Genomic DNA, 115,343 nt, shown 5'->3' on the forward strand with positions numbered 1-115,343 from the left:
CAATGGGCTAAAGCCGTGATTAGGGTTGAGTCAAAAGGTAGTTGATCGTTTTTGCGATGCCAGCAACATCTTGGTGACCTGCAGTGAGTACTTGGTATTTACCGTTGATGATAAATGTTGGTACTGAGTTGATTTGACCTTTTACTGAGATCTCTTCTGCTTTCTTAACGTAGTCAAATAGAGCAACTTGCTGTTCTTTATTCAGTTGGTATGGGCTAACCAAACCACGAGAAGTGAACGCTGTCTCTAGTGCTTGTTGACGCTGTTCTGGCGTTGCATCTGCACCCATTTGAACGGCACCAAATAGGTCGTCCATGAACGCGTGGTCAGGTGTCGCGTCAAGTTGCATCACTGCTGTGTAGTAGATCATTGCGCTGATTTGAGCACTTTCATTGAACGTTACGTGCATCTTGCCAATAGTTTGGTCTGTTAGCGACTCAATCTCTGGAATTGCACTTTCCATTTGACGACAGTGACCACAGTTTAAAGAGAAGATTTCAGTGATCGGAGACAGGTTAAATTCAGTTAGAGCAGTAGGAAGTGCTTCGTATTGAACGCCTTTCTGTGGCTCGTCTGTTTCACTACAACCCGCAATAATAAGTACGGCAGCGAGTGCTGTGATGAATTTAGTAAATGGTTTAAACATAATGTTTGCTCTAGCGTTGAGAAGTCGTGAGATTCTAACTATTTAGTACGAATTGGAAAACAATTATAAGGTAAATAAATGCAAACAGTTGGAACTAGCGGGTGATGACAGGCTAGTTGACGGTTAACTGTGATCAAAAGCACTTTTTTGGGATGTGCTTTCTTTTCGTATAAAGTTTTTGTCTAAAGTTTTTCCCTCGGTGCCGATATAGACATTAGTGAATGGTTTATCTGCATGAGTGGTTGGTGAAGTAATGAGATATTTAGCGATAATGTTAAGCATAGCTTTGGCAGGGTGTGAAACGACGTTACCAACGGGTATGTTAGGTGACGATCTGCTAGAAACTGCTCCGCAAACCGATTACGACCTTATGCATCCTGAATGGGGTGTGGTTCAAACGACATCTGTAGCGAGCAATCGCAGTTACTCAGTCCAGAACAGCACTCATCAACAAAAAACCATCACAACCAACTATGGACGTGGTGTCTCGACTAATGACCCACTGGAAGTTTTTTTAAGACAAAACCGTATCGACTTTGAAGTACTGCCGGGCAACCATGTGATGGTAAAGCTGGAACAGCACGTGAACTTTAAAACGGGTTCGGCATTCCCTGAGCCAGCCTACAATCAATGGCTGGATACTTTAGGCAGTTACCTTTCTCAACGCCGAGACATTGATGTGGTGATTGAGGGCCATACTGATAACACGGGCAGTGATCGTGTTAATGATCCGCTTTCTGAGCTACGTGCAAAAGAAGTGAAAGCGCGCTTGGAAAGTAACTATGTTTCGAGTCGTGCTATTTACACTCGCGGCTTTGGCGAATACGTACCTGCTTGTACTAACGCTTCTCCGCAAGGCAAGGCGTGTAATCGCCGTGTAGAATTGATGCTGATTGTGTCGAAGTAGTCATTTGAGCTTTCTTCCTTAAATTGAAAGCGACGAGTTCCAAATAATAGACATAAAAAATCCCTCATATTTGAGGGATTTTTTGTATCTGACTTTCGTTACGCAGGTTAGCTTATGCGAACTGCTTTTCTAAGTAAGTAACGATATCCGAAGATTCATACATCCACTCAGTTTTGCCGTCTTTTTCGATACGTAGGCAAGGCACTTTAACGCGACCGCCACCAGCTTCAAGCTCTGCACGGTGTTGATCGTTGTTCTTTGCATCACGAAGTTCAAATTGAACCGATTGACGTTTCATCGCGCGGCGCACTTTTACACAAAATGGGCACGCTTCGAATTGGTATAACGTGTGCGTCTTTGCTTGCTCATTCACTTTGCTTTGCTCTTCTTGAGAGCGCTTCACACCACGTGGGCTGAATACAAAATTCAATAACAAGATGACACGACCTAAGAACCAACGGATAAACTTCATAACTCTCTCTACATATTTAAAATTAGCGTTACAATTTGCAGCATTATATACACAAGTTTTGCTAGATGCTCGCAACAAACCGCTAATATCTATTTTGTCCGTTCGATCGTGTGAGACTTAGCCACATTTAGTCCTAAACGCTTAGACAGTCGAGTCAGATTTGCTCGGTCTGTTTTCAGAACTCGTCCTGCTTGCGCCCAGTTAAAGTTGGCATCTTCCAACACTTCAGTAATGATGCTGCGTTGAAAATCGTCCGTCGCGCCACGTAAACCAGCGGATAGGTCGATCGTTGGTGTCGATAATGGTGTGTTTTTTACCTGTGTCGTCGCAATCGGTTGATCTTGGTCGAGTGGACCACAATCTTCTTTAGTGATTGTCACGAGGTTTTTGTTAGTGCTGCGAGCCAATGCTTTCAGTGCTGAACGGCTGATAACGTGTTCAAGCTCACGAACGTTACCTGGCCAACCGTAACGGTTTAGGAATACCAGAACATCAGAACGGAACTTAACTTGGTTGATGCCAAGCTTACGGCGCGCTTGTTCTAGGAAGAAGCCAGCTAATAAGCTGATGTCGTCACCACGCTCTTTCAATGCAGGTACCGCGATAGGGTATACACTAAGTCGGTGATACAAGTCGGCTCTGAATCGACCGTCTTCAACTTCTTGCTTTAAGTCTCGGTTGGTTGCAGCCAGAACACGAACATCAATGGTTTGGATGTTGTCTTGGCCTACCGGTTGGATTTCGTTGTTTTGCAGCGCACGCAGTAACTTACTTTGTGCTGCCAAAGGCAATTCACCAATTTCATCTAAGAACAGCGTGCCGCCATCGGCTAGAGCAAACTTACCTAAGCGGTTTTTGTCTGCGCCAGTAAATGCGCCACGAACGTGACCAAATAGTTCACTCTCTACCAAGTTCTCAGGAATAGCAGCACAGTTCACGTAGACCAGCGGATTACGCTTACGTTGCGATTGGTGGTGCAGGGTACGAGCAACGAGCTCTTTACCAACACCAGTATCACCATGAATCAGAATATTAAACTCAGACGGTGCTACAACCGCGATGTCGTTCTTAAGCGCGACCATGGTGTCACTGTTACCAATCAACTCGCCGCCGTCACGTTCCCACGCTTCTACGTTCAACTCTTCCAGTAATTGCTTTGACTGTTTTGCTTGATGCTCAAGTTGCGAGAAAGTCATCGCCATCTGCATGGTTGAAGCCGCAATAGCAGCGAGAACTTCTAGGTTACGAGCAGGAATATTCGCAAAGACATCAGGTTTTAGGCTGTCTAGGGTTAGCACTCCTAACAATTTGTCACCAAACAGCAGAGGTAAACCCATGCAGGCATGCATTGGTAAATCGCCGTCGTGGTCGATTAGTAAGCCGTCGAAAGGATCAGGCAATGAGCTATCAGCATCAAAACGAACAGGAGAACGTGATGCGCAAATCTCATCAAAGCGTGGGTGTTCCGAAATGATAAAGCGGCGACCGAATGTATCTCGACTGAGCCCTTGCATTGCGATGGGTACTAGCGTGTCGCCTTGAAGGCTTAAAAGCGCGACGCAATCACACGTTATGGTTTTACGAATGGCATCGATTAGGCGATTAAAACGGTCTTGATCATTCACACCGCTGGCTAAACCAATGGTCATTTCCATAAGAGTGGATGCTGAGATGTCTTGCATAAAGGGCTCATACTGTTTGTATTTTTATACATGGTAGAGTCTTTATGACACAAAAAAAAGGTCTTTTTGACTAAAGTTTGAAGTGAATTTTTGAAAGGATGCCAGACACAGCAAGCTTTCGCATGTTGGCACCGTTTGTGCAATGTGTCCATTACGTGTTGTCTATATGACTGAATAACTGACCTATAGTTGATTTGAATCAATTAATGCCCATTTATCAGTCCACGTGATTCTCATAAAAAATGCAGCCAGAGAGCTCATTGAGAATGAATTGGTATAAAGTCATCTTTAAATAAAACTAGTCAATTTGACTCAAGTGGTCAAAAGACTAAGTGTTCGGAGTAAATCAATGCTAAACAATCTACATATCAACATCATCAAATCGACGATTCCTCTTTTAGAAAGCGCAGGCCCTGCTTTAACTCAACACTTCTATCAACGTATGTTCACGCATAACCCTGAATTGAAAGATATCTTCAATATGACTCACCAAAGAACAGGTCGCCAAGGTGTGGCACTGTTTGAAGCTATCGCGGCTTATGCTAAAAATATTGAAAACCTAGCGGCGCTAACCACCGCGGTTGAACGTATTGCACAGAAACACACAAGCTTTAACATTCAACCAGAGCACTACCAAATTGTTGGTTTGCACCTGATTGAAACATTGCGTGAATTAGCTACTGAGGCATTTACTCCAGAAGTAGAAGAAGCATGGACTGCCGCTTACCTATTCTTAGCGCAAGTATTCATCGACCGTGAAGCTGAACTTTATCTACAGCGCAAGCAGGCTGTTGGCGGTTGGGAAGCAGCACGTGCGTTTGTAATCGCAGACAAGATCGAAGAGTCAGCACTCGTAACAAGCTTCATCTTACAGCCAAAAGACGGTGGCGAAGTTCTTGATTACACACCAGGACAATACATCGGTATTGAAGTGAAACCTGAAGGCGCACAATACAGCGAAATTCGTCAGTATTCACTGTCAGACAAGCCGAACGGAAAATACTACCGTATCTCAGTGAAGCGTGAAGGCCAAGGTCAAGAAACGCAAGGTGTTGTTTCTAACCACATGCACGATACCGTTGCTATCGGCGATGAAGTTAGCCTATACGCACCAGCAGGTGACTTTATGTATCAAGAGCGCAGCAAGCCAGTAACGCTCATCTCTGCAGGTGTTGGTGTAACGCCAATGCAGTCTATGCTTGAGTTCCTAAACACGGAAGATAAAAACGAGCCAGTACTTTACCTTCACGCTTGTGAGAACGTAGGCCAACACTCTTTCACGACTCGTGTTAAAGATATTGTTGCTGACAAAGGTTGGGAAGCGAAAACGTGGTACATGAACAAAGACGAGTCTGCTTGTGAGAACACACATCAAGGTCAAATGGATCTAGCGTCTATCTCTGATACTCAAGGCTTTGAAGAGAGTGATTTCTATATCTGTGGCCCTGTTGGTTTCATGAAGAACATCGTAGAGCAGTTAGACGCACTTAAAGTAGATCGCTCACGCGTACACTACGAAGTATTTGGCCCTCACGCTAACTTCTAATAGCTCTCGCCAGTTCTATTAACACTCGCCTGAACTATTAACACCTTGCCTATTCAAAGGTCTCACATTGTGAGGCCTTTTTTTGTTTGGTTCTCGTGTCTGACATATCGAATATTGGAGAATTCGGTCGAGCAAACTAAGCTCTTCTAGCTTCGGTTTAAGAACGTTTGACCTTTTTAGACATGTAGTCAGTATCAAAAAACTCAGGCCAGTACATCTTCACGTAACCACCTGCAACCCAAATCACTAGGATAGTCGCGATGGTTAGCTCGAAGAAACCAAACTTGTGCAGCCAATACCATTGTGGGTATTCCTCGCCGAAAAACGTAGTTAGACGATGCATGGCAATAGCGCTGATCACGGAAGGGAAAGTGACGGCAGCAATCGAAGGTTGGAATTTCAGACGCATCAATCGTATGTAACACAAGTAGATCAGTAGCGTCATGGTGATAGCAATGCCAGCCAACGCACCTGTTAGAATCGGGTCTGGGTTGTCGAAGTTAACCAAGTAAGCCGCTAAAGACAGGTTCACAGGTGCTGCCATGATGGCTAAGGTTGGTCTTGCTCGGCGTGGCAGGTTTCCTTCGAATACCAAGCGGTACAACACCACTGGCAGCATTAGGAAATAGATACCGATACAAGTGGCCGCAAGTGTTTCTGAAAAAACGGTGTGCCCAAATTGTGAACCTGCTAAGGAACTGCTGATTAACCCCACCGGATACAGAAACCAACTCGGTACAATGTTCGACATTTTGAAGTTGATGATCTGGAAACTAAAGAACAACACCATCATGGTAAAATGCAATAACAACGCGCAGAACCAGACTGGGTAAGCAATGACTGGAGAGATTTCGGCTAAATAGTCGCATAGAATCAATAACGCCATGCTCATTGGTGCCATCAAGCTTCCACTAAGCGGATGACGAATGTCATTGATGAAAGTATTAAAGCTGGTGAGATAACGAAGTAAAACGGGTAGCAATAACAGTGCGCCAAATGCAGCAAGGTAAGGGCGAATGATCTCACCAACCCCAGGCAGATATAATGCCCAAGCTTGTCCTAGTCCAATAACGCCAAGTGCCAAAGACGCCTGAGATGGCGGCACATTTTTTACTTGGGTTAACCTTCTCCAGTTCAACGCCTTTCTCCAACTAGTTATTTATAGAATATGAGTTATATAGAATGTGAGCTGTTTATATAATATGAGTCAATTCTAGAACTTTTGCTCTAGAGTGAGCGCTCAGCTGTGTCCTCAATAGATGTTAAGGACACTCAAATAATTTTGAGTGGATGATAGCAAGTTTAACGTTTGCTTTTTTGATTTTGATACGAAATCGGGACATTAAGCACGAGGAAAGTGTGCTTTATTTTTTTGAGTGATTTATAAATACCGAGCTTGGTTTGCTCATGTATCAGTGGAACTTGACTGTATTAGTGGGACTTAACGAGTTACGTTTAAGTCCCACATTTGAACTACCGTTCTCAATGTCGTTAACGTACTTCCTCTTGCTGAGGGAGGTCTTGCTGTCTTAGTTTCTCGTTTTTGAGCGTACGGTTGAGTAATTGGCTATAAATTGGCTGACCTCCTAACATCTGAGCAATGATTACTGCGCCCAAGCAGGTGATGATCAACGGTAGGATGAGATAGTAGTTATTGGTCATCTCAATAACCAACAGTATGCCAGTGATAGGCGCTCGCACGGTGGCGGCAAATAAGGCGCCCATGCCGGCAATCGCAAACATACCCGGCTCTATATTCAGTTCAGGAAAGAATGCCGCCGCGATAAGCCCAAACGCGTAACCAAAGAGCGTTCCTAGAGCAAGCATTGGTGCAAAGATACCACCCGGTGCACCAGAGCCGAAACAAAGTAGCGTGGTGAGCACGCGCCCTAAGAAGATTAACAGCAGCACGTTTGCGCTGTAGTTGCCATTAGTGATGTTCGGGATGATACCAATACCACCGCCAGTCAACTCAGGTATATAGAGCAGCAATAAGCCAAAGCAACCGCCCAGCAGGGAACCTGTCATTAAGTAGCGTTTACGGTCATTCTTGTGTATTGCCACAAACAGGTCTTGCGAGAGTGTAATCAGCTTATTGAAAATCACACCAAACAGGCCGAACAACACGCCTAACAACAAGAATAACCACAGAGCATCCAGTTCAGGCGGTTGGTATTGAGGCATTGTGATGACGGCAGACTGTCCGTTGATTGATCGAAAAACGATGTTGGCTGAAACCGCGGAGATGATGACGGCTTTAATTGATATGAGTGAGTAGCGAAACTGTGGTCTCATCTCCTCGACCACAAACATGATCCCAGCCAGAGGTGCGTTGAATGCGGCGGCTAAACCACCTGCGGCACCCGAAGCCAACAGTGAGTGGCGAGTGTCGTCATCTTTGACCCGAAAGATATCGGTGACCATGCGACCAATACTGCCGCCCATTTGAACGGTTGGTCCTTCTCGACCTAAAACCATACCAGAACCTAATGCGCCCATACCGCCAAAGAATTTTACTGGCAATACTCTCCACCATCGAACTGGGCGCATACCGTCCATCGCCCCTTCAATTTCAGGGATGCCTGAGCCTGCAGCCTCTGGAGCAAAGCGATGAACGAGGAAGTAACCAATAAAGGCAAATGCAGCACTAATAAGGAAAGCGGCAAGCCAAAGGGGTAAATAGCTACCGATTTCATCTTTAAGCCAGTCGGTACGAGTTTCTGTGATGAAATGAACCGCGACTTCGAAATAGGTACCAACAACACCAGCAAGTACACCTACAATACAAGAAAGAAAGAGAACGGAAGCGGGTGTCTTATCTCTTGAGAGAAATTGATTAATAGCATCCCTTGGCATTTTGGCTAATAAGGATTGCTTAATTTTCTCTCTTCTGGTCATTGAGATAAGGCTCCTGAATGGGTTAAGGCGGGTTTGTCGTAAATTATACGCGTCCTCTGCATATCCTATAGCAGCAAAGATGAAAAGTTGAATTTCATTTATGGAATGTGCGTGTTATATAAATGGAATCTATGGGAAATTGTGGAATCGCCGTCACAATTTTGATCGATTCTCTGGTGGTGGCTTGAATATCCCCAAAAATGAACCATAGTTAAATCGTAAAGCAACATAACGAACCGCAAGGAGAAGTGAGGTTTTACACACAATTTGGATGGATTCAGAAACAAAGTTTTAGTTCCTCGTTAATTGTTCAGGTCGATATTTAAGGCTTCCTGATTCGCGAACTCACGATTGAGTAACGAGGGTGAGGCGTACTGATAAAGTACGCCTTTAGTTCGTTTGGAGCATCCAACTTTCGCATCTACTTATCTATTTATTTCTACTCTTATCTATTCTGATTATATTTTCGCCATATCTCTATTAATGAATCTCAGTATAAACAATCGATTGGGGTCAACTTTTCGGTGATTGAGTATATACTCCTTGAAAAAGGAGAACTGATATGACCAAAAAAGTTCCTACAAACATAATTACGGGTTTTCTGGGTGTCGGTAAGACGACCGCTATTTTGAACCTACTAAAAAACAAACCTGAGAATGAAAACTGGGCTGTTCTGGTTAATGAATTCGGGGAAATCGGCATTGATGGCGCATTGATGACAGATCAAGGCGCTTTGATTAAAGAAGTGCCGGGTGGTTGCATGTGTTGTACTGCAGGCGTTCCAATGTCGGTGGGCATCAATGCTTTGCTGCGCCAAAAGCCAGATCGTTTATTGATTGAGCCGACAGGACTTGGCCACCCTAAACAGGTTATTGCTACGCTGACTTCAGAACAGTACACACCGTATGTTGATTTAAAAGCGACGCTAGGCTTGGTTGACCCAAGAAACCTATCTAACGAAAAGTACATGTCTAATCAGAACTTTAATGATCAGCTAGGCAGTGCCGATGTGATTTTAGGAACCAAGGTCGATTTAGTGCATTCTGAAGATATCGATGTATTCAATGACTGGGTAACTAACCAATCACCATCAAAGGTATTTCATAAGTTAATCCATGACGGTGAAGTACCCTTAGAAGTCTTAGATATTGAAAGGGTACATGGCAGTGCTTCATCTCACATTGAGTCGCACCATCATGATCACGCTGAGCAAGAGCCTCAATTCCAACTTCCTCCCGGTGAAGCTTTCATCCGAAAAGAGAACAAAGGACAAGGCTACTTTAGTTGTGGTTGGCTATTTGGCGCAGAGCATAAATTTGATTTTGATGAGCTATTCTCTATGTTGTCGGATCTAACGGCTGAGCGTGTAAAAGCGGTGGTGAATACTGACCAAGGTTGTTACGCGTTTAACGTGGCGAATCAAGTCGTATCAGTGAATGAAATAACACTTGATGGCTTCGAATCTCGACTTGAAGTGATTGACTCACAACAGATGCCTTGGGCTGAGCTCGAACAGATTTTGCTCAAGCTGTGTGGTATCAAATAGCCCAATTATCCTGTTTGAAACGATGATTCTGGTGTTTGCTTCGCGGATGGTGAAGTAAACACCAGATTAAATGAGAAAGTTTGCGTTATATCACGATAAATGTGAGATAAATCACTCTAATTACTTTATAGTGCTCGGCTGAAATAAGAATGTAGGCTGTCTGCTTAAGGAACCCGTAACAATGTCATTTTCTTCTCAAGGTTTTGCTCCTGAATTAGTCAAAGCGTTGACTGAGTGTGGTTATGAAAAACTCACTCCAATTCAACAAAAAGCGATTCCAATGGCTCGTAAAGGCCATGATATTTTTGCTACTGCTCAAACCGGTACGGGTAAAACAGCGGCATTCTCATTGCCTGTTATTCAGAGTCTTTTGAATAGCGGTAAAAAAGCATCTCGTGGTACGGCTCGTGGCCTAATTCTTGCGCCAACTCGTGAGCTAGCTGCGCAGATCGCTCAAAACATTAAAGACTACGTTAAATACACTGAACTAAGCGTTTCTGCGGTTTACGGTGGTAACAAGATGTCTTCACAAGTTCGTCAATTAGAACTGGGTGTTGATATTTTGGTTGCAACACCAGGCCGTTTAGAAGAGCACTTAGAAGCGGGTAATGTGTCTATTGCTAACCTAGAATTCCTAGTATTCGATGAAGCTGACCGTATCCTTGATATGGGCTTCATCAATGCCGTTCGTAAGATCATGCTAGATGTAGAAACATCGCCGCAAATCATGATGTTCTCTGCAACGACTTCTACTCAGTTAAACCAATTGTCTGTTGATATTTTACGTAAACCAAAACGTATTAGTGTTGAGCGTGAAAACTCAACGGCTGCTACTGTCGGTCACGTGGTTTACCCAGTAGATCAAGAGCGTAAAACAGAACTGCTTTCTGAACTTATTGGCCGTAAAAACTGGCGCCAAGTTCTTGTATTCGTGAACTACAAAGAAACAGCGAATGATGTGGTAAAAGAGCTTAAGCTAGACGGCATCAAAGCAGTACTTTGTCACGGTGATAAAGCGCAAAGTGCTCGTCGTCGTGCTCTGGATGACTTTAAAGAAGGCAGAGCGCGCGTAATGGTAGCAACTGACGTTGCGGCTCGTGGTCTTGATATCGAAGACTTACCACACGTAATTAACTACGATATGCCTTTCCTAGCGGAAGATTACGTTCACCGTATTGGCCGTACAGGTCGTGCTGGTAAACAAGGTCACGCGATTTCTTTCGTTAACCGCGAAGAAGAGCTGACTGTTGTTCAAGTTGAAACACTGATTCAACAACGTATTCGCCGTGTCGAACAACCAGGTTATGAACCGAAGAAACGTGATGCTTACATTGAGAAGTTGAATACAAAATCGGCTTACAAAAACCGTCAGGGTCGCAAGAACAACGCGAGCGAAGAGCCTCAAGATCAAGCAAGCGCTGAACGTCGTTTGACTATGATGAAGCGAATTAAAAACCGTCGTAAGTAAAATTACGGTTGGTAATGAAAAAGAGCCACTGTATTGTGGCTCTTTTTCGTTGTGTCGCTAAATACAAGGTCACTCCTTACAAAGACAGCTCAACGAGCTAAACACTCAAATAAAAATAAGTCGATAAGGTAATAATATGGACAGCGCGCTACTTTGGGCTTTTATTCCCACTTTTTTCTTTGTGTCAATCACGCCCGGCATGTGTATGACTTTGGCGTTGACGCTAGGAATGAGTGTTGGATACAAGCGTACATTATGGATGATGATCGGTGAATTGGCCGGTGTCGCTGTAGTTTCTATTGCCGCGGTATTAGGTATTGCTTCTATTATGCTTAACTACCCGTGGCTATTTACGGTCTTTAAGTTTGTGGGTGCAAGCTACTTGTTCTATTTGGGTGTTCAGATGTGGCGTTCAAGAGGCAAGTTGGCGATCAGTACTGATAATCAAACAACCAAAGTCAGTAATGATTGGGATTTGGTGGTTCAAGGCTTCGTGACAGCGATTGCGAACCCGAAAGGTTGGGCGTTCATGATTTCATTACTGCCTCCTTTCATTAATAGCAATGTCGATTTAGCGCCTCAGTTGTTCATTCTAGTGTCTATTATTCTGGTTTCTGAATTTGTCTGCATGACCTTGTACGCGACAGGTGGTAAGAGCCTAAAACATATGCTGGGTAAAGCCGACAACGTCAAGTTGATGAACCGTATCGCAGGTACATTGATGATGGGTGTTGGTGTGTGGTTGTTCGTGAGTTAATTCTGGTTAGCCGACAACGAGCAAAGATCCCCGACTCAGTCGTTCCTCCTTCTAGAGGATGACGGTGAGTGCTTTGGGGTGAAGAGCCGTTTACGAAGCCGCAGGTTCTTTGTTGAATCAAAGAACGGATAGAATATAAAAAGAGCGATAGGGCATTTAGCCTTATCGCTCTTTTTGATTTTACTTAGCTAGATTAGCTTATTAAACCGCGATTTCACCGCCGTCTTCACGACGAATCACAACCGTAGATGCTCTTGGGCGAACTGAAATTCCTGACGGAGTCTCTTCCGCTGCGTCTGCGCTGTATGGCCAGTTACCTGGGTGCTGAATGTTTACAAACAATGACTTGTAGTCTGGGCTGATGGTAAAGCCTGTTACTTCACAACCGTTAGGACCAACAAAGAAGCGCTTGAGTTGTGCTTGGTTCTCGGCACTAATGACTTCTTGAGTGCCATTTTCATCCGTTAGCTTTGATGGGACTACTGCTAGCATTTGATCATTGGTGTAGCCGGTCACTTCATCTGCACCGTTATCGGTTTGAATCCACAAGATGCCACGAGCATCAAACGCCAAACCGTCTGGGCTCGCGAATTGGTTCATGTCTGTTAGGCCTGAGCGGTTAATAGACTTGTCTTCCACTGCTGGAGAGCCAAATACGAAGATATCCCAATCGAACTCGCCTGCTGTTTTGCCTTCATCCCAACGAATAACATGACCGAACTTGTTGTCTACGCGAGGGTTCGCAGAGTTCGCTTCTTTACGCTTGTTGTTATTAGTTAGCGTTAGGTAAGCCGTACCTGTCATCGGGTCAACAGAGCACCATTCAGGGCGATCCATTGGCGTTGCGCCTACAAGGTCGGCTGCGCCTGCGGTATTAATGATAAGTGCTGCTTGAGAATCAAATGAATCACCTAACTTACCGCCGTTTGTGGTCTTACTGCTCAGAGTCAGTGGTAGCCAAGTGCCTGAACCATCATCGTTGAACTTAGCCACATACAGTGTGCCTTTGTCCATGTACTTGTCACCCGCACTTAGGCGATTGCTCGGCTCTGCATCACGCGGGTCCCATTTCTCTTCAGAAACGAATTTGTACAGGTATTCAAAGCGCGAATCGTGACCAGAGTAGAATACGATCGGCTCGCCTTCAGTCAACTTACCAAACGTACAGCCTTCGTGACGGAAACAACCCAGTGCAGAACGTTTCTTAGCGCGAGAGTTTGCTGTGTATGGGTCGATTTCAACAATGTAGCCGTGACCGTGTGCTTCGTTACGGTAATCGTCCATTGCTGACTCACCTGTTGGTGTTACGTCAAAGCGTGCAAATTCGTCTAAGCGTTCTTGTTTGTTACCTGAAAGCGTATCCCAACCGTAACGTGTTTTGTCGGTTGCGATACCAATACGTTCTTGCGCTGGCGTTGTCTCGCCTTTGTTAACGAAATAACCCGGCCAGTTTTCTTCACACGTTAGGTAAGTGCCCCATGGCGTGTAGCCATTACCACAGTTGTTCAGCGTGCCGCGAGCCTGGCTGCCGTCTTGTGAGAACTTGGTTTTGGTAAATTCACTGTGAGCAACAGGACCAGACAGATCCATTACTGTTGCGCCTGTGTAGCGGCGGTTCAGTGGATCGTTATCGACCATCACCCATTGGTTGCCTTCCAGTTTCACTCGAACAACACTCACGCCGTGCGCGTTGATCTCTTTACGTACTTCATCAAGGCTAGGGCGAGCGCCTTCGTTGTATGTTGGGCCGTTGGCGTGCAGCGCTTTTTGGTCGATGTATTCGTGGTTGATCACCAATAAGCCATCATTGCTGTTGCCATTAAGCGGGAAGAAGTGCATGCCATCGTGATGCATGCCTAATGCGTTGGCTTGATCTTGTGCGTTGTTGGTGCCGTCTTTTAACCAAGCCTTGCCTTGCTTGTTAAGTGGAGTACCCCAAGGAACTAATACCTGTGCTGTATAGCCTTTTGGTACAACGACACTGTCTGTCAATGATCCTTTAACCGATTCGAATGCAAGTGTTGCAGTGCTTTTTTGGGCGCCCGTTGCTTGCATTGTCGTAGCGTTAGCCGTGCTGTGGCCTGCTAAACCAAACGCGCCAAAGGCGGTCATTGCACTGATGCCTAAACCGCCTTTCAGAACGTTTCTTCTTGAAAGGTTCGCATCTAGAACTTCTTCGAAAGGCTTGTTGTTACTCTTGTTAAAACGAGTGCTATCAAATGTTTCCTTGCTCATCGGGACTGCTTCCTGTTGGCTGACTTTATTATTCGTTATTTATGACTTACCCACTTACTAATGAATTGGTTAATAACTTGGGCTGATGTGTGAGCAATCGTGAAGCAGTTAAGTGACAGATTTTTATAGTTTTGATTAAGGTTTTGTTTCTGTAGCACGATTTTTGCTGCTAACCCTCTCGTGCAATACAAAACTCTTGGGAATTAACGGAGAACTGTGTATAAATGCTTTATCAAACGAAAAGAGAGACAGTTATGAAATTAGATAAAATCGAAAACAAAAATCGCCGCCTACGCAAGAAGTTATACCTAGGTGAATTCGCTATTCTAGGTTTTGAGGTAAGCTGCACGACTTCGATTGCTGATTTTGACCAATACGATGTGTTCATCGATGAATTTATCGATTTTATAGACAGCATCGGCCTGTGCTTTGGTGGCGGTGGTTTAGAGCTCTTCGAAGGTTTCTTATGTTCTATTGAGCGCTACCGTTCAGTGACAGAAGCTGAGCAACTGCAAGTTGCACAATGGCTTGAAGCTCGCGCAGAAGTAAGCAAAGTTGAAGTAAGCGAACTTGTTGACGCAAACTACGCATTCTAAATAGGTGGTGCTAGCTCAGTTGAAGGCGAATAGAGCTTTCCTGAGATAACTTTGCCCATCAGATGAAAGGCCCAGTCGATATATCGATTGGGCCTTTTTACGTTTGGTTAGCGCTGTTATTCATCCATGTATTCTTCTATATATCTCTCTTCTAGAACGAGAGTTCTATTTAAATATCAGCTTCTTATGCCTAATTCTCTGGATAATAATAAATTTGTGAGACTTTTATGATAATTCAAGGAAGTTGCTGATAGATTTGATCGCCATTCTTAGAGTCAACAACACCACAGTTCGTTCTGGCAAATGTAACGGTATATTGCTGTTATTAGTTTTGTTGGCAACGATAGGACTCGATAAAGGATGGAATCAAAATGAACAAACGTACTCAAATCAGCTTAGTGATTAGCTCGGCTATGTTGGCCTTCGGAGCGGCTCAGGTTCAGGCTGCAGAGCTTGAGGTGACCGTTACCAACGCAACGAAAGGGATCTACTTTACGCCTATCTTGGCAGCCGCTCATGACTCCAGCTTGTTCATGTTTAGAACGGGTGAGAGTGCTTCTGCGGAATTAGAATCGATGGCCGAAGGTGGTGATATTTCAGGTCTATCGAGTTTGATTGCTAACGCGGGTGGTGTGGTGGTAGAAAACCCAGCTAGCGGAATTCTTAACCCGGGCGTCGCAACTACGTTTGATATCGACACTGGTGATTTAGCTTACTTGTCATTGGGTGCAATGTTGCTGCCAACCAACGATGGTTTTGTTGGCTTAGACAGTTGGAAAATCCCAACTCAAGCGGGCACCTACAAAGCGACCCTCAATGGCTATGACGCAGGCACAGAAGCCAATGATGAGCTAGCGGGCAGCATGCCAAACCCGCCATTTATTACCTTTGGCGCTGGTGGTACCGGAGTTGAAACTGCAGTGTCAAACGCTAAGGTTCATATTCATCCGGGTAACATTGGTGATAGTGATGCGGCGGGCGGCATCAGTGACCTCGATAGCAGCAGCCATCGTTGGTTAAACCCTGTTGCAACTATCACCATTGTTGTGAAGTAAGGGGGATGTATGAAAGCTAGAATTCTATTTATTGCTGCATCAGTAGCTGTGTTAGCAGGTTGTCCGGACGATGACGACGATTACTATCGCTATGATGTGAGTGTGACTAACCTCACTCCAAACCAGCCGATGTCGCCACTCGCGGTATTGACTCACAATAATAGCTTCAATCTGTTTGAAATCGGGCAAAGTGCCTCGGTCGATCTTGAATACTTAGCGGAAGGTGGCAGCAATGCTCAATTGCTGGCACTAAGCGACAGTGATGCCAATGTTTATCAAGGCATCTCTGGCAATGGTTTGATTCTTTCAGGTGAAAGGGACACTGTTTCAATCCGTGTCGATCCTAACCAAGAAGGCTACCTCTCCGTCGCTTCAATGCTGGTAAACACTAATGATGCGTTTGTTGGTGAATCCGGTTTGTCGCTCAAGTCATTAGCCGTGGGTGATACCTTCGTCATGAACATGAATGTTTGGGATTCGGGGACTGAGCTGAATGACGAGCTTGCTGCGACTATTCCGGGGCCTGCCGGCGGTGGTGAAGGCTTTAACACGACAAGAAATGACACGGATGTAGTGAGCTTCCATGCAGGTGTAATAAGCCAAGATGATGGCCTGACGACGTCGGCATTAAGTGGCAACCATCGCTTCCTTAACCCAGGCGCAAGAATCACTATTACTCGAACTGAGTAGCCGATTAACTGAGTTAAAGGTGTAATGAAAGAATTCCTGCTCTGTTCCGGTCAATCTTAGGTGGGCAGACTCCGAATAGAGCAGGGATCATGAATAGTGCTGCGGTAAATTTGATGGCAAACATATTGTTGGTCGAAGACGATGATGACTTGGCAGAACTGGTGCAAATGCATCTCAAGTTCCAAGGTCATGACGTAACAAGAACCAACTCAATTGTTAAAGCTAACGCGTTATACAATAATGATCAGTTTGATTTGGTTGTACTTGACCGAGGCTTGCCTGATGGAGATGGGCTCGATTTTTGTCGAATGTTACGTCAGCAAGAGGACTGGACACCTGTATTAATGCTAACGGCAAGAGATGCGGAGCTAGACAAGGTGTCGGGTTTAGAAGCTGGCGTCGATGATTACATCACTAAACCATTTAGCGTGCTGGAGTTTCAAGCTCGCGTGAGGAACGTACTACGTCGTCTAAACCATGTTGAATCAACCGGCCAGTCTACCTCAACAATAGAATCGATTATGAGTTTTGGTGGGCTCACCATCCAACCTGAGCGCCATCAGGTTTCACTTAACAACCAAGATGTCCCGTTGACTGCAACAGAATTTACCTTACTTCACTTTTTAGCCACCCGACCGGGACGCGTATACAGCAAAGACGAGTTGCTCGATCATGTTTGGAACACTCATCACTCTGGCTACCACCACACTGTGTGTAGCACGGTCAACCGTCTAAGAACCAAGCTTGCCATGCCCAATAACGATGATGATTTCATTAAAACCGTTTGGGGTGTCGGATACAAGTTTGAATCGAAAGTATAGGTTTATGTATCGCTTTCTAAGCTTATTAAAAAGTCAGTAAGATCTACGAGCCATAGAGGAGAGAACATGAGTTTTAAATCGCGTTTAGTATTGTTCACAAGTTTGTGGTTTCTGTTGGTGAGTGTGGTCATCGCCTACACTTATCATTGGCAAAAAGAGACCATAGAACAAAGAACCAAGCAGAGCTTACATAAAGATCTGGCAGTTCATATGCGTGATGATAATCCTCTCATGATTGGTACCGACTACAACCCCAAAGCACTCAAATCTATATTCCATACATTGATGTTGATAGGACCTGATTTCGACATCTATTTTCTTGATAGTCAGGGCAATATCACTACACATGCGGCGCCTGAAGGTACCCAATTATCGAGCCAAATCGATTTAGCGCCTATCCAACAGTTTTTAAATGAAGGGGCTTATCCTATCTTGGGAGAGGACCCGATTAACCCCGAGTCACCTAAAGTCTTTTCTGTTGCGGCGATTGAAGAGCTTGGTTCTACTGTCGGCTATTTGTATGTGGTTATTGGAAGTAATCGCCATACTGTAATTACTAATTCCCAGGTTGATACGCCATATATCGCGCTAGCAGCGCTTGTGCTGGTTTCTATCTTGGGCTTTGCAATTGGTGCGTATCTGTTAGTGAAACGCAGCTTGTTGAACCCAATAGAGGCGGTAACCAATAAATTGCAGCAACAAGCTGAACAAGACTTTAGGTTAGAACCTAATTTCACACACCAAGTACCAGAATTAGTACCCATAGCACGTTCTTATCAATTGATGGCGAAACACATTCAACAACAATTCTTGCAACTTGAATACCAATCCTCGCATCGTAGACAAAGCTTATTACAGCTCAGTCACGATTTGAAAACGCCGCTTTCCAGTGTGCTTGGTTATTTAGAAACATGGAAGATTCAAAATCCGCAATCGGATCCGCTGATCGACGTTGCTTACCGTAATGGTAACAAGCTATCTCAACAGCTGCATTCTCTGTTAGACAATGCAAAACTTGATAACCCTGTGCCAACCTATCAGTATGCTTCGATTGATATCAATGTGTTGATGGGAGAGTGCTTAGAGACGATACAAAGCCAATACTTGCAGAAAAATGTTCAGATCAATATCGAAATACCAGATGGGATTAAGGCTGTAGGTGATAGTGATCTGCTTGAGAGATTGATCTTGAATCTGTTAGATAATGCATTGAGGCATAGTCCAAGTGGAACGGTGGTATCGATGAATGTTGGTCTAGAAGCTGATTCAAAACGGGTGAAAGTGGTTATACACAATGAGATCGAGTTGGAAGCACCCAATGGATCGCTGGGTATTGGGACTAAAATCGCTCAGTCGATACTGATGTTGCATCACAGCGTGTTAGAAACAACAAAGGCAGAGAACTCATTTCAGCAAAGTTTCTATTTGCCTTCGATTTAGTTCTATTTTCCTCCGATATCGTTCTACTTGCCGCCGTTCTAGGGGATAGGCGAGTTGTTCCTTGAGTAACGAACAACTCGTTGAGCAGCTTTTAAGTTGAGAAGTTGAAATGCTTTTAAGTTGAAGGGACTTTATGCGTCTTTTTTGTCTTCGTTGCCTTCATTTACTTCAGCATAGAAGTGAAGCAACTCTGTTAGCTCTTTTACCCAACCAAACGCTTCTGTCGGTGCTTTCAACAAAATCTTCTCGACTTTATCACAGTGAGTTTCAAGGCTGATCGCTTGCTCAAGGTTGAACGACATTGCATAGAAGTGCCAAAGCAATAGTCGAGTCATGCGCTCGATGTTTTGTTGCGAGTTATCCGACTCACTAAACGCAAGATTCACTTCACTCAGCGCGATTGCAGTCATTCTAAGCATCGCATCAAACTTCGCTGATTGCATACGCTCTTCATTGGTCACTTCTTCCTGTTCGAACGTAAACAGTTCCGTCATTGCATCTTCAGGGACAAGGCGATGAATCATTCTTAAACTAAATTCTTCTAGTTCTTCACGAGGCATGTTGTTTAAGCAAGTTAAAGTGTAATCGCGTTGCATGGTGTTCTCTTGGATCTGCAAAAAGGTCGGACAGTTTAATGGAGAAGCGAGCTCAGAAAAAGGAGATTTTAGATAAGCCTACGTTTGTAGGCTTATCTGTGTACTACAAGCCCTAAAATTGATGTTTAGGGGAACTGTATTTAGGTTGGAACGCAGTATCAGGCTTTACTATGGCTTGGCGGTTGATACTGCATAGACTGGTCGTTTCTCATGAAAATGTTGCTCGCGACCAAGCTGCCGATACAAATTGAACCAAGTGCTAACCAAGTCATCGTATCCGGAATCTCGTTGAACAGTGGGATCGCCAACAAAGTTGCTACGGCTGGAGTTGCACTTCCAAATGCTGCTGAACGCTCTGCCCCTAACGTGTTTACAGCATATAAATAAGTGAAAGCCGCGATTAAACCTGCACCAACGCCTTGTACTGCTGAATGCACGGCAAGCTCTGTGACTGGCCATTGAGCAATTGGTGTACTCATTAAATGGCTAGGAAGGGTTCCTGTAAGGATAAGGATCAGTAGTAGCAAAGTGGAACAGAATGAGATAAAACCTGCACTCACGAGCGCATTAAGGTTGGCAACACGTGCTGAGATGGTAAAAGTCGCCCACATCAAGCTGCCGCACAAAAACAACAAGTGACCTTTGGTGTATTCAAAGTTGAAGCTGCTTAAGCTATTTCCTAGAAACAACAATATCCCGAGTAAAACAAGACCTAAACCAACGACACGGTGCCGGCTAAGCGGTTGTTTAAAAAAGAGTACCGCGATTCCTGTTACGAACAGAGGAAGCGTTCCCGGAACCAAAGCACTGCCGTGTGATACCGGAACAAACTGCATGGCTGTTCCTGCAACGAGCAAATAAGGCAACCCGCACCCCACAAACATACCAGCCAAGTATCGATTCGGGACAGCAACTATCGTGCTGCGCGCTTTCCACATCAAAGGCAATAGCACCAATGCAGGAATGAGGAATCGAGTCAGTGCGATGTCTGCAGGTGTTAAGTCTGAATTTGCGCCGCCTTTAAGAGAAAGGAAAAAGCTCGCCCAGATGAGCAGAGTGACAATAATAGATAGGTAGCCAAGCTTCATAATAAACAAGGAAAGTGGATGATGACTCATTATGGGGTACTTGGTGTGCCACAGGTTGGCAAATTTTGTTCTAACTTGAGTCATGGTTGATGATTTCTGCTAATATTTTCCTAATTGTTAATGAATTTAACCAATGATCGGTATTTACTATGGATAGGATTGATAGACATCTTCTTGAGTTGCTTCAGAAAGACGGTAGGCTAACCACGGCTGAGCTAGCTGATGAGGTTGGCTTGTCGGCTTCACCGTGCGCAAGGCGCATCAAAAGACTGGAAGAGAAAGGAATCATTGACGGTTATCGCGTGAGCCTGTCGCGAGAACAGGTCGGCATCGCAATGAGTGTGTTTGTTGAGGTGAGCTTAAACAACCACCAAGAAGTGTCGATTGATAAATTTGAAAGTGCAATTGTCGAGATGGAAGAGGTCATCAGCTGCCACGTTGTATCCGGAGCTTATGACTACCTTTTAGAAGTTGTCAGCCCAAATCTTATGGCTTATGAAGCATTTACAAGAAAGCTACAGCGTCTCTCTAACGTAAAAGATATACATACTCACCTTGCGATTAGGCAGGTGAAAGGCAATGCGCCACTTCCGGTTTATACTGACTAAGCTTATAGGTAGGGGAGACGTCTTTGGGGGAAATGAGCTGAAAACGAAATGACTTTCGTTGTTAAACTAGGGTGCCGCTGCTCTTAAAGACTGTCGTCAAATACCAAATGCGCAGCAATAAAAAACGGAGCGCCTCGCGAAAGGCACTCCGTATATGATAGGTGCAAAACTTAGTGATACTTAAAGTTAGAGATTGAACAATCCCCAGTTTGAGCGTTAATTCTGAATGAGAAAGCATGTGAATGATAATCCACACCGTCATTCCAAATCGTCTCTCCAAATATCTTACATAGCTCTAGCTCACTTACTGAACCGAACTCTTCCATGTGTTTAGCTACAGATAAAAGTTTACCTCTTATCTCCGCAGTCCATTCCGTGTTACTCAAGCAGTTGAAAGCCATAGTTTTTTGCATATTACCTAGCCAAAATGTTTCTTGTTATTAAGTTATATGAATAATCATGATAACAATTTCTTGGCGTTTGTAAATCTATTTTGTGATGAATATCTCATATGCTCGCTTGCATTGGTCGGAAATTGAACTTTATTGTTGATAGTTCGCACATTAGTTTTACAACTTATTGATAAAGCTTTGATTAACGACTTATCTGACTATTTTGGCTTGAGGGAAGCATATTTATCGGAAAAATCCAGTCGAGAAAGCGATGAAACCTAGTAATGTTTTCAGTTTGGGCCATCGTTTGTCGGTTGATTTGTGTGGCGTGCTTCGTCAATCATCGTGGCTTCTTTGCGGTATTTTGAAGACAGCTGACGGAACTTTTCACTGAGTGTATGGAGATCTCGGGAGAGTGATTGCGAGCTTGTTACGTGCAACTGTGCGCTTTCAGTTTGGCGCGGTAGCTTTGCTTTAGCACAGTGTTGAGCCACGGCTTGCCATGAGTGGATGAGAGATTCCGTCCCATCTAGCTCGGTAGACACTACGTATGCCTGCTTTAACAAAACCTCAGAGACATCATAAGCGGTATTCATATGACTATTGAGCTGCACATTAAACCTTTCTTCATATTTTGCCCAAAGCTCAATGATCTGTGTTTCGTTGAAGTGTTTAGATAGCAGAGTTTGTGACTCATAGGTAGAGAGAACTTGGTTGAACTCTTTGGTGTATTGGTTGTAGCGAGCTTCATATACGAGTTGGCGATCCAATAATGTTTGCCAGTTTTCACGATCGCAATGGCTTGCGACCGCGGCATTGGCAATCAAAGGCACACTTACAATGATAACCTTCACCCAAAAACTCATGACTTTCCTCTACTTACTGCGTTCTCTATTGAGAGTATAGATGAGCAGCAGCATGAGTTGATGTACACTTAAAAGATACCTAAGACGGAAGAGCTGGTGGATTTGATGAAAAAAGCGCTGATCGCTTTACTTGTGTTGTTAATATTGGGCGGAGGAGGAGCAGCGTACTACTTCTTTGTTATGAAGAAAGACTCACCACCAGCAGACAAAGCCGAAGAGTCCGTTGAAGAAGTTGCTCAGCCTGAAGCTGATTTAAAACCGATCATGGAACTTAAACCTGAGCCAGAACAGACAGAGTTTTACGTTCTGGATAGAAAGCTTGAAGTGGTAGAACAACCAGAAGTTGATGGCTTGATAACAGATTACCTCTACAAAGGCGAAAAAGTCGAAGTACTCGAAAAACAGGGTGAATGGGTACGTATCTCAGACTATATCGTTCTAAAAGAAGGCGGACCACAGACAGCCGAATGGGTTTCAATGTCTGGCCTATCCAATAATGAAGTGATTATTTCCGAGAAAGAAAGCATAGAGATATTGGATTCATATTTGGTTAAATCCGATGATCTTAAGATCCATAAAGAGAAGTTCCGCAATACGGTGGCAGAATTGCTCTCTGATGGCGAATGTGACCCAAGTGACTTCGAGGAGTTAGGTGGTTGGGTGAAATCGGTGAAGTACAGTGACCGAGATGTCTATTTTATTTATTGCGGCGGACTATCGCTTGAAAATAAAATTTATTTAGATGTAAATACAAATGAAATATTTACGAAGTAGAATCCTACGCTCTATTTATTAATAACATTTACTTAAGCCCACTCATAGATTGAGTGGGCTTTTTTTGTCTATTCATAATGTTCAGATTTCCAATCCAGAACGTTAATTATATTGAGGTTTATATAGAATGATAAGGAACCATTTATTAATGGCTAATTAGAGTTTTGTTATTATTCTCATGAACAATCATTTCAAATTCCCACTTTGCATTCTTCTTGAAACAAGCTGAGAGATATAGGTTTGTCCCGTATTAACAAAGACTTATCTGCTTGGTGATAAAAGTAAAATTAAATAAACCTTATTAAAATCAAAGTATTGTGTGGTTTTACATCCATGTAACATTTCATTGATTTTGGGACGGAAGTCTAGTTTTTAATCATGATACGAAAATATTTTATATTTGTAATAATAATTTTTTACTTTGAGCTGTAGGGTTTAATTAAAGCAAAACGTAAAGTTTAATTATCGACTAAGACATTATCTTATTAACATCATTGTTATTTAATTGCTTGTAAGGGATGGAACCATTAATGAAAAAGCTTGCTTTAATTACAGGATCAAAAGGCGGTATCGGCTCAGCAATTTCTTCTAAATTAGTCGCGGATGGCTATCGTGTTATCGCGACCTATTTTACTGGGAATTATCAGTGTGCACTGGATTGGTTTAACGAAAAACAATTCACTGAAGATCAAGTGAGATTGTTTGAATTAGATGTCACCAATACCGCTGAATGTGCACAGAGCTTAAGCAAGTTGTTAGAAGAAGAAGGCACGGTGGATGTTTTGGTCAACAACGCAGGTATTACTCGTGACAGCGTCTTCAAAAAGATGGATGCCGAAGCTTGGAAAGATGTGATTGAGACTAACCTCAACAGCCTTTTCAATGTGACACAGCCTCTGTTTGCACCGATGTGCGAAAAGGGCAACTGCCGAGTCATCAACATTTCTTCAGTCAATGGTCTAAAAGGTCAGTTTGGACAAACTAACTACTCGGCGGCTAAAGCGGGAATGATTGGTTTTTCAAAAGCCTTGGCAGCAGAGGGGGCTAGAAGCGGCGTGACGGTAAACGTGGTTGCCCCTGGCTACACAGGCACACCTATGGTTGAGCAAATGAAGCCTGAAGTCCTTGATTCAATTAAAAACCAAATCCCAATGAAGCGTTTAGCGACACCTATAGAAATTGCAGACGCAGTGGGCTTTTTAGCAAGTGAATCTGGCGCGTACATTACAGGCGAAACACTGTCTGTGAATGGCGGCTTGTACATGCACTAATTGGCGAAACTGAAGGGAATGGAATAATGGAAAAAGTATTTGTTGTTGCGGCTAAACGTACTCCTATTGGTGCATTCACCGGGTCGCTAAAAAACGTATCTGCGGGCGAGTTAGCTGGCGTTGCGATCAAAGGAGCGTTGGAGTCCGTAGATCTTTCGTTGGATGCGATTGATGAAGTGATCGTTGGTAATGTAATTTCGGCAGGTCAAGGCATGGGGGTTGCTCGTCAAGCTTCCATCTATGCAGGGTTACCTGAGGAAACTCCTGCATACGGTGTGAACATGATCTGCGGCAGCGGCATGAAGTCGGTGATGGACGCAGCGGCGCACATCAAAGCACAAGATGCTGAGGTCGTTATTGCAGCGGGTGTTGAGGTGATGTCTCAGATTCCTTTTATTGTGCCACCGAGTATTCGAAATGGTCACAAGATGGGTGACATCTCGATGAAAGACTTGTTGGTGGGGGATGGGTTAACCGATGCGTTCAATCATTACCACATGGGCATGACGGCTGAAAACATCGCCAACGCTTTGAATATTTCGCGTCTCGCACAAGATAACTACGCGTTAGAAAGCCAACAGAAAGCAGTAGCTGCAATCGAAGCGGGTAAGTTCAACGAGCAAATCGTGCCTGTAGAAGTTAAGCAACGCAGACAAACCGTCACTTTTGATACCGATGAGTATCCGAAGTCAGACGCGACATTCGAAGCTCTACAGAAGCTTCGTCCAGCCTTTGACCGCGAAGGTACGGTTACGGCAGGTAACGCTTCGGGCATCAATGATGGCGCAAGTGCCATTATCTTAGCGTCTGAATCGGCGGTCGTGAAATACGGCCTGACACCACTCGTAGAGCTAAGCAGCTACGCGCAATCGGGTTTAGACCCAAAGATCATGGGATTGGGCCCAGTAGAAGCGGTATCTAAAGCGTTAGACAAAGCGGATTTAACTTTAGAAGAAGTTGAGCTATTTGAACTGAATGAAGCTTTCGCTGCACAGGCGTTAGGCGTGATGTACCAGTTGTCTGAACAACATGATCTGCCACTTGAAGCGTTCAAATCTAAAGTTAATGTCAACGGTGGCGCTATCGCACTTGGTCACCCTCTAGGGGCATCAGGTAACCGAATTATTGTTTCACTCATCCACGAAATGATCGAGCAACATACCAATTATGGTGTTGCTTCGCTTTGTGTGGGCGGGGGAATGGGAACCGCTGTTTTGCTGAAAGGTATCGAGGGTTAGAACTGACATGCCGTAGGCGAGCCAAATTATTTTATTAAGCTATTTCTTCACTAACTATGTATTCACCAGGAGTTACTTATGTACACGGATATCTTCAAAACAATCACAGACCAAACTGAAAAGCAGTTCGAACCGTACTTGAAATTCAATAAGTTGGTTGCAAAGAACGTTCAAACAATGACTGAACTTCAAATGAATGCGTTGCAGACTTATACCGATATGGGTCTTGCACAAATGAAAGCAGTCAGTGAAATCAAAGACGTAAATAGTCTTACAGCTTTTAACGGCCAGCAACTAACGGCACTCACTCAATTGTCTCAACAGATGATGACTGATAGCTCAAAAATGCAAGCTGCTGCAAAAGAGTTCAAAGAAGATGTTGAAACACTAACAACTGAAAACTTGAAAACAGTTACACCTGCATAAAATTAGTCGCCATCAAGTTGGTACAGGTTGGCTTGTGCCGCTTGGTGGCGATTTTCCGATTATTGGAGTCATGTTATGTTTCAACACTTCTTTTCGGACTACCTTGTTAAGTTTCAACAAACAAACCAGCAATGGTGGGAAAATTTTGAACAAAACAAGGAAGCCGCGCAATCTCCCCTAAATAAAGCGATGCAAGAATTGAATTTTAATGATGCATCGAAAATTTTTGAGCAAGCCGCAAACCAACCAGCCGTTCTACTTCAGCTGCAATCCCAATGGTGGGAACAGCAACTGCAAATCTGGCAAAACGCAGCACTGATGGGTAACACTGAAAGCGTTATCACTGAAGATCGTGGTGACAAGCGTTTTATCGATGATGCATGGAAGAACGACCCTTTCTATAGCTTCATCAAGCAATCTTACTTGCTGTTTAGTAAAAGCTATATCGATACCATCAATTCGATTGAAGGCATTGACGAGAAAACCAAAGAGCGTGTAGCGTTCTTTTCACGTCAGGCTATAAATGCCATGTCCCCAAGTAATTTTATCGCGACTAACCCGGAGCTGATGAAGCTGACTCTTGAGAGAAATGGCGAGAACCTTCTTGATGGGTTAGAGCAGTTGCAAGCGGACGTGGAAGCGAGTGCCGACATCCTTAAGATCCGTATGACCAACAATAATGCATTCCGATTGGGTGTGGATGTTGCGAATACAGAAGGTGATGTCGTCTTCCAAAATGATTTGTTTGAATTGATTCAGTATCACCCGAAGACCCCACAAGTCAATGCGACACCATTGTTGATCGTTCCGCCGTTTATCAATAAGTACTATATTCTCGACCTCCGCGAAAAGAATTCGATGGTGCGTTGGCTACTTGAACAAGGGCACAGCGTATTTATGATGTCTTGGCGCAATCCGGGCGAGGCGCAGAAAGACCAAGAGTTCGGAGACTACGTCACGGAAGGTGTCGTTAAGGCGGTCACCGCTATTGAAGACATCACCGGCAAAGAGCAAATCAATGCCGCAGGTTATTGTATTGGCGGTACGGTACTCGCATCTACAGTGGCTTACTATGCGGCTAAGCGTATGAAGAAGCGCATAAAAACGGCGACCTTCTTTACCACGTTATTAGATTTCTCGCAGCCAGGTGAGGTTGGGGCGTACATCAATGAGACGATAATCGACGCTATTGAGAAACAGAACGACGCTAAAGGTTATATGGATGGTCGCTCGTTGAGCGTGACGTTCAGTTTGCTTCGAGAGAACAGCTTATACTGGAACTATTACATCGATAACTACCTCAAAGGCAGTAGCCCGATGGAGTTTGATCTTCTGTACTGGAACAGTGATAGCACTAACGTGGCGGCTAAATGCCATAACTTCTTGCTGCGAGAGCTTTATCTTGAAAACAAACTGGTTCAAGACAAAGGCGTAAAAGTAGGCGGTGTTTGGATTGATTTGAATAAGATCAAAATTCCAAGCTACTTTATCTCAGCCAAAGAAGACCATATTGCTTTGTGGCAAGGGACTTACCGTGGTGCATTGAACACTGGTGGAAACAAAACGTTTGTTCTGGGTGAGTCGGGTCATATTGCCGGCATTGTTAACCATCCAGAGAAAAAGAAATACGGCTACTGGTTGAACGATAACCTAGACGATTCCGCTGACGAATGGCTAAATAACGCAAGTCACAACGAAGGCTCATGGTGGACACACTGGGATCAATGGTTACAAGGCTTTGAAGCTGACGAGAAAATCGAACCTTTCAATCAAGGTTCCGAGCTTCACCCTGTAATTGGTAAAGCACCGGGTAACTATGTAAAACAGGTACTGCCGATTGTTGATAAGGAAGATGTCGATAAAGAGAGCGTCGATCCAGAAGCTTCGGAAAATCAAGCTTAACGTTTTGCCTCTTACTTAACAGTAGAAACACCTCAACAGTAGAAGTAAGAAATGCCAGACAATAAAAAAGCCACTGAATTCAGTGGCTTTCTAGTATCAACTCATCTCAAAAATAACTGGTAAAAGTTGACGCAATTTCGATTTCTAATCGATTTCTTTGTCTTTAGTCATAGATAAAAGCCAAAGAGATACGGCTGCAACACCTGCAAAGCCACCAAGAATGATAACTGGCATAGCACTGTAACCTAGGATGTGCCAAATTACGCTTTCTAAAGTACTCATTCAATCGCTCCTTATTGCCAGCCTTCAACGCCGTGCATGTCTGGTAGTTTATGTGCGATACCTTTGTGGCAATCTACACACGTTTTTTCACCAGAAGCTAGCGCAGTTGAGTGTTGTTTCGCACTACGAGGGCTCTGCTCTGAGAAGTCCATGTAATCGAACTGGTGACAGTTACGACACTCAAGTGAGTCATTGCCTTTCATACGTTTCCACTCGCGTTCAGCAAGGTGAGCACGACGTGCTTTGAACTTCTCTTCAGTATCGATGGTTTTTGCAATGAAGTGCGCGTACAACTCTTTAGATGCCTGAACCTTACGAACAATTTTATCTGTCCACTCGTGAGGTACGTGACAATCTGAACAGATAGCACGAACGCCTGAGCGGTTAGAGTAGTGAATTGTTTCTTGGATTTCAGCAACAATAGGAGCGTGACAACCAGAACAGAACTCTTCTGTGTTGGTTGCTTGCATACCTGTGTTAAATGCACCCCAGAACAAAAGACCGCCTGCGAATCCCAAGAAAAGTACAACGCCTACCGCTGCTTTACTTGGTGTCGCGAGTCTTTTCCAAAACGCTTTAAGTAATTTTATCATATATAGCCTCTCTTACCGTCTGGCTACGATTAACGCAGTGAATCTACAGGTTTGAACTCGTTCTCAACTAGTGGTTTAGCATTAGCTTGAGGTACGTGACACTGTAGACAGAAATAACGACGAGGTGATACATCTGCAAGTACCGCATCTTCACGGTTCATGTAGTGAGTTACACTCACTTTAGTCGCACCCATTTCTTTTGCGTTTTTCCAGCTGTGGCAAGAAAGACACTTGTTTGCGTTAAGAGAAACTTCATAGCTACGAATAGTATGAGGCACTAGAGGTGGTTGGTATACGTAGTCACTCTCGAGTACTTGGTCACGAGGGAACTTTTTGAAGTCATCTGCTGCGCGAGTAGCTTCAAGTTCACTTGCACCACGTAGAGATTCTACGCCACCAATGCCGCCTGGGTTATCCAGCTCAGCTTGAGCTTGAACTGCACCAGCTAGCAAAAGACCAGCTGATAGTAGGGCAGTAATCAGTTTTTTCATGGTTAATTTCTCCGCCTAAAGGCTAATTCTTTGAGTGGACTACTTCTTTCAAAAAGTGATGAAAAAAGTAGTCGCAATATTAAATACGTTAGATCTTGTATCTAGGTTCCAAAAGCAATTGGCGCTTAAGAAACCTTAGTGATCTTAACTGGACACTTCTTGTAATCCGTCTGCTTAGACAGAGGATCCGTTGCATCCAAGATCAACTTGTTGATCAGAATTCTTGCATCAAAGAATGGTACGAATACCAAGCCTTGTGGTGGACGGTTACGACCACGAGTTTCAACACGAACGCGTACTTCACCACGTTTGTTTTCGATAAGAACTTCATCACCACGGCGAAGGCCACGAGCTTTAGCGTCAGCAGGGTGGATGTAACAAAGTGCATCCGGTACTGCTTTGTAAAGTTCTGGTACACGACGAGTCATAGTACCTGTATGCCAGTGCTCAAGAACACGACCTGTACATAGCCACATATCGTATTCATCGTTTGGTACTTCTGGTGGCGCTTCGTATGGAGCGTTGATGATCAGCGCTTTACCATCTGGCTTACCGTAGAAGTCCCAATCAGAACCTTTCTTAGCGTATGGATCTGAACCTTCTTTAAAGCGCCATAGTGTTTCTTTACCGTCAACAACTGGCCAACGTAGACCACGAACTTGGTGGTAGCGATCGTATGGTGCTAAATCGTGACCGTGGCCGCGACCAAAGGCTGCGTATTCTTCGAATAGACCTTTTTGAACGTAGAAACCTTGAGCTTGTGCATCGTCGTTAAGCTCTTGAGCTTCAGACAGTGGGAATGCATCAACGTTGCCGTTTTTGTAAAGCACGTCGTACATGGTTTTGCCGCGGTACTCAGGCATTTTCGCAACTAGTTCTTCGCCCCAAACTTCTTCAATAGTGAAGCGCTTAGAGAACTCCATGATTTGCCATAGGTCAGACTTCGCGTCACCTACAGTTTTAACTTGTTGGTACCATGCTTGTGTACGACGTTCAGCGTTACCGTAAGCACCTTCTTTTTCGATCCACATTGCTGTTGGAAGGATAAGGTCAGCCGCTTGAGCTGTTGCCGTTGGGTATGGGTCAGAACATACAATGAAGTTGTCTGGGTTGCGGTAACCTGGCAGACGTTCAGTGTTGATGTTTGGACCAGCTTGCATGTTGTTGTTACACATTACCCAGTACGCATTGATCTTGCCGTCTTTAAGCATACGGTCTTGAACAACAGCGTGAGCACCCGGTTTAGCAGGGATAGTGCCTTCTGGAAGTTTCCAGATGTCTTCTGCGATCTTACGGTGTTTAGGGTTAGCAACCACCATATCCGCTGGTAGACGGTGAGAGAACGTACCAACTTCACGAGCTGTACCACACGCAGATGGTTGGCCAGTTAGTGAGAATGGGCTGTTACCTGGAGTAGAAATCTTACCTGTTAGAAGGTGGATGTTGTACACAAGGCTGTTCATCCAAACGCCACGAGTATGTTGGTTCATACCCATAGTCCAAAGTGACATTACTTTGATGTTTGGATCCGCGTATTGCTTCGCAAGTTTGATTAGATCATCTTGAGAGACACCTGACATTTCAGACGCTTTCTCAACGGTGTATTCAGCAACAGAAGCTTTGTAGTTCTCGAAGCTGATATCAGTCATTTTGCCTGAATTAGGGTTCGCAGCGGCTTGCTGTAGTGGATCGTCGTCACGAAGGCCATAACCGATGTCTGTCGTTGCTTGCTTGAAGTTCGTGTGTTTGTTCACGAAGTCCCAGTTAACGGCATCGTTTTGAATGATGTAGTTAGCAATGAAGTTAGCAATCGCTAGATCTGATTGAGGTTCGAAGATATAACCCGTGTCTGCAAGCTCAAAAGAACGGTGGTAGTAAGTAGACAGTACGTTTACTTTAACGTGTGGGTGGCTTAGACGACGGTCTGTAATACGAGTCCATAGTACTGGGTGCATTTCTGCCATGTTTGAACCCCACAGTACAAATGCGTCTGCGTGTTCAAAGTCATCGTAACAACCCATTGGCTCATCGATACCGAAGGTACGCATGAATGCACCTACCGCAGAAGCCATACAGTGACGAGCGTTTGGATCGATGTTGTTTGAACGGAAGCCCGCTTTCATCATCTTAACGGCTGCGTAGCCTTCCATTACAGTCCACTGGCCTGAACCGAACATACCAACGCCTGTTGGACCGTTTTTCTTAAGAGCGGCTTTCCATTTCTCAGCCATGACGTCGAAAGCTTGGTCCCAAGATACTGGTGTAAAATCACCATCTTTGTGGAACTCGCCGTCTTTCATACGAAGAAGAGGCTGTTCAAGACGGTCTTTACCGTACATGATTTTTGAAAGGAAGTAGCCTTTAATACAGTTAAGGCCTTTGTTTACAGGTGCTTCTGGGTCGCCTTGAGTCGCAACCACTTTACCGTTTTGAGTACCAACTAGTACCGAACAGCCCGTACCACAAAAACGACAAGGCGCTTTATCCCACGTGATTTTTGTTTGATCAGAGCTAGCAATCAGGTTGGTTGCTGTTGCTGGCAGAGTTACACCTGCAACGGCTGCCGCTGATGCAGCTGCGTTTGCTTTCACAAACGCGCGTCTTGTCATTTTCATACTTCACCCTCAAGTTGAGAATTGTTGCTTCCAGTTTCTAAATCCGTTTCGTCGAGCTCAGTTTCGATTTGGTGATAAACCAAAGCTGTGCCTAAAACGTTCGTAATATTATTAATTTCTTCGATGGTGTCCGTTACAAAACCTTGGTTTTCGGTTTCTAGGACTACTATGATTTTGCCTTCAGGGCTGCTGCCGTAAATCTCTGCGTTATCGAATTTCTCGATTTGTGCTTTGATCTCGTCTAGATGCTCTGGGCTCACATGCACGACTAAACTTGATATATGCACTTCATTTAGTGCCATAAATTGCTCTCGTTATTTTTGTTTTATGCATTACTCACAAGAATAGCTGAAGTAGGGCAAACTGCTACGCAGGCTCCACAACCGTTACACTCATCTAACTCGATTTTTGGTAGAGCAACACTGCCTGCTCTAAGTTGAAATTGAATGGCCATAGGTTCACACATGTCACCACAGCTTCGGCATTCAACATTTTGTTGCGCTAAGCACTTATCAGAGATACTTGCTTTTGCTTGCCAAGGTGTTTCTTCCTTGGGTTTAAAAATTGGTTCAGGACAAACGTCAGCACATTGATAACAAAAAGTGCATTCGTCTTTTGAATAGTCGACAGTAGGAAAACCACCATCGCCTACAATGATTATCTTAGTCTCACAATTTTCGATACATTTACCGCAACGAGTGCAGTCATCTGTAAAGCTTTCTAGGCTGTTAATCCAAGGCAATCGAATCTGGCTTGAATCTACTTTTCGCCTAGAAAATAGGCGTCGTCTCGATAGGTCTACCACTAAATGCCTACTAATGTTGCTAAGATGTTGTAATTGTAGATCATTGTTTTGTTAATATCTTGTCATTTATCCTCACAAGTAGTGTAGTTTTAGAAATATTTGTATAAATACCCCTTAAGGGCTAAATAGGATCCTATATTGTCTTAGATCAATAAATTACGAAGCGTTTGGTCACATATTGAATGGAGCTCTGTTTTTTGATGTGTGACAATAGGTTTCGGATAGCCACTTATATACCTTCAGGATTTTGATTTTGCTTATTAAACCAGTTTCATCTGTAACGAGTACAATAGCTAAATCATTGCTGTCCATACTGCTCCTTTCGGTTGCCACTACTGGTTTTGCTATCTTCACATTGGCGTCAAGTCTCAACGACGCAGAGGCGGTTAACGTGGCTGGCTCAATGCGTATGCAAAGCTATCGTTTAGCGCATGATATTCAAATAGAATCAGCTGATTATGATTCTCATATTCGTGAATTCGAAAGTTCTCTTTATTCCCCTTCAATGGCCAACTTGGTCAGTTGGGAAGTTCCGACAGACATCACCGAAGATTACTATTTAATTATTGGTCGTTGGCACGAGCTAAAACAGGTATTAAGCAGCGAAGACCGAAAGCACTATCTCGTATTAGTTGAAAACTTCGTTGCTGAAATCGATGGCTTCGTTTTTAAGCTGCAAGAGTTCTCTGAAGATAAGCTGATAAAGTTGGCGTGGGCTGGTGGTATTGGCTTAGGGGGAATTCTCGTCATATCTCTTTTTGTTGTTCACTTTGTCCGTAAACAAGTTGTTAAGCCGTTACATGCACTCGTTGGCGCCAGTCAGCGAATCAAAAACAGTGACTTTGAAGTAGAGTTGAAGGTCACCAATAACAACGAACTGGGTATTTTGACCAAGACATTTAACTCAATGGCGAAAGACTTGGGTGCGCTCTATCGAAACCTTGAAGACGTTGTGGATGCTAAGACAATAGAGCTACAAAACGCTAACCAATCACTCCAGGCGTTGTATCACTCTTCACAAGAGCTGACCGTAACTCGTATCGCCCCAGAGAATTTCCGAGCAATCCTGCAACACCTCGTGAGCTTAGAAGGCATCGAATCGTTAAGGCTAGAGATTGTAGACAACTCAGGTCGTTCATTGATTATGGATGAAGGGTACGACTCGAAATTAGATTATGAAAAATTTGAAATGAAGCTGGATGACAATGAGCTTATCTTGGGCTATTTATATTGTTCGTATCATCATGGCCATTCAACCAAGACGCTGATTGAGAGTTTTATCCAACTCTTATCGCGAGCTATCTATTATAATCGCGCGCAAAAAAAAGCTGAGCAGCTTATTATTATGGAAGAGCGTGCAACAATTGCACGTGAACTGCATGATTCACTGGCTCAATCACTGTCGTATTTGAAAATTCAGGTGACATTGCTGAAGCGTGTGATTGGCAAACTGCCAGAGCAACAACACCGAGAGCAGTCGGAACAAATAGCGTCGGAGATCGGTAACGGTTTGGCTGATGCCTATACTCAGTTACGAGAGTTGCTCACAACCTTTAGGTTGACGATAAAAGAGGGCAACTTCGGAGAGGCTTTGAGCACCATGCTTGAAGAACTCAGCGAAAGAACAGAAGCGAAGATTAACCTAACCAATAATCTTTCATCGATTGAGCTTGATGCGCACAGTCAGGTTCACTTGCTTCAATTGATTCGTGAAGCAACAATAAACGCAATAAAACACGCCAATGCCGACTTGATAGATGTATGTTGTATCGATGAGGAAGGTGAAGTATTCGTCGTGATTAAAGATAATGGAGATGGCTTTGACCCAAGTAGTTCGAAGATGAACCACTACGGGATGAGCATTATGCAGGAGCGTGCGGCAAGACTGAATGGCGACTTAACGATTGAAGCGGCTCAAGGTGAAGGCTGTACAGTCATATTAAAATATAAAAGTTTGAAGGAAGTTAAAGTTGACGATTTGTAAAGTAATGCTGGTTGATGATCATCCATTGATGCGCAGAGGTATAAGCCAATTACTGAGCTTTGAAGATGAATTCGAAGTGATTGCAGAAGCAAGTAACGGTACTGAAGCGGTCGCTCTTGCCCATGAAGAAGAACCGGACCTGATCCTTTTGGATCTTAATATGAAAGGCATGTCTGGCCTTGACACGCTGAAGGCACTTCGTACTGATGGCTCAAGCGCTAACATCGTTATTCTAACGGTTTCTGACAGCCCAGCAGATATTGAAGCAATTGTAAAAGCGGGCGCTGATGGTTACTTGCTTAAAGACACTGAACCCGATGAACTCATCGAATTACTGAAACAAGCGCACCATGGCGACAAAGCCTACAGCAGTGTTGTATCTCGCTACTTAAATGATGCTGAGAGCCGCAACGACATCTTCGACCAACTGACTGAACGTGAAATGCAGATCCTTCAAGAAGTTGCAAAAGGTTACCGCAACAAGCAGATCGCAGACCATCTGTTCATTTCTGAATCGACAGTTAAGGTACATATGAAGAGTTTGTTGAAAAAGCTACAAGTTCCTTCACGTACTGCAGCAACGGTTCTGTACCTAGAACGCTATGGTGACATGAAGTAGGGCTTGTTCCTTTGAAATAAAACTATTTCAAGCCGTACTGTTGGTTGTAAATGTTAGGGGCAAATAACGTGAGCTTTTAACGACAGTTTCTCGTGATAACTTTTAATTTAGCATCAATAGCCTCTAATGATTTTGAACACGTGACATTAAAAAAGGCGCTGAACTTATTAAGTTCAGCGCCTTTTTGTTAGGGCATTTTATATCCAAATAATCATGTCTGTTTTACTGACAATTAAGCTGCCATTGGTACTAGAACAAGCGTACCGAAGATAACCGTGATAAGACCACAGATTACAGGGACAGACGTACGTTTTACTACTTCAAATGGACTGATCTTACCCATACCAGATGTCGCGACAATTACACCAGAGACTGGCGAGATGGTACGACCTAGGTTCGATGCTTGAAGCATTGGGATGATTAGGAACGCTGGGTTCAAGCCCATTTTCGCCGCAAGTGACGGAGCGAGTTCTACGAATGCATAGAACGGTGCGTTACCAGAACCTGTCGCGATAGCAGCTGCAACCGTTAGACCCGTTAGGATAAGCATTAACGCGATGCCGCCAGCACCAGCTGACTCAGCAAGACCGATTAGGTTATCAATAGCACCGATAGACATTAGGCCTTGAGCAAATACGCCCGCCGCAACCAACAGCATTACCACGCCTTTGAATGCTTCAGCCATGCCTTGGTAGCAAGAATCTAGGTCTTCTAATGTTTTCTCACCGTCGAACTTCTTCACAACGTAATCGATGAGAGCACCCACGAAGATAGAACCCACGACGATGGTGTAGATATCAAGTGAAAGGCCTGGAATCGTACGGCCGTTAAATAGGAATACACCGATGATAGGCAGGAATGGCAGTGCAGCGTAGAAAGCGGGTGCCGTTGTTTCAATGTCTGAAACGTCTACTTTTTCCATTGGTGTGTTTTCTTTCTTATCCAGATACTTGTTCCAGAAGAAAGCAGCCGCAGCCATCACGATGATTGCACAGATAGAAACAGGTAGTACCGTTTGAACGGCAAACACATCAAGAGACATGCCTGATTTTTCAGCTGCAATAACCACATCACCAGAGGTTGGTGAAAGAATGATTGCTGCAGGTGACGCACAAACTGCAACCGCTGCCGGGCGTGAAATACCCATTGCCGTCATCATTGGGAATAGGGTAGCCATCAATAGCACACCAAGGCCTGTTGCAGAACTTACTGCTAGAGACATTAGACACGCTACGATGTAAGCCGCAACAAGAAGTACGTATGGAGACTTGATCGCTGCAAGTGGTTTAGAAAATTGCTTTACTACCACGTTGTTTGCGCCGATGTGCGTCATGTAAGAAGCAAAGCCACAAAGAAGCATGATTTGCATGCCTAGGCCGCCTCCACGGTACTGAAGCATGTACTTAACAAATTCTAGTGAGTCGGTAACCATGTTACCTGTTGAAGCGACCTTGGCTGGTAAGACTGTGTGACCAATAAGGCCAGTAATAAGAAGTAGGGCAAGGCCAGCAGTTAGTAATACGCCTGCCGCTTTATAGCCTTTCACAATAAAGTAACCAACAGCGATAGTAATCACTAATCCGATCAAGAGCTCTAACATAGAAATCTCCACAAAGTTTAAAAAATATAAGAAAGTGTTTCAGAATATGACAATGAATGTACAGAAAACTACACTGTGGCACGAGGCATAGTTGAAGTTGATATGATCTAAGACAAACATTTTTTTCGATGTTAATTGTGGTTGTAAATCGTGATTAACTACTGTTGTTTAGATGTTAATAAACAAATTTTGTAGCTCGTTAGAATATAACTTGGATCACTTTTGGCTGTTCTAGTTGCATATGGATGCGTTATTTTATAAATCGTGAGTGTTTTTTGTACTTTGGAAGGGAATGTGTAACGAAGTGGGTATTTATCGGAGTAAAGAGGTGAGAATCTTAGCTTTGACGATTACTTAGCTTTGACGCTTAACGCCTACTTATTTCCCTAAGTAAGCGTTAAAACACAAGCTGGCACTAAAATATAATTAGGGTGAAAATAGCGAGTGAGCTTAGTTCATATCAACGTCAGGAATGTCATTTGAATACGTTGACAGCTCAGAGCAGACTACCTTCTTACAAAAATGAATCATCCCATAGCGCGTCACCAGTAAAAACTCTTCTCTATTCAATGGAATGTAAGGCATCGCGTCAGAAGATAGGGTAGAACCTTCACTTATCATGACTTTTTCGTAAAACGACAACTCGCGATTCGGGATGATTTGCTGGTGTTGGTTCTCATCGAGTGAGATGTCGTGTTGAGTGACAGAGTAAGATCCCGATGACGTAAAACCGACTTGCTTGGTCGACACGTATAATAGGTCATAACTGTCATTCTTCTTAAATTCGATGTTAATAGAAGACTGGTTATGAATCATATTATTGGACGGGTTAATAATCGAAGCTGTATTTGCTAAATAATGCCCTGCAAGGTGTGACTTCGGAATAAAGGTAGAAAGCCAACCGATTAATACGCCAAGCAGTACCACAAAAATTACTGTATTCTTTTTGTTATTCACAAGGGCTTTGTTGCGTAATTCAATGGAACTAAATCAAGAGCCTACGATCTGATCAGCTACGTTCACTCCTTCTCGTAGCTCTATGCCTAAACCTCGTTACAAAACAACCAACTGGAAGCAATACAACCAATCACTTATTAACCGTGGCTCTCTGACCTTTTGGATTGATGAAGAGGCAATAAACGGGTGGGCGCAAAGCAAACAGAGTAAGCGCGGGAGGCCACGTCGGTTCAGCGATTTAGCTATCACGACAGCGCTCATGGTGAAACGAGTTTTTTCTATGCCACTGAGAGCTCTGCAAGGGTTTATCGACTCAATATTTAGGCTTGCCCATGTTCCATTAAGTTGTCCGCATTACACCTGCATCAGTCGTAGAGCAAAGCAAGTTGAGGTCTCATTTAAGACTAAAGCGAGAGGAGCAATACAGCACCTGGCCATTGATGCAACTGGCCTAAAGGTTTATGGCGAAGGTGAATGGAAAGTCAAAAAACACGGGACAGATGGCAAGCGTAGAGTTTGGCGAAAGCTGCATATTGCCGTTGATACAAGCACTCATGAAATTATCGCAGCCGAGCTAAGTTTATCGACGGTTACAGATGGAGAAGTCCTCCCGAACTTACTGAAACAAACACGCCGAAGTATCCTTGAGGTGTCTGGTGATGGAGCTTACGACACGAGATTGTGTCATGCTGCTATTAAGAGTAAGGGAGCCATTGCGCTTATTCCCCCAAGAGAAGGGGCAGCCTTCTGGGAGCGTGGTCATCCTCGAAACCTCGCCGTGGGTTGCCAGAAGTTATACGGCTCAAATAAGTATTGGAAAGAGCGGTATGGGTACCACAGACGTTCACTATCAGAAACAGCGATGTATCGAGTTAAACAGTTACTAGGAGGACGATTGAGCTTAAGACATTACAATGCGCAGGTGGGTGAGACTTACGCGATGATAAAAGCGTTGAACAAGCTTACTGGGTTAGGTATGCCTGAAACTTGTCGTATTGACTAAGAAACACACGAAATGGGGTAGCTCTATCTATAAATTTAATTACGCAACAAAGCCATTCACAAGTCACTCCTTTAAATCCTGCTGGAAAGCTCAGAGATTTTCCTGAATTATCGATGATGATTTTTCGTCCCTTATATTCATAAAGCGTGACGTTGAATAATTCATTAAAAGTGAATTCGTCGGATTCGATTTTACAAGAGATAAAATGCTGACCCACTAGATCTTCGCCTAGGCTATTTCTATCTAAATAAGAAAATAAATAATGGGATAAACCTGCAGTCACCACAAATAATGCAACCAGCGCTACTACACTGTTTGTTTTTTTCGTTGCGGCCGTTGTCTCGGTTGTTGAATTTTCTGTCGCTATGCTATCTGTCGCCGTATTGTCTTCAGGTTGTTTCGTTTCTTGTTTTGGTTGCGATTGAATTTTACGCAGCGCGCTTTCTTTGTCTTGTGTCACTTGTCCTGCAAATCGGTAGCCTTTACCGCGCTCAGTGACGATGATCATCCCGCTCTTATCTTCTAATGCTTTTCGGCAAATCGAGATAGTCTGCATTAGGCTGCCATCTTCAACGTAGATACCTTTAGACACCCACACTTGTTCAATCAGAACTTGGCGAGTGATCACCTCATTGGGTCTCGAGATAAAAAACTTAAGCAGCTCTGATTCATTAGAACCTATTGGGTAGGTACGGCCCGTCTTAAAGTGATGGATTTCACTCTCTTCTAAATTGATCTGTATATCATCATTGATAATAAATTCAGCAGACATCTGGGTTCTCATTGTTATAAGCGTTCTAACCTAAATATAACAAATCTTACAACAAACATAAACTTACTGATTTCATCGTCTTTTATATTTAAGTAACTGAATTTATGTAAATTATTTACTCAATTAGATTTCCTTATATACCTTTTTGAGGTTGTTTAATGCGGTTTCAGGTGCTTGCCGTTAGTAGCTATTGGATCATTAACGGGTGATGCTGATTTAGTGGGTGTGGGTAAAGTGCTCAAATTTCTTACGTAGTTTTATCAACGTGTCATTCCATCTCTGTGTTGCCTTGCTCTCTACGAATAAAAGTCGAGCTTACCTCCGACTCAATTGGCAACTCAAATAACGATAAGTCGCATGGCCACACCAGTTAAATGCGAAAGCTACGAAGGAGCTGTTTTGAAAGATTTCAATAAGCCATATATATGTGGACTAATTACGCTTGCCTTACTCGGCTGTCAGTCTGAAGACTCGACTCAAGATGCCGTATCGGTATTGGTCCCCTACAACATTAATGAATTACCAAAACCGAATGATGGTTATGGGTATGACGAGGACAGGACTATTACCGGAGTCGGTGAACACGCTGTGACTATGTCATCGAAGAATGACGCCTATTATCAGGACTACAACAATTCATACGCAGCACTAGATGGCTGGGGCCTTTGTGCAGAACCGATTTTAATTCCTCTACAAAGTGTTAATTCAGATAAACGTTATGCATTAAACAATCAAACTTTGGAAGGAAACGTTGTATTAATTGATGAGTCATCAGGTTTGGAAGTTGATACTCAGATATCGGCTGACGGTTCAAATATTAAAGTTCAATGTGAATCAGGTTTAGTCGCTAACACAACGTATTCAATTGTCGTTACTGATGGAGTCAAAACAGAGTTTAACGAACCTTTAAAAGCGGATTCTAGCTTCGAACAATTAATATACTCAGAGACACAATTTGAGAATGACAAAGAACAAGATCTTCATACTCAGGTAATAAGTGCTATTGATTCATATGACGCACTTTATCCAGGTCAGAACATGCCTGTATATGCCGCACAGTTTAAAACTCAGAGTTCATATTCGTCTCTCGACGCAATGAGAGACAATCATGTCAAGTTCAACACCAAATTTTTAGACGGTTATGAGAAAGTTCGAGAGTTTAATGGAGATTACAATCAATACAGTAAGCAATTAAGAATACCGTCTTATTTGCCTTTTACTGAAGCTCGAGAGTCTGAGTGCACCATTGATGAGTTTAGTCCGAAAGAAAACTGCCCACCACTCTATGAGTGGATTACTAATGCCGACGGTGGTTTTCCTACTGCTGAGATGTCAGCCCCTAAAGTAATAGAATTCATCAATATAACGGCTGATATTTATTTGCCAAATTACGAAGATACTCCAAGGCCAAAAGAAACATCAACCGGATTTCCCACAGCAATATTCATCCATGGTGTTACGGCAGAGCGCGGCACCGCTTCTTTGATGGCTGCGGAATATACAAAAAAAGGTTATGCCGTTGTTGCGATTGACATGCCATATCACGGGGAACGTATGCGTTACGACAATACTGACTCTGACGTTGATGGTGATGGTGAAGAAACAGGAGTTGAAATCAGCGCTCGAGCAAACAAGGCGTTCTTTATTAATATAGATTCTCCTCTAGCGCTGCGTTCCAACCTTCAGCAATCAGTGTCTGACTTTTTAGGTCTTCGTTATGCGCTAAGCAAAGAAGATTGGGTGAAAAAAGATGATGTGCACTTAATTGGCCAATCGTTGGGCGGCATCATGGCTGTGATGGTCAGTGAATTTAGCCAACTTAGCCCTGACTTTCACTCTAATTCAGATTTTGAATTTAGTACGGTGAACTTTGTTGTTCCGGGGCAGGGGTTAACCAACTTGGTTCTGTCTTCTCAAACCTTAGGCCCTGAAATGTCTGAAGGTGTTAAGAAGTCTCCAGATGTTCAGCGTGGCATTGCTGAAACGGTGATACCAGATACCTGTACAACAGAAGCAACGAATCAACAATGTATTGAGGCACTTAGAGAGTTTGTAGAGCTTTCATCTGATAACGCGCTGCTTGTTAGTCAGCTAGAGAATGACATCTTCGATTTAGTTGTGACTGACCTTAAACAAGGGGTTCAAGCAACAATTGATAGTTCAGACCCTGCTAGTTTCATCTCTCGTCAAGTTAAGGCTGAGCAACCGACTCTTTTGTTAGCTGCCGTGGGAGATTGCGGAGAAACCTGTGACGTTGGTGTTGATTACGTCCCAGATAGCGTAATTCCGAATACCGCGCCAGATAACATTCGTACTGGTACTGAACCACTGATTACTGCGCTTGGCTTAGACCCAATAACAGGCACATCAGAAAATATTAATGAAAAGCGTGGAGCGGTAAGAACCACAACTGGTGGCCACGGTACGTATTTGTTTCCTTATGAGGGCCCCGTTGATGAAAATGGCTTACCGGGTACACCGGGTGAAAACATGTCAGACGTGCGTGAAGCGGTGGACACTCAGCAAGTTGCCGTTGCTTCCATGGTAATGAGTGACGGTTCAGTCGTCGTCATCAACAACGAAGATCATATCGAAACAGAGGTGCCTCAAAATGAAGAATAAACTTTTATTGGGTACTGCAGTTGCTCTTGTTCCTTGCCTGACTAACGCGGCCGGTTTTCAACTTAACGCACAGTCCGCAACAGGGTTAGGTCGTGCATTCGCGGGTGATGCTGTGATAGCCGATAGCGCTGCGATTGTTGCTAAAAACAGTGCTGCGATGGCTTACATCGAGCAACCAACACTCTCTGTCGGCGCTATCTATATCGATAGTGGTATTGATGTGTCTAGTGTTAGCTACACGCCAATGATTGGTGATACTGAAATGTTGGATGACCAATCATTAGACGCAGGGACATTAGTTCCAAACATTCATTATGTTCATCCTATCGAAGATTCGAAGTTCACATTAGGTGCGACGGTTCACTCCAACTTTGGTACCGATGTCGAATTTGATAACTCGTTCGAAGCGGATGAGTTTGGGGGCAAAACGGCGCTTTCCAGTATCAACGTTGGCTTTGCTGTGGCTTATGAATTGTCTGAAAAAATCAACTTAGGTGCAGGGCTTGATGTTATTTACGGTGAGGGTGAGATCTACCGTCAGGGCTTGTTGAATGTAGATGCGGACGGCTTTGGTTTGGGAGCCAACATTGGTGCAACTTATCAAGTGAATGAGCGAAACAGGTTCGGTATTTCTTATCGCTACAGCCCTGATATCGAAGTTGAAGGTGACATCACTAAAGCAGGCGTTTCTGCTGACAAAATGAACGTCCCGTTACCCGATACTTTGGAGTTTTCCGGTTGGCACCAACTCAACGATCAGTGGGCTTTTCACTACAGCCTGCAGTGGGTGAACTGGTCTGAATTTGACTCGCTAACATCTGACTCTTATGACGAATCGATCAAAGAGTATCAATGGAAAGATGCAGGGCATGTTTCTGTCGGTGGTACATACAGCATGTCAAAGGACATCGTTCTACGAGCGGGCTACATGTACGACATTTCACCGACCGATGAACTTACATCCTTGTCTATACCTGATGTAAACCGACACTGGCTCACATTTGGAGGGACATATAGCTTCACGGCTGCCAGTTCTGTGGACGTTGGAGTCGGATTTATCATCGGAGAATCACAAGATATTGACGAAAACCTGACGACGATTCCAGGAACGAGTTCCAATATAACTGTTGATGTGACTGCCGATGCTCTCTTGCTTGGTGTTCAATATCAGCATCGTTTTTAACTTTTACTTTGGAGTTCAGAACGTAAAAATTTAGGAATCATATAAAAATTGCAGGGCTCGACAGTGAGTTGAGCCCTTTTCTCATTATTAGCTGTTTTAGCATTATTTAAATAGCTGGAAGCTCATTAAGTAAGAAATAGCTGCTTAGAAAAACGTTTTAATTCAGACGAATTCAACGGTTATGGTTATTAAAAATGAAATTTACAAAGCTTAGTAAAACAATCTGTCTGGCACTGTTTGCCTTACATATCTCTCCGTCGTTTGCCCAAGACTCGAACTTGATTCCTGTGACTATCGAAAAATCGCACAAACAAGCATTCACTTCTTCAATCAACGAAGTTGGAAAAATCAGGGCAACGGACTCTGCTGCATTGACATTTAGTGCCTCCGACAAAATTCTCAACATCCATTTCAAAGATGGAGATTCAGTTAAAAAAGGCGAATTGATCGCTCAATTGGACAATACCAAAGCGAAAGCCGATTTAGACAAAGCAAGAAGCTCGCTCGCGCTAGCAAAGTCGAAATTAAAGCGAGTACAAGAATTACTAAAGAAACAGCCTGACTCTATGTCTCAACAAGATGTGGAAGAACTGGGAGAGCAGGCGAATTTAGCTGCGGCTGATTTCCGTCAGAAAGAAGCGCTAATGAATGACTATTTATTGGTTGCGCCATTTGATGGGCAATTAACCAACTTCACTCACTCAGTGGGCAGTAAAATTGATGGCGCAACCGCGTTGGTGAGTTTGATTAAACTCGATCCTGTCGAAGTTCAGTATTCCATTGGACAATCGGATTTAGGCAACGCAAAACTTGGGCAGAATGTCTCTATTCAAGTTGATGCTTTTGTCGATGAAGCGTTTTCTGGCGTAGTGGATTACATTGCCCCCGCGGTGGATGAGAGTTCAGGCCGTGTAGAAGTACACGCGCACGTAACCAACCCAGACCATCGTTTGGTTCCAGGTATGTTTGCCAAAGTGAGTCAGATGACGAGCGAAGACACAACGCAGATGGTGGTTTCCCAAAATTCCGTTCAAGCAAAAGATGCTGAGCGCTTTGTGTGGGTTGTGAATGGCGAAAAGATCGAACAACGCATTGTTGAATTGGGCGTAAATACTAACGACGGATACGTTGTTGTCGAGAAAGGCTTGAAACTGGGTGATAAGGTCGTAGTGACGGGACAACAGAACCTAAAGAAAGCGTCGTTGGTTAAGGTAATGAACCCAAATGTTGAACAGAAAACCGTTGAGCTAATAACGGAGCCGACAGACAAAGAAGACACTCAGCAGACTTTTGATCCTAAAGTAGAAAAGAGCGTAACAAAGGTGGATGAACAACATCCGGTAGAGCCTTCGGTTGATTGGACAGATGCATCGAAAGGTGTAGACGAAGCGATCAACGATAACACCGAGCAAGCAGAGGCAAGCGCGACTGTTGAGCCGTTATCGAGCGAAACCCTAAGCCAGGAAACTTTAAGCAAGGAAATCCAAAGTAAGGAAACCCAGAGCAAGGAAGCTGTAACGAAGGAGAATCTGAATGAAGCTTCCTGAGATTTGTATTAAGCATCCAGTTTTTGCTTCAGTACTGAGTATCGCAATTGTTTTATTTGGCATGCTGTCATTTCAGAAATTATCGATCCAATATTTCCCTGAACATAAAACACCGTCAGCGACCGTAACCGCGGCGATTAATGGTGCGAGCGCAGAGTTCATGTCACGTAACGTGGCCGACAAACTGATTACCGCTGCAACCGGTCTCGACAGTGTGAAAACCATGACGACGGACTGTCAGGAAGGTACGTGTAATCTAAAAATCATCTTTGAAGATGACATTGATGATGTCGAATACACCAGCTTAATGAACAACCTGCGCAGCAGTGTCGAAGCGATTGGCGATTTTCCACCAAGTATGACGGATAAGCCAACGGTAACTGATGACTCTTCTGACACCAGTATGCCCAGTAACATCATCACGTTTGTGAATACTGGCAAGATGTCGAAGCAAGACATGTACGATTACATTAGCCAACAGGTTGTGCCTCAATTCAAGCATATACAAGGCGTTGGTGGTATTTGGGGACCGTACGGCGGCAGTGAAAAGGCGGTGCGTGTTTGGCTTCAACCCGATCGCATGATGGCGCTTAACATGAGTGCATCGGATGTAGTTGGTACATTAAGCTCATACAACGCGACATTTACCGCGGGTACTATCAAAGGTCAGGTGAGAGATTTCTCTATTAACCCGGTCAACCAAGTGACCAGTGTTGATGATGTGCGAGATTTGGTGATTCGTGTTGATAACGGCAAGATCATTCGTGTCGGCGATATTGCAGAAGTTAAAATGGGAGAAGAAAGCTTAACCCCGAGCATTCTTCGAGTCGATGATAACTTAGCAATGTCGATTCAGGTACTGCCACTGAAAAGTGAAAATCCAGTGACTGTTGCCAATAAGGTTAAGAAGCAAATAGACGTGATTCAGCCTCAGTTGCCAGAAGGCATTGAGATGAAGATGGTCTACAACCAAGCTGATTTCATTAAAACCGCAATTGACGAAGGTTTCATTACTTTGGTTGAGGCGATTGTTCTTGTTTCAGCCGTTGTCGTGTTGTTCCTTGGTTCAGTTCGTGTGGCGTCTATTCCTATTATCACGATCCCAGTCTGTGTGATTGGCGTGTTTGCAGTTATGCATCTGCTCGGGTTTAGTATCAACGTGCTGACTATCTTGGCCATCATTCTTGCGATTGGTTTGGTCGTCGATGATGCCATTGTTGTGGCTGAAAACTGTTACCGACATATCGAAGAGGGCGAAACCCCTTTTAATGCGGCAATCAAAGGGTGCCGAGAGATCGTCTTTCCTGTGATAGCGATGACGCTGACTTTAGCGGTCGTGTATCTCCCTATTGGTTTGATGTCGGGCTTAACCGCCGACCTATTTAGACAATTTGCTTTCACGTTATCAGCAGCAGTGATCATCTCTGGGTTTGTGGCTTTAACGCTCTCACCCATGATGTGTGCTTACTTAATGAAGCCAGTTACAAAGCCGGCAAGGTGGTACAAAAAAGTTGATGCGAAGCTGAATGTTCTGTCTGACTTGTACACCAAAGAACTGGGCAAATGGTTTGAGCGTAAAACACTGATGAGCTGTATTGCTTTGGTGTTGATTGCTCTGTCTGTTTTGGCGGTTTGGAAAATGCCTCAAGTGCTCCTTCCAACCGAAGACACTGGTTTTGTCGAGGTAACTTCAACGCCACCAACAGGGGTAGGTCGTCAGTATCACCTAGACAACAACGAGCAACTTAACAGTGTGTTCAAAGGTGATCGTTCGGTAGAGGCAAACTTGTCTTACATCGAAGGAACTCCGACTAATCACGTTTTATTGAAATCATGGGGCGAGCGTGACCAGTCAGCTGATGAACTGGTTAACGAGTTTATCGCCAAAGCGCAAAGTTCGGTCTCGGCTTATGGCATGTCTTTCAAGGTTCGCTCTGCAGATAACTTAAGCATAGCGACCAACATGGTCCTTGAGCTGACGACGGTTAACCGCGACACCTCGGTGTTGTCTGAAACCGCAAGTAAAGTCGTTGAGGCGCTTGAGAGTTATGGGGGCGTGACCAACATTAAAAATTCGATGTTGCGTGACCAATTGCGTTATGACTTGTCGATTGACCGCAATGCGATTGTGTTGTCTGGTGTGGATTACAGTAATGTCACCAATGCGCTATCTACTTTCTTAGGTTCAGTGAAGGCGGCAGATTTGCAAGCCGATGACGGTTATACGTACCCAATTCAAGTTCAAGTTAACCGAAAGGATCTCGGCGACTTTAAGGTTCTCGATAAGCTGTATGTGGATTCACAGTCTGGCCAAAGGCTTCCTTTGTCTCAGTTTGTATCGATTAAACAAGTGACATCAGAATCGAACTTTAAGACGTTTATGGGTAAAGACAGCGCTGAAATTACGGCTGACTTAATGCCCGGATACACAGCGAGCGATGTGAAAGCCTACATTGATGATACCGTTCCAAGCCTATTGAAACCTGCACAGAGCTACGAATTCAACGGAATTGTAAAAGACCTCGTTGATTCAACAGCCGGTGCACAGGTGTTGTTTGTATTGGCGTTAATTTTCATCTTCCTGATTTTGGCGGCGCAATTTGAAAGCTTTGTCGACCCAATGATCATCTTGCTAACGGTTCCGTTGTGTATCGTGGGTGCGATTCTGACGCTATCGATATTTGGCCAAAGCCTTAATATCTACTCAAAAATCGGCTTGCTTACTCTGGTTGGGCTAGTGACCAAACACGGTATTTTGCTGGTGGAGTTTGCTAACGAGAAACGTAAATCGGGTGCAAGTGCTCAAGAGGCGGCGATCAGCAGTGCGCGTTCAAGATTGCGTCCTATATTGATGACATCACTCACCATGATCCTCGGTTCATTGCCACTGGCACTAGCGGATGGTCCGGGTTCATTAGGCCGTATCAATATTGGTTTAGTGTTGGTCGGAGGTTTGACTGCCGGAACCTTCTTCTCACTGTTCTTAGTGCCAGTCGCTTACGTCGGTATGGCGAACCTAAAACAGATGGACATATTAGCTCGCTTGAGAACGAAAGCAGCATAGCGATATAGTTTAAGTCTAAGTTAGATACTTCAAGGCCCTCGTTGTGAGGGCCTTTTGCTATGGGGGTTTCTAGATTAAGCGAAATGAGCGGTGCGGACGGTTAGAAATCGTAGTTTAGGTTCATTGAGCTGTAGATTTCGGCGTTACTTTGGTCTGACGCAACGGTGGTGTTGTAGATGTATTCGGTATCAAAAGTTAGCGCCAAATTACCCATCAAGATATTCTTTAGATAGCCTTTGAGGTTGTAATTGGTGTTCTCTTCACCGTAAGCCATGTTAGCCGTTGCCCCCATGGAAAACGTTTCTGTTAGGGTTAATGATCTATCAATATTGGCATTGACGATCAGTTCATAGTTCTCTTTGTTTGGAAACTCTTCATCAGAAGACTGTCGTTTACTGATTCGGTAACCCGGACCGGCAGATCCTTGGAGTTTGATTCTTTCAGTATCATAAAAATGGCGACCCAGTCCTGTAGCTGTTATGAATTGCTTACGATAAGTACCAAAGTGGTCGTGCTCAAAACGTGTTGTCGCGACCAAATAGGTGACTTCGTTCAGGTCATAGCTAATGCCATAGTTGGTGGTATAACGATTAGTACCATCTTCATCATTTTCAGCATCGGTATAGTAGGTGTCGAACTGAACTCGCTGCCCCCAGTTCTCTTTTTTGTATCCAACAGAGATTCCAGAGTTGATCGACAAAGATGAGCTTGTGTTTTGCGAGTAGATAAACCCAAGCTTAGTCAGGGTTGTAAAAGGAGATTCTTCAGCTTCTTCTTTTAACTCAGAACCTTCGCTTAATACGACGTCGCCTTCGAGTACCACTTCATCAACCTCTTCGGAAAATATGGGCATAGAGATAGCGATTAGAGCTAAAGGTAGCTTTGCTAGGGAACGTGTGCATGGAACTATGCTTGTTAATGGGCGCGTTGTTTGTGGGATAGCGTGTTTCGACATAATGGTTAGGTATATAAAGTGATTTAACACGGCCAACCAAGGGTTAGTCGTGATGAGTAGTCAATGATTGAACCGTAAGGTCAAGTGAGTTATGACGCGATAGGCAAAGGCGAAAAAATCGTTTTTATCGCAGAGAATCCGTTACCTCGATGAGGATTGAAATCTTCAATGTGGACAAAGAATTCAAGTATCTCAGAGGGTTTATCGTCTTCGATTAACAAGAACTCGAGTAATCTCTGTTCGACATGGCATGAAACGATGGTCTCACTCGAATAGTCAGCTAGAACCTGTTCAACATTGATTAAGACGCTTGTCTCAGGCAAGACGTTGAAAGCATCTTGCGCGCATTTAAGGATACAGCTACACACATACTCACGATATAAGGTGTTGCTTTCTGAAAGAGGCATCGCTTCAAGCTTCACTTCGCCTTGGCACAATACCTTTTTCTCTTTTGGGATGACGTTGTGCTTATTAACCTGAATATTGACTTCTAACAGGTGCCCATTCTTATAGGTATTAAAGTTATGGTTTATCAGCTTGGTGTCGACTACAGCGGCGTTTATAGGGTTCTGTTGCGCTTCTGAAAGGGCAGAAAGCTTGGCGCGACTATCGTTGTTTAAAATGCCTTTCGACAACTGATTACCTTTGGCCCAGTAGCTGTAGTGTTGAACCCAACTTACAAACTCAGTTTTGTATTGTTCGATGTCTTTTTCGGCGGCACGCTCAATATTGTTGGTCAGGGTGTACAACTTCGACTTGCTGCCCAACAGCATATCTAGCCAGTTAGGCTTGTACTCATCGAGTGCTTCCATGGCTTTGACTTTATGACCGAATCGGACCGTTGGCATTGCCGGCGCAGGTTCCATCGCAATCGACTCCCAATTCATTTTTGGGGTCGGAATGGTATGCACGGATTGGATTAAGTGGAGGTGCTGATTGAATAAGCTCACTTCGCTTACAGCGTCCTCAAGTTGTTTGGTATTCATCTACATTCCTGTCGACTGTTGTTCTTGTCATTTGGCGCTTAGTTTATGTTCAAAGTGCGCGAACAGTATTTAAATGAACGTGAATGATCTTTTGTGAGGTTGCTTGATATTGGTTTAGGAATATTTTGGGGAGAAAGTTAGGTTTATGATTGAGATAACAGCATAGAAACACAGAGAACAAGCGTTCTCTGTGTTGGTCATATTACGACTATAGAAACTCGCTGATGAGTATTATCTCTGGCGTCTTGCGACCAAAGTAAATCGGTAATCGTTAGACGTGAAGTAGTTACGGCTGTATTCAAACACCGTATTATTGGCAAGGTAACCACGAGTGCGCTTTTCAATAATCGGTTGAGCAGGGTTTGTTACTTATATCAGTGCTGCATTGGCTAGTTAGGCTATGTGCGTCATTTTATTAAGCACAAAGGTTTCAATACAACCTTCAGTCGCAGCTACATACTCTGCAATGTGTTGGCTCGCTAAGTGTTTCTCTAGATGAGCTTCCGACTCCCAGTTCTCATGAAATACAAAATGAGCCGGGTTACTGTTATCTTGGTGCAGATCGTAGTTAATACAGCCATCTTCAACACGGGTTTTATCGATCAATTTAATCATCTCTGATTTAACAAGCTCAGTTTTGTCTTCTTTAGAGACGATCGTCGCAATAATAGTCAGTTTGCTCATTTTCAATTCCTTAGCTATAAACTCTATAAGTTCCAGTAATATAGTTATATTTTAGATTGAAGAAAGAGCTCTGGAATCCAATAACTATGGTTATTAGCATCCATAATTCGAGCTTGAGAGAATAAAGCTGGTGGCGAGTAGGTTACGCTCATTGAAAAAGCCCTCATAGCAATATGAAGGCTTCTTAGGTCTCAATTGATTAGGTTAGTTATTGAAGTCAGCTTTGATCCAAATCATACGGTGATCAGATGAAATTTCTTTACTATCGCCATTAGAATCTGGGATTCGAGAATCAAAGATTAAAGTCCTGCCATCTTCATTTGTGGCAGGCCAGTATACTCCAGAATCAACGATGCTCATTGTCGCTGATGGTAGGGCGTAGTCGACCGCCAATCCAAAATTGGAAGTAATGCGACTTGGTAATGGATGGTGTAGTGGTTTATCAGCAGCATACTCAGCTGCGCCATCACTTGTTGGATACAATGAGCCATTGGTTATATCTAGGTTAACCAATGCATCGTTGTGTAAGTCCTGCATAACAGAGCTAATGCCATCGCCATCAACTGGATCGAGGTTTTGGTCACCCATCATAACAAAATGCTTGCCTTGTTCTAGGCCGCCCATTTTTCCAGAGTCATCGTAGAAGAACGATTTGTTTTGAATGTATTGGTGCCAGAAGTCGACTTCTGCTGCGTTTTGTTCGATGTTTTTACCTACATCAAAAGCGGGCGGAGTAGGGTGTGACATCAGTAAGTGAACCGTTTCTGTGCCATCTTTGGTTGGGATGACGATTGGTGCATCAACGTGGTTCTTTGAAGATAAGCGAACTTCTGCCCATTCTTCGGCCGTGTACCACTCATCGCCGCAAACCATACCTGTTGGGAACTTACTAGGATCGTCGCAAACAGTGATTGTTGGAATAGTAGCACCTTCGAGATCTTTCCATTTAAATTCTTGGAATGTACGCGTGTTGGCTGTGTCGATTTCATATTTTGACATCAGAGCAAATGCGTATTGCCCATGATACAAACCGAAGCCCCACGCATCTCCTGGCAGTGTTCCAGCGTTACCATCATTGTCTAAATCAAAACCAAATTCGTTTAGTAAACCTGTATTAGTTGAGTAGCTTTCAAAGTATGGGTATGAGATTGGCTCTAAGTTTGCGTCGCCACCTGCACCTTCAATACTTTGAGCGACAGAGAGATAGTTCTTTTGAAAACCTTCTAGCGCTGATTTATCAGTACCTGTGCCGTCATTGTTAAATTCAGCCATCATAAGCACGTCAGGGCGATTCTTTTGAATCACAGCTGCGACGTTGCGGATCTGAATAACTTTTGCTGCCGTTTCTTTGTTAGCGGCGCTAATTGTATTATCCAAATAATCGGACACTAACGTCGCTTGAGCGTTAGGTTCGATTTGCATTTCAGTTACGAGATCTTGAAAGGTTGCGCGGTCAAATGACAAGTTGTAGGTAGCGATCTTAACTTCTTCTGGTTGAACGTAATCAGTGTCGCTGCTGCAACCAATTAAAAGTGCAGAAGAGATGGCGAAAGCGATAGATGTTTTAACAATTTCATAAAATGGGTCCGCTAATTGCTGAAACAATTTTGGGACGCGCATGTTATGGGATGGATATCGTTCTGTAAGTGACATTTGTGACGGCAAGCTCTATAGGTTGACATCTTGTTGCAGTGAAAGTGTGACATTTGGAACTAGTGTCTATTATTAGAATAAAGACTTAAAATTCATGTATTTAATTAGATCTATGAAATAAAAATGCCCTTATCGGAAGATAAGGGCATTTGAATAAGAATCAAACAGTGTTGTTATTGGGGTGTTAAGCGTATTACTTTACTTTAAGCATATTGCTCTACTGTCATAGCCCAATTTTTCTTCTGCTGTTCAAAATTCATTTTGATTTGTTGGTAACGAACCTTAAGTACTGAGTGTTCGTACTTTTTCACAACATCTTCGCGTTTACTTTCAATTAGCTGCTTTTTGACTTCGTAGTATTCGTTCATGTTTGATACAAGTGCATCGAATTCTTGTTGAAGCTTTTCCGCGATTTGTTGCTTATCGGCACGGTGCATGATTTTTTGCTGCGTGCGCTTTAATAACATTGATGCTTCGGCTTTTTCGATGCGAGCTTGAGGCGTTTTCTTAAGCTTGCTTGCTAAGCCCATTAAAGAAGCACTCTTAATCAACCATTTAGTTGGATCGTATTGCCACCAGTAGATGCCGTTACGGTAGTCGTTCTCAAAGATGTGGTGGAAGTTGTGGTAGCCTTCGCCAAAAGTGAGCACCGCTAGCACACCGTTATCACGCGCTGTGTTTTTGTCGGTAAAAGGTTGGCTACCCCAGATGTGAGCAAGAGAATTAATGAAGAAAGTTGTGTGGTGGTTAAGTACCAAACGAACAGCGCCCACAATTAACAACATGCCAAGCACGTCTCCGTAAATTACACCTAATGCGATTGGAACGCCGAAGTTCATAAGTAATGCTAATAAAACGTAATGCTTGTGCTGCCACATAACAATCTTATCTTTTTTCAGGTCGCGACAATTTTCGTAATCTGTGTACATTGCAGTGTTGTAATTACGAATCATCCAGCCGATGTGCGAATACCAAAAGCCACGTTTTGCTGAGTATGGGTCTTTGTCGTTGTTATCGACATGCTTGTGGTGCACACGGTGATCAGAAGACCAGTGTAGCGCGCTGTTTTGTAGAGCAAATGCGCCACCTAATGCAAATAGAAATCTTAGGCTTGAATGCGCTTCAAATGCTTTGTGTGACCATAAGCGGTGATAACCTGTCGTGATAGACAGGTTACAGAACGTAAAACAGATCGCTAGCCATATCCAGTGCTCCATACCATAGCCAAAAAAGTAGCCATAAACGGGAGCCGCGACAACAGCAAGCAGCATGCTGAAAGAGAATACAAAAATATTGAGCCAGATTAGTGGTGGCTTTTTTGTTGATGGTTTATCGGCACTATTCATTAGTAAATTTCCATTGAGCTTACATCTGTTCGCTAGAATATCAGCGTACACGTGTAAGTCAATATTGAAAGTGTAAACGTGTATTAGTATGTTTTACTTAAATATTGTATAAAGGTAGTGTGAAATGTAGTAGCAAGTCATAAATGGAAGTACTAAGGGCTAATAAATGGAAATTAAGGTAGCTGAATATAAAGATTATGAGCGGATTGCCCAATTACACGCGGATAGCTGGAAGCTATATTACCGTGGCATTCTTGCTGATGATTACCTAGAAAATGATGTTTTGGAGGACAGATCTGTTATTTGGCAGACTCGTTTGATTAATCCTCCTTTCAACCAACATGTTTTATTGCTTGAAGAAGGCGGTTTACTGGTTGGTTTCGTCTGCGCGTTTGGTAATCACAACTTTGAACGTGGCACGTTCATTGATGCGTTACATGTCGACAGCAATTATCGAGGTCGAGGTGTAGGTAAGCGCCTATTGTCTGAACTCACTAAATGGTTACAGCAATATTATTCTGATTCGGGGCTCTACCTAGAGGTGATGTCTGAGAACCACCAAGCCATCGCTTTTTATCAGGCGATTGGTGGCAAAGAGGAACTTGAGCAAACCTGGAACGCGCCATGCGGCAGTCAAGTGAAAGAGAAAGTGATTTCTTGGAGCTCTCCCGTTGAACTTGAACAGAAAACAGCGCGCGTTGTGTATTCTTAGTAGCTTCTTATTTAAGTAACTATAATTATTGAAGTCACTTTAAAGCCGAAGAACGAAGACAAAAGCCCCGAGCATTCAATTGTTCGGGGCTTTTTTGATTGGATTAATGGTCGTTATAATGAATCGCTAACGCGCGTGAAATACTGTGTGATTAATCACTCCATGTGATCTTATTTCTACCGCTCTTCTTCGAAATGTAGAGTGCTTGATCGGCATCGTCGATAAGTTGTTCGACAGAGCCGAGAGCCTGTGACGCATATTTCACACCGATTGAAATTGTTACTTCTAACCGAAGGAGAGAAGGAGATTCTAATAGGGAGTTAACTAGCGATTCAATTGAAGCCTCAGTTTCTCCTTGGACCATCACTAAAAACTCTTCACCGCCGTATCGAAAGCAGTTACTGCTGGTTGGTAGCCTTTTTTGAATCTCATCGGCCAGTTCTTTGATCACCATATCACCCATTTGGTGGCCGTAGGTGTCGTTAATCGATTTGAAATGATCAATATCTATCATGATCGATGTTATGGATAACTGACGGTCTATGCTTGGTTCGATCACCTGATGAAGATAAAGGCGGTTGTAGCAACCCGTTAGCGCATCTTGATAAGAAAGGGCTTCAAACATATTAGATTGCTTGCGGAGTTGTATTGCTTGTTTACGAAGCTGTTCGGATTGAGTGAAGCGTTTATGCACTTCGAAATCTCGTCTTAAACAAGAAGTTGCAATAAGAATATAAGCTGAAGCGTATACGGAAATGGTTTCTATTTCGTGACTAGGCTCTGCTTCATAAAGCTGAGGGGCAAGGCCAATGAGATAAGCCAAAAAGATAAATGACAGCGTAGAGATGCTGTATTTAACAGATAGTCTTGAAAAGGTTCCGATGTAGATCATTACGAGAATGATGCCACCTTGGTAATGGAAATTACTCAGCTCGATAGCGAGTCGGCCTACATAGACCAAGAAAAGCGAGCTAATTACAAGGAAGGTACTCTCTATGAGTTCTAAAACGTTGGGTTTATTTGTAATGCAGTATCTGGCGACAGCCATCATCAATAGAAAAAGTAAGACTCGGAAAATGATAGGGGTTACACACTCTGTACCAAAGTGAATGTAGTCGGTAACAATGAAAGCACAGAATATTGAGATCGGGATGTAGATGAAATTTATGTACGGCAAATAAATTTCATTATCGAAATAGGTTTTAAATCTTTGATTCTTGAACCCAGAATAAGAGCGCATTGAGAAACTAGCCGAAATGAATACACAATAATTTGCGTAGTATGTCACAGTCTTTGGGATTGTAAATGACCATTTCTATAGATTTGTCAGTATGTTAGCTAGATCAATAAACGGTACAAGGCAATACTCACGCTCTATTATCGGTAGAACGTGAATATCTTAGAGGCTGGTGTAAGAGTGGTTAACAGAAACTAATGGAGATTAACAAAAACTAATAGCGATTAGCGCTTGTTCTTCAAGTAACGTTTACGGCGCTCTTCCTTCTTCTTAATCTGTTGCTCAGCTTTCAGCGCAGCCGCTTCTTCTACTTCAACCAATTCTTTGGTGATCATCTCTGGTAGCTCTAGCGTTACTTTACCTAAAGTACCGTTGCGAAGTTCGTGAAGTAGGATTTCCGAACACTTGTGAATGTCTATATGACCACCTGCACGAAGTGCACCGCGTTTACGACCAATCGCTTCCATCAACTCGATGTCAGACTCGGGCAGCTCTTCAATTTGGTAGCGTTCTTGCAAAAGGTGAGGGTACTGCTTCGCTAAGTACTCGACTGTGTAGAATGCCACTTCGTCGTATTCCATTGCTGTATCTTTTACCGCACCAGTCGCAGCTAAACGGAAGCCGCTGTGTGGGTTTTCTACTTTAGGCCAAAGGATCCCAGGAGTATCTGAAAGGATCACGCCGTTTTGCAGGTTGATGCGTTGTTGACGACGAGTTACCGCAGGTTGGTTACCCGTTACCGCAATCGTACGTCCAGCCAAACAGTTGATGATGGTCGATTTACCCACGTTCGGGATACCCATAATCATCGTTCGGATGTTCTTACCCATTTGTTCACGGTGTGGTGCCAGTTTACGAACTAGTTCCATGACGTGGTTAACTTCTTCTTTTACGCTGGTGGTAATCGCAATCGCTTTAACGCCTTGCTCTTTCTCGAAGTGTTCAATCCAACGTTCAGTAAGCTCAGGATCGGCAAGGTCACGCTTGTTCAACACTTTTACACAAGGCTTATCGCCGCGCAGTGAAGAGATCATTGGGTTTTCACTACTGAACGGGATACGAGCGTCCAGTACTTCGATGATCACATCAACCTGTGGGATAACTTCTTCGATTTCTTTGCGGGCTTTATGCATGTGACCCGGAAACCATTGAATAGACATAGAGATAAACCTTGATAAATATATTTGCTGCACATTGTAAGGGTTCGCTAGGGCGTGTAAAGCGCTATGTTGTACCTGAAGTCATGTCTTTACAGTGTAATCTAGGGGCTGTGGCTGTCACATGACTAGATATGGCAGGAGTTTCCCTGCCATTTAACAACACCTAGTAACAATGGATGAGATTGTACGAACGACTGAAAGTTGATTTTTGACGGGTTATTTCCTAGTTCGTGACTCTAAGAAATAGGTCATAAATACCATGTATAGCAAGACTAAAAATAGCTGGAAAATACGAACGTAAAATTTATCATCCAACGCGCCGCTGCTTATTGATGTTCCCATAAGTACATTGAATCCGGTAAAGGCCGTAATATATATAGGCGCCTTTTGTGGAACGGTATAAATCTTTATTCCGAAAAGCGCAATGACACTGAGTACAACCATCATATATACATACATATTAGGGGCTTTGTTGCGTAATTCAATGGAACTAAATCAAGAGCCTACGATCTGATCAGCTACGTTCACTCCTTCTCGTAGCTCTATGCCTAAACCTCGTTACAAAACAACCAACTGGAAGCAATACAACCAATCACTTATTAACCGTGGCTCTCTGACCTTTTGGATTGATGAAGAGGCAATAAACGGGTGGGCGCAAAGCAAACAGAGTAAGCGCGGGAGGCCACGTCGGTTCAGCGATTTAGCTATCACGACAGCGCTCATGGTGAAACGAGTTTTTTCTATGCCACTGAGAGCTCTGCAAGGGTTTATCGACTCAATATTTAGGCTTGCCCATGTTCCATTAAGTTGTCCGCATTACACCTGCATCAGTCGTAGAGCAAAGCAAGTTGAGGTCTCATTTAAGACTAAAGCGAGAGGAGCAATACAGCACCTGGCCATTGATGCAACTGGCCTAAAGGTTTATGGCGAAGGTGAATGGAAAGTCAAAAAACACGGGACAGATGGCAAGCGTAGAGTTTGGCGAAAGCTGCATATTGCCGTTGATACAAGCACTCATGAAATTATCGCAGCCGAGCTAAGTTTATCGACGGTTACAGATGGAGAAGTCCTCCCGAACTTACTGAAACAAACACGCCGAAGTATCCTTGAGGTGTCTGGTGATGGAGCTTACGACACGAGATTGTGTCATGCTGCTATTAAGAGTAAGGGAGCCATTGCGCTTATTCCCCCAAGAGAAGGGGCAGCCTTCTGGGAGCGTGGTCATCCTCGAAACCTCGCCGTGGGTTGCCAGAAGTTATACGGCTCAAATAAGTATTGGAAAGAGCGGTATGGGTACCACAGACGTTCACTATCAGAAACAGCGATGTATCGAGTTAAACAGTTACTAGGAGGACGATTGAGCTTAAGACATTACAATGCGCAGGTGGGTGAGACTTACGCGATGATAAAAGCGTTGAACAAGCTTACTGGGTTAGGTATGCCTGAAACTTGTCGTATTGACTAAGAAACACACGAAATGGGGTAGCTCTATCTATAAATTTAATTACGCAACAAAGCCCATATTAGGTGCTAAAGATATGATGAGAAAAGTGACGAATGAAATCAGGCCTGCGAAGATGTTACTTACTGTGAAAAATAACGCGGTCTTACCGGACGTTTCGCTGCTTGCCATTAACGATAATAACATTACAAATGCAACGGTAAGCAGTATCTGTGAAAGTTGAAAATAGAAGTAAAAGCATACGAGTGGAAATGAAATCACCCATGCGCGTATAGCGGCTGCCCATCGCATTTCTTTGGTAAGTGGAGATACGGGAAAGCCAACAAAGTCCGTCTTCTCTTCTTCGGGAAAATAAACGTGTGAAAGGGCATACAAAGCGACGGCCAAAGTGCCTGAAAACGCAAAACCGATTCCTACATTCAGTGCGGATGCTTGATCGATTATAGTTATAGATGGAAGTAATATCAGTTCGATCATTAAGAATGTTGCGAACATGACCCATTTAGGGTCGGTAAATAAATAGTATGCCCAAAGCATCCCGAGTGTGAGTATAGAAAGAAAGGCAATTTTATACTCAGGTAGCCCCGTTGATACTACGAATCCAATTACAGCGGTGGATAGAAGCGCATAGGCCAACTGTTTGACATGGAGAATATGAAATTGAGGTTTATCAGTGACAAATTTTGCGGTCAGAAGTGGCGTACAAAAAGCTAATGGCCAGTTAAACCATAGTGCAAGGAATGTTGCCAAGCCGACTGTCGTGACGTAGCGAAAAATCCTACGCTCTTGTGCTTGTTCTATTTTATCGAACATAAGAGAACAAGCTCACTACGTTAATCCAGAATTTTCCAAGTAGGTTGAATAGAGTGTTTTCGCCAGTATAAACGATGACATCTGCTTGGCCTCCAATTCGCATTGATTGGATCGCTGATGGTTCGTTTATTTTGATCGTAACTGGAATACGTTGTGTGTCTCTTAACCATCCATTTTGGTTTTGTACACTCGCAAGGTCGCCAAGTTGTTCGTTTTTGCCCCATGTGACTCCCAGGTCGATTGAAGAAACTGTGCCTTTGAACGTAGTGCCTGGAGCAAGATCTAATGCGATTTCAACATCATCGCCTGGCTTTATGTTACCGAGACTATTCTCTCGAAAATAAGCTTCAAGCCATAAATTGTCGCTTTCGACGAAGGTGACTAATGGAGAGCCTGAAGAAGCGTATGAACCTTCTGATAAATTCAAGTTGGTTACCGCACCATCTGAAGGCGCTGATAGGGTTGTGCGCGATAAGTCTAATTGGGCTTTTTGTAATTCAAGTAGTGCTGATTGTATTTGTGCATTTTCCTCTCCCTCTGAACCCACTTGAGCTTTAGCTTTTTCTAGATTAGCGTGAGCGTTCATGACCTCAGCATTAGCTTTATCAATCGTGGCACGTGTTGTATCTGCATCTGACTTTGATACAACCCCTTTGTCTGCCATCGCTAATACTCGTTGACCCTGACGCCGAGCATTTTGTTGTGCAACTAACGATGTCGTGAGTTGTGCTTGAGCGGAAATAATACTGGCCATTTGCGCCCCAACTTGCTGCCCGGCTATCTTCAATCTTGCTTCTGCTTGTTTAACGGCTATCTCATAGTCGGTAGAGACAATTTTGAGCAACACGTCATTTTTCTCTACTTTAGTGTTTGCTGTAATATTAATTTGTTCTATTAAACCTGATACTTGTGGTTTTAAGGAAATGACGTTGCCTTCAACTCTAACGTTGTCGGTAGTTGGAATAATCCTGTCTGAAACTACAGCGATACCAATAGAAAGTATGGTGAATGCCAACAGACTGTTTGTCGCTATTTTTACTTTATTGATTGGTTTCTTTTTTTGCGTTTCAGTGCCGATTTTTTTATTTCTGACATGTGAGGCTCTCAATTTAAGATTCTGATATGTAGGGAGTTAGGTGTTCTACTCCCATCAATGAACCATCACATTATTAATGAGAGAGTGAACTATTTTTAAGATAAAAATAAGATCAAATATCTTGATTTAATGGCCATGTCGTGACATTGGTTTTTTTATTTTTGTGATGAAATTGAAACCTATGCTAGGCAGAGTCAAATAAGTATTAATTAAATTGGTTATTTTTGATGTGTCACCAAATGGCAAGCATGACGTTAGATGAATGATTAACATGGATTTTGAACATCAATTGCAGCCAATTAAGAGGTTCGAGAACTGCAATTGAAACAAGACTAACGTTAAAGGATACTGGATATGAAACTGATAAAGATTCTCACATTCTCTATGATTGTGTTGATTTCCAACGCGTATGCAATCACAGATGCCAGTAAGATTGGCGCAAACTCAGGTGCTATGAATTACTGCTACGATAACTTTTCTGACCCTGGCCAAAATTCGAAATATAAAATTCTCAAACTGAAAACCTATGAAAAGTACCGAGATCTACTTAGTGATGAACGTGCAAGAGCGTTATTAATGAAAAGGGCTGCAGAAGGTGGCGATTATTTAGGAGACCCTCTGGATAAGAGTCGATGCAATAGCCTACGAAAGGTGCTTTATATTAAATATAACTAAATAGTATGAATCTAACCCCTTATTTGATTTGCCAAGTAAGGGGTTTTCTAATTCTTAGGCACGACTGTCAACATATCAAACGAGAAACATCTAATTATAAAGAAGGTCCTAACGTATGGCGTTACCGAATAGAGGAGTACCACTTGTTCGCACAGATTGTGTTCATGACCTGGCTGAACTCTTTAGTGAAAGAGATATTAATGTTTATTCTTTGATTACTGGTGTTAAAGCACCGGTTGACATACAAAGATGTGAATTCCCGTTTATACCTGAGACTGTTTTACTCAACATAATCAGAATGTTTGGTGAAAGTGTTTCGTTGGACACATTTGTGACTCGTGTTTGGTTAATGTGTAAGAACACCTATATACCGGGCGTGATTGCTCAGTTGGTTAAAGCAAGGGAGGGCACTGTAAAAGAAGCGCTAGAAGAATTCTGTGAAATCATTCGATATTACTCAAGCGGAGTTAAAATATCGTTAAAGCTCCATAATGATTGTTACTGGTTAGTTCGCGAAAAAGAGGGTGCGACACAAGACTGGTTTAAGTACGCGGAAATATTCTCGTTCATTTTCCTGGATGAGTTGATAACAGCTTTGACAAAACACAACAGCAAAGAAAAGTATGTGACAATTGTCAGCCCACATACGGAGTGCTTTTTTGAATGCTCACAGTTAGCACATGTTCAGTTTTTTACACTCCGCTCAGTCACAGGTATTCGTCTAAATAACAAAATTTTGAGTCAAAAAGTTAACTTAATAAAAAATTCAGGAAGAGAGGTCATAGATCGAGAAGGTATACCTAGTGATTTTTTGTGCTCATTCAAACATGCCATGCAACCATATTTGTCGATGGGAAAGTTACCCATATCAACGGCTGCGAACATACTGGGAATGAGTCCTAGGACTATCCAGAGGTGCTTATTCGGCGCAAGTGTAACTTATCGCGAAGTATTGGATGATCTTATTCTAAATGAAGTTCAGGTTCGGCTGAAGTACTCGGACGACTCAATAACGTCAATAGCAACCAATATCGGGTATGGTGAATCTGCTAACTTCACTCGTTTCTTTAAACGCAAAACAGGGTTTACTCCTTCACAGTTCCGCAGCCAACATCAAGGTTTATAGTTTTCTGTCAGTGAGGGGTAATTATATGATTGACTCAAAACTCTATACATTGATTAGAAAAGTTCGTCTTTGGTTTCTCGTTTTTGTGCTGGATATATGAACTTTATTAAATCGCACTCCCGTGGCGCGATATGACAATTCCTAAACGCTCTGATCCAATAACATGATTGGGTAGACAACAAATAGAGGAATCATCATGTCACACCGTTTTAATGAATATCGCTTACCACTTGAAAGCTCTCTCAAACATGCAGTTTCTTACCTAGAATCTTTAGCAGATAGACCGGTAGACAAAGGTACAACCTCACAAGCGTTACGTGAAGCTATCGGCGGGGATTTACCATTGCGACCAACAGACCCATCACAAGTGATTAATGACATGGTAAAGAATGTCGATGCTGGTTTAATGGCATCTGGTGGTGCACGTTTCTTTGGGTACGCGATTGGCAGTTCATTTCCCGCTTCACTAGCAGCCGATTGGCTCGTGAGTGCTTGGGACCAAAATGTGCCTTATTACGTTTCTAGCCCTGCTATGTCTGTTGTTGAAGAAACAGCTGCAGAGTGGATGGTTGAGCTACTAGGTTTAAATAAAGGTACGGCGGTAGGTTTCACTTCTGGTGCTCAAGAAGCGATTTACACCGGTTTGATTACTGCCCGCAATACACTGCTTGAACGCGCTGGTTGGGATGTGGTGACAAAAGGCTTGTTTGGAGCTCCTCGTATTAACGTTGTTGTCAGTGATCAAATTCATTCAACGATCAAGCGCGCGCTATCCATGATTGGCATTGGTCTTGAAACGATTGTCAAAGTACCAACCGACGATAACTTACGTATTATCCCAGATAACTTAAAAGAAATTATTTCAGGCTTAGAAGGCCCAACGCTTGTTTGCGCTCAAGCTGGCTGTATTGATTCCGGTGCTTTCGACCCATTTAATGAATTGGCTGATGCTGTCGAGAACCACGGCAACGCGTGGCTTCACGTAGATGGTGCAATTGGTTTATGGGCTGCCGCAAGTGATAAACAAAAGTATTTATTAGCAGGTATTGAACGCGCAGATTCTATTGATACTGACGGGCATAAATGGTTCAACATGCCGTATGACAGTGGAATGATCATCGTAAAAGATGCAGCGGCACTATCTAAAGCGATGGGCGGTAGTAACATGGGTGACTACCTTAATGATGCAATGGAAAAACCAGATCGAAATGCGATTAATTTTGGTATTTCTGCATCAAGAAGAGCACGTGGCGTTCCTGTGTATGCAGCGTTCAAATCATTAGGCAAAGAAGGGATTGTTGAACACATTGATCGTTGTACTGAGTTAGCTCAGCGTATGGCGAATAAGCTTTCATCCGTGCAAGGTATTACGATTTTGAATGATGTTATTTCTAATCGTTTCTCAGCACAATTTGGTGAAGGCGATGACACTTACCGCAATGAACTAACAGATCGAGTAGTTCACCGTTTACAGGAAGAGGGAACATTATATCCATCAACTTCGGGTTACAAAGGCTTGAAGACGATGCTGTTCTCTGTTCTGAGCTGCCATACTTCGACTGAAGACATCGACCTATCTGCTGAGAAGATTGTTGAAGCATACCTGACGGAGAAAGAATTTATGGATAATGCAGCCTCTTAATTCATCCCTCAGAGAGTAAGTCCCAATTGAATATTGGGACTTTTTACTAATTTCCATCTAATACATGAGTTATGGAACCACTATCTTGAGATGAATAAAAAGCCGCTATATCTCTCAAGTCTTGATCATCGAGCTTACTGAGCTGAACTCGCATCATTTCTGCGTAGTCGCCTTGTCTATTTCCGCTTTGGTATGCTTTCATCGTGTTATAGAGGTAAGTTGAATTTTGACCCGAAAGTTTGGGGTAATCAGTGTTACTTGTTTCACCCGTGGGGTTATGACAGAAAACGCAACTTGGTGATTTCATTTTACCCAGTTCAGGATCGCCAAAATCAGAGGCATGAAGGCTAGGGGAAAGAGTGAGTAATAGTAAAGCGAAGGATTGATAAGTCATGATTTTACTCCAGTTAAAAACATAACAATAAGGCTTACCCTAAGGGGAAGCTCAAGTCTGAATTGCTATAGGTGCTAACAGTTAAAGCGTACTTTTTGCTCTGTTAGGTAAGTAGAGGGGCTGCAGAAGTGATGTTTCCGTGAGTTAACAGGTTCGACTCGTATTTTATAGGGCGGGATGTTTTTCTACTTTTTAAAATGTGATTAAACCACAGACGATTCGATTTAAACTTCGTTTATTAGCCTGACAGTGATTCTATGAGGAACTGAATAATATCAGGTCACCTTTCAAGGGCTTAAATTCTAATACGTCTGTTTGAAAAAAAACTGCAATCGGCATTTTTATGTTTATGTTCATAATTTAAACTATATGTCTGGTTGTATAATAGTCTCTAAACTATTGATAAAATGTGCTTTTCTTATCGCTTCTTTTCTATTGGTGACATTTATTTTTTTGTATATGTTGTATACGTGAGTTTTTACCGTGCTTTCTGAAATAAATAGTTCGCTTGATATCTCTAGATTTGAATCTCCTCTGACAACTCGTTTAAATATCTGAGCCTCTCTTTTCGTCAGGTTAGACAGTATTACCTGAGACTTGAAAGTATAAGAGCACGCATTGGATAAAATATGTGACATTAACTTTCTAGGTAGCCATAGATCGTCATCACATACTGTTTTTAAACAACGTGTAAGGTGTTCAATAGGAGCATCTTGATAAATCATCCCCTTTATATTAAACAGGTTGAATAATTGCATTACGGTAATACTCTGTCCGGTAATATCTGAGGGAACGTCATAGACTACCCATTTACTGGACTCTATTTTTGATAAGATGATGTTGATATCTTCGATATTTTCCAAGAGTAAGTAGCTAATGAGAATGACATCGAACGTTTTATGATTACGAGAGCGCTCAATGCTTAAAATACATTCTCTGCTAAAAGAAAAATCACTGTATTTCCCTATTTCTCGTTGAATAAACTGGTTGTTAATACCGTTGTCACCTACCAGGAGTATGTGCTTTAAATTATTTTTATTTTCATACATAATTTACTCCGAAACTGAAAAATCGTGTTTGATTGTATGATGATGGATTTTATATAATTGAGTTGCATATCTTACTTTTTATATAATTACATAATTATGGTTGTTGTGAAAGTTGGGGTTCGATAGAAATTTGTAATGTATCGTCATATTGTCCCCCTGGTTTGTTCTCTGTCTCACCGATGACAAAACTCAAAGGAATAGGCTGACCAATCGTAGCGGAAAGACGTTGAATTCTTGCGTCAAGTTGTTCAAGGTTTACTCTGTCGTTTTCGAGGGAAAGTTGGTATGGAATGTCCCATTTTGCCTCATTAGATTCATGACGTAGCATTCCTTGATGGGATGATTCCAATACGATGGTATAAGCTGTATTGCTTTGAACCCATAGGTTAGGTGCGGAACGAATAACCTTGTTGGAATATAAAGTCCCTAGATCAAGGTCATAATGTTGTTGGGTCAATCCATAAAAATGAATTTTTGCAGCAGGCGGAACGTTAACAGATACCGGGAGTGAACTAGGGCTAATTTCTATTTGTTTACTATTTGAGGTATAAGAAGGCGAGACTTCCAATAACCCTCGATAGGTTCCTGACGCTAACCATTGTTTACTTGGGAAACGCATTTGTATCGTTGCCGAAGGTTGGTTTTCGGTTAATGATAAGTGCCATTGATTAGCCACTGACATACCAATCTGCCCACTCCATTCAAAGCCGAGTTTTGCTTGGTTTACCCCTTTTAACGATCGACTGGTATCGTTAAGTTGTAAAATTAAGTCTAATTTGCAGGGTTCGCCAATTATGATCGCATCTATACGATAAGTGTTTATTGTTGCGAACGTTCCTGCGCTGAAAACATCATATTGTGATTTCGATGAGACGGGTTGAATAGCCAAGGCACTGGCTTCACACGCCAATGCCGAAGGTACATGGCTTATGGCGATGAGGAACAAGGCTCCCCAAAGAACTTGTTTATTCCACATAAACATCTCCTAGTCTTATCAAGTTGTCACTGCGTTCACTGAGGGTAATGATGACTGATTCTTGTTCTTTAGTGTCGAGTACCAATTGATATTTTCCCGGCTTTAATCCAGAGATTGCGAATATGCCGTTACGATTGGTAAAGAAGTCAATCGGCAACTGTTTTGCCTCACCAAGGTAATGTGCTACACCAGCGACAAGTGAAATAGGGTTGTTACTTTGACGATCGAATAGCTTGCCAATAACAGTTAATACAGCATCAGATCCGATCTGTAGCTGGAATCCCCGTTTATAACCAGGCTTAATCCAAAAAGCACCATCACCTAAGTCATACCCTGGTGGCAAGTTATCGACCTCGTAACCGACTACTTGGCCATTATAAGCAACAAGGTCAGGAACCATGGCACTTGCATCTCCTTTAAGGTAAACGCGTGCGTACTCACCATCTTTTGTTGGGTCGACAGCCACGTCATTTTTTGCGAGACTTTCGTGCTTGCGAACAATAGCAAATGCTTCGCGCACCGGTCTGCCGATCGTCACAGATGAACCTGCAAAAGCAAGGGCACTACTTATCGTCACATCAGTACTGTGATTTCGTGTTTCACCATTAATGTCTTCAAGCCGCGAAGCGTGGGTCGCGTTTAATTCATAACGGTTAGCCGTGTAGTTAATCCCAGCATCCATATCGGCATCCGTTTCTTCGTTAGTAATGACACTCGCAAACGCCGACATCCCCCCAGTATTACCAATATTATTCTGATAGCTGTAATCTAAGGCGGCTTCATTAAGCTCAGTGGTGTAACGACCGACTACACGAGTTTGTCGACTAAGGGGCCAGCTTATGGTGACAGTCGTGCTGATATCATCGTCTTCGGTTGCGTTATGCCGATAGTTAACGCGTGCACTCCAGGTGGCGGGAGTATCAAACAGTCCGTCCGATAAACTCGGGCTAATCAACCAATAATCGTTCTCTTTGTCTACCCCTGAGCGATAATTGAGGGTCATGGCGGCACGTAAAGACTGACCAAGGTAAATAGAGCTGAATGCAGATACATAATGGGTGGTTAGATTGATATCGGTATCGGAAGCATCAAACCCTGAGACCCCAGTAAAATTGTTGGTCAGATATTCATAACTTACACTCAGTTGTGGGGACAGCGTGTTCGTATTAGAAAATTCCGCATCGAACGCAAATTTGTAAGCGTCGCCAGTTCCAAATGTAGGGTGTTCGCTACGCGAAGCATTGAGTTCAGTGACGCCCCATGTAGAAGCGAGTAAAGCGGTGGCTCCATATTGGTAAAGATCTTCACGGGTTTGGAAGTTGGTACCTAACGTTAACCAAGGGTTAATACCCACATCGATATAACCATGCAAAATACGTTCGTCGGTTAGATATTCTATTTGCCCATTCTGTAATTCAGAAGGCGTTCCATACATGACGCTATATTCAAACTCACCGCTATTGAGCAAGTCGTTACCGGTCGCAATAGAAAACTCGATGCGTTCTTCATTCCCGGAGCGGTCGGTGATGACGAGTACAATATCATTGCTACCTTGCGCTAGAGGTATGTCACTAAGGTTATAGCTACCAGCGCCTAGCGTTAATCGCTGGACTGCAATCCCATCTATATAGACATCGACATTTGAAGCTCTTTGAAGTGTGAATGATTGATTGGCTCGTGGTCGTGCATTTCTGGTTGGAATGAGCGTGAAATCTCGAGTTAAGCCAATACCAAGTATGTCGGTGCTGTCCTGAAAAGATTGACCACTGTTGTACATATCACCGAGCACAAGTCGTGTGCCTTGTTCTGCAAAGTCAATATTAAGACGAGATCCTTCTCTTACGTATCGCGAATCTTGCGATGAGCTGTTTTCTAAATAAGATTCATACTCAAAGTTTAGAAAACCAATGTTAAGTGCTGAGTCAAACTGACTGCGATAGAGGTCCTGCCTTGACGAATTCTGATCGACATATTGGCTCTCATTAGCCGAAAGGGCAAAGTTAACGTATCCACTAAGCAAACTTGGCTCGGCATAGTTATAAAAATCATCTGCACCGTTCATAGACAATTGCTGGGTTAAGCTAAATTCAGGCGGTACCGTCACGATGCATTCTAATGAAGAAAAATCGAAACTAAGACCTAATCCTACGCTCTCAAAATGGTGCTGAGACAGCATTTTATCGCTTGTCGTGTCATTGAGTTTCCCAATACCTTCTTGAGTTACGACGGACGAAAGGAGAGAAAGCGTACTTTCCTTCGGTAACAAGATTTCATTGTTTGCGGTAATGATAATGTCCGCTTCTCCAAGTATGGTGTCACTTATTCTTAACAAAGAGGTAAGTTGAATATCTCGTCCTGTCGGGTTCAAGACCATTTCTTGACCCCAAGCAGCAGGGCTTAAGGCAGCACAATAAAAAAGTACTAATACCAAGACATACAAAACTTGCCATATCTTGGGATAGGTTTCAGTTTTCATGCCCATGGTAAGTGCCCACTGGTAAATAATTTAAAGAAGAAGGCAAAGTAATAATGGAGCGTGGTGGAATAAACTGCTCACCTAAAGCCTCATGTACTTTTTGGCTCTGAGATTCGAGCCCCGCAAAATGAAGTAACGATGTATAGGTAAATCGCGACCCAGAATTAGTGAGTGTCAGTTGACCTTGTTCATCTATGTGTAATTTCACGTCAGGCTCTAAAGAGGACGAGTGAATGTGCAACAACGCATTGTAGTGAACTTGTAAATTGATACCGGTTGTTAGCCCGATGGGTTTGTCTATCCTCGCGTTGTTCTGGCCAATATTCACGGTACTGAAGCGAACGAAGTAACTCTGGGAGGTTTCGAGTAATCGCTTTCCCAACCACTGTATACGGAATACTTGGCGTGCACCGGGTGCCAACATTGCGGCTGGTGGAAACACAAACATCTCTTCACTCGATAGATCTGATGTTTGGAACGTGCCATCAGATAAGAAGTTCAAACGACGAACGTTAGCTTCTAGTGGGAGAGCTTGTGTTGAATTGTTAGTTACAACCAGTTGCGATGTTGCCCGGTGATCTGTGTTGAGCTCGATGACGGTTGGAAACAATGTTATGCCAAACGTTTGTGCACACAGAAAGCAATAAATGAGCCCACCCAAGATATAACGTCTCATTGCTATTGATCCTGCTCTATTTCAATCGATAGGGTGTCCACATCATAATTTTTAAGAGGCTGCATTTCGAAAAAGCGAGTGGAGTAGGGTAGGACTAAAGTACCCGGAATACGTTTAGCGATTTCTACGCCTTTTAAATATGTTGAATTTTTACCATCAGATATTTTCCATGTTGTATTGGTTAATCGACCATAACTATTACCACTGTTAAGTACCTCAAGAACCCATTTGTTCTTTTTGTCATTTTGTTCGATACTTTTAATTTCTAGCTGAGAAGCCGTGTTCTGAGGTCGCACGTTGATAAGCGTATTAAACTGAAGCAAAAGACTTACTTGCCCTTGATTACTGCTCGCTCTTTGAACTTTTACTTGCTTAACAGCAATGCGATACGCTTTAGATTCTGTGATGGAAGGATCGCCCAAATACCGCACCATAATGGATTGTGATCTTCCAGGTTCTATTATTGCGGTCACCGGTATCACTAATAACTCGTCATCTGCAGGCGTCGTGGTCTCTTTCCCATATTCGTTCATTGTCATAAATACTGGAGACAATTCAACCGTGAGTGGTTCGGTAGACGAATTCTCAACCCTCATGGTCATTTGAGCTCTTTTGCCAAGCGGTGTCATTTCCATAGACATCGGTTCGACTTTGAACGCATGAGCGGACAGAGAAGTGAATGACAATAGGAAAAGAACGATCCATTTATGCATGATCCATTTATACATAGCGAAGAGCTCCAAATTAAACTTATGTCTTTGATATTGATATTGATATTGATATTGATATGAGATTAAGTCGGAGGCCAAATAATAGCCCCCGACTTATTAACCTCTAATTTGAGGTGATATTTACGGTTAATGTATCTGAGTAGCCACCAGCCCATGGGGAGGTTTCTGTTGTCACAATATCAATAGATGCGGCAACACCTGTCGCTAATGCTCCAGAACCGCCATAAGAATTACTGACTGAAACGTCATTTAGACCTGGGCCCCCTGGTGCATTAAGCGTGAAAGAAGCTAAGCCCGAAGGGTTGAATGTTGCATCGTAGGTAAGAGCGTAGTCTTCGCTATCGTCTGACTCTAGACCACCTTCAGCACTTGTCAGTGTCACAGTTGCACCATCGACGTCATTACACTTCATGTTAAGACCACTAACAGAAAGGTTTTGAATTTGAGATACGTTACCAAAGTCCATCAGTTGCGTTGAAAGACCAGTAACTTCACATACAGGTGAAACAAAACCAACTAACTGGACATCACCAGGAGCGGCTTGGACTTGAGCACCAAAAATAGCAGTGACTGTTGCTGCATAGAGTGTTAGCTTTTTCATTAGAAATTCCTTTATCTTAAATGATTGGCTCGAATACTGCTGAGCGTATGTTGTTCTGCAGATACATTGCAGAGTTTTCACTTTGTCACGCTATGAATCGAAGGGTAAACTTCGATCTCAATAACGTCTTGATAATAACCTGCGAAACGCAAGCTATTTTCGAGTGCTACCCTAAGGCTCCCATGTTGAGCAAAAGGAATAACACCTGAACTGTTGATCATTACAGGTGAAATAAGTTGGCTGCTGTGCCTACTTTCATAAAGACGAATTTCGTCTATTTGTAATGACAAATTGTAACTTTCAATAATATCAATCCCTTGGTGTTGATATTTTAAGCCTCCATATTTTGAGTTGATCGTTATACCCAATGGACGGTTACAATACATATTAAAAGGTAACGACTGCACATCACGGTGTTCCGTGAAATTCATAATGTTGCCAGAAAAGAAGTTTATTTCGCATTGATCTTTGATCTGACCGCTAATTCCTAACGTTAAGTTGTTAGCACTGGCATAGAATGAAAGTGACAGACTAAAAATTAACCCGGAGACGATGAAGTTATGAAGAATCAAAAATACTCTAATCATAATTTCACCTCTCGCTGATTGAATGTAACTTGTTGCTTAACTTTCAAAACTATAAGTGCTTTAAAAAATGGTGAAGTAGTAAAAAAAGTTTATTATTTAGGAGAAGTATGAGTTTTAGTATGATTTTAAGCTGAGAGGTAGAAGCGAAATTATTAGATAATAATTTAATATTCAATTAGATAGGTTGATTTTACTCAATACTAATATTGACGGAGATTTTTTATTTAATTGATTAAAATAGAGCTATGGTCTACACGGGTGTTTTGGAGTTTTTGATGGGTTACTGTCATCATGAATGTGACAGCATTATTAACGAAAACACTAATTTGATTATTTAATTTATAATTTGATTGTAGCGATTTAAAATATTAATAATGGATGGCGAATATCTACTGTTTCTTTATTGAAATTAGTTCTTTACAAGAATCTATTAGGATTGATGTGTTCTAGTTTTAATTATCGTGTGCGTGGTGATTAAAAACTTGAATCTGTTATTACTAAGTCATTTACCTTTAGTGACAATACAATGCTGATAAGCCATTAATGTAAATCCAACTTAAACAATAATTTAATGTTTAAATGTTAGAATAATTGTCAGAAAGTATTCTCATAGGCCAAAACGAGATCGCGTTCTGTTCCAGTCAATCAAGTGTGTTTATTAGAAAATTAGCAGGTGTCGAAGGCTATTTGGGCTGTGGAATGGGTTAATGATTTTGCTGAAAGAATAAAGCTTCCCACAGGGGAAGCTCAAATCTCAATTGCTATAAAGGCTAATCTCGTCAAGAGTTAAAGCGCATTTTCTAGCTTTGTTAGGAAAGTAGCGATGTCTTCTGAACTGATATCTCTATGGGTAACAAAACGTACTGGATTACCTGGCGACATTGTAATGTCTTGCTCACTTAACTCGCTTGCGATGCGGTTAATATCCACAGATTCATCTAACTTCGCAAATACAATGTTAGTTTGAATGAAATCAGGGTTAACAGAGAAGCCTTCTAGCTTGCTTAAACCAATCGCTAGGTTTTTTGCGTTCTCGTGATCATTTTTAAGTTGAGCTACGTTCTCAGTCAGCGCCATTTTACCTGCGGCGGCAAGAATACCCGCTTGGCGCATACCGCCTCCGACTATTTTACGCAGTCGACGAGCTTTAGCGATGTACTCTTTGTTGCCAAGGAGTAGTGAACCGATTGGAGCGCCTAAACCTTTTGATAAGCAAATCGTCATAGAGTCGAAGTGCTGTGCGATCTCTTTGATGTGTACATCCAGCGCCGCTGCTGCATTATAAACGCGCGCGCCATCTAGGTGCATTTGTAAGCCGTGTTGGTTTACGAATTCACGTGCTTCCGCTAGGTAAGACATTGGCAGCACTTTACCATTGATCGTGTTCTCTAAACTAAGAAGCTTAGTACGAGCAAAGTGGCTGTCATCTGGCTTAATCGCAGCGGCAAGCTTTTTAAAGTCGAGTGTGCCGTCTGGGTTGTTCTCGATGGGTTGAGGTTGAATCGAGCCGAGCACTGCAGCACCGCCAGCTTCATACTTATAGTTATGCGCTTGTTGGCCACAAAGGTATTCGTCACCACGCTCACAGTGTGCCATTAAACCAAGTAGGTTGGCTTGTGTACCTGAAGAAGTGAACATCGCTGCTTCAAAGCCGGTTTCATTGGCAGCCCACTGTTCCAATTCGTTTACGGTTGGGTCATCGCCATAAACATCATCGCCCACTTCTGCATTTGCCATTACGTCACGCATAGCTTGCGAAGGTTTAGTTACGGTATCAGAACGAAAGTCCATGCTTCTCTCCTAGAGTACTTTAGGTAGTCATATAATTGGCTATAGATAGCCACATAGTTGGGCTTTGCTTAAACAAGCGATAGTTTTTGTATCGGTGATTTGATCGTGTCGTATTTTGTTGTGCAGCTCTTCTAAGCTCAGCTCTATCACTTCTATAACTTCATCTTCGTCGCATTCAAATCGGGTAGTGAGGCTAAGATGTTTTGCGACAAATAAATGCTGAATCTCATCGCAGAATCCAGCCAAAGGTGTGACTTGTCCTAAGCTCTGAAAAAAAGTTGCACTGTAACCGGTTTCTTCTTCCAGTTCGCGCTGGGCACATTGAAGAGGTGTCTCATCAATTTCCATCGTGCCTGCAGGTAGCTCCAAAAGCCATTTCTTAAGAGAAGGACGAAACTGATTAATGAGGATGATTTTTCCTGACGAAGTGATAGGAAGAATAACGGCCGCGCCGGGGTGGTGTATTGTTGTATGTTTTACCACGACGTTCGTAGGGAGCGTCACGTTCTCTTCGATGAGAGAAATACTTTTCCATTGATGGATAACTTTACTCATGCAATTTGGCCACATTCCTTGCCAATTTTTCGTATAACTGAAGACGTGTACCACCATAACGTCTATGGTGTCGAAAATAAAAGAAAAATTAGGCTTAGCAATAGATTTAATTTGACGCCGTTCGTGATGTTACTCTCATAATTGGAATCTATGATTACGCGAAAATTGCAGCGTAACCATCTGATATAAAGGCAACTCAATAATAAAAGATACTTGTAACAAAGTGCTAACAAATGTATAAAAACGTATCTACACTCTCAACTGTTCAAAGATTTTCGGAGTAACGCATGAACCCTTCTATTTCCTCACATGCTGACAAGGCGCTACTCTCTGAAAGAATCAACAAATTAGCGCATGCTCTCTCAGATGGCGTTTACGAAAGAGAAGACACCATTAAGCTTTGTTTACTGGCGGCTCTTGCCGGTGAAAGTGTGTTCCTATTAGGCCCTCCGGGTATTGCAAAAAGTCTTATCGCTAAACGCCTCATCCAAGCTTTTGACAACAGTAGCTACTTCGAATATTTGATGACACGTTTCTCTACACCAGAGGAAGTGTTTGGCCCGCTAAGTATCCAAGAATTAAAAGACAACGGTCGTTACGTAAGACTGACCGAGGGTTACCTACCAACCGCACAAGTTGTATTTCTTGATGAGATCTGGAAAGCAGGTCCTGCAATCCTAAATACTTTGCTCACGGTCGTTAACGAAAAGACGTTCAAAAATGGCGCAGACATCGAGCGCGTGCCGATGCGTTTATTAGTGTCTGCATCTAACGAACTTCCAGATGAAGACAGCGGCTTAGAAGCTCTTTACGACCGGATGCTGGTTCGTGTGTTTGTAAACCGTATTCAAAACAAACAAAACTTCAAATCGATGCTGACGACGGGTACTTCTCAGGAAGCTGTGATTCCAAAAGGTTTGGCGATTACTGATATTGAATACCATCAATGGCAGAAAGAGCTCGATAACTTGGAATTGACGGATAACTCGTTTAACAAGCTATTTGAACTGAAAACCATGCTTGAAGAGACTGTCAAAAAGCAAAGTTCGGCTACTGAAACTGATCTATATGTATCGGACAGACGCTGGAAGAAAGCGGTCAAGCTGTTGAAGGCAAGCGCATTCTTCAGTGGTCGTGATAGCGTAAACCCGCTGGATATTATGCTACTGCAAGATTGTTTATGGCATAGTCCAGAATCGCGAGACGTAGTTCGTAGTGTGGTAAAAGATTTTGCATTGAACCGAGCGTTTGATCAGCAGGAGTCGAAATCTCAAATCGAAATGTCACGTGAAGAGCTTGAAGAAATTCAAGATGATGTTGAATCAACGTTATCGGTGTCGCTCTCTATGGAATCAACCAGCGGCTTACTGCGTAAAGATGTTTACCAAAATGATATCAAGAACGCGAAAATGTACAGCGTCGGCAGCGCTTACAACCTAGTTAAACTGGTTATGCTGCAAAGCAACATGTCGGTTTCTGAATCTGAGAAAGGCGATAGCCGTTGGGTATATGTAGCCAAGGATGATTTTGACCGTGCGCTTAAAGAAGGCCACGGCGATATTTACGGTTACGTAAATGAAAATAAAAACCTATGCCGTTTAAAACTCGACTTGGATGCATCGAACCAATTAGTGATTAAAGATATTGCCAATCGCTCTGTATTGGTGAGTGTGGTTACTACCGACGGTTTAGACCAAGAATTGTATAACAAGTGGTTGAGTGGCGCTGAGAAAGCCTTAGAACAGTTAACTGAGGCTGAATTTAAGTTAAAGAGAGTTCGAACTGAATTCCATGATGCGTTGCCTCACAACTATATTGATCCTGATTTACCGAAGGCAATGGAAGCAAGCTTGCAAGCTGTAACGCAAGATCTTGAAACCACGAAAGTGAAGAGCAGTAAGATCGCACAGCGCATTAAGTTCATGAGTCAGTACTTCGAGTAAGGGGAGAGCATATGTTAGGAGCAGACGGCTTAAACCTCGCTTTGATGGTAGCTGACTCAGGAATCATTGATACAGCGATGAATGATCTCATCGCTCGTTCTCAAGTCATGATGGCTGCTGAGAACAAGGGCGTGAAAACGTCGGTTAAAAACCATTTGGTTAAGTGGCGCGGTAAAGTAAAAAAACGCGTCACTAAAGTGTGTGAAACCGATAGGTTCCAAGAGGAAATCGCACTTTACCAAGAAGTGATCTATTGGGATGAACCTCAGTTCTTTGACGAGATCGATAGTGTTATCAAAAAACTGGAGTGGCACTCGGCGTTTTATCTACAAGCAAGACGCTTGATGGAAAACAACAAAGGCGTTTATAACGCGATGTTTCCACACTATTTTTGCGACCAATGGTACCAATCACTGTCAGACGCCATTAAACAAGCTCAAGTAACCGAACTTGAAACAAGCAAAGAAAAAGTCTTAGCTGACCTTTATCAACGCATGGAAACCATGAAAAACATGGATAAAGTGACGGAGTCTGGTGATGAAGGCAGTGTAGGGCGCTTGTGGGACATGGCTTCGGCTAAGTTGAGTAAAACCGACCTAACAGTAATGAAGCGTCATGCGGAGTTTCTAAATAAGCACAAAGGCCTTCAAGAAATTGCTGAAAAACTCGGTCGCATGGCTGGCTTAGAAGATGACCCTTCTTTGCACAAAGCCCCTGTAGAAGAACTACAGATGGTTGAAGAGAAGAGCGATGAGGCAGTCGATGATATTGTTGGAATCCACGAAAGTGATGACCTCAACAAGATGCTGCCGAACGAAACCATGTTCTTAGCGTACCCAGAGTTAGAAGTCATTTTCTACAAACACTTGGCCGACAAGCGTTTGCTTAGCTATCGTTCGCAAGGTAAATCTCGAACCCTACGTAAAGTCAAAGCTCAAAAGCCAGACAGCAAATCGGTGGACATTGAAAAAGGCCCATTTATTGTTTGTGTGGATGCGTCCGGTTCAATGAGTGGTTTCCCAGAACAGTCGGCAAAAGCGATGGCTTATGCCTTGATGCAAATCGCCTTAGCTGAAGAACGCGACTGTTATGTGATTTTGTTCTCTTCAGAACACATTACTTATGAATTGACGCGACAAGACGGCCTACGTGAAGCCAGTGACTTCCTAAGTTACTCATTCCACGGCGGGACAGACCTTGAGCCAGTGCTAATGAAGTCGATAGATTTGATGATGGGCGACAAGTACAAGAATGCTGATTTGATCGTTCTTTCTGACTTTATCGCACCAAAGCAGTCTGATGAAATGATTGCTCAAGTTGAGAAACTTAAAACGCACAAAAACCGTTTCCATGCAGTTAGTCTTTCTAAGTACGGTAACCCTCAACTTATGACCATGTTTGATCACTGTTGGTCGTATCATCCAAGCCTCGTTGGCCGCTTCATGAAAAAGTGGTAGGGCGCAAACTCCTTAAATGAATCGACTTTGCTGTATGCTTTTTGAATAAAAAGATCGAACATGCAGCAATTTGATTTAAATGTCAGCAAACAGAATTTAAATTCACATTTTTGTTTGACTATCTTCACTCAATCCGTAAAGTAGGCACCCGAACACAGCGGGGCTAACGTTTAGTCGGTTCTAACGTGTTGAAAAATGGCGCCTTGGCAGAGTGGCTATGCAGCGGATTGCAAATCCGTGGACCTCGGTTCGACTCCGGGAGGCGCCTCCATTCTCTTTCTCTCTTATTTAGTTAATGAGAAATTAGACGAATGAAATTGCGATACTAGCTCAGTTGGTAGAGCGCAACCTTGCCAAGGTTGAGGTCATCGGTTCGAACCCGATGTATCGCTCCAAATTTTGTAATGTTGATTCATTTTACATTAAGATGGTGTTTTACTTTTCAGTAATCGGCATCGCAATAAAGAATTGCGTGCCCTGGTGGTGGAATTGGTAGACACAAGGGATTTAAAATCCCTCGGCGTTCGCGCTGTGCCGGTTCAAGTCCGGCCCGGGGCACCATCTATTTGATTGTTATCTTGTTTGGTAGTGATCAACAGAGTCGTTCTCTTAAAACACGACTTGAAGGCGCCTTGGCAGAGTGGCTATGCAGCGGATTGCAAATCCGTGGACCTCGGTTCGACTCCGGGAGGCGCCTCCATCATTTAGAAGAAACCAGTCCTTGTGGCTGGTTTTTCGTTTCTGGCTTCTTTGTTTCTTGTTTCTCCATCCTTGCCTCTTCATTTCTCCCCTTTACCTTTCATAGACCCACTCTATTTTGATGAGATCCTAAGTTGAACCTTTGTTGATAGACAGGTAAATAAACCAAAGTCACAATTAACCATAATGCTCAATTTGTTTCATTGTTTTATGGGATAACCCAAATTAAAACATGTGTATGAGTGATAGTGTCCCTCTTTTATATTTCTTTAATTGTTCTATAAGAGGTTCTTAAATATGCAATTTAGTCTAAAGAGGAAAATGGTTTTCTCTGTAGTTTTGGCGATTGCTGTTACATCTGCCATTCTTCTTTTCATGGGTTATAAGACGTTTCAAACAAACAGCTGGCAAGCAATCGAAAGTGAAAGCCGCAATACGCTTCAAGCTCATGCAAAAGGCATCAGCGACTGGTTTTACGATAAGAAGCAAGCAGTACACGGGCTTAAGCAACAAGTACAGCTTAACCCTTCAATAGATATCGTTCCTCATTTACGTCAAACCTTGGTATCTGGTGGGTTTGGATTGAGCTATTACGGTAACAAAGAAGGTGAGATGTTTCGCCATGATCCTTCATTGAATAAAGCGGGTTACGACCCAAGAGTCCGAGGTTGGTATAAACAAACATTGGCTGAAAATCGAGCTGTGACAACAAAGCCGTATGTGAGTGTGACGATGCAAACCTTGGTGGTGACACTGACCGATCCTGTGACCGAAAATGGTTCAATCATCGGTGTTGTGGCATCTAATCTTGCGTTAGACAAGCTAATTGAAGATGTGTTGGCTATTCAGGTTCCAGGTAATGGACGAGCGATACTAATTGATAAGCAAGGCACGGTCGTTGCTCATAAGAATAAAGATTTCATCCTTAAGGAAGTCAAAGAGATAGCACCTGAATTAAGTGTTTCTGGATTAAACAGTGCTGCGCAGAACTTGACGACGATCTTTACGCAAGTGGATGGTGCCGAGCGAGTCATCATGGCTGAGCCAATTAAAGGCACTGACTGGTTACTTGTGATTGAAATGGATAAAGACGTACTAGAGCAGCCCCTGTTCGATATGTTGATTAGCCAAATTACCACAGGTTTGATTGTATTGATCGTTATGGCTGTAGCAACCTCATGGTTTGTGGCTCGTCAATTAGTTGAACTGGGTCGAGTGAGTGAAGCATTAGCTGATATTGCGGAAGGGGAAGGCGACCTCACCCAAAGACTACAAGTGTCGAGCCAAGATGAGGTGGGTCAACTTGCCGATAAATTTAATGTCTTCGTTGATCGACTCCATCAAATGATGCAAAACGTCACTCAAGTTTCTACCGCGATGAACAGCGGTGCCGAGCATGCTAATACCAGTGCGTTGAAGCGCAGTGATAGTGTAAGCAGACAACAAGATGAGATCACTATGGTAGCAACGGCTGTGACAGAAATGGCGACAGCAACAGCCGAAATCGCCACGAATGCTGAGAGTACGGCCAAAAGTGCGACTCATTCGGTGGAGTTGAGCGAGCAAGGTTTCCAACAGATGGCCAAAAGCCAATCATCGATCAATGAACTTGCTACTGAGCTAACAAGCGCTGTGTCTATCATCAGCGAGCTTGAAGAGCATGGTCAACAAATCGCGTCTATCTTAGCGACGATTCGTGAAATAGCGGAGCAAACTAACTTACTCGCGCTCAATGCGGCCATTGAAGCGGCTAGGGCAGGCGAACAAGGCAGAGGTTTTGCTGTGGTGGCTGACGAGGTTCGTGTGCTTTCTCAACGTACTCATGCTTCAACAGAAGAGATCGAAGACAAGATCAAACGCTTACAACAAGCGACCAATGGTGCGGTGAAAGTGATGACACAAAGCCATGATATGGCGAAAACAAGCGTACATGACGTGGACATGGCCGGAGAGAGCCTAGCTCAAATCCGTGAAGCGATTCAGATGATCAGTGATATGGCGACTCAGATTGCTTCTGCCGCTGAAGAACAATCTTTAGTTACCGCGGAAATCAATGCGAATACTGAGTCTGTTCGTGAAGTTAGTGATGTGATGGCGCTTGATGCGACAGATGCAGTTTCGCAAGCCGATCAGCTCAGCCACTTAGCTAACGATCTCAAACAGGAACTATCAAGATTTAAACTTTAAGTGCAGTTAAAACCATAAAGAGCACAAGTCATTACAGGCTTGTGCTCTTTTTTATGCAGCCAGCATCAACTTAATTCACTGCCTCAGTGCTTATCGAAGAAATCTTTGTTACGAATATACTTGCTCATTAGGTGATAAGAGAAAGGCCGGATCAACCAACTGAAAATTGAGCGTCCAAGGCGTATTAACGTCGGTGTGTTTTCATAGATCCTGCCGTTATAGAGCCAAAGTACTTTCCCTACATGCCAATACAGCAGTGGCACGGGCGGCATGAAGGTGACAATATCGATGTCACAACAGATACGGTAGGTTTTCTTGCTCAAACGGTAGTTCTTTTTAAAACTCCAATCACCAATTGCAGGTTGTCCAAAAGTCACAATTCGTTTGATACAGCCTGGATACTTTTGGTCTAGGTAGTCAGCAAATACACAACCAATAGAGCCACCAGAAGAGTGCCCAGTAATAGAAATTCTTTTCCCTTGCTCTAACAAAGGCAAGAGCGTGGCTTCTAAGCGTTCGATAACGGTTTGCCCAAGCTTGTCTTCGTTATGACCTGGTTGGCTTTCTTGGAACATAAGATGATAGAAGCCAGCGTGTACCCGATAGTTCAACCCAATCCTTTTACAGCTTCTGGTCCATAGTGCAAAAGTGAGTAGCCAGTCAGAAACGCTGTGTGACCCCTTGATAACCACGACCACTTCATCTTTGTCGCTGCTCCATAAGACTCGAATCATGGTTTTGCCAAACTGATTCTTTATGATGCGCTGTCCATTCGGATCAAAACCATAACGAGTTTGTTTAAATACTCTAGGGTAGGCGAGGTTGCAGAGCACGGCGTAGCGTTCATATTGGTATCGTTTTAGTGGTTTCACGGGTACCCATCGTTTTGACAGTATTTTAAATACTATAGCCTTAGATTATGAAACAGAGATGAAGGGGGGAATAAACGATGGAATGACATTCAGTTTGTATTAAAACTGTTCTATATAATATTAAATTGTAACATTTATTGATATTTTTTAATAACAATTCGAGTGTTGTCTAATAAGTAAGCTTTTTTAAATAATACGGTTTGTAACTAAGATAAATACAATGCCTTACTTAACCTTACATTATTGAAAATTTAATATGGTAGCATCTTCGAAATTTCGAAGTTATAAAGATAATGTAAAAGGCTCTATTCATGCTATCAAAAAGTCAATCGCATAAGTTAACGTTTTACTGGATATTAAAAAACTTATATAGATTACTTCCTATACTACCTTCAAAAATCAAGATGTCTAAAAACCTTAGGCTTGCTGAGCTATATGTACAAAAAAAAGACTATAAAAAAGCAACTAGTCTTATAGAAGAGTTAGTCTACAAATTCAAAAAAAATGAATATTGTTTCATGTTATTGAATTTATATTTAATGAATGGTGACTCAGAAAAATCAAAAGAGCTTGAAGTTTCATTAGATTCCACTACTGAAAGTACTAATCTTGTAAAGAGTTTGGATATCTTAAATTCAAGTGTGAACGACTCTGATAAAGTGGCCTTTATCAAATCGTACATTGCTACAAAAGGAGCATCTTCAGTTCTCATTGATGTTAAAAGTGGAGAAGAACATTTAACTAAACTGTCTAAAGAGGAAAGGGACCTTGTTAACAACACAAAGCTCTATCTAAAGCAGAGAAGAGATTGGAGTCGCAGGAATAGTCCACCGACTTACATCAAATCACTCTATAGCAAAGATGAGCAGAACAAAATTGATGAGCTGTTTAGTGATGTACTGCCTATTGTAAGAGCAACCAAAGTATCTTTATCTGATCATGACAGCTCAGTTATATCAGTACAGAATGGGTTTAGAGCGACCACAGGCCAACCAGAAACATCAGATCGCCGAGTGCTTTTCTTCGGAGCATCAACAACTTTTTCGTATGGTATGAGCGACAAAAATACAATTGTCAGTCAGGTTCAGAAAAATATAAATAAAGTAACCGATAACGTTAGAGTTGAAAATCATGGCGTACTAGGGATGAATTTGCTTCTAGCGATGAATAATTTGGTACAAACGGAGATCAAGCAGGGTGATGTAATTGTTTTTTTCAACTTTGATGAATTCAAAAATGTTGAAAATACAGCTGTACTATCGATTGATCTCAACGATGTTGACACGAGGTGGCGACTTTTTCATTGATTTAAACGCGCGTCATTGTCATTACTCCCGTAAGGGAAATAAGGTAATGGGAGAGCTCGTAACAAATAATTTAATACCTGTGTTGAAAAGTGAACCCGTACCGCATCAATTCGACTTAGATAATAGAATGTTGTGTGTTCTAGAAAAGTTCAAGTACTTCCTATTCAAACATACTGCGCAGGCACTTGAATCTTGTGAAATGAAATCTTACTTAGAGTTATTGGATCAACATGCTACAGGTAATGAAGGTGTCATAGGTAGCGTAGCTGTCAATTGTAACCCAATTACTAAAGGACATTTGCACTTAATCGAGTATGCGGCAAGAAGTGTCGATAAGTTGTTCATTTTTGTTATCGAAGAAGATAAATCTTTCTTTAAATTCGAAGATCGATTTAAGTTAGTCTTTGAAAGTACCAAGCATATTGGCAACGTAACCGTTATTCGAGGCGGAAAGTTTATTTGTACTGAATTGACTTACCCTGATTACTTCGATAAAGAAACTTCTGAAGCTAAAGCTGATGCATCAATGGAAGCCTGGTTTTTCTGTGAGTACATAGCTAAGGCGCTGAATATTAGTAAGATATTCCTTGGGAATGAGCCAATGTGTCAAACCACCCAACAATACAACGAAAAAATGCAGGAACTACTCCCTGCATATGATATTGAAGTTGAAATCATTGAGCGCATTTCAACAAATGGCGATGTGATTAGTGCTTCTAAAGTAAGGGAGTTCTTAGCAAGCCGAGATTTCAGCAGTATAGAAGCAATAGTTCCCAAGCCTACATACCAATTCTTAAAAGAAAATTATTAAGTTTGGGTTAGCTTTCAAACTACTTTTCTGTACAAAAGCCAGTCTGTTGACTGGCTTTCTTATTCGAATTCGGTAGCCATAGTTAAGTCCAATAGCTAATCCGAGGTCAAATTAGGTATTGTATGTAGGGTGTTGTGTGTGCAGTTTGTGCGATTTGTAGTAATTTCAATCGTTTGAGTTCGATAATTAATCACTTGAATTGAAAGATAAAATTTACTGTTGACGAATTTTTTCTATCCGTTAAAGTACACCTCGTTCTCACGGCTTAGGTCGCAGAGAGATGGTGTTTTACTCTTCAGTAATCAGCATCGCATGATTGCGTTGCCCTGGTGGTGGAATTGGTAGACACAAGGGATTTAAAATCCCTCGGCGTTCGCGCTGTGCCGGTTCAAGTCCGGCCCGGGGCACCATCTATCTAGTTTCTACTTTAAGTAGAGTGTTGAACAAAGAGTGGTTCTCTTTAAACACTTCAATGTATTTATATGTTGATAAAGGCGCCTTGGCAGAGTGGCTATGCAGCGGATTGCAAATCCGTGGACCTCGGTTCGACTCCGGGAGGCGCCTCCATTCTCTTTCTTATTTAATTAATGAGAAATTAAAAGAATGAAATTGCGATACTAGCTCAGTTGGTAGAGCGCAACCTTGCCAAGGTTGAGGTCATCGGTTCGAACCCGATGTATCGCTCCAAATTTTGTAATGTTGATTCATTTTGACATTAAGATGGTGTTTTACTTTTCAGTAATCGGCATCGCAATAAAGAATTGCGTGCCCTGGTGGTGGAATTGGTAGACACAAGGGATTTAAAATCCCTCGGCGTTCGCGCTGTGCCGGTTCAAGTCCGGCCCGGGGCACCATCTATTGGATTGTTACCTTTTGTTAGGTAATACTCAAAAGAGTTGTTCTCTTTAAACACTATTGAAGGCGCCTTGGCAGAGTGGCTATGCAGCGGATTGCAAATCCGTGGACCTCGGTTCGACTCCGGGAGGCGCCTCCATTTTTTTAAAAGCCCGATCAGAAATGATCGGGCTTTTTTACGTCTGTAGGAAAGTGTTCTTAGAAAACATTTCTTGTTCTGTCTTTGTTCAGAATCATTAAGGAAGCAAGTGCTATGAATCATATCTCTGTTTAATTAGTAAACACGTGTATGTGAATCAAAGAGTCCAACGCTGATCAGTGAACTGCACTTGTTCAATGCTTGATAGGGTATTCAAGCCATCGCGTGAAGTAACGGTGTCATTGAGCTGAAATTTACCGCCCCCAAGATTGTGGATTTGGTATTCACTTTTAGGACCATGTACTACAACCATATTAACACCTAAATTTCCGGTTACCTTATTATCATATCCATTGATCTCAATATTTGCGTTATTCTTGCCCGATAGCGTTAGTTTCGTCAGATATTGAGAGTGATGAGTGTAGGGTGTTGCTGGGTCATATTGCATTTTAAAAGTGCCGGTGAATGTATCTGCAATGTATGCGTCGTAAGCCAGTGTTGGAGCGAAAATCTGTTCCGTAATATATTGCGCGTTAGGATCTCTTGTAGAGAAGTCGTCGCGAGTTTTAACTTTGTATAACCCCCACATACCTTCGCCACTATACGCCCCCCAAAGCCCGTAATAGCTATCAATGACGGCTGCAAAGTACTCTTGGTCAACACTGACTTCTTCTTGCCACTCTTCCAAAGTGTCAACTGGAGGTGTGTAGGTATTATGTAAAGCCTGAGTCTGTATTGTATTCAGCTCTTTTTGAAATAAAGGTAATGTCGATTCACCACTTTGAGGTGAGTTAAGAACACCAATACCATAGTCATGGACTAGGTGGAGAATTTCCTCGTAAGACGCATCGCGATGCTCTTCATAATCCTGTCGAACGTACCATTCTCCGCCTTCTACTTGAATTTCCTCTTCGAACAAGGGTTGGCCATCCAAATCGTCGTTATATTGGGGCTCATCGTGGTAATTCATTAGCTTCAATATTGCGCCATTGTTCGCCATAGCATTTGCAATATCGCGTTTTGAGTCAGCGCTCCCGTATTTAGTGCCATCAACGGGGGTTAGATAGTGGTTGAGAACATTGACTGCTTTGACTATTTGATAATCGCTCAGGCGATCCATAATTAGAATATGGATAGATTTGCCATTGGGGGCATTGACCGCGACATGTCGGTTATAACCTGCTTTGGAATACGCAGAGAACTGAGAAGGGACTGCTTCTATTGTGATCCCGTGAACAACGGATGGTTTGACATTTTCTTGGCTTGCCACAGGCTTGCTTTGGCTTGAACTATTACAACCGACAAGAAGAACAGTGGCAGCGAATGCAGTTAAAGATAACACTTTCATGGGACACATCTTATGATTTTGAACGTAGTGCTAATATACCGAGATGTCGCGTGATATTGGGTGATTACAGTTGCTGTAATACATATCCATACAATGTCTGACAAAGCCCGTGATCCTAACCGTTCTATCATTTTAAGTTGTTAGCGGCCGCGAGTAGTGTCGAGGTATGGATGAGTAAAATGGCGAAGGTAATAGTTTCGTCTGTCATAGACACGTTATGCGTAATAGTGGAGGAGATGGTATTTGCTTTGTCACCATTAATTGATCATATGACTCTTCACAATTACTCACACTTCTTCATGAAGTAAGAGGTTTGGCAATTTGTAGAGTAGAAAATGGAACGGTAAATGAAAATGATTGTCATTTACTTACGTTATTGCTAACCTATTATGAAACTTTACAACACTCTTTCTAGTGCGCCAAAGTGTATATAAAATCCCGCTAAACCCTATCAAAACCAAGGTTATTCGTTTGCTTAGCTCGATAAACAAGCAGATCTACCTCTTTTGTTCTACCCCTTTCGGGTAGTTCGTTTTCGTAATTGATTTACATCATATTTTCATTTTCTTTCATAATTCATTATTCGTGTAGTTAAGAAATATATAACCTTCAGGAATTCTTATGAGCAAGATGAAGCTAGTCGTAATCGGTAACGGGATGGTCGGTCATCGCTATATCGAAGATTTAGTCGAGAAGACAGATGTTGCGAACATGGACATTACGGTGTTCTGTGAAGAACCACGTGTTGCGTATGACCGTGTGCACCTTTCTTCTTACTTTTCACACCACACTGCAGACGAACTTTCTTTAGTTAAAGAGGGCTTCTACGAGAAAAACGGCATAAACATGCTGATCGGTGAACGTGCAATCAACGTTAACCGTGAGAAAAAAACGGTTTACTCAAGCACTGGCCGTGAAATCCAATACGACAAACTTGTTCTTGCTACTGGTTCTTTCCCTTTCGTTCCGCCAATTAAAGGCAACGAAGGTAAAGACTGTTTTGTTTACCGCACAATCGAAGATCTAAAAGCTATTGAAGCAACCGCTAAGAATTCTAAGTCTGGTGTTGTTGTTGGTGGCGGTTTACTAGGTCTTGAAGCGGCTGGTGCACTAAAAGCACTTGGCGTGACAACACACGTTGTTGAGTTTGCTCCTAAGCTAATGGCTGAGCAACTTGACCTAGCGGGTGGTAACCAACTTCGTCAAAAAATCGAACGTATGGGCGTAAACGTACATACAAGCAAGAACACGCTTGAGATTGCTCCTGAAGGCACTGAAGCTCGTAACGTGATGCGTTTTGCAGACGGAACAGAGCTCGAGACAGATTTCATCGTATTCTCTGCTGGTATTCGCCCACAAGACAAACTTGCTCGTCAAATGGGCTTGGGTATCGCACCTCGTGGCGGTATCGAGATTAATGATCACTGTCAAACGACGGATAAAGACATCTATGCGATTGGTGAGTGTGCGTCTTGGAACCAAACGTTCTACGGCCTTGTTGCTCCGGGTTACAAAATGGCGACCGTTGCTGTTGACCACGTTGTTGGTAACGAAAGCACATTTGAAGGTGCTGACATGTCTGCGAAGCTTAAGCTTCTGGGCGTGAAAGTAGGTTCAATCGGTGATGCAAACGGTCGTACTCCTGGTTGTAAAAGCTACGTTTACCAAAACGAAGAGCAAGAAGTTTACAAACGCTTAATCGTTTCTGAAGACAACAAGAAACTGCTTGGCGCAGTAATGGTTGGCGATACTTCTGATTACGGTGACCTTCTTCAACTTATGTTGAACGAAATTGACCTACCAGAACATCCAGATGCATTGATTCTTCCAGCACACGCTGGCGGTGAAAAACCAACGCTTGGCGCTGACTCATTACCGGAAACTGCAGTTATCTGTTCTTGTTTCGACGTAACCAAAGGCAAGATCGCTCAAGCTGTTGCTGAAGGTCACCACACCATTGGTGATATCAAAGCAGTGACTGGCGCAGGTACAGGTTGTGGTGGTTGTATTCCACTTGTGACTTCTGTGCTAATCGCTGAACTTGCTAAAGCGGGTGTGGAAGTGAAGAACGACGTTTGTGAGCACTTTGCTTACTCTCGCCAAGAGCTTTTCCACCTAATCCGCATCGAAGAAATCAAAACATTCGACGAGCTACTTGAGAAGTACGGTAAAGGCTACGGCTGTGAAATCTGTAAGCCTCTAGCGGGTTCTATCCTTGCTTCTTGCTGGGGTGAGCACATCCTTAAGCCTGAGCTAGTAAAACTGCACGATACCAACGACAACTTCTTAGGTAACATTCAGAAAGATGGTACTTACTCGGTTATCCCTCGCATGGCGGGTGGCGAAGTAACGCCTCAAGCTCTAAGCGTTCTTGCGGATGTTGCGGCTGAATACAACCTATATACGAAGATCACTGGTGCACAACGTATCGGTCTATTCGGTGCTCAGAAAGATGACTTACCAGCAATCTGGAAGAAGTTAATCGCAGCCGGTTACGAAACGGGTCAAGCTTACGCAAAAGCACTTCGTATGGCTAAGACATGTGTCGGTTCAACTTGGTGTCGTTACGGCGTTCAAGATTCAGTTGGCCTAGGCGTGATGATCGAGAACCGTTACAAAGGCATCCGTACTCCTCATAAGATGAAGTTCGGTGTGTCTGGCTGTACTCGTGAGTGTGCTGAAGCTCAAGGTAAAGATTTAGGTATTATCGCAACGGACGCTGGTTGGAACATGTATGTGTGTGGCAACGGTGGTATGAAGCCTCGTCACGCAGATTTATTGGCAAGCGATCTAGACCAAGAAACACTGCTGAAATACATCGATCGTTTCATGATGTTCTACATCCGTACGGCTGCGCCACTACAACGTACTTCGGTATGGATGGATAACCTAGAAGGCGGCGTTGACTACCTACGTGAAGTGATTGTAGATAATAAACTTGGCATCAACGACCAGCTCGAAGCTGACGTCGCTGGCCTAGTGGGTAACTTTGCTTGTGAGTGGACTGACACTATCAACGATGAAGCTCAACTTAAGCGATTCTCACACTTCATCAATGCTGATGACCGTGATGAAAACGTTGTGTTTGTTAACGATGGCCGTGAACAACACCGCCCAGCAACATTTACAGAAAAACACCCAGAAGCGAAGGGCGACATCCTTCACGTTGAACTGGTTTAATTGGGAGACGACATCATGGCATTTACCAAAGTTTGTAAGATCGAAGATATTATTCCAGGTACCGGTGTTTGTGCATTGGTTGGTGGTGAGCAAGTTGCTATTTTCCGCCCAACTAAAGCTGAAGAAGTGTTCGCTATTAGTAATACTGACCCGTTTTTCCAATCAAACGTTTTATCTCGCGGTTTAACGGTTGAGCACAAAGGTGAGCTTTGGGTGGCGAGCCCACTTAAGAAACAACGCTTTAACCTAGCAACAGGTGTGTGCATGGAAGACGAGAACTTCAGCGTGAAAGCGTATAAAGCTCGAATTACCAAAGGTGCTGTTGAAATCTCAGCATAATCGAATACGTAACAAGATTTGATAGATCAAGGGTTCTAGTTATCGACATTGCCTTAGTTCGGCAACTAGAACCTTTTCCTATCCGATTTTAACTTTTAATTTTAACTTTTTAAGGACAACCTTATGTCTCCTGATTTTAAACCAGCTGAATTCGTTCAAACGATGATCGATGTGGGTGAAGCGAAAACGAAAACAAGTACTCGCGATCTTCTGATTCGAAGCACAATGGCAGGCATCATTCTTTCTCTTGCTGTTGTTGTGGCAATTACGACTATCGTGCAAACAGGCATTGGTATTGTTGGCGCTCTTGTGTTCCCAGTGGGCTTCGTTATTCTAAGTGTTATGGGCTACGACCTAGTGACGGGTGTATTTGGCCTTGCTCCTTTAGCGAAATTCGATAACCGCCCAGGTGTGACTTGGGGGCGTGTTCTACGTTGTTGGGGTATTGTTGGCCTTGGTAACCTTATCGGTTCTCTAATCGTTGCGGTACTGGTTGCTATCTCATTAACGGGTAACTTCTCTTTAGATCCAAACGCAGTAGCACAAAAGTTCATTGCGGTTTCTACAGCTCGTAGCCTAGGTTTTGAAAACATGGGTATGGACGGATGGATCACGTGTTTCGTACGCGGTATCTTCTGTAACCTAATGGTATGTCTAGGCGTGATTGGTAACATGACAGCACGTACTGTGTCTGGTCGTGTAGCAATGATGTGGTTCCCAATCTTTATCTTCTTCGCACTAGTATTCGAGCATACAGTAGTAAACATGTTCCTATTCCCACTGGGTATGATTCTAGGCGCTGATTTCGGTATCGCGACATGGTTGAACTTCAACCTTATCCCTACAATCCTTGGTAACATCGTAGGTGGCCTTTTCTTAACATGTGTTCCTTTGTTCCTAACACACGCTAGAACCGTTCCTTCTCTAGGTGCTAAGTAATTCTGAATACGGTGAAACGTAATTTAGTATGAGATTAAGAGCCCCAACAACATGTTTGGGGCTTTTTTAGTTCGAAAGCCTTAAACATCATCAATGCGTTGATTTTTATTGAGTAAAATAGCCGCAATAGACTGTTTTGTTATAATTACTTCTATCTTCGTTAGTATTTAGACTGAATATTTAATTCAACACCTGATAGTCTAAGGGTTAAGGATTTGGATAAGTCATCATGAATACAGTGACTTATCACATAGATTAAAGCTTGAGATAGAACAAGCAAACCTTCGGAGCACAGCATGTCAGAAGTATCGTCATCGAATGTTAAAGAAGTAACCAAAGGATTGGTTTCATTAGTAGGCGCGGGCCCTGGTGACCCAGACTTACTTACCCTAAAAGCGGCACGTGTTATCCAACAGGCTGATGTGGTCGTTTATGACCGCTTAGTATCTAAAGATATCTTGGCAATGGCTAACTCCGATGCAGAAATGCTGTATGTGGGGAAAAAGCTCGACCATCACTGTGTACCACAAGATCAGATCAACCAACTGCTAGTGACTAAAGCGCAAGAAAATAAACATGTTGTTCGCCTTAAAGGCGGTGACTCGTTTATCTTTGGTCGTGGTGGTGAAGAGTGCGAAACTCTGGCTGAAAATGGTGTGAGATTTGAAGTGGTACCCGGTATCACCGCAGCTGCAGGCGCTACCGCGTATGCGGGTATTCCGCTTACACATAGAGATCACGCACAAAGCGTTCAATTCATTACTGGTCATCTAAAGAAAGATGGTGAAGATATTGATTGGCGTTCGCTTGCTCAACACAATCACACGATCGTGTTTTACATGGGTTTAAAAGAGAGCCCGAACATTCAGAAAAACTTATTAGATAACGGTATGCGAGCAGACATGCCTGTTGCGATTATTGAAAATGGTACGCGCCAAGAACAGAAAGTGTTCCGTGGTGGTTTGAGTGACTTAGCCAACCTTGCGAGTGTCGCAAAAAGCCCAGCATTGATTGTGGTAGGTAGCGTTGCTCAGCTTCATGAAAAATTGGCTTGGTTTAACAAGCAAGCTTAATTGATTAATTTACAAGTTAATGTGTTAAGCGACCGCTTAGCTGACTAAGAATCAAATACTGCAGCGGCTACTTTGTCGCTGCATTTCTTTTTGGCGCATAGGCATCTCATCAATAATGTTGGTGATAAGGTTCCAATCAGTCTTCCCATTCCATCGATGCTTTTCTTTTCCGTCTTTACCTATCAAAACAGCAGTATGTGAGCCTTTCGGTATTCCATAGCTGTCGGTTACCGCCTCTAAGTTAAATTCTTCTTCAAGCCAAGTAGGGACTGTGTAGCCGCTTTCCGCGATGACTATGATAACCACGTCTCGTTCATCCAATTGACAGTTATTGATCAACACTTCATTGAGAAACTCTTTGACGGCAGAGTCCTCCTTCGGTGCAAAATAGATCACACTGCGGTGCGGCAAGGCCTTGGAGTGAGAGTAGGCTGGGTAAGCGTGCAACGAGTTGACTGACAGAATCATAAACATAACCGCGCTTGTTAATAGAGTTTTCAATGGGTTGGATATTGCTTTGGTTATCGCTGCGCAGCAACGTGGCAATACTGAGCCATTGGTGTTGCTGCCAACGTACGATCTGATTATTTGTCGGTACTGCATGTTCCACCTTCCTTGATAAACTCAAACAAGCTCTGAGTTAAGCTAATAACAACTACGTTAAGCTAATAGTAGCGACGTTAAGCCAATAACAGTTACGTTAGGCCAATAACATCTGCGTTAAGCCAATAATAGCTACGTTAAGCATAGCCAATGAGTTCATTTTTATTAAAGAAAGCGGCTCGCATTTTAGAGTTGAATAGAATAGGGTATACGGAAAATCTAAAGGTATGAAATTATGGAAAACATAGCAATTTTGGTCGACGTTCAGAACGTTTACTACACAACGCGCGACAAATACCGTTCTAACTTCGACTATAACCAGTTTTGGTATGTTGCCACGGAAGGGCGTAACGTTGTGACAGCCAATGCTTACGCAATCTCAAGCCAAGATCCAAAGCAGCGTCAATTTCATCATATCCTTCGTGGTGTTGGTTTTAATGTGAAGTTAAAACCCTTTATTCAGCGTCGAGATGGCAGTGCAAAAGGCGACTGGGACGTGGGTATTGCGTTAGACGCGATAGAACTCGCAGAGACGGTTGATACGATTGTTTTGGTATCTGGAGACGGTGATTTCGAAATCCTTGTAGAGCGAATCAAAGAGCGTTTTGGCAAACCTGTTGAAGTGTATGGTGTACCAGGGTTAACTGCTCAAAATCTTATCGATTCTGCCTCAAAATTTGTACCGATTGAAAAAGATTTTCTTCTATAGAGGAAATCCTGCACTTTATAATTGAAATCAATAATAACGATAATTAGAATGCAAACTGTTCTTATTTATCGGTGTGTGCAATGTCTCGCGTTTTAGTTGTTGATGATGATATCCAGTTGTGTGAGTTACTGGGTGAAGTATTGGAAAATGAGGGGTATCACGTCGATACCGTTCATTGTGGTGAATCTGCGCTAGAGTTTATTCAATCGAACCCTGTCGATTTGGTTCTACTAGACGTAATGCTTCCAAACTTGAGCGGAATTCAAGTGGCAAGGCGTATTTGTCAGCGTTTTGCTACTCCTATTCTTATGCTGACTGCACTGAACGACGATGCCTCTATGCTGGATGGCTACCAAGCTGGAGCCGACCAGTATATCGCCAAACCTTTCAATGTTCCTGAGCTCCTAACCCGAATCAAGGTGATCTTGCGCCGCGTTGGTTTTGAACGTCAAAGGCAATCTTTGGCTTCACCTAATCAAGGCTTGTGTGAACAACTTTCTCGTTTACCGTTAACGGGTACTGAGAAAGAATTGCTTGATTACTTGGTCAAAAACGACGGTATTGTTGTATCTAAATCTGACCTTCAAATCCATGTTCTAAAGAAAGAACTCTGTCCTTTCGATCGTAATTTAGATATGCATATCAGTAATATACGTCGAAAGCTCGTTCAGGCAGGCTTGTCTAAGCAACACATCAAAACCGTTCGTGGTAAAGGCTATAGCTACCTAGAGTCGGTAGGGGTATGAGTCAGAAACTGCTGCGTTGCCCTGATTTTATTGCCAAGCGTAAAGATGGTTTAACGTTCCAGTTGTTCAGTTACCTGACGGTGATTCTGGTAAGTATATTAATCCTTCAAGGCGTGGCTGAACGAGCGTTGATGAAGGCTTTGTTGAAGGTACCAGAATCCGTCAAAGCTGAAATGTTGGATCTTGCGTATCAAGCTAATGTTCTGATCGAAGAAGGGGATATGGATGAGTTAGCTGACTGGGGCAATGCTCAAGGTTACTATCTATTTGTGATTGATGAAAATAATCGACCAATTACCCATCGACACATGCATCCGCACTTTGAATTCAAACTCAAGTACCTGCGTACCTTAGATCATCAACTTAGTGACCGTGTGAGTAAGCCGATATTCGGCCTGCCACTCGATAACGGTAAAACACTGGTTATCCAACTCCCACACCAGTTTCACCCGGCTAAATCCTTTGCGCCATATTCTTACATGTTGAAAGCGGTAATAGCTTTGATCGTGTTGTCTCTGTTCTCAATCATCATGGCGAAAAGCCTGCAGCAGCCGCTGGATAGATTAAGAGAAGCGAGCCGAAGATTAGCGCAAGGCGACTTCACTGTCAGTGTTGTTTCTGAGTTAAATTCTACGACGCGGGAGTTCAACGAACTTGCCCATGATTTTGATCATATGACGGTTGAGATTAAGTCTTTGGCTGAAAAGCAACGCCGTTTGATTCGTGATGTGTCTCATGAACTTAGAACACCATTGGCTAGGCAAAACCTCGCATTGCACCTGTTGCGCAGCAAGGTAGATGATAAGAGTATTGGCTTGCTTGAGCGAATGGAAAGCGAAACGGAAGAGATGAACAAGCTGGTGGGTGAGATCCTTGAATTCAGTCGTCTAGAAACGTCTCGCTATGACTCCAAGTTAAGCTTGATGCATCTTGAGCATTATTGTTCGATGCTAATCGCGCAGATGCAAAATGATTTAAAACCGAATCAAACTTTGATTGGTGATTTAGAGACGCCGACATCAATGGTTAATGTTGATGAAAGGTTGCTCCTGCGAGTTATCGGTAATTTGGTCAGTAACGCGATCAAATATGCGGGTGAGAATGCTCATGTTGTCGTGACTACCTATGAACTGTTAACCGATAAACGTTACAGTGTCATATCTGTAGAAGATGACGGCCATGGCATTCCTGATAACAAGATTGCAGGGATTTTCGATCCGTTTACTCGCATAGAGTCAGCCCGTGATAAACAGTCTGGTGGTTACGGTCTTGGGCTAGCGATCGTGAAGGAAGCGATGGGAGTGATGAATGGGCATGTTACTGCTGAGAATAGAGACGGTGGAGGGCTTAGAGTGAACCTTATGTTCCCAATCGTCGATTAGCTTCTCGTTGTTATGCGTTGTGCTCCATAGATAACGATGACTGAAAGCGTGCTGAGAAACATTGCTTAGAAATATAGTTAAGTAATATAGCTTATAAACATAGCCCAATAAAAAACGCCACTGCAGATGCAGTGGCGTTTTTGTTTATACGCTTTTGATTATCAGCTAAGGCATAGCCATTAATTACGCCTCAGTTTGAAGGTAAGAGCGACAGAGAAACTAGATTATGCCTGTTGGCGTGTTAGCTTAACTTCTTCTTCTTTCTCACCAGCTGCAGGGTCATTGAAGCGAGCTTCGTCAAAAGAACCTTCAGACTTAGCCACAATGATAGTTACGGCACTATCACCTGTGATGTTTACTGCGGTACGAATCATATCAAGAAGGCGGTCAACACCCATGATAAGCGCGATACCTTCAAGCGGTAGACCAACTTGGTTCAATACCATTGCTAGCATAACAAGACCAACACCAGGAACACCTGCAGTACCAACAGACGCCAATGTCGCTGTTAGGATAACCATCAAGTAGTCACCCATAGTAAGGTCAATGTTGTAGGCTTGTGCGATAAACGCCGTTGCAACACCCTGCATGATAGCAGTGCCGTCCATGTTCACTGTTGCACCTAGTGGTACAGTGAAAGAAGCGACTTTGTTGTCAACGCCCATGCGGTTTTTAGCCGTTTCCATTGTTACTGGAATCGTCGCATTCGAAGAAGCCGTTGAAAATGCGAACATGATGGCATCTTCCATTTTACGTAGGAACGTAATAGGGCTTAAACCTGTGAAACCTTTTAGCATCGCACTGTAAGTAACCAAACCGTGTAGGAGTAGGGTACCTGCAAGTACTAAGAAGTATTCTGCTAGGTTCCAGATTGCGCTTAAACCAAGGCCGGAGAACAGCTTCGCCATCAAGAAGAACACACCATAAGGCGCAAGGTTCATCAGTAGTGCAACAAGCTTCATGATCACTTCGTTCAAGTCAGAGAAAACCGCAGCGATACGCTCGCCAGGTTTACCCGCTGCACTGATTGCAATACCAAACAACACAGCAAATACGATCACTTGCAGCGTTTTGCCCTCAGCCATCGCCTGAATAGGGTTGGTTGGGAACATGTCGATGATTACTTGGCCCAAAGAAGGGGCATCCGCTGATTTGAAAGAGCTCGCAGCAGTAAGATCCGCACCAGCTCCAGGTTGGAACAGGTTGCCGATAGTAAGTGCTAGAGTGATAGCAACGGCTGTAGTACCGATATAAAGTGCAAGCGTTTTGCCACCCATACGGCCAAGAGTTGATAAGTCTTTAAGAGAGCTTGTACCGCACACTAGTGAAACGAAGACTAGTGGCACAACAAGCATTTTTAAACTGGCGACAAAAATCTGTCCGCCTACTTCAAAGAGTCCGTTAACGATGTAGTTGTTAACAAATCCGCTGTCTGCAAAAAGGGATTGAATGGCAAATCCCGTTAATATGCCCACGACCATACCGAGGATAACTCGACCAGTTAGAGACATAGGTTTCTTGGTATTCATTTAGAACACTCCTTATTATTTATAACTTTGATACCTTTTCAAAGTGAGCGGGAGATTAGCAGTCGGTTGATCAAATCGAAAAACAAAAAATGAGTTTGAAATTATAGATGTGATCAAAATCACTGATAATTGTGTAAATTAAACAAATAAAAACAAAATAATTCACCATTTATTTACATTTATCGAGGGTTTTATACATCAATCAGTCGTTTCAAAGGTAGTAAATAAGACAAGACAGTATTTGTATTGATCTTGGCTGCTTAGATTGATCAGACAAATGACCTTATAGTGAAATGTTGAATTCATGTTTACAGATCTGCACGCTCAATTAACGTATTGAATTGATTTTGTTGAGCTAAAGAAAGTGTACGTTCAGTGGGCTTTACAAATCTTTACGAATGCAAAGAATGTAAATTTAATGCAAATGGTAATAATTATCACTTATATTCACTCCCGAAATGATTCAGTGGTACCGGAAACGGTTCAACCGAGCACATCGAATAAATAACAAAGTGCTCGTACAAAAGAATAAAAGCGGAGTAAAGGACATGTTTTCAAAGAGCCCATTGGCCTTAGTGATCGGCGCAGTATTAGCTTCACCAGCAGTATTGGCAGAAACAGTAAAAACAGACGAGCACATGGTTGTTGAAGGTCGTGACTACGGTTACAAGGCCGACACAAACACAACAGCAATGCGCGTGGAGGCGACTCAATTAGAGACTCCGGGACAAGTTTCAGTAATCGATGAGCAAATCATCGATGAACAGCGTGCAACAACGCTAGGTGACGTTCTTAAGAATGACGCGAGTGTAAGTGCTGGTGGCACAAGCCGTAACCGTGAGCGTTTTTCTCTACGTGGTTTTTCTGTACAGAGCTCTTCGGGCTTCCTCAAAAATGGTCAACAACACTGGTCTCACTACCGCCAACCAATCGAACTTCTAGAGCGTGTTGAAGTACTTAAAGGTCCATCAGGTCTTCTTTACGGTATTTCTGCGCCAGGTGGTTTGATCAACATGGTAAGCAAGAAGCCTACTTACGATACACAAGTAAGCCTTAGCCAAGACATCGGCTCTAATGATCACACTCGCACGACTCTAGATGTAAGTGGCGCATTAAACGATGCCGAAACTTTACGCGGCCGCGCAATTCTATCTAAAGAAAGCTACGGCTCTTGGAGAACATACGGTGATGGTACTGAACCACAAACAGAGCGTTTTGTTGGTGGTGTCTTCGTTGATTACGATGTATCTGAAGACGTGACGGTTTCTGTTCACTACGACAAGACTAACGACGAAGGTAGCGTAGATTCTGGTGCACTATACACACTAGACGGCAACCGAGTGGGTAGCGACAAGCACATTTGGGATGCGCAGTGGTCACAAATTGAAAACGATGTTGAGAACGTAGGTTTTGATATTGCTGCTAACCTGACAAACACATGGTCTTTAAAAACAGGTTTCAACTACCAAGATTTCGAACGCATTGATATGGAAAGCTACCCAAGCTTTAGAAATATGAACCCTGATGGTACGGGTACAGTCACTCAAGGTGGTAACTATCGTCACGATAAATGGCGTTTCAGAACGGCTTACGTCGATCTAACTACAACCGCTGATCTTGCTGGCACAGAGCACCAATTACTATTCGGCGCTAACTGGTTAGGTTACAGCTATTATCGTGGTATGGATCGCTTCAGCAGCGGTGAATACGCACCAGATGCAACGGTACCAGCACCGTCAGTGGGGCCAACATCGCTAGGTAAGATGAGCACTTACGATACTTGGGGCTTCTATATCCAAGATCTGATTACTATCAATGACGAATGGCAAGTTCTTGCGGGCGCTCGTTTCGACCGTAAAGTAAGTGATGGCGTTGCAGAAGAAAACGTAGCACCTAAGCTTGGCGTGATTTACCACCCAGCATCAAACGGTAGCATTTACGCTTCTTACTCCGAAAGCTTTGAGCCACAAGGTGTTGTCTCTAGCGGAAGCCGCAACTACACCAATGACGGTGAACTTCTTGACGCCGCGACAGGTGTATCATACGAAGTTGGTATTAAGTGGGAACTGATGGACGAGCGTCTATTCGTTTCAGGTGCGGTATTTGATATTACCCAAGAAAACATCTCGATGGATGTAGAAGACACTTCATCAGGTGATTGGACGAAGACACAAGGTGGCGAACAAGTTCACCGTGGTGCGGAGTTAGCCGCGCAAGGCTTTATCTCAGAAAAATTCTCTATGTCTGGTTCTGCAATGTACTTAGACGCGGAAATCACTAACCATGAAACGTATGAAGGTAACCGTCCAGTTGACGTACCTGAGTTTGCAGCAAGCGTTTGGTCTACTTACGCAGCAACAAACGAAGTTGATGTGAACCTAGGTCTTATCTATGAGGGTTCTCGTTACGGTGATAGTGCGAACACGTTCAAGAAAGATGGCTATGCTCGTGTCGACATGGGTGCAGCATACACACTTAAGTACGACGACTCTCTAGACTTCGTTGCTCGCCTAACAGTAGAGAACGTATTTGATAAAGAATACCTAGCGGGTGGTGGTTCAACTTCTTCAAAACACCAATTTGCAGAAGACGTAGTCATTGGCGAAGGCCGCAACTACATGGCAACACTGCAGGTTAAATACTAATTTGTTTGTAGGGTGTCATTGATAGCTTAAATACTAAGGGGAAGGTTTCGACTTTCCCCTTTCGTGATTCTGCTATTTAGTAAAAATATCCCTAGTAATGCGAGTGACTTTTAATGATAATGAGACTGCTTATCAATAAAACTCATTTGACCTTCTTCTTATAGTAAATGACTACAATTATGAATCTTTTAAAAACTAGCCTAGCACTTGCGATCAGTTTGGTTGCGACGTCTTCGATGGCAAACAGCTTGGATCAAGCTCAATCAATTCAAAACAAGACCAATAACGCGTCGGCTTCGAGCCAAAAGGTTATTGATAAAAGCTCACAAGCGACTTTAATGCTGCAAGCTGAGATTGAGCGACTGCAAGAAGAAGTTAAAAACTTAGAAATCTACCACGATCACCTTGCCGCACTGGTCGAGAGCCAGAATCAAGAAGCTCAGAGCATTGAAGGGCAGATCGATGAAATCAAGTACACACGCCAAGGTGTTGTTCCTTTGATGTATCAGATGATTGATGGTCTTCAACAGTTAATAGAGCAAGACATTCCGATTAAAAAAGAGCAACGCCTAGAGAGAGTTGAAAAGCTTCAAGCTATGATGACTCGCGCTGACGTAAGTGATGCTGAAAAATACCGTCGTATTCTAGAGGCATACCAAATCGAGATGGACTACGGCATTAAGCTAGGTGTTTATCAAGGTCGCGTAGCATTGACGAGCGAAAAAACGATTGAGGCTGATGTACTGCACCTAGGTCGCATCTCTTTAGTCGCTCGCAATCTAAATGGCAACCAATACTGGTCTTGGGATCAAACAGAAGATCAATGGCAAGAGCTTGATTCTTCGATGAAATCTGAGCTGGATAAAGCCTACGATATTGCTGGTCAACAAGCGGCGCCAAGCTTGATTACTTTACCTGTTTCTCTAACTGTTGCGGAGGTTAAGTAATGAACTTAAAACCGTTGGCCGCATTACTTTGCATTACATCTATTTCATTCTCTGCTTTCTCTGCATCAGACACGACTGCTCAATTAGTTAATAAAGCAAAATCAGAGAGTCGAACTCAAGCTTCTCACAACGTGGTTCGAGAAGCGGATTTCAAAAAGACAGAACAAGAGCTCAAAGCGATCAAAGTGCAGCTTGAAGAGAAACGCACCTCAATCCAAAGCGCTACAGACGTTCTGACTCAAACATTCAGCGACAACGAAAACAAACTTGCTCGTTTAGAAGAGAAACTGCGTTTAGAAACGGGTAGTCTCGGTGAGTTGTTTGGCGTCGTTCGCCAAAACGCAAAAGAGCTAGGTGCAGAGCTTAGTTCTACAGTGAACAGTGTTGATCGCGCTGAACATACTGCAACCGTTGAGCAAATCATTGATGCTAAATCATTGCCATCAATGCCACAGCTATCTGGCTTGTGGATGAGTATGGTTGAGCAAATTCAAGCGAGTTCTGAGCTTGGTAAATCTCAAATTGCGTTCATCAACGGTGAAGGCAACACACAAAAAGCTAATGCATATCGTCTAGGTTCAATCGGCCTAGTGACTGACCAGGGCTATGTTAACTGGAACACCCAGCGCGAAGATGCAATTGCGTATTTGAAACAGCCATCAAATGGTCCAACATTCGCGTCGCTTTCCGCACTTGCGAATGGCGACGTATCTAATATCGTTGTCGATCCTTCTCGTGGATTCATGCTAGAACAATTGGCTTTGGAACCAAGCCTAACTGATCGCCTTCAAGCGGGTGGTGTTGTTGGTAAAGTGATTCTTGGCTTGTTGGCAATTGGTTTAATCATCGCATTGGTTCGTGGTATTTCTTTAGCTATCGCTCGTCAGAAAATTCGCGCACAACTGAAGAACCCTGAACAAGCGGGCGACAACCCTCTTGGTCGCGTTCTTGCAGTTTACAACAAAGAGCAAAACCAAACGGTTGAAGCACTAGAGTTACGTCTTTTAGAAGCCGTCGTTGATGAACAGACTCACCTAGAGAAAGGCCTATCAATGCTTAAACTATTGGCGGCACTAGCACCGATGTTAGGTCTTTTAGGTACAGTAACCGGCATGATCGAAACATTCCAAGTGATTACTCAGTTTGGTAATGGCGACCCTAAAGTGATGGCTGGTGGTATTTCGATGGCGCTTGTAACAACGGTACTTGGCCTAGTTGCTGCAATGCCATTGCTATTGGCACATAACATTCTTAGCACTCAGTCAGAGAACATTCGCAATATTCTTGAGAAGCAGGGTATTGGCCTTGTTGCTGAGCAGGCAGAAAAGACAGTTGAATCAAAAGCTGTTGTTTCACCAGTTGGGACTGCTGCGTAATGGGTATTTTGTCGGGTTCTCAATTACCAGCGAGTTGGTTAACGAGTGACTGGCTGCTGTCTTTATCAAGCTTTATGGAGCAGGGCGGTTTCGTCCTGTGGTGGCTAGCGGCTGTTGTCCTAGTGTATTGGGTGCTTGTGGTAGAACGCGTGCTTTATCTTGCGTTCTACTTTCCAAAACAACGCCAAGCTTGGATTGCAAAGTGGCATGAAAGAGAAGATCACTCTTCTTGGCATGCTAAAGCCATTCGTGAAGGTTGGTTAGGCCAAGCGAGTATCTTACTTAACCAGAACTTGAATTTTATTAAGCTGTTAGTCGCTATTTGTCCTATGTTGGGCTTGTTAGGCACAGTAACCGGTATGATCTCTGTTTTTGATGTCATGGCGACTCAAGGAAGCAGTGACCCTAAATTGATGGCTTCAGGTATCTCGTTGGCAACACTGCCAACCATGGCGGGTATGGTTGCTGCACTAGCGGGCATGTTTGTTCACGCTCGCTTAGCGAAAGTATGTAACCGCTTAGAATTGAAATTAGAAAAATCTTTAAGGAGTCAACGATGAGACTCGGTCGACGTCATTCTAAAAACGAAGAGGCTCAAATAGACCTTACTTCGATGCTTGATATTGTATTTATCATGCTTATTTTCTTTATTGTGACCAGTTCATTTGTTCGTGAATCAGGGGTTGAAGTCAATCGCCCACAAGCGTCTAACGTAGTAAGCCAAAAGGATGCGGGCATCTTTGTGGCGATTACGTCTGCGAATGACATTTTCATCGATAAACGTGTTGTTGATGTTGAACGTGTTCAAGCGACATTAGAACATTTATTGCTAGAACAACCTGATGCTTCTTTGGTTATTCAAGCGGATGAGCACGCTTACAACGGAACGGTGGTTAAAGTGATGGACGCCGCTAAAGGTGCGGGTGTTAAAAACATTGCGCTTGCTGCTGAAAAGCGATGATCTTGGAGGATCTTTATAAATGATTCGCCTTTTTCTTGCCTTACCGATAGCGGGGGCACTGGGTTTAGCTCTGTTTTCCTTCATGGCTTGGATGGTTGATAATGGCCACCAGCGTTCACCAGACAACAGTGAGACGTTAAGTTTCAACATGGTGATGGTTGAAGCTGAACAAGAAGTCCAGAGAAGACAACGTGCAGTTCCTGAACAGCCAGAAATGCCAGAGCCACCACCAGAAGCGCAAACGTCTCAGTCACAAGCTGAAGTCACGCCTCTGAATTCGATGTCTTCACTGCCGTCATTGGATTTGAATACATCAGTTGATGGCCTAGCGATTAACGCGCCGACATTTTCTGATTTTGGATCAAACCAACAGGCAATGCCTCTGTATCGAGTTGAACCTCGTTACCCAGCAAAGGCGCTTAAGCGTGGCGCTGAAGGCCATGTGATTATGTCTTTTACCATCGATGAAACGGGGCGCCCAGTTGACATTCAAGTCACTGACGCAAACCCACGTCGTATGTTTGAACGTGAAGCGATGAGAGCACTTAAAAAATGGAAGTATCAACCGAAAGTCGTCGATGGAAAAGCGATAGCTCAGGTTGGTCAAACCGTGAAACTAGAGTTTAAGTTGGCAAAATGATGAAACATATATGGATATTAGTGGGCTTGTTGTTAATGTCCCTTACAACACAAGCAAAAGAGCTAACTCAATATACTGCTATTCGTGTTCAAAAGGCGCATAAGCTTGCTCAAGATGAACAGGTTAAACAGGCGATTGACGTACTTGCAGGATTGGAGCTTTCGAAAGGCTACGACAAAGCGTACGTAGCACGCATGCTTGGTGTGTTTTACTGGCAAGATGGTAAAACCGGCACGGCAATTAAGCAGCTTACTTATGCGGTCGACAGTAATTTACTGGTGGATGAACAGGCTTGGGTAACGAAACGTATGCTTGCTGATTTATTACTAAACGATCAGCAGTTTAAAAAAGCGCTTCCGCACTATTACGAGTTAGTGAAAACTGCGCCAGAAAAGGAAAAGAAAGACACGCTTTGGATGCGAATTGCACAAGCTGAATATCAAATTGAAAACTGGTCAAAAGTACTGGTGGCCATTGGTAATCGCGACAAGTTCAATTCAAAACAAGAGTTATCACCTTTATCGCTAAAATTGGGCGCTCAGCTACAGTTAAAGCAGTGGAAACCGTCTATTCCGACACTGGGAAATCTCATTGAACTTCAACCAGAGAAAGATAACTGGTGGCGTCAACTTGTTGGTATTCAGCTAAGATTAGAACGTAATCGTGATGCATTGAACACGTTAGCACTGGCTGATCTACAAGGTGTTGAGCTTAAAAACTCAGACCGTAGGCTGCTTGCTCAATTGTATGCGAAACGAGGCATTCCAGAACGTGCTGCTCAAGAAATCGCAAAGTTAGATGATGCGAACAGCGATGTTCAACTTCTGGCTGAGCAAGCAACTTACTGGCAGCTAGCGAAAGAGTGGGACAATGCCATTGAAGTGTGGACGTTAGCCTCTAAAAAGGACAATCAATACCATTGGAATGTGGCACAACTATTGGTTCAGCAAGGTTACTACGACCGAGCGCTGGTTGTTTTAGACAAAGTGAAAGACAAAAACAAACAAGCCGACGTCGCATTGGCGAAAGTACGTTCTTGGTACAAGCTTAAGAACTTAGATAACGCCCTTGCTCAAGCCAAACGTGCGAACAACATTGAACCCTCTTCTGAAGCAAAAGGTTGGATTAAATATCTGACTCAGCTAAGAACAGTTAGTGATAACGGAAACGTCTAACTGCTGATAGCTAAACAAAGAAGATAAGAGACAGCACATAGAAACTAGAAGCTAGAAATAAGAAAAGCAAAAGGGTGCCATTTGAACGTTCAAATGGCACCCTTTTTGATATCTTGCGTTAAAATTTTGCTCGCTTTGCTGTTTGGGAAAGTAAATAGCGAAAAACTAAGCTCTCAGCTTAAGTGTTAAGATCTTAAGGATTACACATTGTGCCGCTCGGAGTAGTACTTTGAATAACGCCGCTATTATCAGCGATCCAGTTGATAGTGCAATCACGATACGGGTCCTTAAAGGTGTGCAAAATATTGCCATTATCTAACGGCTTTTTAGTCTCAACCCAAGCATAGTTTCGAGACTCCCAAAAACTGATAGGACGTGCTCGTTCAGTTAGATACAACTTTTGTACATCGGTTATGTTTGATCCGATGTGTTTTTGGAGGCGGTCTTGCTTACTTGCTATTTGGCTAGTACATGCCGTTAGCAACATGGCAAAAACTAAAATAATAATACGCATTTTTAAAATCCCTTTAAGCTTGTGTAACTGTATCCAATTTATAACTGATAAGTTTAATCTACTCTAAAGCACATCACATCAATCGCTGAACACATCGAGATCCTAATGATCTTTTTAGTGATATAAGTACAAAACCCACTAAATACTCGTCCGTTCACACCATGGCTTTTATCTTAAAGTTGCTCAATCCATCAGCTTTAGCTTCTGTAGACCTTCAGTTTTTTGTTGACCTTTAAACGACTACTAAGCGCCATGAATATAAGTTAGCAAGAATATGCAAACAGTTCGATTACTTCCCATGTAATGTTATGTAAATTTCCTTACGCTGCTCGGCAAACGTAAACAATGTAAATTGAATGCCAATACGAATGATTATCAACTAAATTGACGCCATAAAATTTATAGGTATTGGTTTGTATGTCGTTAAAAAGTAGGGCGGTTCAATCATGGGCTCGTCGACTTCATGTTTATATTTCAATGGCGCTTCTGTTCGTTGTTCTTTTCTTCTCAGTGACAGGTATCACCCTCAATCGACCTGAGTTATTTGAATCAACACAACCCAATATCCAACGATCTACGTTAACGCTTCCTACAAGTTTATTTTCAATCCAAGACGGGCGATTAAAAGCCGATGAAACGACCTTTGAAACGTTTTTGTTTGAAGAAGCCAACTTATCTGGCGTTCCTTCAGGTTTAGACATCTACGCAGAGATTGAAAACGGTGAGTTGCTCATCGGCGAAGTGTCTATGGACTTCAAAGGACCAGGCTACAACGCTTCTGTGTTCGTTGACGTGACGTCTGAAATGGTGGAAGTCGAAACCACCAATTACGGCATTATCGCGCTTTTGAACGACCTACACAAAGGCCGTAACAGCGGTGAAGTTTGGAAGTGGTTCATCGATATCACTGCGCTACTGATGATCTTTTTTGTGCTGACTGGCGTGTGCTTATTGTTACCTAAGAAAAAAACGCTCAATACCTCCATTAAATGGACGGTGTTTGGGTCTGCAATCTCTCTTGCTATCTATTTTGTCGCCGTACCTTAATTCTTAATTAGCTTGATCAACCAGGTTGATGAGTCAGCTTGGTGAATCAACTTGAAGAGCGAATTAAAGGTTAAACGGATTTAAAAGGTTGTTAAACATGAAAAAAATGAACTGGAGCAAGGCGCTTCTTGCTTTATCTCTTTTGCCAAGCCTAGGTATGGCACAAGCGATCCCTGATACGGCAAAACTTGATGTGAACTTTAAGCTTCCAAAGATTGATACCTCTATGTACGCACGTCCTTATGTGGCGGTGTGGGTAGAGAACAGCGAACGAAAGTCAGTGAAAACCATTGAGCTTTGGGTCGGTAAAGATGAATGGCTTAAAGATTTACGTAGCTGGTGGAGAAAGGTTGGGCGTTACGATCGTGAATTGGTTGATGCAGTGACGTCTGCAACGCGCCCTGCTGGCCAGTACCGCTTCGTTTGGGATGGTAAGAGCGATGATGGCCAAACTCTAGAACAGGGCGAGTACACGGTTCATATCGAAGTTGTTCGCGAACACGGTGGCCGTAATTACCTTCGTCAAAAAGTATCGCTAACAGATTCAAACGCTTCTTATGAGCTAAAGGCGACGGAAGAGACGGGTGAAATCACTCTGAACTACATCGCTAAATAGTAAGCACGAATAGCAAAAGCAAACTGAACAGAATAGACAGCAATCATCGTAGGCTCAGATAGAGCGACACGGCTAACAATTATAAATAATGGAATTGAACATGATGAAACAAACAAAAATCAAAGCACTTGCTCTAGCGGGTGTGATGGCATTCGGCCTAGCCGCAACGACAACAGCGCAAGCTCACCCGCGTTGGATACTACCATCTCACTTTACTGTATCGAAAGAAGGCGGTGACTGGCTAACGTTCGACGTGACTGCATCTCACGGTACGTTCGTTTTCGATAAGCCAGCAGGCAGTGAAAACGCTCATGTCATCATGCCAGACGGTCGCAGCGAGCGTCCAAACTTTGTTGTTCGCGGTAAACGTCGTTCAATCTTCGACTTCTATTTTGAAGAAGAAGGCACACACAAAGTGGCGATCAACAATGAGCCTTCTTACTACACGCAATACAAGGCCGGTCGTCGTGACACAGTGAAATGGATCAAAGCAAACAAAGCGGAACGTGACTCTGTGCTTCCTGAAAAGTCGCGTGACGTGGTAACGCAAGTCAGTTTCACCCGTGCAGAAAGCTACATCACAGTGGGTAAGCCATCGGATTCAGTGTTTAAGATTGAAGGTAAGCTACTTGAAATGAAGCCAGTAACGCACCCTTCAGACATCATTGAAGGCGAACCGGTGACATTCCAATTCTTCTACAACGGTGAAATCCAGAAAGACGTGAAAGCGGAGATCACTCGAGAAGGCACGCTTTACCGTAACCACCAAGAGCAGATTGATGTTGTGAGTAACGAGAACGGTGAAATTACCTTCACTCCAGACGTAGCGGGTCGTTACGTAATGAAAGCGAACTACAAAGGTGAGTTGATTGACAACCCACTGGCAGACAAAGCAAGCGCGAACGTTCACCTAACGTTCGAAGCATTGCTTCAATAATCTGTGATATCGGGGCTCGATTCCTGATTAAGCAACTAAAAACTTAAGGGCTCATTTGAGCCCTTTATCGCTCAGTTAACTTCTGAGAATTTGCACTGTGGCTAGGGTACGAACCATGACAATAAAAACAAAACTAAAATCGATAATCACTCCATGCTTGGCACTGGGACTTGGTTTCGCGGCATTACCTGCGCAAGCACACTTTCCACTGATGAGTTGCTGGTTTGAAGGCAAAACCGTGGCCTGTGAAGCGGGTTACTCTGATGGTAGCAAAGCGATTGATTACGCGGTTGAGATGTACGACTACGAAGACAACTTGATTGCAAAAGAGATGACAGATAAACGCTCTATCGTTGAATTCCCAAATCCTGACACTGAGTTCTACCTTGTATTCGATTCAGGCCATGAGTTTCCTGTTGAAGTCGATGTTGTTGAGATCAGCGAGAAATGATGATTCAAGGCGTACGTGCTGACACGGGTGGCAGAGAAGGCAAATGGGTAGGGCTTATCATTGTGTTCATTCTGAGCTTTGCTACGGTCGCTATTCCATTTCATCAAGCAGAATCCCACGTAAAAGCGGTACTTGATCATCAAATTCTGGTGACCGATGTTGAACAAGAAAACTTGGCAATGTTGTCAGAGCTGCGTTTAGCGCATGAAGAGATTCGCGACCTGCGTATGGACTCTGATGGCGAATGGCCAAGTGTCGTATCACTTAAAGATGAATGGGTCGCGCCATTTGTTGAAGACCAGAGTTGGAAACGTAAAGGTTCTCATACTTGGTTATTGGACGAGCGTGGTTACTACTTTTCTACGCCAAGCGAATACGCGACACCAAGTGAACAAGCTGCACAAAGCGATCATGGCTTTGCTGATTCCTTTATTTTAAACGCGAACATCGTTTCTCCTGAAATCTGGATTTTCTTTGGTGGCGTAGCAAGTCAACCGACTAATTTTGATGAGAACACACTGGAATCTGCAGGCTGGAAAATGGTCGTCAATGAATCAGAAGTTGAGCAGCATGATGCTTCTTCTCATTAAACAATCCGGCTTACAAAAATGCTCACTAATAATAAGAGATTTACTATGCGAATTATGACTCTATTGATGTCGTTATTGGCGGTGTTAATGACACCCAATGCATTGGCAAAAGAATACAAGATCGACAGCGACAAGCTAACGATTGGTATCACGCTTCAACCTTACTACAGCTACGTAAAAGCTGTCGTGGGTGACAAAGTGAACATCCTTCCATTGGTTGATGCAGGTTTTAACCCACATAATTACTTACCACAACCCAATGATTTAAAGCGATTGAGCCAAATGGATGCAATCGTGGTAAACGGTATTGGTCACGATGATTTCGCGCTTAAAGTGATTTCAGCCGCGCAACGTGATGACTTAGTGGTGATCGAAGCAAACAAAGAAGTGCCTCTACTTCCCGCATTAGGCCAATCTGTTGGTCAAGGTGCTGTGAACCCGCATACCTTTGTTGGACTTTCGACAACGATTCAAAAGGTTTACACCATCGCGAGTGAAGTCTCTAAGCTCGACCCAGACAACGCTACGTTTTATCGCAAGAACGCACGTAAATACGCCAAGCAATTTCGTTTTATGAAGCGTGATGCGATGTTGTCATTAGGTGAACTCGATACTTCAGGTATGAAAGTGGCGACCACGCACAATGCTTATGGGTACATTCTGCAAGAGTTTGGTGTTGATGTCGCGGCGGTGATTGAGCCTGCACACGGTGTTGAGCCAAGTGCGAGCCAACTGCAAGATACGATCGAAAAGATCCGCGCTTCGGGCATTGATGTTCTGTTCTATGAGCTCAACATGCCAAACCGCTTTGTTGACACCATTGAAGCGGAAACAGGTGTTCAGCTTTACCGTTTTTCTCACATGACGCATGGCGAATATGAAGACGATAAAGTGGAAGTTGAGATGAAGAAAAACCTAGAAACGTTAATCGAAGCAATGAAATTTTCGGCGGCGAACCAAGTTAAAAGCGGGAACGCATAATGTTAGGTCCATCAATCTCAATTAATAAACTCGGCCTGCAATACGATAACAATGTGATTCTTGATGATATCTCGCTAGAACTTAAAGCGGGTGAGTGTCATGTGATTATGGGACCAAACGGTGGAGGCAAAACTTCTTTGTTGCGATCTGTACTTGGACTTACGCCTTTCTCTGGTCAAATCAATATCCACTGGCCAGAAAAGCCAAGTATTGGTTACGTTCCTCAAAAAGCGACCTTCGAATCGAGCTTACCTCTGACGGTCATGGACTTCGTGTTGCTTAACCAAACTCGAATTCCGCTATTTTGGCGTCGTAAGTCCAAGCAATTGGATCTTGCATTAGCACAATTGGATCGCGTCGGTATGGCGACACGTAGCGATCGCCGAATGGGACAGTTGTCGGGTGGTGAGCAGCAACGTGTGTTGTTTGCTCAAGCGCTATTGGATAACCCAAGTTTGTTGGTGTTGGACGAACCGACAACAGGTATGGACGAGCAGGGCGTTCGTTATCTTGAATCTTTAATTCGTGAATGTGTTGATGAAGGCCGTACGATTCTTGCCGTTCACCATGATGTAACCGCAGTGCGTCGCCTTGAAGCGAATGTACATGTTGTGAATCGATTCTTGGTTGATAGTGGTCCACATGAGCAGGTACTACATCCAAGTAAGATCGAGAGTCTATTCCAGCACTACAGCAGTGGTGCAGCTATCGTTAAATCGAAGGAGGTTGCGTAATGGATTGGTTACGACAACTTGCCATAAGTGGCGTTGAAGCGGGTTGGTTATCAGACAGCTTCATGTACGCGTTCATGGTGAATGCCTTGGTTGCGGCGCTATTACTCGGCCCGTTGTTAGGTGGCCTTGGTACTTTGGTGATTGCAAAGCGTCTGGCTTTCTTCTCTGAAGCGGTAGGTCACGCTGCATTAACCGGTATTGCTATCGGTGTTTTGCTTGGTGAGCCACCAGAAAACCCAATTATTGGTCTGTTCAGTTTCTGTATGATCTTTGCTTTGCTTCTTCATTTTGTAAGAAACAGAACCAATGTGCCATACGATACTTTAGTCGGCGTTTTCCTTGCGCTCGCTTTAGCGGTCGGCGCGGCATTACTGATGTACGTGGCACGTAAGATCAACATCCACATGCTTGAGAACGTGCTGTTTGGTTCGATTCTCACGGTAACAGATCAAGACTTAGCGATTCTCGCAGGCAGCTGCGCACTCATCATTTTGCTCTTGATACCGACGTTCAACCGTATTCTTCTCACTTGTATTAGCCCTGATATTGCCAAGGTTCGTGGCTATAACACCAGCTTTTATGACTACTTGTTTGTCATGATGATCACCTTAGTGACGATTGCAGCAGTGAAGATCGTGGGTGCGGTTCTTGTTGGGGCATTACTGCTCATCCCTGGCGCGACGGCTCGACTGTTGACAAAACGCATGGGCAGCTTTGTTTTGCTTTCTGCGTTGCTGGCAACCATCGCGTGTTTGGTTGGAACGGTATTACCGATGGAGCTAAAACTGCCAGTGCCATCGGGCGCTTCAATCATCATCGTTTCTGCGACTTTTTTCCTAGCGGCGACGCTATACCGAATTATAAGAAAGGCATAACCATGACTTCTTTAATGAATCGTATCTCAATCTCAGTAAAAGCAGTGGCTCAAGTGAGTGCACTTAGTAGTCTGTTGTTGGTTGGCTCAATGGTGTCTCTCAATGTTAATGCTGAAGATATTCTAACCAGTACGCCGGTGACCTACGCGTTGGCAACTGAGCTGACCAAAGGCACAGACATTACGACTGAATACCTACCACCAAAACGCTACGGCATTGATCGCTTGCCTAATTGGTTTGGCACTAAGGGGGCGAGCAAAGTCCTTAAATCAGGAGAAAAGGCGACCGTTGCACTAACGCTGTCATCGATCTGGCAAGCTGATCCTACATTTGTATACGCAAGACAAGGCAACATCCATTTGGTTGAGGTGGATGCTGCTCAAGCGATTACACCGCGCGCGCAAGGTGTCGCTGCGCTGACGTTATCAAATGGTGAAGTGTCTAAATACGCGTGGTTAAACCCAACCAATCTAACGCGTATGGCGGCAATTGTGGCTGATGACTTTAAGTTGTTGTGGCCGGCGCAAGCTGAGACCATTGATAGCAACCTACAACGCGTGATGCTTGATGTTCGTGAACTGATTAACAAGCAACAAGCGGTGTTATTGGATAACGACGTAGATTCAGTATTGTTGCTTTCAGAAAGTTTGGAAGATTTCGCTTCAGGTAGCCAACTGTTTGTTGAAGAGCGCATGTTCAAAGCAGAGCTTGAATGGACAGAGCAAGATATAGCGAAACTCAAAGCGATGTTTTCAGAAGACGATGCACTGTGGTTAGTCACAGCGAAAAAGCCTACGACTTTGATTAAGTCACTGGTGCCTAATGAGCGAATTCTTGTTGTTGATTCCGTAGACCGTTGGGGAAGAGCAGGGATTAATGCAAAAGCGCCATTTGCTCGCTGGGAAGTTGAGCCTTTCAAAGGTTAAGTGGCTAAAACAATTTAGCTAATAAATCGCTCGTTCAAAAAAGCAGCCCAAATAGAGGCTGCTTTTTTTGTTCTTGTCCGTTGGCTCTGGTCAGAGTGCTGGGCAAGAATACTGCGAGTTTAAAACTTACTCTGCAGCTTTTGTATCTTTAGTTTCGATACCAGCTTCTTCAGATTCAACAGAAGCTTCTACCGATCCTTCCGCTTGCTCTTGAGCGGCTTTTGCTTGCTCTTCAGCTTCCATTTTTGCGCGGTCAGCTTTAGAAATATAGCGAGGCTTGTTGCTACCATGCAGTTTAGACGTCGCCTGTTTCTGTCTTTTCTTTAGAATTTGATTGATTTTTTTCTTACGGTTCATTGCTGCATAGCCTTGTATTTAGTTTATGCGGTGGAGGATAATCATTTTAGATCTAGAACTCAATATTTACATGGTATTCAGCAAGGAAAATATCACTATGCAGGCAGTCGAGACCGCACGTTTAAGATTAAGAATGAGCACACCTCAAGATGCGGCGTTTATCCAACGATTATATGGCTCAGAAGATTTCCTGCGTTACATCGGAGACAAGGAAATTACAGATATTGGCAAGGCTGTTGAATACATCGAAAACAACATTCTTAAGATGTATAGAGAGAAGGGTGTGTGTTTACTGATGGTCGAAATGAAAGAGTCTTCAACGCCAATCGGTGTCTGTGGTTTGATTAAAAGAGACACACTAGAGGCGCATGATATTGGTTATGGTTTTGTCCCTGAAGTCTATGGGCAAGGTTTTGCATTGGAAGCGGCGCAAGCGATAATTGAACAAGCTCAACATAATGCTGATATCGATCATTTAGTTGCCATCACGACCTCTGATAATATTCGAAGCATCGCACTGCTGACTAAGTTGGGTTTTGTGTTTGAGCGAGTCGAGGACGTGTTAAGTGAAGACGTCAACCTCAACCTGTACGGTTTATCACTGAGTAATTAATCATGTTTCAACATAACAACATTCTACAAGGCGAACTCGAGACGGAGTACAAAACCGTTATTGCGATGGTGCACATCTATTGCAAAGATCACCACGGTACGGTTCGTCAGAATAACGCGTTATGTGAAGAGTGTGAGAAGTTGTTGCGTTATGCAGAGACGCGACTTGATCGCTGTCCTTATGGCGAGGCGAAACCAACCTGCAATAAGTGTCCAATTCATTGCTATAAGCCTGATCCTAAAGAGCAGATGCGTTTAGTAATGCGCTATGCAGGGCCAAGAATGCTACTTAAGCATCCGATTTTAGCAATACGACATTTGATTCATGAGAAACGTAAAGTGCCAGAGAAGCCACTGCCGAATGTGTCTAATCGCCATATCCGAATGAACAAGAAGTAACTGGTGCTTTAAATCGATTACTGACGAAACGAAAAAAGGTCTGATTTCTCAGACCTTTTGATTTTATATCCGATGTCCTAACCTAGAACGTAAGAGATTACGCCGCTTGAGGCTCTTCGTAGGTAACCGTCAGGTTATTGATCCAGCGTCGGCTCAAGTATCGGTGTGAACAGATGGCCAGTTTCACCACTTCTTCTACCAACATCAGGCCATAGATGTATTTGAAATCCCATCCAGCGACAAATGCGCCGTAAACACACACTGGAATCCCAACCATCCACATCGCGATGAAATCCATTCGCAGGCAAAAAGCGTTATCACCACCAGCACGAATAATACCGTTAATGATCACCATGTTGAGCATACGAATGACTACCGCAAAACACATAATAGTCATTGCAGGTGCAGCGAGTGGGTACAATGCATCGGTAGAAAGGTTTAGCCATGATAGAACATGTTCTTTACCCATAAACAGTAGCAACCCAACGACCGCGCCAAAACCCACGACGGCTTTAATGAATGTTAGACCCATGCTCATCGCGTCATCAAATTCATCACGGCCTAATGAATGGCCTAACAAAACAGAACACGCCACTGAGATACCAAAGAAGATCGAGTAACACAGCGATTCAAATGGTGCGAGCATCGAGAACACTGCAAGCTCAGTCGTGCCCATGTGACCGAAAATCATTTGATATGCCATGGTACCCATTGCCCACAACACAGCATTCATCGTCAACGGCAAAGCAATGCGACGGTAAGACAACCACAATGGCGGGCGATGTGGTGAGCTCGGTGTCGTTAATAGCCAATGTTTACGCATACGCATGTAGCTATACATTAAGCCCACTTGAATCAATCGCGCTAAGGTTGTCGCCAATGCCGCACCTGCTACGCCCATTGCTGGAATGCCGAAAGCACCTTTAATAAGAACGAAGTTAAGCGCAATGTTGAGTGCGATGGTAACGCCACCTAATAATAGCGGAGTTACGGTGTCACCTGATGAGCGCATGCTAGCTTCTACCACGACAACAATGTGAGTCAGAAGTAGAACAGGGAAGCCATACCATAGGTAAGTCGCGCCAAGTTCAATCACGGTTTGATCGCTGGTTTGCAACATCATTAAAAACTGAGAACCAAGAGTGATGATTGCAGTAACAGGCAACAGAACTTTTAAGCCAAATATCATCGCAATCGATGATACTGTTCGTGCGCTTTTTCGGTCATTCTTTCCCCAGTATTGAGCGACTAATGTACCGTTTGCTGAGGCCAACCCTGCCATAATCATAATAGCAACGAAGTGCCATTTTGACGCAATTCCCACAGCCGCAGCTGCTTCCATACCATAATCACTGACCATTAATACGTCAGCAAGGGCAAGAATAGCGACAAGCGCACTTTGCAAAGCAACAGGTAAACCAAGTTTAACGATACGAGGTAAGATGCTCTCTGGCTTGTTATTCATAGATGAGTTAGGGTTGATGTTAGTTGTCATAAGCTCTCCGATTTATGGCAGAACTATAGTGTTTTGAGCGAAGTAACAACATGTTTAAAAAACAACAAAACCTGTGCGAATCCGTCATTGATTCAATGAGACCAAAATCAACTTGGCGCGATGATGTTTTTCTCGCTGAACAGTGCAAAGAACGTTTTTTGACCGTTGAAGATATTCCAGAGATGAAAAGCTTTGGTGTCTATATGGGCGGCATGGCGAAGCTATATGATGGCTACTGGGTTGAGCGCGAATCCGTTAATGTTCATACGTTGATTTTTACTCAAGAAGGGGGCGGAATTCTAACCACTTCAACCTCGGTACAAGCGATTACACCTTATACGCTGGTGGTTCTTCCTGCCGAAACCCCATTTCGTTTTGAACTCGATCCTCAATACAATTATTGGAAAATGGCGTGGATGCTGACGCCCGATACGCAGCAATGGCAGCACATAGCAAGTTTAGGTCAGGGGATAGTGCCGTTCGGAGAGTGTGAGCAGATCTGGTCATTAATGAACTTGGTTTACTTTGAGATAGGCGGTAGAGCCAGTTACCGTAAGTTACTTTTGAGTGAAATCATCCGAACGTTGACGGGGTTTGAACCCAAATCGACCAGCACCACAGCACGTGTTCAAGCACTCTATAACGAGATTGAAAGCAGTCTGCACCAGCCATGGACCGTCGCAGGGATGGCCGAAAGGGTGTTCATCAGTGAAGAGCAGCTCAATAGAGTCACCAAGACGCTATTCAACCTGTCACCACGCAGTAAATTGATTCAATTACGCATGGATAAAGCCACCAGTTTGCTGAAATATCAAGATTGGTCAGTCTCTATGATTGCTAATCGGTTGGGCTACAAAGATCCTTATAACTTTTCACATCGTTTCAAAAAACATTTTGGTCTGTCACCCAGCCAGTATCGAAAAAGCCATCGACTTCTTGGTTAGCCTTGCTTATTTCGTCGATCAATTACGCAAGATCAAGCTTTGCAGTAATATTACTGTATTGAGCTATCTATCAGTTTAGTATTTTTACTCTATTCGGTACTATTGGAAATATCCAAGAGGGTGACTGCATATGCAATGTGAGGAATTAATGCACCAAGTTATCAGTGAGACGGATGATTTAGCTCTTCCGTCGAAGCTCATTTTAAACAATAAAGAGTTTCAATCAGGCACTAAAATCGTACGCAAGCAGGGTTGTGGTTCAATAATAGGAACGCTTGCTGAGCCTCATCGTAAAGTACTTTTCTATCTTTACCTGAACAGAGGCCAAGTGGTGAGCAAGCAAATTTTGAAGCGTGTAGGCTGGGCAGGTAAAGCGGTGACATCTGCATCTGTGTTGGTTGCTATTTACGAGATAAGGAGGATTCTTGACTGCCGTTGTATACAAACCGTTTCCAACGAAGGGTATGTCATGGAGTAATAAATAATCTTATATTGATATCCTGTTAATATATTAATAATAAAAATTTAATCTCTTTACCGTACGAATTCCATTGATTATCGTC

Annotated in this window: 103 protein-coding genes, 9 tRNA genes and 3 pseudogenes; 69 read left to right on the plus strand and 46 right to left on the minus strand. The window is 43.2% G+C overall.

Annotation, left to right across the window (positions count from 1 at the left end; all coding sequences use genetic code 11):
• Window positions 1–19 precede the first annotated feature (19 nt).
• On the minus strand, window positions 20–646 hold the full coding sequence (locus AC3CHU_RS22245) for a thioredoxin domain-containing protein (RefSeq protein ID WP_004731367.1): 627 nt from the start codon (window positions 644–646) through the stop codon (window positions 20–22).
• A gap of 271 nt (window positions 647–917) precedes the next feature.
• On the opposite strand from AC3CHU_RS22245, the gene AC3CHU_RS22250 reads away from it, so the two are divergent.
• Window positions 918–1,553 (plus strand): OmpA family protein, encoded by a 636-nt coding sequence (locus AC3CHU_RS22250; RefSeq protein ID WP_488525710.1) that lies wholly within the window; start codon window positions 918–920, stop codon window positions 1,551–1,553.
• 112 nt (window positions 1,554–1,665) lie between these two features.
• Here AC3CHU_RS22250 and AC3CHU_RS22255 read toward each other — a convergent pair whose 3' ends face one another.
• A complete protein-coding gene (locus tag AC3CHU_RS22255) occupies window positions 1,666–2,025 on the minus strand; it encodes a glutaredoxin family protein (RefSeq protein WP_004731371.1) in 360 nt (119 codons plus the stop codon).
• 89 nt (window positions 2,026–2,114) lie between these two features.
• Window positions 2,115–3,707 (minus strand): nitric oxide reductase transcriptional regulator NorR, encoded by a 1,593-nt coding sequence (gene norR, locus AC3CHU_RS22260; protein ID WP_004731373.1) that lies wholly within the window; start codon window positions 3,705–3,707, stop codon window positions 2,115–2,117.
• Between the two features lie 349 nt (window positions 3,708–4,056).
• On the opposite strand from norR, the gene hmpA reads away from it, so the two are divergent.
• The gene (hmpA, locus tag AC3CHU_RS22265; RefSeq protein ID WP_473578326.1) at window positions 4,057–5,253 is read left to right on the plus strand and encodes an NO-inducible flavohemoprotein; all 1,197 of its coding nucleotides are present in this window, start codon (window positions 4,057–4,059) and stop codon (window positions 5,251–5,253) included.
• Between the two features lie 157 nt (window positions 5,254–5,410).
• On the opposite strand, the gene AC3CHU_RS22270 is transcribed toward hmpA, so the two are convergent.
• Window positions 5,411–6,391 carry a TDT family transporter gene (locus AC3CHU_RS22270; protein ID WP_488525711.1) on the minus strand — a complete coding sequence of 327 codons (981 nt, stop codon included), beginning with the start codon at window positions 6,389–6,391 and terminating at the stop codon, window positions 5,411–5,413.
• 353 nt (window positions 6,392–6,744) lie between these two features.
• On the minus strand, window positions 6,745–8,151 hold the full coding sequence (clcA, locus tag AC3CHU_RS22275) for a H(+)/Cl(-) exchange transporter ClcA (RefSeq protein WP_017078301.1): 1,407 nt from the start codon (window positions 8,149–8,151) through the stop codon (window positions 6,745–6,747).
• Window positions 8,152–8,713: 562 nt separating this feature from the next.
• Between clcA and AC3CHU_RS22280 the strand changes: the two genes are divergently transcribed.
• The 3 genes from AC3CHU_RS22280 to AC3CHU_RS22290 all read left to right on the plus strand — a co-directional run bounded on the left by AC3CHU_RS22280 (window position 8,714) and on the right by AC3CHU_RS22290 (window position 11,922).
• Entirely contained in the window at window positions 8,714–9,697 is a 984-nt protein-coding gene (locus AC3CHU_RS22280; RefSeq protein WP_488525712.1) for a CobW family GTP-binding protein, read from the plus strand.
• 181 nt (window positions 9,698–9,878) lie between these two features.
• A complete protein-coding gene (locus AC3CHU_RS22285; protein WP_054545580.1) occupies window positions 9,879–11,165 on the plus strand; it encodes a DEAD/DEAH box helicase in 1,287 nt (428 codons plus the stop codon).
• Window positions 11,166–11,301: 136 nt separating this feature from the next.
• Window positions 11,302–11,922: a LysE family translocator gene (locus AC3CHU_RS22290; RefSeq protein WP_017076073.1), complete on the plus strand. Its 621-nt coding sequence runs from the start codon at window positions 11,302–11,304 to the stop codon at window positions 11,920–11,922.
• A 201-nt stretch (window positions 11,923–12,123) separates the two neighbouring features.
• On the opposite strand, the gene AC3CHU_RS22295 is transcribed toward AC3CHU_RS22290, so the two are convergent.
• Window positions 12,124–14,157: a PhoX family protein gene (locus AC3CHU_RS22295; protein WP_488525713.1), complete on the minus strand. Its 2,034-nt coding sequence runs from the start codon at window positions 14,155–14,157 to the stop codon at window positions 12,124–12,126.
• A 254-nt stretch (window positions 14,158–14,411) separates the two neighbouring features.
• Between AC3CHU_RS22295 and AC3CHU_RS22300 the strand changes: the two genes are divergently transcribed.
• From AC3CHU_RS22300 to AC3CHU_RS22320, 5 genes are all read left to right on the plus strand, one after another.
• Window positions 14,412–14,753, plus strand: a complete 342-nt coding sequence (locus tag AC3CHU_RS22300) for a YggL 50S ribosome-binding family protein (protein WP_004731398.1) — start codon at window positions 14,412–14,414, stop codon at window positions 14,751–14,753.
• Window positions 14,754–15,124: 371 nt separating this feature from the next.
• The gene (locus AC3CHU_RS22305) at window positions 15,125–15,808 is read left to right on the plus strand and encodes a spondin domain-containing protein (protein WP_237298185.1); all 684 of its coding nucleotides are present in this window, start codon (window positions 15,125–15,127) and stop codon (window positions 15,806–15,808) included.
• Between the two features lie 9 nt (window positions 15,809–15,817).
• Window positions 15,818–16,498 carry a spondin domain-containing protein gene (locus tag AC3CHU_RS22310; protein ID WP_146457766.1) on the plus strand — a complete coding sequence of 227 codons (681 nt, stop codon included), beginning with the start codon at window positions 15,818–15,820 and terminating at the stop codon, window positions 16,496–16,498.
• Between the two features lie 89 nt (window positions 16,499–16,587).
• Window positions 16,588–17,319, plus strand: a complete 732-nt coding sequence (locus AC3CHU_RS22315; protein ID WP_488525714.1) for a response regulator transcription factor — start codon at window positions 16,588–16,590, stop codon at window positions 17,317–17,319.
• Between the two features lie 66 nt (window positions 17,320–17,385).
• A complete protein-coding gene (locus AC3CHU_RS22320; RefSeq protein ID WP_474357295.1) occupies window positions 17,386–18,759 on the plus strand; it encodes a sensor histidine kinase in 1,374 nt (457 codons plus the stop codon).
• 131 nt (window positions 18,760–18,890) lie between these two features.
• Here the strand turns inward: AC3CHU_RS22320 and AC3CHU_RS22325 are convergent, their stop codons facing one another.
• Window positions 18,891–19,376 carry an exoribonuclease R gene (locus tag AC3CHU_RS22325; RefSeq protein WP_081279987.1) on the minus strand — a complete coding sequence of 162 codons (486 nt, stop codon included), beginning with the start codon at window positions 19,374–19,376 and terminating at the stop codon, window positions 18,891–18,893.
• Between the two features lie 137 nt (window positions 19,377–19,513).
• Complete coding sequence (locus AC3CHU_RS22330) at window positions 19,514–20,443, minus strand: DMT family transporter (protein WP_171312970.1); 930 nt, start codon at window positions 20,441–20,443, stop codon at window positions 19,514–19,516.
• Between the two features lie 149 nt (window positions 20,444–20,592).
• Here AC3CHU_RS22330 and AC3CHU_RS22335 point away from each other — a divergent pair, with 149 nt between their 5' ends.
• Window positions 20,593–21,051, plus strand: a complete 459-nt coding sequence (locus AC3CHU_RS22335; protein WP_017078313.1) for an Lrp/AsnC family transcriptional regulator — start codon at window positions 20,593–20,595, stop codon at window positions 21,049–21,051.
• A 170-nt stretch (window positions 21,052–21,221) separates the two neighbouring features.
• Here AC3CHU_RS22335 and AC3CHU_RS22340 read toward each other — a convergent pair whose 3' ends face one another.
• Window positions 21,222–21,464 (minus strand): hypothetical protein, encoded by a 243-nt coding sequence (locus AC3CHU_RS22340; protein ID WP_017062621.1) that lies wholly within the window; start codon window positions 21,462–21,464, stop codon window positions 21,222–21,224.
• A gap of 269 nt (window positions 21,465–21,733) precedes the next feature.
• A complete protein-coding gene (locus tag AC3CHU_RS22345) occupies window positions 21,734–22,309 on the minus strand; it encodes a hypothetical protein (protein WP_488525715.1) in 576 nt (191 codons plus the stop codon).
• 96 nt (window positions 22,310–22,405) lie between these two features.
• Between AC3CHU_RS22345 and AC3CHU_RS22350 the strand changes: the two genes are divergently transcribed.
• The 5 genes from AC3CHU_RS22350 (at window position 22,406) to phaC (ending at window position 27,920) form a co-directional block, all read left to right on the plus strand.
• The gene (locus tag AC3CHU_RS22350; RefSeq protein ID WP_488525716.1) at window positions 22,406–23,083 is read left to right on the plus strand and encodes an SH3 domain-containing protein; all 678 of its coding nucleotides are present in this window, start codon (window positions 22,406–22,408) and stop codon (window positions 23,081–23,083) included.
• Between the two features lie 530 nt (window positions 23,084–23,613).
• Window positions 23,614–24,354 carry an SDR family oxidoreductase gene (locus AC3CHU_RS22355; RefSeq protein WP_054545568.1) on the plus strand — a complete coding sequence of 247 codons (741 nt, stop codon included), beginning with the start codon at window positions 23,614–23,616 and terminating at the stop codon, window positions 24,352–24,354.
• Window positions 24,355–24,380: 26 nt separating this feature from the next.
• On the plus strand, window positions 24,381–25,592 hold the full coding sequence (locus AC3CHU_RS22360; protein WP_146457775.1) for an acetyl-CoA C-acetyltransferase: 1,212 nt from the start codon (window positions 24,381–24,383) through the stop codon (window positions 25,590–25,592).
• A 78-nt stretch (window positions 25,593–25,670) separates the two neighbouring features.
• The gene (locus tag AC3CHU_RS22365) at window positions 25,671–26,018 is read left to right on the plus strand and encodes a phasin family protein (RefSeq protein WP_054545566.1); all 348 of its coding nucleotides are present in this window, start codon (window positions 25,671–25,673) and stop codon (window positions 26,016–26,018) included.
• Between the two features lie 75 nt (window positions 26,019–26,093).
• The gene (phaC, locus tag AC3CHU_RS22370; protein ID WP_488525717.1) at window positions 26,094–27,920 is read left to right on the plus strand and encodes a class I poly(R)-hydroxyalkanoic acid synthase; all 1,827 of its coding nucleotides are present in this window, start codon (window positions 26,094–26,096) and stop codon (window positions 27,918–27,920) included.
• A gap of 144 nt (window positions 27,921–28,064) precedes the next feature.
• Here phaC and AC3CHU_RS22375 read toward each other — a convergent pair whose 3' ends face one another.
• The 6 genes from AC3CHU_RS22375 to napF all read right to left on the minus strand — a co-directional run bounded on the left by AC3CHU_RS22375 (window position 28,065) and on the right by napF (window position 32,706).
• Window positions 28,065–28,202: a TIGR02808 family protein gene (locus tag AC3CHU_RS22375; protein WP_004731329.1), complete on the minus strand. Its 138-nt coding sequence runs from the start codon at window positions 28,200–28,202 to the stop codon at window positions 28,065–28,067.
• 11 nt (window positions 28,203–28,213) lie between these two features.
• Window positions 28,214–28,795: a NapC/NirT family cytochrome c gene (locus AC3CHU_RS22380; RefSeq protein WP_017105877.1), complete on the minus strand. Its 582-nt coding sequence runs from the start codon at window positions 28,793–28,795 to the stop codon at window positions 28,214–28,216.
• A gap of 29 nt (window positions 28,796–28,824) precedes the next feature.
• The gene (locus AC3CHU_RS22385) at window positions 28,825–29,286 is read right to left on the minus strand and encodes a nitrate reductase cytochrome c-type subunit (protein ID WP_004731324.1); all 462 of its coding nucleotides are present in this window, start codon (window positions 29,284–29,286) and stop codon (window positions 28,825–28,827) included.
• A 125-nt stretch (window positions 29,287–29,411) separates the two neighbouring features.
• Entirely contained in the window at window positions 29,412–31,901 is a 2,490-nt protein-coding gene (napA, locus tag AC3CHU_RS22390; protein WP_054545564.1) for a periplasmic nitrate reductase subunit alpha, read from the minus strand.
• Window positions 31,898–32,203, minus strand: a complete 306-nt coding sequence (locus tag AC3CHU_RS22395) for a chaperone NapD (protein ID WP_004731320.1) — start codon at window positions 32,201–32,203, stop codon at window positions 31,898–31,900. Before AC3CHU_RS22395 ends, napA begins: the two co-directional genes overlap by 4 nt.
• A gap of 23 nt (window positions 32,204–32,226) precedes the next feature.
• Window positions 32,227–32,706 carry a ferredoxin-type protein NapF gene (napF, locus tag AC3CHU_RS22400; protein WP_017078318.1) on the minus strand — a complete coding sequence of 160 codons (480 nt, stop codon included), beginning with the start codon at window positions 32,704–32,706 and terminating at the stop codon, window positions 32,227–32,229.
• 253 nt (window positions 32,707–32,959) lie between these two features.
• On the opposite strand from napF, the gene narQ reads away from it, so the two are divergent.
• Entirely contained in the window at window positions 32,960–34,690 is a 1,731-nt protein-coding gene (gene narQ, locus AC3CHU_RS22405; RefSeq protein ID WP_171316767.1) for a nitrate/nitrite two-component system sensor histidine kinase NarQ, read from the plus strand.
• Window positions 34,677–35,309, plus strand: coding sequence for a response regulator (locus AC3CHU_RS22410; RefSeq protein ID WP_004731316.1), 633 nt, complete (start codon window positions 34,677–34,679; stop codon window positions 35,307–35,309). Before narQ ends, AC3CHU_RS22410 begins: the two co-directional genes overlap by 14 nt.
• A gap of 232 nt (window positions 35,310–35,541) precedes the next feature.
• Here AC3CHU_RS22410 and dcuC read toward each other — a convergent pair whose 3' ends face one another.
• The gene (dcuC, locus tag AC3CHU_RS22415; RefSeq protein WP_065206214.1) at window positions 35,542–36,909 is read right to left on the minus strand and encodes an anaerobic C4-dicarboxylate transporter DcuC; all 1,368 of its coding nucleotides are present in this window, start codon (window positions 36,907–36,909) and stop codon (window positions 35,542–35,544) included.
• Between the two features lie 450 nt (window positions 36,910–37,359).
• The gene (locus AC3CHU_RS22420; protein WP_171329634.1) at window positions 37,360–37,866 is read right to left on the minus strand and encodes a hypothetical protein; all 507 of its coding nucleotides are present in this window, start codon (window positions 37,864–37,866) and stop codon (window positions 37,360–37,362) included.
• An 82-nt stretch (window positions 37,867–37,948) separates the two neighbouring features.
• On the opposite strand from AC3CHU_RS22420, the gene AC3CHU_RS22425 reads away from it, so the two are divergent.
• Window positions 37,949–38,869, plus strand: a complete 921-nt coding sequence (locus AC3CHU_RS22425; protein ID WP_488524388.1) for an IS5 family transposase — start codon at window positions 37,949–37,951, stop codon at window positions 38,867–38,869.
• A gap of 55 nt (window positions 38,870–38,924) precedes the next feature.
• Here AC3CHU_RS22425 and AC3CHU_RS22430 read toward each other — a convergent pair.
• Window positions 38,925–39,641: pseudogene (locus AC3CHU_RS22430) on the minus strand (winged helix-turn-helix domain-containing protein); the annotation flags it as partial.
• A gap of 357 nt (window positions 39,642–39,998) precedes the next feature.
• Between AC3CHU_RS22430 and AC3CHU_RS22435 the strand changes: the two are divergent.
• From AC3CHU_RS22435 to AC3CHU_RS22450, 4 genes are all read left to right on the plus strand, one after another.
• A complete protein-coding gene (locus AC3CHU_RS22435; RefSeq protein ID WP_488525718.1) occupies window positions 39,999–42,263 on the plus strand; it encodes a lipase in 2,265 nt (754 codons plus the stop codon).
• A complete protein-coding gene (locus AC3CHU_RS22440) occupies window positions 42,253–43,446 on the plus strand; it encodes an outer membrane protein transport protein (protein WP_488525719.1) in 1,194 nt (397 codons plus the stop codon). The genes AC3CHU_RS22435 and AC3CHU_RS22440 overlap by 11 nt, the downstream gene beginning before the upstream one ends.
• A 194-nt stretch (window positions 43,447–43,640) precedes the next feature.
• Entirely contained in the window at window positions 43,641–44,993 is a 1,353-nt protein-coding gene (locus AC3CHU_RS22445) for an efflux RND transporter periplasmic adaptor subunit (protein ID WP_488525720.1), read from the plus strand.
• Window positions 44,980–48,057 (plus strand): efflux RND transporter permease subunit, encoded by a 3,078-nt coding sequence (locus AC3CHU_RS22450; RefSeq protein WP_488525721.1) that lies wholly within the window; start codon window positions 44,980–44,982, stop codon window positions 48,055–48,057. Before AC3CHU_RS22445 ends, AC3CHU_RS22450 begins: the two co-directional genes overlap by 14 nt.
• A gap of 100 nt (window positions 48,058–48,157) precedes the next feature.
• Here AC3CHU_RS22450 and AC3CHU_RS22455 read toward each other — a convergent pair whose 3' ends face one another.
• The 6 genes and pseudogenes from AC3CHU_RS22455 to AC3CHU_RS22480 all read right to left on the minus strand — a co-directional run bounded on the left by AC3CHU_RS22455 (window position 48,158) and on the right by AC3CHU_RS22480 (window position 53,681).
• Entirely contained in the window at window positions 48,158–48,910 is a 753-nt protein-coding gene (locus AC3CHU_RS22455; protein WP_488526327.1) for a DUF481 domain-containing protein, read from the minus strand.
• 191 nt (window positions 48,911–49,101) lie between these two features.
• Window positions 49,102–49,998: a hypothetical protein gene (locus tag AC3CHU_RS22460; RefSeq protein WP_488525722.1), complete on the minus strand. Its 897-nt coding sequence runs from the start codon at window positions 49,996–49,998 to the stop codon at window positions 49,102–49,104.
• A 231-nt stretch (window positions 49,999–50,229) separates the two neighbouring features.
• Window positions 50,230–50,361, minus strand: a pseudogene (locus AC3CHU_RS22465) (transcriptional regulator); the annotation flags it as partial.
• Window positions 50,362–50,391: 30 nt separating this feature from the next.
• On the minus strand, window positions 50,392–50,682 hold the full coding sequence (locus AC3CHU_RS22470; RefSeq protein ID WP_171308914.1) for a putative quinol monooxygenase: 291 nt from the start codon (window positions 50,680–50,682) through the stop codon (window positions 50,392–50,394).
• Between the two features lie 204 nt (window positions 50,683–50,886).
• Window positions 50,887–52,302, minus strand: coding sequence for an endonuclease/exonuclease/phosphatase family protein (locus tag AC3CHU_RS22475; protein WP_488525723.1), 1,416 nt, complete (start codon window positions 52,300–52,302; stop codon window positions 50,887–50,889).
• Between the two features lie 236 nt (window positions 52,303–52,538).
• Entirely contained in the window at window positions 52,539–53,681 is a 1,143-nt protein-coding gene (locus AC3CHU_RS22480; RefSeq protein WP_004731281.1) for an acyl-CoA desaturase, read from the minus strand.
• Window positions 53,682–53,847: 166 nt separating this feature from the next.
• Here AC3CHU_RS22480 and AC3CHU_RS22485 point away from each other — a divergent pair, with 166 nt between their 5' ends.
• On the plus strand, window positions 53,848–54,393 hold the full coding sequence (locus AC3CHU_RS22485; protein WP_488525724.1) for a GNAT family N-acetyltransferase: 546 nt from the start codon (window positions 53,848–53,850) through the stop codon (window positions 54,391–54,393).
• A gap of 151 nt (window positions 54,394–54,544) precedes the next feature.
• Here AC3CHU_RS22485 and AC3CHU_RS22490 read toward each other — a convergent pair whose 3' ends face one another.
• Window positions 54,545–55,570: a GGDEF domain-containing protein gene (locus AC3CHU_RS22490; RefSeq protein ID WP_488525725.1), complete on the minus strand. Its 1,026-nt coding sequence runs from the start codon at window positions 55,568–55,570 to the stop codon at window positions 54,545–54,547.
• Between the two features lie 284 nt (window positions 55,571–55,854).
• A complete protein-coding gene (gene ylqF, locus AC3CHU_RS22495; protein ID WP_054545545.1) occupies window positions 55,855–56,790 on the minus strand; it encodes a ribosome biogenesis GTPase YlqF in 936 nt (311 codons plus the stop codon).
• 544 nt (window positions 56,791–57,334) lie between these two features.
• Between ylqF and AC3CHU_RS22500 the strand changes: the two genes are divergently transcribed.
• Entirely contained in the window at window positions 57,335–58,255 is a 921-nt protein-coding gene (locus AC3CHU_RS22500) for an IS5 family transposase (RefSeq protein WP_488524388.1), read from the plus strand.
• A 39-nt stretch (window positions 58,256–58,294) separates the two neighbouring features.
• Here AC3CHU_RS22500 and AC3CHU_RS22505 read toward each other — a convergent pair whose 3' ends face one another.
• Both AC3CHU_RS22505 and AC3CHU_RS22510 read right to left on the minus strand, forming a co-directional pair.
• Window positions 58,295–59,065, minus strand: a complete 771-nt coding sequence (locus AC3CHU_RS22505) for a DUF2955 domain-containing protein (RefSeq protein ID WP_488525726.1) — start codon at window positions 59,063–59,065, stop codon at window positions 58,295–58,297.
• Window positions 59,055–60,173, minus strand: coding sequence for an HlyD family secretion protein (locus AC3CHU_RS22510; RefSeq protein ID WP_488525727.1), 1,119 nt, complete (start codon window positions 60,171–60,173; stop codon window positions 59,055–59,057). The genes AC3CHU_RS22505 and AC3CHU_RS22510 overlap by 11 nt, the downstream gene beginning before the upstream one ends.
• A gap of 342 nt (window positions 60,174–60,515) precedes the next feature.
• Here AC3CHU_RS22510 and AC3CHU_RS22515 point away from each other — a divergent pair, with 342 nt between their 5' ends.
• The 3 genes from AC3CHU_RS22515 to AC3CHU_RS22525 all read left to right on the plus strand — a co-directional run bounded on the left by AC3CHU_RS22515 (window position 60,516) and on the right by AC3CHU_RS22525 (window position 63,604).
• Window positions 60,516–60,836, plus strand: coding sequence for a hypothetical protein (locus tag AC3CHU_RS22515; RefSeq protein WP_488525728.1), 321 nt, complete (start codon window positions 60,516–60,518; stop codon window positions 60,834–60,836).
• Window positions 60,837–60,951: 115 nt separating this feature from the next.
• Window positions 60,952–61,962 carry a helix-turn-helix domain-containing protein gene (locus AC3CHU_RS22520; RefSeq protein WP_488525729.1) on the plus strand — a complete coding sequence of 337 codons (1,011 nt, stop codon included), beginning with the start codon at window positions 60,952–60,954 and terminating at the stop codon, window positions 61,960–61,962.
• Window positions 61,963–62,158: 196 nt separating this feature from the next.
• The gene (locus tag AC3CHU_RS22525) at window positions 62,159–63,604 is read left to right on the plus strand and encodes a pyridoxal phosphate-dependent decarboxylase family protein (RefSeq protein WP_171313409.1); all 1,446 of its coding nucleotides are present in this window, start codon (window positions 62,159–62,161) and stop codon (window positions 63,602–63,604) included.
• Window positions 63,605–63,650: 46 nt separating this feature from the next.
• Here AC3CHU_RS22525 and AC3CHU_RS22530 read toward each other — a convergent pair whose 3' ends face one another.
• The 10 genes from AC3CHU_RS22530 to AC3CHU_RS22575 form a co-directional block, all read right to left on the minus strand.
• Window positions 63,651–63,998 carry a c-type cytochrome gene (locus tag AC3CHU_RS22530; RefSeq protein WP_114635282.1) on the minus strand — a complete coding sequence of 116 codons (348 nt, stop codon included), beginning with the start codon at window positions 63,996–63,998 and terminating at the stop codon, window positions 63,651–63,653.
• A gap of 365 nt (window positions 63,999–64,363) precedes the next feature.
• Entirely contained in the window at window positions 64,364–65,047 is a 684-nt protein-coding gene (locus tag AC3CHU_RS22535) for a response regulator transcription factor (protein ID WP_488525730.1), read from the minus strand.
• 94 nt (window positions 65,048–65,141) lie between these two features.
• Entirely contained in the window at window positions 65,142–66,023 is an 882-nt protein-coding gene (locus AC3CHU_RS22540) for a hypothetical protein (protein WP_102569006.1), read from the minus strand.
• Complete coding sequence (locus tag AC3CHU_RS22545; protein WP_488525731.1) at window positions 66,013–68,505, minus strand: fimbria/pilus outer membrane usher protein; 2,493 nt, start codon at window positions 68,503–68,505, stop codon at window positions 66,013–66,015. The genes AC3CHU_RS22540 and AC3CHU_RS22545 overlap by 11 nt, the downstream gene beginning before the upstream one ends.
• Window positions 68,489–69,175 (minus strand): fimbrial biogenesis chaperone, encoded by a 687-nt coding sequence (locus tag AC3CHU_RS22550; protein ID WP_488525732.1) that lies wholly within the window; start codon window positions 69,173–69,175, stop codon window positions 68,489–68,491. Before AC3CHU_RS22550 ends, AC3CHU_RS22545 begins: the two co-directional genes overlap by 17 nt.
• A gap of 2 nt (window positions 69,176–69,177) precedes the next feature.
• Complete coding sequence (locus AC3CHU_RS22555; RefSeq protein ID WP_146457803.1) at window positions 69,178–69,903, minus strand: fimbrial biogenesis chaperone; 726 nt, start codon at window positions 69,901–69,903, stop codon at window positions 69,178–69,180.
• 106 nt (window positions 69,904–70,009) lie between these two features.
• Window positions 70,010–70,507 (minus strand): hypothetical protein, encoded by a 498-nt coding sequence (locus AC3CHU_RS22560; protein ID WP_488525733.1) that lies wholly within the window; start codon window positions 70,505–70,507, stop codon window positions 70,010–70,012.
• 77 nt (window positions 70,508–70,584) lie between these two features.
• Window positions 70,585–71,094: a hypothetical protein gene (locus AC3CHU_RS22565; RefSeq protein WP_261383287.1), complete on the minus strand. Its 510-nt coding sequence runs from the start codon at window positions 71,092–71,094 to the stop codon at window positions 70,585–70,587.
• A gap of 786 nt (window positions 71,095–71,880) precedes the next feature.
• On the minus strand, window positions 71,881–72,885 hold the full coding sequence (gene ltaE / locus AC3CHU_RS22570; RefSeq protein ID WP_488525734.1) for a low-specificity L-threonine aldolase: 1,005 nt from the start codon (window positions 72,883–72,885) through the stop codon (window positions 71,881–71,883).
• A gap of 39 nt (window positions 72,886–72,924) precedes the next feature.
• The gene (locus AC3CHU_RS22575) at window positions 72,925–73,440 is read right to left on the minus strand and encodes an NUDIX hydrolase (protein WP_065206181.1); all 516 of its coding nucleotides are present in this window, start codon (window positions 73,438–73,440) and stop codon (window positions 72,925–72,927) included.
• Between the two features lie 287 nt (window positions 73,441–73,727).
• Here AC3CHU_RS22575 and AC3CHU_RS22580 point away from each other — a divergent pair, with 287 nt between their 5' ends.
• The 7 genes from AC3CHU_RS22580 to AC3CHU_RS22610 all read left to right on the plus strand — a co-directional run bounded on the left by AC3CHU_RS22580 (window position 73,728) and on the right by AC3CHU_RS22610 (window position 79,726).
• Window positions 73,728–75,383, plus strand: a complete 1,656-nt coding sequence (locus AC3CHU_RS22580) for an ATPase RavA domain-containing protein (protein ID WP_171308899.1) — start codon at window positions 73,728–73,730, stop codon at window positions 75,381–75,383.
• Window positions 75,384–75,394: 11 nt separating this feature from the next.
• The gene (gene viaA / locus AC3CHU_RS22585; protein WP_065105819.1) at window positions 75,395–76,840 is read left to right on the plus strand and encodes an ATPase RavA stimulator ViaA; all 1,446 of its coding nucleotides are present in this window, start codon (window positions 75,395–75,397) and stop codon (window positions 76,838–76,840) included.
• A 197-nt stretch (window positions 76,841–77,037) separates the two neighbouring features.
• Window positions 77,038–77,111, plus strand: a tRNA-Cys gene (locus tag AC3CHU_RS22590).
• A 48-nt stretch (window positions 77,112–77,159) separates the two neighbouring features.
• Window positions 77,160–77,235: transfer RNA gene (locus AC3CHU_RS22595), tRNA-Gly, on the plus strand.
• A 79-nt stretch (window positions 77,236–77,314) separates the two neighbouring features.
• A tRNA-Leu gene (locus AC3CHU_RS22600) sits at window positions 77,315–77,401 on the plus strand.
• A gap of 65 nt (window positions 77,402–77,466) precedes the next feature.
• Window positions 77,467–77,540, plus strand: a tRNA-Cys gene (locus AC3CHU_RS22605).
• A 296-nt stretch (window positions 77,541–77,836) separates the two neighbouring features.
• Entirely contained in the window at window positions 77,837–79,726 is a 1,890-nt protein-coding gene (locus AC3CHU_RS22610) for a methyl-accepting chemotaxis protein (protein ID WP_488519095.1), read from the plus strand.
• A gap of 83 nt (window positions 79,727–79,809) precedes the next feature.
• On the opposite strand, the gene AC3CHU_RS22615 is transcribed toward AC3CHU_RS22610, so the two are convergent.
• Window positions 79,810–80,598, minus strand: a complete 789-nt coding sequence (locus tag AC3CHU_RS22615; RefSeq protein WP_488525735.1) for a lipase family protein — start codon at window positions 80,596–80,598, stop codon at window positions 79,810–79,812.
• Window positions 80,599–81,002: 404 nt separating this feature from the next.
• On the opposite strand from AC3CHU_RS22615, the gene AC3CHU_RS22620 reads away from it, so the two are divergent.
• The 7 genes from AC3CHU_RS22620 (at window position 81,003) to AC3CHU_RS22650 (ending at window position 83,710) form a co-directional block, all read left to right on the plus strand.
• Window positions 81,003–81,905 carry an SGNH/GDSL hydrolase family protein gene (locus AC3CHU_RS22620; protein ID WP_488525736.1) on the plus strand — a complete coding sequence of 301 codons (903 nt, stop codon included), beginning with the start codon at window positions 81,003–81,005 and terminating at the stop codon, window positions 81,903–81,905.
• 46 nt (window positions 81,906–81,951) lie between these two features.
• Entirely contained in the window at window positions 81,952–82,716 is a 765-nt protein-coding gene (locus AC3CHU_RS22625) for a nucleotidyl transferase family protein (protein WP_488525737.1), read from the plus strand.
• Window positions 82,717–83,039: 323 nt separating this feature from the next.
• A tRNA-Leu gene (locus AC3CHU_RS22630) sits at window positions 83,040–83,126 on the plus strand.
• 83 nt (window positions 83,127–83,209) lie between these two features.
• A tRNA-Cys gene (locus AC3CHU_RS22635) sits at window positions 83,210–83,283 on the plus strand.
• Window positions 83,284–83,327: 44 nt separating this feature from the next.
• Window positions 83,328–83,403, plus strand: a tRNA-Gly gene (locus tag AC3CHU_RS22640).
• Window positions 83,404–83,483: 80 nt separating this feature from the next.
• Window positions 83,484–83,570, plus strand: a tRNA-Leu gene (locus tag AC3CHU_RS22645).
• Between the two features lie 66 nt (window positions 83,571–83,636).
• Window positions 83,637–83,710: transfer RNA gene (locus tag AC3CHU_RS22650), tRNA-Cys, on the plus strand.
• A gap of 157 nt (window positions 83,711–83,867) precedes the next feature.
• Here AC3CHU_RS22650 and AC3CHU_RS22655 read toward each other — a convergent pair.
• Entirely contained in the window at window positions 83,868–85,058 is a 1,191-nt protein-coding gene (locus tag AC3CHU_RS22655; RefSeq protein ID WP_488525738.1) for a hypothetical protein, read from the minus strand.
• Between the two features lie 621 nt (window positions 85,059–85,679).
• On the opposite strand from AC3CHU_RS22655, the gene nirB reads away from it, so the two are divergent.
• From nirB to cobA, 4 genes are all read left to right on the plus strand, one after another.
• Window positions 85,680–88,238 carry a nitrite reductase large subunit NirB gene (gene nirB, locus AC3CHU_RS22660; protein WP_488525739.1) on the plus strand — a complete coding sequence of 853 codons (2,559 nt, stop codon included), beginning with the start codon at window positions 85,680–85,682 and terminating at the stop codon, window positions 88,236–88,238.
• Between the two features lie 15 nt (window positions 88,239–88,253).
• On the plus strand, window positions 88,254–88,577 hold the full coding sequence (gene nirD, locus AC3CHU_RS22665) for a nitrite reductase small subunit NirD (protein ID WP_004731122.1): 324 nt from the start codon (window positions 88,254–88,256) through the stop codon (window positions 88,575–88,577).
• Window positions 88,578–88,700: 123 nt separating this feature from the next.
• Window positions 88,701–89,516, plus strand: coding sequence for a formate/nitrite transporter family protein (locus AC3CHU_RS22670; protein ID WP_488525740.1), 816 nt, complete (start codon window positions 88,701–88,703; stop codon window positions 89,514–89,516).
• Window positions 89,517–89,812: 296 nt separating this feature from the next.
• Window positions 89,813–90,589 carry a uroporphyrinogen-III C-methyltransferase gene (gene cobA, locus AC3CHU_RS22675; protein WP_017079292.1) on the plus strand — a complete coding sequence of 259 codons (777 nt, stop codon included), beginning with the start codon at window positions 89,813–89,815 and terminating at the stop codon, window positions 90,587–90,589.
• A gap of 51 nt (window positions 90,590–90,640) precedes the next feature.
• On the opposite strand, the gene AC3CHU_RS22680 is transcribed toward cobA, so the two are convergent.
• The gene (locus AC3CHU_RS22680) at window positions 90,641–91,192 is read right to left on the minus strand and encodes a DUF4174 domain-containing protein (RefSeq protein WP_065206174.1); all 552 of its coding nucleotides are present in this window, start codon (window positions 91,190–91,192) and stop codon (window positions 90,641–90,643) included.
• Between the two features lie 235 nt (window positions 91,193–91,427).
• On the opposite strand from AC3CHU_RS22680, the gene AC3CHU_RS22685 reads away from it, so the two are divergent.
• From AC3CHU_RS22685 to AC3CHU_RS22695, 3 genes are all read left to right on the plus strand, one after another.
• Window positions 91,428–91,901, plus strand: a complete 474-nt coding sequence (locus tag AC3CHU_RS22685) for a LabA-like NYN domain-containing protein (RefSeq protein ID WP_046223538.1) — start codon at window positions 91,428–91,430, stop codon at window positions 91,899–91,901.
• Between the two features lie 80 nt (window positions 91,902–91,981).
• Window positions 91,982–92,647 carry a response regulator transcription factor gene (locus AC3CHU_RS22690; protein WP_054546803.1) on the plus strand — a complete coding sequence of 222 codons (666 nt, stop codon included), beginning with the start codon at window positions 91,982–91,984 and terminating at the stop codon, window positions 92,645–92,647.
• The gene (locus AC3CHU_RS22695; protein ID WP_488525741.1) at window positions 92,644–94,029 is read left to right on the plus strand and encodes a histidine kinase sensor domain-containing protein; all 1,386 of its coding nucleotides are present in this window, start codon (window positions 92,644–92,646) and stop codon (window positions 94,027–94,029) included. Before AC3CHU_RS22690 ends, AC3CHU_RS22695 begins: the two co-directional genes overlap by 4 nt.
• A 224-nt stretch (window positions 94,030–94,253) precedes the next feature.
• Here the strand turns inward: AC3CHU_RS22695 and AC3CHU_RS22700 are convergent, their stop codons facing one another.
• Window positions 94,254–95,558: a dicarboxylate/amino acid:cation symporter gene (locus AC3CHU_RS22700; RefSeq protein ID WP_017093555.1), complete on the minus strand. Its 1,305-nt coding sequence runs from the start codon at window positions 95,556–95,558 to the stop codon at window positions 94,254–94,256.
• Between the two features lie 548 nt (window positions 95,559–96,106).
• Between AC3CHU_RS22700 and AC3CHU_RS22705 the strand changes: the two genes are divergently transcribed.
• From AC3CHU_RS22705 to AC3CHU_RS22735, 7 genes are all read left to right on the plus strand, one after another.
• Window positions 96,107–98,203, plus strand: coding sequence for a TonB-dependent siderophore receptor (locus AC3CHU_RS22705; RefSeq protein ID WP_488525742.1), 2,097 nt, complete (start codon window positions 96,107–96,109; stop codon window positions 98,201–98,203).
• 179 nt (window positions 98,204–98,382) lie between these two features.
• Window positions 98,383–99,150, plus strand: coding sequence for a DUF3450 domain-containing protein (locus tag AC3CHU_RS22710; protein WP_171312844.1), 768 nt, complete (start codon window positions 98,383–98,385; stop codon window positions 99,148–99,150).
• Window positions 99,150–100,526 (plus strand): MotA/TolQ/ExbB proton channel family protein, encoded by a 1,377-nt coding sequence (locus tag AC3CHU_RS22715; protein ID WP_488525743.1) that lies wholly within the window; start codon window positions 99,150–99,152, stop codon window positions 100,524–100,526. Before AC3CHU_RS22710 ends, AC3CHU_RS22715 begins: the two co-directional genes overlap by 1 nt.
• On the plus strand, window positions 100,526–101,086 hold the full coding sequence (locus tag AC3CHU_RS22720; protein ID WP_488525744.1) for a MotA/TolQ/ExbB proton channel family protein: 561 nt from the start codon (window positions 100,526–100,528) through the stop codon (window positions 101,084–101,086). Before AC3CHU_RS22715 ends, AC3CHU_RS22720 begins: the two co-directional genes overlap by 1 nt.
• Window positions 101,083–101,487, plus strand: coding sequence for an ExbD/TolR family protein (locus AC3CHU_RS22725; protein ID WP_004731145.1), 405 nt, complete (start codon window positions 101,083–101,085; stop codon window positions 101,485–101,487). The genes AC3CHU_RS22720 and AC3CHU_RS22725 overlap by 4 nt, the downstream gene beginning before the upstream one ends.
• Window positions 101,488–101,506: 19 nt before the next feature.
• Complete coding sequence (locus AC3CHU_RS22730) at window positions 101,507–102,127, plus strand: energy transducer TonB (RefSeq protein ID WP_488525745.1); 621 nt, start codon at window positions 101,507–101,509, stop codon at window positions 102,125–102,127.
• Window positions 102,124–103,302: a tetratricopeptide repeat protein gene (locus AC3CHU_RS22735; protein ID WP_488525746.1), complete on the plus strand. Its 1,179-nt coding sequence runs from the start codon at window positions 102,124–102,126 to the stop codon at window positions 103,300–103,302. Before AC3CHU_RS22730 ends, AC3CHU_RS22735 begins: the two co-directional genes overlap by 4 nt.
• Window positions 103,303–103,495: 193 nt before the next feature.
• Here the strand turns inward: AC3CHU_RS22735 and AC3CHU_RS22740 are convergent, their stop codons facing one another.
• A complete protein-coding gene (locus AC3CHU_RS22740; RefSeq protein WP_488525747.1) occupies window positions 103,496–103,816 on the minus strand; it encodes a hypothetical protein in 321 nt (106 codons plus the stop codon).
• A 417-nt stretch (window positions 103,817–104,233) separates the two neighbouring features.
• On the opposite strand from AC3CHU_RS22740, the gene AC3CHU_RS22745 reads away from it, so the two are divergent.
• The 9 genes from AC3CHU_RS22745 (at window position 104,234) to AC3CHU_RS22785 (ending at window position 110,973) form a co-directional block, all read left to right on the plus strand.
• The gene (locus AC3CHU_RS22745; protein WP_488525748.1) at window positions 104,234–104,863 is read left to right on the plus strand and encodes a PepSY-associated TM helix domain-containing protein; all 630 of its coding nucleotides are present in this window, start codon (window positions 104,234–104,236) and stop codon (window positions 104,861–104,863) included.
• A gap of 97 nt (window positions 104,864–104,960) precedes the next feature.
• Complete coding sequence (locus AC3CHU_RS22750) at window positions 104,961–105,479, plus strand: DUF2271 domain-containing protein (RefSeq protein ID WP_061025159.1); 519 nt, start codon at window positions 104,961–104,963, stop codon at window positions 105,477–105,479.
• Window positions 105,480–105,579: 100 nt separating this feature from the next.
• On the plus strand, window positions 105,580–106,416 hold the full coding sequence (locus tag AC3CHU_RS22755; protein WP_171328670.1) for a DUF4198 domain-containing protein: 837 nt from the start codon (window positions 105,580–105,582) through the stop codon (window positions 106,414–106,416).
• Between the two features lie 115 nt (window positions 106,417–106,531).
• A complete protein-coding gene (locus tag AC3CHU_RS22760) occupies window positions 106,532–106,867 on the plus strand; it encodes a hypothetical protein (RefSeq protein ID WP_017079279.1) in 336 nt (111 codons plus the stop codon).
• Window positions 106,864–107,457 carry a DUF6162 family protein gene (locus AC3CHU_RS22765; protein WP_171312834.1) on the plus strand — a complete coding sequence of 198 codons (594 nt, stop codon included), beginning with the start codon at window positions 106,864–106,866 and terminating at the stop codon, window positions 107,455–107,457. Before AC3CHU_RS22760 ends, AC3CHU_RS22765 begins: the two co-directional genes overlap by 4 nt.
• Window positions 107,458–107,502: 45 nt before the next feature.
• The gene (locus AC3CHU_RS22770) at window positions 107,503–108,438 is read left to right on the plus strand and encodes a metal ABC transporter solute-binding protein, Zn/Mn family (RefSeq protein WP_488525749.1); all 936 of its coding nucleotides are present in this window, start codon (window positions 107,503–107,505) and stop codon (window positions 108,436–108,438) included.
• Window positions 108,438–109,172 carry a metal ABC transporter ATP-binding protein gene (locus AC3CHU_RS22775; protein WP_428784995.1) on the plus strand — a complete coding sequence of 245 codons (735 nt, stop codon included), beginning with the start codon at window positions 108,438–108,440 and terminating at the stop codon, window positions 109,170–109,172. Before AC3CHU_RS22770 ends, AC3CHU_RS22775 begins: the two co-directional genes overlap by 1 nt.
• Window positions 109,172–110,047 (plus strand): metal ABC transporter permease, encoded by an 876-nt coding sequence (locus AC3CHU_RS22780; RefSeq protein ID WP_004731167.1) that lies wholly within the window; start codon window positions 109,172–109,174, stop codon window positions 110,045–110,047. The genes AC3CHU_RS22775 and AC3CHU_RS22780 overlap by 1 nt, the downstream gene beginning before the upstream one ends.
• Before the next feature lie 2 nt (window positions 110,048–110,049).
• Window positions 110,050–110,973, plus strand: coding sequence for an ABC transporter substrate-binding protein (locus AC3CHU_RS22785; RefSeq protein ID WP_488525750.1), 924 nt, complete (start codon window positions 110,050–110,052; stop codon window positions 110,971–110,973).
• Window positions 110,974–111,099: 126 nt separating this feature from the next.
• Here AC3CHU_RS22785 and AC3CHU_RS22790 read toward each other — a convergent pair whose 3' ends face one another.
• Window positions 111,100–111,330, minus strand: a complete 231-nt coding sequence (locus AC3CHU_RS22790; protein ID WP_065206160.1) for a DUF2986 domain-containing protein — start codon at window positions 111,328–111,330, stop codon at window positions 111,100–111,102.
• Window positions 111,331–111,427: 97 nt separating this feature from the next.
• Here AC3CHU_RS22790 and AC3CHU_RS22795 point away from each other — a divergent pair, with 97 nt between their 5' ends.
• Both AC3CHU_RS22795 and AC3CHU_RS22800 read left to right on the plus strand, forming a co-directional pair.
• Window positions 111,428–111,943, plus strand: a complete 516-nt coding sequence (locus AC3CHU_RS22795) for a GNAT family N-acetyltransferase (RefSeq protein WP_488525751.1) — start codon at window positions 111,428–111,430, stop codon at window positions 111,941–111,943.
• Between the two features lie 2 nt (window positions 111,944–111,945).
• Window positions 111,946–112,341, plus strand: a complete 396-nt coding sequence (locus AC3CHU_RS22800; RefSeq protein WP_488525752.1) for a nitrous oxide-stimulated promoter family protein — start codon at window positions 111,946–111,948, stop codon at window positions 112,339–112,341.
• A 97-nt stretch (window positions 112,342–112,438) separates the two neighbouring features.
• Here AC3CHU_RS22800 and AC3CHU_RS22805 read toward each other — a convergent pair whose 3' ends face one another.
• Complete coding sequence (locus AC3CHU_RS22805) at window positions 112,439–113,836, minus strand: MATE family efflux transporter (protein ID WP_488525753.1); 1,398 nt, start codon at window positions 113,834–113,836, stop codon at window positions 112,439–112,441.
• Between the two features lie 50 nt (window positions 113,837–113,886).
• Here AC3CHU_RS22805 and AC3CHU_RS22810 point away from each other — a divergent pair, with 50 nt between their 5' ends.
• A complete protein-coding gene (locus AC3CHU_RS22810) occupies window positions 113,887–114,780 on the plus strand; it encodes a helix-turn-helix domain-containing protein (protein WP_054546821.1) in 894 nt (297 codons plus the stop codon).
• Between the two features lie 120 nt (window positions 114,781–114,900).
• Window positions 114,901–115,287 (plus strand): annotated as a pseudogene (locus tag AC3CHU_RS22815) (winged helix-turn-helix domain-containing protein).
• The last annotated feature ends 56 nt before the right edge of the window (window positions 115,288–115,343 follow it).

It is taken from the genome of Vibrio sp. QJM3NY_39 (assembly GCF_057785895.1).

Bases quoted from the DNA above. Each gene is read 5' to 3' on its own strand.
- AC3CHU_RS22245 (WP_004731367.1), bottom strand. From the start codon at position 646: ATGTTTAAACCATTTACTAAATTCATCACAGCACTCGCTGCCGTACTT.
- AC3CHU_RS22250 (WP_488525710.1), top strand. From the start codon at position 918: ATGTTAAGCATAGCTTTGGCAGGGTGTGAAACGACGTTACCAACGGGT.
- AC3CHU_RS22255 (WP_004731371.1), bottom strand. From the start codon at position 2,025: ATGAAGTTTATCCGTTGGTTCTTAGGTCGTGTCATCTTGTTATTGAAT.
- norR (WP_004731373.1), bottom strand. From the start codon at position 3,707: ATGCAAGACATCTCAGCATCCACTCTTATGGAAATGACCATTGGTTTA.
- hmpA (WP_473578326.1), top strand. From the start codon at position 4,057: ATGCTAAACAATCTACATATCAACATCATCAAATCGACGATTCCTCTT.
- clcA (WP_017078301.1), bottom strand. From the start codon at position 8,151: ATGACCAGAAGAGAGAAAATTAAGCAATCCTTATTAGCCAAAATGCCA.
- AC3CHU_RS22280 (WP_488525712.1), top strand. From the start codon at position 8,714: ATGACCAAAAAAGTTCCTACAAACATAATTACGGGTTTTCTGGGTGTC.
- AC3CHU_RS22285 (WP_054545580.1), top strand. From the start codon at position 9,879: ATGTCATTTTCTTCTCAAGGTTTTGCTCCTGAATTAGTCAAAGCGTTG.
- AC3CHU_RS22290 (WP_017076073.1), top strand. From the start codon at position 11,302: ATGGACAGCGCGCTACTTTGGGCTTTTATTCCCACTTTTTTCTTTGTG.
- AC3CHU_RS22295 (WP_488525713.1), bottom strand. From the start codon at position 14,157: ATGAGCAAGGAAACATTTGATAGCACTCGTTTTAACAAGAGTAACAAC.
- AC3CHU_RS22300 (WP_004731398.1), top strand. From the start codon at position 14,412: ATGAAATTAGATAAAATCGAAAACAAAAATCGCCGCCTACGCAAGAAG.
- AC3CHU_RS22305 (WP_237298185.1), top strand. From the start codon at position 15,125: ATGAACAAACGTACTCAAATCAGCTTAGTGATTAGCTCGGCTATGTTG.
- AC3CHU_RS22310 (WP_146457766.1), top strand. From the start codon at position 15,818: ATGAAAGCTAGAATTCTATTTATTGCTGCATCAGTAGCTGTGTTAGCA.
- AC3CHU_RS22315 (WP_488525714.1), top strand. From the start codon at position 16,588: ATGAATAGTGCTGCGGTAAATTTGATGGCAAACATATTGTTGGTCGAA.
- AC3CHU_RS22320 (WP_474357295.1), top strand. From the start codon at position 17,386: ATGAGTTTTAAATCGCGTTTAGTATTGTTCACAAGTTTGTGGTTTCTG.
- AC3CHU_RS22330 (WP_171312970.1), bottom strand. From the start codon at position 20,443: ATGAAGCTTGGCTACCTATCTATTATTGTCACTCTGCTCATCTGGGCG.
- AC3CHU_RS22335 (WP_017078313.1), top strand. From the start codon at position 20,593: ATGGATAGGATTGATAGACATCTTCTTGAGTTGCTTCAGAAAGACGGT.
- AC3CHU_RS22340 (WP_017062621.1), bottom strand. From the start codon at position 21,464: ATGCAAAAAACTATGGCTTTCAACTGCTTGAGTAACACGGAATGGACT.
- AC3CHU_RS22345 (WP_488525715.1), bottom strand. From the start codon at position 22,309: ATGAGTTTTTGGGTGAAGGTTATCATTGTAAGTGTGCCTTTGATTGCC.
- AC3CHU_RS22355 (WP_054545568.1), top strand. From the start codon at position 23,614: ATGAAAAAGCTTGCTTTAATTACAGGATCAAAAGGCGGTATCGGCTCA.
- AC3CHU_RS22360 (WP_146457775.1), top strand. From the start codon at position 24,381: ATGGAAAAAGTATTTGTTGTTGCGGCTAAACGTACTCCTATTGGTGCA.
- AC3CHU_RS22365 (WP_054545566.1), top strand. From the start codon at position 25,671: ATGTACACGGATATCTTCAAAACAATCACAGACCAAACTGAAAAGCAG.
- phaC (WP_488525717.1), top strand. From the start codon at position 26,094: ATGTTTCAACACTTCTTTTCGGACTACCTTGTTAAGTTTCAACAAACA.
- AC3CHU_RS22375 (WP_004731329.1), bottom strand. From the start codon at position 28,202: ATGAGTACTTTAGAAAGCGTAATTTGGCACATCCTAGGTTACAGTGCT.
- AC3CHU_RS22380 (WP_017105877.1), bottom strand. From the start codon at position 28,795: ATGATAAAATTACTTAAAGCGTTTTGGAAAAGACTCGCGACACCAAGT.
- AC3CHU_RS22385 (WP_004731324.1), bottom strand. From the start codon at position 29,286: ATGAAAAAACTGATTACTGCCCTACTATCAGCTGGTCTTTTGCTAGCT.
- napA (WP_054545564.1), bottom strand. From the start codon at position 31,901: ATGAAAATGACAAGACGCGCGTTTGTGAAAGCAAACGCAGCTGCATCA.
- AC3CHU_RS22395 (WP_004731320.1), bottom strand. From the start codon at position 32,203: ATGGCACTAAATGAAGTGCATATATCAAGTTTAGTCGTGCATGTGAGC.
- dcuC (WP_065206214.1), bottom strand. From the start codon at position 36,909: ATGTTAGAGCTCTTGATCGGATTAGTGATTACTATCGCTGTTGGTTAC.
- AC3CHU_RS22425 (WP_488524388.1), top strand. From the start codon at position 37,949: ATGCCTAAACCTCGTTACAAAACAACCAACTGGAAGCAATACAACCAA.
- AC3CHU_RS22435 (WP_488525718.1), top strand. From the start codon at position 39,999: ATGGCCACACCAGTTAAATGCGAAAGCTACGAAGGAGCTGTTTTGAAA.
- AC3CHU_RS22440 (WP_488525719.1), top strand. From the start codon at position 42,253: ATGAAGAATAAACTTTTATTGGGTACTGCAGTTGCTCTTGTTCCTTGC.
- AC3CHU_RS22445 (WP_488525720.1), top strand. From the start codon at position 43,641: ATGAAATTTACAAAGCTTAGTAAAACAATCTGTCTGGCACTGTTTGCC.
- AC3CHU_RS22450 (WP_488525721.1), top strand. From the start codon at position 44,980: ATGAAGCTTCCTGAGATTTGTATTAAGCATCCAGTTTTTGCTTCAGTA.
- AC3CHU_RS22455 (WP_488526327.1), bottom strand. From the start codon at position 48,910: ATGCCCATATTTTCCGAAGAGGTTGATGAAGTGGTACTCGAAGGCGAC.
- AC3CHU_RS22460 (WP_488525722.1), bottom strand. From the start codon at position 49,998: ATGAATACCAAACAACTTGAGGACGCTGTAAGCGAAGTGAGCTTATTC.
- AC3CHU_RS22470 (WP_171308914.1), bottom strand. From the start codon at position 50,682: ATGAGCAAACTGACTATTATTGCGACGATCGTCTCTAAAGAAGACAAA.
- AC3CHU_RS22475 (WP_488525723.1), bottom strand. From the start codon at position 52,302: ATGCGCGTCCCAAAATTGTTTCAGCAATTAGCGGACCCATTTTATGAA.
- AC3CHU_RS22480 (WP_004731281.1), bottom strand. From the start codon at position 53,681: ATGAATAGTGCCGATAAACCATCAACAAAAAAGCCACCACTAATCTGG.
- AC3CHU_RS22485 (WP_488525724.1), top strand. From the start codon at position 53,848: ATGGAAATTAAGGTAGCTGAATATAAAGATTATGAGCGGATTGCCCAA.
- ylqF (WP_054545545.1), bottom strand. From the start codon at position 56,790: ATGTCTATTCAATGGTTTCCGGGTCACATGCATAAAGCCCGCAAAGAA.
- AC3CHU_RS22500 (WP_488524388.1), top strand. From the start codon at position 57,335: ATGCCTAAACCTCGTTACAAAACAACCAACTGGAAGCAATACAACCAA.
- AC3CHU_RS22505 (WP_488525726.1), bottom strand. From the start codon at position 59,065: ATGTTCGATAAAATAGAACAAGCACAAGAGCGTAGGATTTTTCGCTAC.
- AC3CHU_RS22515 (WP_488525728.1), top strand. From the start codon at position 60,516: ATGAAACTGATAAAGATTCTCACATTCTCTATGATTGTGTTGATTTCC.
- AC3CHU_RS22520 (WP_488525729.1), top strand. From the start codon at position 60,952: ATGGCGTTACCGAATAGAGGAGTACCACTTGTTCGCACAGATTGTGTT.
- AC3CHU_RS22525 (WP_171313409.1), top strand. From the start codon at position 62,159: ATGTCACACCGTTTTAATGAATATCGCTTACCACTTGAAAGCTCTCTC.
- AC3CHU_RS22530 (WP_114635282.1), bottom strand. From the start codon at position 63,998: ATGACTTATCAATCCTTCGCTTTACTATTACTCACTCTTTCCCCTAGC.
- AC3CHU_RS22535 (WP_488525730.1), bottom strand. From the start codon at position 65,047: ATGTATGAAAATAAAAATAATTTAAAGCACATACTCCTGGTAGGTGAC.
- AC3CHU_RS22540 (WP_102569006.1), bottom strand. From the start codon at position 66,023: ATGTGGAATAAACAAGTTCTTTGGGGAGCCTTGTTCCTCATCGCCATA.
- AC3CHU_RS22545 (WP_488525731.1), bottom strand. From the start codon at position 68,505: ATGGGCATGAAAACTGAAACCTATCCCAAGATATGGCAAGTTTTGTAT.
- AC3CHU_RS22550 (WP_488525732.1), bottom strand. From the start codon at position 69,175: ATGAGACGTTATATCTTGGGTGGGCTCATTTATTGCTTTCTGTGTGCA.
- AC3CHU_RS22555 (WP_146457803.1), bottom strand. From the start codon at position 69,903: ATGTATAAATGGATCATGCATAAATGGATCGTTCTTTTCCTATTGTCA.
- AC3CHU_RS22560 (WP_488525733.1), bottom strand. From the start codon at position 70,507: ATGAAAAAGCTAACACTCTATGCAGCAACAGTCACTGCTATTTTTGGT.
- AC3CHU_RS22565 (WP_261383287.1), bottom strand. From the start codon at position 71,094: ATGATTAGAGTATTTTTGATTCTTCATAACTTCATCGTCTCCGGGTTA.
- ltaE (WP_488525734.1), bottom strand. From the start codon at position 72,885: ATGGACTTTCGTTCTGATACCGTAACTAAACCTTCGCAAGCTATGCGT.
- AC3CHU_RS22575 (WP_065206181.1), bottom strand. From the start codon at position 73,440: ATGAGTAAAGTTATCCATCAATGGAAAAGTATTTCTCTCATCGAAGAG.
- AC3CHU_RS22580 (WP_171308899.1), top strand. From the start codon at position 73,728: ATGAACCCTTCTATTTCCTCACATGCTGACAAGGCGCTACTCTCTGAA.
- viaA (WP_065105819.1), top strand. From the start codon at position 75,395: ATGTTAGGAGCAGACGGCTTAAACCTCGCTTTGATGGTAGCTGACTCA.
- AC3CHU_RS22610 (WP_488519095.1), top strand. From the start codon at position 77,837: ATGCAATTTAGTCTAAAGAGGAAAATGGTTTTCTCTGTAGTTTTGGCG.
- AC3CHU_RS22620 (WP_488525736.1), top strand. From the start codon at position 81,003: ATGTCTAAAAACCTTAGGCTTGCTGAGCTATATGTACAAAAAAAAGAC.
- AC3CHU_RS22625 (WP_488525737.1), top strand. From the start codon at position 81,952: ATGGGAGAGCTCGTAACAAATAATTTAATACCTGTGTTGAAAAGTGAA.
- AC3CHU_RS22655 (WP_488525738.1), bottom strand. From the start codon at position 85,058: ATGAAAGTGTTATCTTTAACTGCATTCGCTGCCACTGTTCTTCTTGTC.
- nirB (WP_488525739.1), top strand. From the start codon at position 85,680: ATGAGCAAGATGAAGCTAGTCGTAATCGGTAACGGGATGGTCGGTCAT.
- nirD (WP_004731122.1), top strand. From the start codon at position 88,254: ATGGCATTTACCAAAGTTTGTAAGATCGAAGATATTATTCCAGGTACC.
- AC3CHU_RS22670 (WP_488525740.1), top strand. From the start codon at position 88,701: ATGTCTCCTGATTTTAAACCAGCTGAATTCGTTCAAACGATGATCGAT.
- cobA (WP_017079292.1), top strand. From the start codon at position 89,813: ATGTCAGAAGTATCGTCATCGAATGTTAAAGAAGTAACCAAAGGATTG.
- AC3CHU_RS22680 (WP_065206174.1), bottom strand. From the start codon at position 91,192: ATGCAGTACCGACAAATAATCAGATCGTACGTTGGCAGCAACACCAAT.
- AC3CHU_RS22685 (WP_046223538.1), top strand. From the start codon at position 91,428: ATGGAAAACATAGCAATTTTGGTCGACGTTCAGAACGTTTACTACACA.
- AC3CHU_RS22690 (WP_054546803.1), top strand. From the start codon at position 91,982: ATGTCTCGCGTTTTAGTTGTTGATGATGATATCCAGTTGTGTGAGTTA.
- AC3CHU_RS22695 (WP_488525741.1), top strand. From the start codon at position 92,644: ATGAGTCAGAAACTGCTGCGTTGCCCTGATTTTATTGCCAAGCGTAAA.
- AC3CHU_RS22700 (WP_017093555.1), bottom strand. From the start codon at position 95,558: ATGAATACCAAGAAACCTATGTCTCTAACTGGTCGAGTTATCCTCGGT.
- AC3CHU_RS22705 (WP_488525742.1), top strand. From the start codon at position 96,107: ATGTTTTCAAAGAGCCCATTGGCCTTAGTGATCGGCGCAGTATTAGCT.
- AC3CHU_RS22710 (WP_171312844.1), top strand. From the start codon at position 98,383: ATGAATCTTTTAAAAACTAGCCTAGCACTTGCGATCAGTTTGGTTGCG.
- AC3CHU_RS22715 (WP_488525743.1), top strand. From the start codon at position 99,150: ATGAACTTAAAACCGTTGGCCGCATTACTTTGCATTACATCTATTTCA.
- AC3CHU_RS22720 (WP_488525744.1), top strand. From the start codon at position 100,526: ATGGGTATTTTGTCGGGTTCTCAATTACCAGCGAGTTGGTTAACGAGT.
- AC3CHU_RS22725 (WP_004731145.1), top strand. From the start codon at position 101,083: ATGAGACTCGGTCGACGTCATTCTAAAAACGAAGAGGCTCAAATAGAC.
- AC3CHU_RS22730 (WP_488525745.1), top strand. From the start codon at position 101,507: ATGATTCGCCTTTTTCTTGCCTTACCGATAGCGGGGGCACTGGGTTTA.
- AC3CHU_RS22735 (WP_488525746.1), top strand. From the start codon at position 102,124: ATGATGAAACATATATGGATATTAGTGGGCTTGTTGTTAATGTCCCTT.
- AC3CHU_RS22740 (WP_488525747.1), bottom strand. From the start codon at position 103,816: ATGCGTATTATTATTTTAGTTTTTGCCATGTTGCTAACGGCATGTACT.
- AC3CHU_RS22745 (WP_488525748.1), top strand. From the start codon at position 104,234: ATGTCGTTAAAAAGTAGGGCGGTTCAATCATGGGCTCGTCGACTTCAT.
- AC3CHU_RS22750 (WP_061025159.1), top strand. From the start codon at position 104,961: ATGAAAAAAATGAACTGGAGCAAGGCGCTTCTTGCTTTATCTCTTTTG.
- AC3CHU_RS22755 (WP_171328670.1), top strand. From the start codon at position 105,580: ATGATGAAACAAACAAAAATCAAAGCACTTGCTCTAGCGGGTGTGATG.
- AC3CHU_RS22760 (WP_017079279.1), top strand. From the start codon at position 106,532: ATGACAATAAAAACAAAACTAAAATCGATAATCACTCCATGCTTGGCA.
- AC3CHU_RS22765 (WP_171312834.1), top strand. From the start codon at position 106,864: ATGATGATTCAAGGCGTACGTGCTGACACGGGTGGCAGAGAAGGCAAA.
- AC3CHU_RS22770 (WP_488525749.1), top strand. From the start codon at position 107,503: ATGCGAATTATGACTCTATTGATGTCGTTATTGGCGGTGTTAATGACA.
- AC3CHU_RS22775 (WP_428784995.1), top strand. From the start codon at position 108,438: ATGTTAGGTCCATCAATCTCAATTAATAAACTCGGCCTGCAATACGAT.
- AC3CHU_RS22780 (WP_004731167.1), top strand. From the start codon at position 109,172: ATGGATTGGTTACGACAACTTGCCATAAGTGGCGTTGAAGCGGGTTGG.
- AC3CHU_RS22785 (WP_488525750.1), top strand. From the start codon at position 110,050: ATGACTTCTTTAATGAATCGTATCTCAATCTCAGTAAAAGCAGTGGCT.
- AC3CHU_RS22790 (WP_065206160.1), bottom strand. From the start codon at position 111,330: ATGAACCGTAAGAAAAAAATCAATCAAATTCTAAAGAAAAGACAGAAA.
- AC3CHU_RS22795 (WP_488525751.1), top strand. From the start codon at position 111,428: ATGCAGGCAGTCGAGACCGCACGTTTAAGATTAAGAATGAGCACACCT.
- AC3CHU_RS22800 (WP_488525752.1), top strand. From the start codon at position 111,946: ATGTTTCAACATAACAACATTCTACAAGGCGAACTCGAGACGGAGTAC.
- AC3CHU_RS22805 (WP_488525753.1), bottom strand. From the start codon at position 113,836: ATGACAACTAACATCAACCCTAACTCATCTATGAATAACAAGCCAGAG.
- AC3CHU_RS22810 (WP_054546821.1), top strand. From the start codon at position 113,887: ATGTTTAAAAAACAACAAAACCTGTGCGAATCCGTCATTGATTCAATG.